At 43.1% G+C, this 115,343-nt stretch carries 107 protein-coding genes (2 of these 107 only partly in view); 46 read left to right on the forward strand and 61 right to left on the reverse strand.

Going from position 1 to position 115,343, the window contains the following annotated elements; all coding sequences use genetic code 11:
* The 4 genes in view from IEY13_RS03330 to IEY13_RS03345 are tightly spaced (at most 36 nt apart) and all read left to right on the forward strand, a layout consistent with a single transcriptional unit that may run on beyond the window.
* Positions 1–1,277 carry the 3' portion of a RagB/SusD family nutrient uptake outer membrane protein gene (locus IEY13_RS03330; protein ID WP_188950532.1) on the forward strand. It extends 244 nt beyond the left edge of the window, so only the last 1,277 of its 1,521 coding nucleotides appear in the window; its start codon lies off the left edge, out of view; its stop codon occupies positions 1,275–1,277.
* Between the two features lie 28 nt (positions 1,278–1,305).
* A complete protein-coding gene (locus tag IEY13_RS03335) occupies positions 1,306–2,403 on the forward strand; it encodes a DUF4859 domain-containing protein (protein WP_188950533.1) in 1,098 nt (365 codons plus the stop codon).
* Between the two features lie 36 nt (positions 2,404–2,439).
* Complete coding sequence (locus tag IEY13_RS03340; protein WP_188950534.1) at positions 2,440–3,435, forward strand: hypothetical protein; 996 nt, start codon at positions 2,440–2,442, stop codon at positions 3,433–3,435.
* On the forward strand, positions 3,435–6,713 hold the full coding sequence (locus tag IEY13_RS03345; protein WP_188950535.1) for a DUF6055 domain-containing protein: 3,279 nt from the start codon (positions 3,435–3,437) through the stop codon (positions 6,711–6,713). Before IEY13_RS03340 ends, IEY13_RS03345 begins: the two co-directional genes overlap by 1 nt.
* A gap of 70 nt (positions 6,714–6,783) precedes the next feature.
* Here IEY13_RS03345 and IEY13_RS03350 read toward each other — a convergent pair whose 3' ends face one another.
* The 4 genes from IEY13_RS03350 to IEY13_RS03365 all read right to left on the reverse strand — a co-directional run bounded on the left by IEY13_RS03350 (position 6,784) and on the right by IEY13_RS03365 (position 9,316).
* The gene (locus tag IEY13_RS03350; protein ID WP_188950536.1) at positions 6,784–7,287 is read right to left on the reverse strand and encodes a DUF3347 domain-containing protein; all 504 of its coding nucleotides are present in this window, start codon (positions 7,285–7,287) and stop codon (positions 6,784–6,786) included.
* A gap of 83 nt (positions 7,288–7,370) precedes the next feature.
* Positions 7,371–7,760, reverse strand: coding sequence for a RidA family protein (locus tag IEY13_RS03355; protein ID WP_188950537.1), 390 nt, complete (start codon positions 7,758–7,760; stop codon positions 7,371–7,373).
* 106 nt (positions 7,761–7,866) lie between these two features.
* Positions 7,867–8,736: an alpha/beta hydrolase gene (locus IEY13_RS03360; RefSeq protein ID WP_188950538.1), complete on the reverse strand. Its 870-nt coding sequence runs from the start codon at positions 8,734–8,736 to the stop codon at positions 7,867–7,869.
* Positions 8,737–8,890: 154 nt separating this feature from the next.
* Positions 8,891–9,316: a hypothetical protein gene (locus IEY13_RS03365; RefSeq protein WP_188950539.1), complete on the reverse strand. Its 426-nt coding sequence runs from the start codon at positions 9,314–9,316 to the stop codon at positions 8,891–8,893.
* Positions 9,317–9,585: 269 nt separating this feature from the next.
* Between IEY13_RS03365 and IEY13_RS03370 the strand changes: the two genes are divergently transcribed.
* From IEY13_RS03370 to IEY13_RS03385, 4 genes are all read left to right on the forward strand, one after another.
* Complete coding sequence (locus IEY13_RS03370; protein WP_188950540.1) at positions 9,586–12,387, forward strand: bifunctional aconitate hydratase 2/2-methylisocitrate dehydratase; 2,802 nt, start codon at positions 9,586–9,588, stop codon at positions 12,385–12,387.
* Positions 12,388–12,627: 240 nt separating this feature from the next.
* A complete protein-coding gene (gene recD, locus IEY13_RS03375) occupies positions 12,628–14,391 on the forward strand; it encodes an exodeoxyribonuclease V subunit alpha (RefSeq protein ID WP_229687702.1) in 1,764 nt (587 codons plus the stop codon).
* Between the two features lie 15 nt (positions 14,392–14,406).
* Complete coding sequence (recC, locus tag IEY13_RS03380) at positions 14,407–17,607, forward strand: exodeoxyribonuclease V subunit gamma (RefSeq protein WP_188950541.1); 3,201 nt, start codon at positions 14,407–14,409, stop codon at positions 17,605–17,607.
* A 12-nt stretch (positions 17,608–17,619) separates the two neighbouring features.
* The gene (locus IEY13_RS03385; RefSeq protein WP_188950542.1) at positions 17,620–21,054 is read left to right on the forward strand and encodes a UvrD-helicase domain-containing protein; all 3,435 of its coding nucleotides are present in this window, start codon (positions 17,620–17,622) and stop codon (positions 21,052–21,054) included.
* 75 nt (positions 21,055–21,129) lie between these two features.
* Here the strand turns inward: IEY13_RS03385 and IEY13_RS03390 are convergent, their stop codons facing one another.
* Together IEY13_RS03390 and IEY13_RS03395 are read right to left on the reverse strand one after the other, a co-directional pair.
* On the reverse strand, positions 21,130–23,982 hold the full coding sequence (locus IEY13_RS03390; RefSeq protein ID WP_188950543.1) for a glycoside hydrolase family 31 protein: 2,853 nt from the start codon (positions 23,980–23,982) through the stop codon (positions 21,130–21,132).
* Between the two features lie 29 nt (positions 23,983–24,011).
* A complete protein-coding gene (locus tag IEY13_RS03395; RefSeq protein ID WP_188950544.1) occupies positions 24,012–25,703 on the reverse strand; it encodes a hypothetical protein in 1,692 nt (563 codons plus the stop codon).
* Between the two features lie 943 nt (positions 25,704–26,646).
* Here IEY13_RS03395 and IEY13_RS03400 point away from each other — a divergent pair.
* The 3 genes from IEY13_RS03400 to IEY13_RS03410 all read left to right on the forward strand — a co-directional run bounded on the left by IEY13_RS03400 (position 26,647) and on the right by IEY13_RS03410 (position 28,902).
* Positions 26,647–28,002: a tyrosine-type recombinase/integrase gene (locus IEY13_RS03400; protein ID WP_188950545.1), complete on the forward strand. Its 1,356-nt coding sequence runs from the start codon at positions 26,647–26,649 to the stop codon at positions 28,000–28,002.
* A 228-nt stretch (positions 28,003–28,230) separates the two neighbouring features.
* On the forward strand, positions 28,231–28,446 hold the full coding sequence (locus IEY13_RS03405) for a hypothetical protein (RefSeq protein ID WP_188950546.1): 216 nt from the start codon (positions 28,231–28,233) through the stop codon (positions 28,444–28,446).
* 126 nt (positions 28,447–28,572) lie between these two features.
* Positions 28,573–28,902 (forward strand): helix-turn-helix domain-containing protein, encoded by a 330-nt coding sequence (locus tag IEY13_RS03410; RefSeq protein ID WP_188950547.1) that lies wholly within the window; start codon positions 28,573–28,575, stop codon positions 28,900–28,902.
* A gap of 427 nt (positions 28,903–29,329) precedes the next feature.
* Here the strand turns inward: IEY13_RS03410 and IEY13_RS03415 are convergent, their stop codons facing one another.
* The gene (locus IEY13_RS03415) at positions 29,330–30,073 is read right to left on the reverse strand and encodes a sensor histidine kinase (RefSeq protein WP_188950548.1); all 744 of its coding nucleotides are present in this window, start codon (positions 30,071–30,073) and stop codon (positions 29,330–29,332) included.
* 553 nt (positions 30,074–30,626) lie between these two features.
* Here IEY13_RS03415 and IEY13_RS03420 point away from each other — a divergent pair.
* A complete protein-coding gene (locus IEY13_RS03420) occupies positions 30,627–31,127 on the forward strand; it encodes a helix-turn-helix domain-containing protein (protein WP_188950549.1) in 501 nt (166 codons plus the stop codon).
* A gap of 38 nt (positions 31,128–31,165) precedes the next feature.
* On the opposite strand, the gene IEY13_RS03425 is transcribed toward IEY13_RS03420, so the two are convergent.
* Positions 31,166–31,501 carry a hypothetical protein gene (locus tag IEY13_RS03425; RefSeq protein ID WP_188950550.1) on the reverse strand — a complete coding sequence of 112 codons (336 nt, stop codon included), beginning with the start codon at positions 31,499–31,501 and terminating at the stop codon, positions 31,166–31,168.
* 94 nt (positions 31,502–31,595) lie between these two features.
* Between IEY13_RS03425 and IEY13_RS03430 the strand changes: the two genes are divergently transcribed.
* Complete coding sequence (locus IEY13_RS03430) at positions 31,596–31,871, forward strand: SymE family type I addiction module toxin (protein WP_188950551.1); 276 nt, start codon at positions 31,596–31,598, stop codon at positions 31,869–31,871.
* Positions 31,872–31,903: 32 nt separating this feature from the next.
* Here IEY13_RS03430 and IEY13_RS03435 read toward each other — a convergent pair whose 3' ends face one another.
* The 10 genes from IEY13_RS03435 to IEY13_RS03480 all read right to left on the reverse strand — a co-directional run bounded on the left by IEY13_RS03435 (position 31,904) and on the right by IEY13_RS03480 (position 37,570).
* Complete coding sequence (locus IEY13_RS03435) at positions 31,904–32,557, reverse strand: hypothetical protein (protein WP_188950552.1); 654 nt, start codon at positions 32,555–32,557, stop codon at positions 31,904–31,906.
* Between the two features lie 40 nt (positions 32,558–32,597).
* Entirely contained in the window at positions 32,598–33,332 is a 735-nt protein-coding gene (locus IEY13_RS03440; protein ID WP_188950553.1) for a hypothetical protein, read from the reverse strand.
* A gap of 61 nt (positions 33,333–33,393) precedes the next feature.
* The gene (locus IEY13_RS03445; protein WP_188950554.1) at positions 33,394–33,645 is read right to left on the reverse strand and encodes a hypothetical protein; all 252 of its coding nucleotides are present in this window, start codon (positions 33,643–33,645) and stop codon (positions 33,394–33,396) included.
* A gap of 46 nt (positions 33,646–33,691) precedes the next feature.
* Positions 33,692–34,150, reverse strand: a complete 459-nt coding sequence (locus IEY13_RS03450; RefSeq protein WP_188950555.1) for a hypothetical protein — start codon at positions 34,148–34,150, stop codon at positions 33,692–33,694.
* Between the two features lie 64 nt (positions 34,151–34,214).
* Complete coding sequence (locus tag IEY13_RS03455; protein WP_188950556.1) at positions 34,215–34,487, reverse strand: hypothetical protein; 273 nt, start codon at positions 34,485–34,487, stop codon at positions 34,215–34,217.
* A 43-nt stretch (positions 34,488–34,530) separates the two neighbouring features.
* Positions 34,531–35,214 (reverse strand): hypothetical protein, encoded by a 684-nt coding sequence (locus IEY13_RS03460; protein WP_188950557.1) that lies wholly within the window; start codon positions 35,212–35,214, stop codon positions 34,531–34,533.
* Between the two features lie 62 nt (positions 35,215–35,276).
* Entirely contained in the window at positions 35,277–36,065 is a 789-nt protein-coding gene (locus IEY13_RS03465; protein WP_188950558.1) for a DUF3560 domain-containing protein, read from the reverse strand.
* 43 nt (positions 36,066–36,108) lie between these two features.
* Positions 36,109–36,384, reverse strand: a complete 276-nt coding sequence (locus IEY13_RS03470) for a hypothetical protein (RefSeq protein ID WP_188950559.1) — start codon at positions 36,382–36,384, stop codon at positions 36,109–36,111.
* 32 nt (positions 36,385–36,416) lie between these two features.
* A complete protein-coding gene (locus tag IEY13_RS03475; protein WP_188950560.1) occupies positions 36,417–37,106 on the reverse strand; it encodes a hypothetical protein in 690 nt (229 codons plus the stop codon).
* A 47-nt stretch (positions 37,107–37,153) separates the two neighbouring features.
* A complete protein-coding gene (locus IEY13_RS03480) occupies positions 37,154–37,570 on the reverse strand; it encodes a DUF6943 family protein (RefSeq protein WP_188950561.1) in 417 nt (138 codons plus the stop codon).
* Between the two features lie 31 nt (positions 37,571–37,601).
* Here IEY13_RS03480 and IEY13_RS03485 point away from each other — a divergent pair, with 31 nt between their 5' ends.
* Positions 37,602–37,814, forward strand: coding sequence for a hypothetical protein (locus IEY13_RS03485; RefSeq protein WP_188950562.1), 213 nt, complete (start codon positions 37,602–37,604; stop codon positions 37,812–37,814).
* A 273-nt stretch (positions 37,815–38,087) separates the two neighbouring features.
* Positions 38,088–39,230 carry a hypothetical protein gene (locus tag IEY13_RS03490; RefSeq protein ID WP_188950563.1) on the forward strand — a complete coding sequence of 381 codons (1,143 nt, stop codon included), beginning with the start codon at positions 38,088–38,090 and terminating at the stop codon, positions 39,228–39,230.
* A gap of 44 nt (positions 39,231–39,274) precedes the next feature.
* Here IEY13_RS03490 and IEY13_RS03495 read toward each other — a convergent pair whose 3' ends face one another.
* Positions 39,275–39,946 carry a hypothetical protein gene (locus IEY13_RS03495; protein WP_188950564.1) on the reverse strand — a complete coding sequence of 224 codons (672 nt, stop codon included), beginning with the start codon at positions 39,944–39,946 and terminating at the stop codon, positions 39,275–39,277.
* Between the two features lie 106 nt (positions 39,947–40,052).
* The gene (locus tag IEY13_RS03500) at positions 40,053–40,787 is read right to left on the reverse strand and encodes a class I SAM-dependent methyltransferase (RefSeq protein ID WP_188950565.1); all 735 of its coding nucleotides are present in this window, start codon (positions 40,785–40,787) and stop codon (positions 40,053–40,055) included.
* Positions 40,788–41,461: 674 nt separating this feature from the next.
* On the opposite strand from IEY13_RS03500, the gene IEY13_RS03505 reads away from it, so the two are divergent.
* On the forward strand, positions 41,462–42,481 hold the full coding sequence (locus IEY13_RS03505; protein ID WP_188950566.1) for a hypothetical protein: 1,020 nt from the start codon (positions 41,462–41,464) through the stop codon (positions 42,479–42,481).
* 147 nt (positions 42,482–42,628) lie between these two features.
* Here IEY13_RS03505 and IEY13_RS03510 read toward each other — a convergent pair whose 3' ends face one another.
* The 4 genes from IEY13_RS03510 to IEY13_RS03525 form a co-directional block, all read right to left on the reverse strand.
* The gene (locus IEY13_RS03510) at positions 42,629–43,165 is read right to left on the reverse strand and encodes a hypothetical protein (protein ID WP_188950567.1); all 537 of its coding nucleotides are present in this window, start codon (positions 43,163–43,165) and stop codon (positions 42,629–42,631) included.
* Positions 43,166–43,176: 11 nt separating this feature from the next.
* Positions 43,177–44,448, reverse strand: coding sequence for a Y-family DNA polymerase (locus tag IEY13_RS03515; RefSeq protein WP_188950568.1), 1,272 nt, complete (start codon positions 44,446–44,448; stop codon positions 43,177–43,179).
* The gene (locus tag IEY13_RS03520; protein ID WP_188950569.1) at positions 44,432–44,809 is read right to left on the reverse strand and encodes a LexA family protein; all 378 of its coding nucleotides are present in this window, start codon (positions 44,807–44,809) and stop codon (positions 44,432–44,434) included. The genes IEY13_RS03515 and IEY13_RS03520 overlap by 17 nt, the downstream gene beginning before the upstream one ends.
* 179 nt (positions 44,810–44,988) lie before the next feature.
* On the reverse strand, positions 44,989–45,228 hold the full coding sequence (locus IEY13_RS03525; protein ID WP_188950570.1) for a hypothetical protein: 240 nt from the start codon (positions 45,226–45,228) through the stop codon (positions 44,989–44,991).
* Positions 45,229–45,327: 99 nt separating this feature from the next.
* Here IEY13_RS03525 and IEY13_RS03530 point away from each other — a divergent pair, with 99 nt between their 5' ends.
* Both IEY13_RS03530 and IEY13_RS03535 read left to right on the forward strand, forming a co-directional pair.
* The gene (locus tag IEY13_RS03530) at positions 45,328–45,561 is read left to right on the forward strand and encodes a hypothetical protein (RefSeq protein ID WP_188950571.1); all 234 of its coding nucleotides are present in this window, start codon (positions 45,328–45,330) and stop codon (positions 45,559–45,561) included.
* A gap of 126 nt (positions 45,562–45,687) precedes the next feature.
* Positions 45,688–45,921, forward strand: a complete 234-nt coding sequence (locus IEY13_RS03535) for a hypothetical protein (RefSeq protein WP_188950572.1) — start codon at positions 45,688–45,690, stop codon at positions 45,919–45,921.
* Positions 45,922–46,984: 1,063 nt separating this feature from the next.
* Here the strand turns inward: IEY13_RS03535 and IEY13_RS03540 are convergent.
* The 15 genes from IEY13_RS03540 to IEY13_RS03610 all read right to left on the reverse strand — a co-directional run bounded on the left by IEY13_RS03540 (position 46,985) and on the right by IEY13_RS03610 (position 59,272).
* The gene (locus tag IEY13_RS03540) at positions 46,985–48,139 is read right to left on the reverse strand and encodes a hypothetical protein (protein ID WP_188950573.1); all 1,155 of its coding nucleotides are present in this window, start codon (positions 48,137–48,139) and stop codon (positions 46,985–46,987) included.
* Between the two features lies 1 nt (position 48,140).
* Complete coding sequence (gene traN / locus IEY13_RS03545; RefSeq protein ID WP_188950574.1) at positions 48,141–48,989, reverse strand: conjugative transposon protein TraN; 849 nt, start codon at positions 48,987–48,989, stop codon at positions 48,141–48,143.
* A 28-nt stretch (positions 48,990–49,017) separates the two neighbouring features.
* Positions 49,018–50,265 carry a conjugative transposon protein TraM gene (gene traM, locus IEY13_RS03550; protein WP_188950575.1) on the reverse strand — a complete coding sequence of 416 codons (1,248 nt, stop codon included), beginning with the start codon at positions 50,263–50,265 and terminating at the stop codon, positions 49,018–49,020.
* Between the two features lie 179 nt (positions 50,266–50,444).
* A complete protein-coding gene (locus IEY13_RS03555; protein WP_188950576.1) occupies positions 50,445–50,618 on the reverse strand; it encodes a hypothetical protein in 174 nt (57 codons plus the stop codon).
* 2 nt (positions 50,619–50,620) lie between these two features.
* Positions 50,621–51,238 carry a conjugative transposon protein TraK gene (traK, locus tag IEY13_RS03560; RefSeq protein ID WP_188950577.1) on the reverse strand — a complete coding sequence of 206 codons (618 nt, stop codon included), beginning with the start codon at positions 51,236–51,238 and terminating at the stop codon, positions 50,621–50,623.
* Positions 51,239–51,272: 34 nt separating this feature from the next.
* The gene (gene traJ, locus IEY13_RS03565) at positions 51,273–52,457 is read right to left on the reverse strand and encodes a conjugative transposon protein TraJ (protein ID WP_188950578.1); all 1,185 of its coding nucleotides are present in this window, start codon (positions 52,455–52,457) and stop codon (positions 51,273–51,275) included.
* A 14-nt stretch (positions 52,458–52,471) separates the two neighbouring features.
* Entirely contained in the window at positions 52,472–53,107 is a 636-nt protein-coding gene (locus IEY13_RS03570) for a TerB family tellurite resistance protein (protein ID WP_229687704.1), read from the reverse strand.
* 22 nt (positions 53,108–53,129) lie between these two features.
* Positions 53,130–53,768, reverse strand: a complete 639-nt coding sequence (locus tag IEY13_RS03575) for a hypothetical protein (protein WP_188950579.1) — start codon at positions 53,766–53,768, stop codon at positions 53,130–53,132.
* A gap of 11 nt (positions 53,769–53,779) precedes the next feature.
* Positions 53,780–54,334 (reverse strand): hypothetical protein, encoded by a 555-nt coding sequence (locus tag IEY13_RS03580; protein WP_188950580.1) that lies wholly within the window; start codon positions 54,332–54,334, stop codon positions 53,780–53,782.
* Between the two features lie 3 nt (positions 54,335–54,337).
* Complete coding sequence (locus IEY13_RS03585) at positions 54,338–55,021, reverse strand: conjugal transfer protein TraI (RefSeq protein ID WP_188950581.1); 684 nt, start codon at positions 55,019–55,021, stop codon at positions 54,338–54,340.
* A gap of 19 nt (positions 55,022–55,040) precedes the next feature.
* Positions 55,041–55,469, reverse strand: a complete 429-nt coding sequence (locus tag IEY13_RS03590) for a hypothetical protein (protein WP_188950582.1) — start codon at positions 55,467–55,469, stop codon at positions 55,041–55,043.
* 27 nt (positions 55,470–55,496) lie between these two features.
* Positions 55,497–57,959, reverse strand: coding sequence for a TraG family conjugative transposon ATPase (locus IEY13_RS03595; protein ID WP_188950583.1), 2,463 nt, complete (start codon positions 57,957–57,959; stop codon positions 55,497–55,499).
* The gene (locus IEY13_RS03600; protein ID WP_188950584.1) at positions 57,907–58,275 is read right to left on the reverse strand and encodes a DUF4133 domain-containing protein; all 369 of its coding nucleotides are present in this window, start codon (positions 58,273–58,275) and stop codon (positions 57,907–57,909) included. Before IEY13_RS03600 ends, IEY13_RS03595 begins: the two co-directional genes overlap by 53 nt.
* A 10-nt stretch (positions 58,276–58,285) precedes the next feature.
* Positions 58,286–58,618 carry a DUF4134 domain-containing protein gene (locus IEY13_RS03605; RefSeq protein WP_188950585.1) on the reverse strand — a complete coding sequence of 111 codons (333 nt, stop codon included), beginning with the start codon at positions 58,616–58,618 and terminating at the stop codon, positions 58,286–58,288.
* Between the two features lie 114 nt (positions 58,619–58,732).
* Positions 58,733–59,272, reverse strand: coding sequence for a hypothetical protein (locus tag IEY13_RS03610; protein ID WP_188950586.1), 540 nt, complete (start codon positions 59,270–59,272; stop codon positions 58,733–58,735).
* A gap of 172 nt (positions 59,273–59,444) precedes the next feature.
* On the opposite strand from IEY13_RS03610, the gene IEY13_RS03615 reads away from it, so the two are divergent.
* Positions 59,445–60,587: a putative phage abortive infection protein gene (locus IEY13_RS03615; RefSeq protein WP_188950587.1), complete on the forward strand. Its 1,143-nt coding sequence runs from the start codon at positions 59,445–59,447 to the stop codon at positions 60,585–60,587.
* Positions 60,588–60,610: 23 nt separating this feature from the next.
* Here IEY13_RS03615 and IEY13_RS03620 read toward each other — a convergent pair whose 3' ends face one another.
* From IEY13_RS03620 to IEY13_RS03650, 7 genes are all read right to left on the reverse strand, one after another.
* Positions 60,611–61,486 carry an RteC domain-containing protein gene (locus IEY13_RS03620; protein WP_188950588.1) on the reverse strand — a complete coding sequence of 292 codons (876 nt, stop codon included), beginning with the start codon at positions 61,484–61,486 and terminating at the stop codon, positions 60,611–60,613.
* A 266-nt stretch (positions 61,487–61,752) separates the two neighbouring features.
* Positions 61,753–62,964, reverse strand: coding sequence for a hypothetical protein (locus IEY13_RS03625; protein WP_188950589.1), 1,212 nt, complete (start codon positions 62,962–62,964; stop codon positions 61,753–61,755).
* 420 nt (positions 62,965–63,384) lie between these two features.
* Complete coding sequence (locus IEY13_RS03630; RefSeq protein WP_188950590.1) at positions 63,385–64,377, reverse strand: hypothetical protein; 993 nt, start codon at positions 64,375–64,377, stop codon at positions 63,385–63,387.
* A gap of 99 nt (positions 64,378–64,476) precedes the next feature.
* On the reverse strand, positions 64,477–66,480 hold the full coding sequence (mobC, locus tag IEY13_RS03635; protein WP_188950591.1) for a conjugal transfer protein MobC: 2,004 nt from the start codon (positions 66,478–66,480) through the stop codon (positions 64,477–64,479).
* Positions 66,481–66,539: 59 nt separating this feature from the next.
* The gene (locus IEY13_RS03640) at positions 66,540–67,754 is read right to left on the reverse strand and encodes a relaxase/mobilization nuclease domain-containing protein (RefSeq protein ID WP_188950592.1); all 1,215 of its coding nucleotides are present in this window, start codon (positions 67,752–67,754) and stop codon (positions 66,540–66,542) included.
* On the reverse strand, positions 67,739–68,143 hold the full coding sequence (locus IEY13_RS03645) for a plasmid mobilization protein (RefSeq protein ID WP_188950593.1): 405 nt from the start codon (positions 68,141–68,143) through the stop codon (positions 67,739–67,741). Before IEY13_RS03645 ends, IEY13_RS03640 begins: the two co-directional genes overlap by 16 nt.
* A gap of 147 nt (positions 68,144–68,290) precedes the next feature.
* A complete protein-coding gene (locus IEY13_RS03650; protein ID WP_188950594.1) occupies positions 68,291–68,545 on the reverse strand; it encodes a hypothetical protein in 255 nt (84 codons plus the stop codon).
* Positions 68,546–68,732: 187 nt separating this feature from the next.
* Between IEY13_RS03650 and IEY13_RS03655 the strand changes: the two genes are divergently transcribed.
* The 4 genes from IEY13_RS03655 to IEY13_RS03670 all read left to right on the forward strand — a co-directional run bounded on the left by IEY13_RS03655 (position 68,733) and on the right by IEY13_RS03670 (position 72,100).
* Positions 68,733–69,167, forward strand: a complete 435-nt coding sequence (locus IEY13_RS03655; protein WP_188950595.1) for a hypothetical protein — start codon at positions 68,733–68,735, stop codon at positions 69,165–69,167.
* A gap of 889 nt (positions 69,168–70,056) precedes the next feature.
* On the forward strand, positions 70,057–70,512 hold the full coding sequence (locus IEY13_RS03660) for a hypothetical protein (RefSeq protein WP_188950596.1): 456 nt from the start codon (positions 70,057–70,059) through the stop codon (positions 70,510–70,512).
* A 527-nt stretch (positions 70,513–71,039) separates the two neighbouring features.
* Complete coding sequence (locus IEY13_RS03665) at positions 71,040–71,585, forward strand: RNA polymerase sigma factor (protein WP_188950597.1); 546 nt, start codon at positions 71,040–71,042, stop codon at positions 71,583–71,585.
* Between the two features lie 170 nt (positions 71,586–71,755).
* On the forward strand, positions 71,756–72,100 hold the full coding sequence (locus tag IEY13_RS03670) for a hypothetical protein (RefSeq protein WP_188950598.1): 345 nt from the start codon (positions 71,756–71,758) through the stop codon (positions 72,098–72,100).
* 45 nt (positions 72,101–72,145) lie between these two features.
* Here IEY13_RS03670 and IEY13_RS30405 read toward each other — a convergent pair whose 3' ends face one another.
* From IEY13_RS30405 to IEY13_RS03700, 6 genes are all read right to left on the reverse strand, one after another.
* A complete protein-coding gene (locus IEY13_RS30405) occupies positions 72,146–72,409 on the reverse strand; it encodes an NAD(P)-binding domain-containing protein (protein WP_373286924.1) in 264 nt (87 codons plus the stop codon).
* Positions 72,410–72,631: 222 nt separating this feature from the next.
* The gene (locus IEY13_RS03680) at positions 72,632–73,144 is read right to left on the reverse strand and encodes an NADPH-dependent FMN reductase (RefSeq protein WP_308421151.1); all 513 of its coding nucleotides are present in this window, start codon (positions 73,142–73,144) and stop codon (positions 72,632–72,634) included.
* A gap of 81 nt (positions 73,145–73,225) precedes the next feature.
* Complete coding sequence (locus IEY13_RS03685; protein ID WP_188950600.1) at positions 73,226–73,885, reverse strand: alpha/beta hydrolase; 660 nt, start codon at positions 73,883–73,885, stop codon at positions 73,226–73,228.
* Positions 73,886–73,944: 59 nt separating this feature from the next.
* The gene (gene ygiD / locus IEY13_RS03690; RefSeq protein WP_188950601.1) at positions 73,945–74,832 is read right to left on the reverse strand and encodes a 4,5-DOPA-extradiol-dioxygenase; all 888 of its coding nucleotides are present in this window, start codon (positions 74,830–74,832) and stop codon (positions 73,945–73,947) included.
* 10 nt (positions 74,833–74,842) lie between these two features.
* Positions 74,843–75,406: an ester cyclase gene (locus IEY13_RS03695; protein WP_188950602.1), complete on the reverse strand. Its 564-nt coding sequence runs from the start codon at positions 75,404–75,406 to the stop codon at positions 74,843–74,845.
* Between the two features lie 90 nt (positions 75,407–75,496).
* Entirely contained in the window at positions 75,497–76,327 is an 831-nt protein-coding gene (locus tag IEY13_RS03700) for a helix-turn-helix transcriptional regulator (RefSeq protein ID WP_188950603.1), read from the reverse strand.
* A gap of 160 nt (positions 76,328–76,487) precedes the next feature.
* Here IEY13_RS03700 and IEY13_RS03705 point away from each other — a divergent pair, with 160 nt between their 5' ends.
* The 8 genes from IEY13_RS03705 (at position 76,488) to IEY13_RS03740 (ending at position 87,576) form a co-directional block, all read left to right on the forward strand.
* The gene (locus IEY13_RS03705) at positions 76,488–77,162 is read left to right on the forward strand and encodes an SDR family NAD(P)-dependent oxidoreductase (RefSeq protein ID WP_188950604.1); all 675 of its coding nucleotides are present in this window, start codon (positions 76,488–76,490) and stop codon (positions 77,160–77,162) included.
* Between the two features lie 217 nt (positions 77,163–77,379).
* Positions 77,380–77,979, forward strand: coding sequence for a Crp/Fnr family transcriptional regulator (locus IEY13_RS03710; RefSeq protein ID WP_229687708.1), 600 nt, complete (start codon positions 77,380–77,382; stop codon positions 77,977–77,979).
* Between the two features lie 98 nt (positions 77,980–78,077).
* The gene (locus IEY13_RS03715) at positions 78,078–78,653 is read left to right on the forward strand and encodes an RNA polymerase sigma-70 factor (RefSeq protein WP_188950605.1); all 576 of its coding nucleotides are present in this window, start codon (positions 78,078–78,080) and stop codon (positions 78,651–78,653) included.
* Between the two features lie 58 nt (positions 78,654–78,711).
* Positions 78,712–79,944 carry a FecR family protein gene (locus IEY13_RS03720; RefSeq protein WP_188950606.1) on the forward strand — a complete coding sequence of 411 codons (1,233 nt, stop codon included), beginning with the start codon at positions 78,712–78,714 and terminating at the stop codon, positions 79,942–79,944.
* Between the two features lie 271 nt (positions 79,945–80,215).
* Entirely contained in the window at positions 80,216–83,716 is a 3,501-nt protein-coding gene (locus IEY13_RS03725) for a SusC/RagA family TonB-linked outer membrane protein (RefSeq protein WP_188950607.1), read from the forward strand.
* A gap of 10 nt (positions 83,717–83,726) precedes the next feature.
* A complete protein-coding gene (locus IEY13_RS03730) occupies positions 83,727–85,211 on the forward strand; it encodes a RagB/SusD family nutrient uptake outer membrane protein (RefSeq protein WP_188950608.1) in 1,485 nt (494 codons plus the stop codon).
* Between the two features lie 12 nt (positions 85,212–85,223).
* Positions 85,224–86,357 carry a TlpA family protein disulfide reductase gene (locus IEY13_RS03735; protein WP_188950609.1) on the forward strand — a complete coding sequence of 378 codons (1,134 nt, stop codon included), beginning with the start codon at positions 85,224–85,226 and terminating at the stop codon, positions 86,355–86,357.
* Between the two features lies 1 nt (position 86,358).
* Positions 86,359–87,576 (forward strand): TlpA disulfide reductase family protein, encoded by a 1,218-nt coding sequence (locus tag IEY13_RS03740; protein ID WP_188950610.1) that lies wholly within the window; start codon positions 86,359–86,361, stop codon positions 87,574–87,576.
* Between the two features lie 83 nt (positions 87,577–87,659).
* On the opposite strand, the gene IEY13_RS03745 is transcribed toward IEY13_RS03740, so the two are convergent.
* From IEY13_RS03745 to panB, 3 genes are all read right to left on the reverse strand, one after another.
* Complete coding sequence (locus IEY13_RS03745; RefSeq protein ID WP_188950611.1) at positions 87,660–88,586, reverse strand: DUF6268 family outer membrane beta-barrel protein; 927 nt, start codon at positions 88,584–88,586, stop codon at positions 87,660–87,662.
* Between the two features lie 125 nt (positions 88,587–88,711).
* Complete coding sequence (locus IEY13_RS03750; protein WP_188950612.1) at positions 88,712–89,161, reverse strand: MarR family winged helix-turn-helix transcriptional regulator; 450 nt, start codon at positions 89,159–89,161, stop codon at positions 88,712–88,714.
* Positions 89,162–89,248: 87 nt separating this feature from the next.
* Positions 89,249–90,064: a 3-methyl-2-oxobutanoate hydroxymethyltransferase gene (gene panB, locus IEY13_RS03755; RefSeq protein WP_188950613.1), complete on the reverse strand. Its 816-nt coding sequence runs from the start codon at positions 90,062–90,064 to the stop codon at positions 89,249–89,251.
* A gap of 130 nt (positions 90,065–90,194) precedes the next feature.
* Here panB and IEY13_RS03760 point away from each other — a divergent pair, with 130 nt between their 5' ends.
* The 7 genes from IEY13_RS03760 (at position 90,195) to IEY13_RS03790 (ending at position 96,101) form a co-directional block, all read left to right on the forward strand.
* Positions 90,195–91,064: a helix-turn-helix domain-containing protein gene (locus IEY13_RS03760; protein WP_188950614.1), complete on the forward strand. Its 870-nt coding sequence runs from the start codon at positions 90,195–90,197 to the stop codon at positions 91,062–91,064.
* Positions 91,065–91,164: 100 nt separating this feature from the next.
* Complete coding sequence (locus tag IEY13_RS03765) at positions 91,165–91,812, forward strand: TetR/AcrR family transcriptional regulator (RefSeq protein WP_188950615.1); 648 nt, start codon at positions 91,165–91,167, stop codon at positions 91,810–91,812.
* An 81-nt stretch (positions 91,813–91,893) separates the two neighbouring features.
* A complete protein-coding gene (locus IEY13_RS03770; RefSeq protein WP_188950616.1) occupies positions 91,894–92,286 on the forward strand; it encodes a YybH family protein in 393 nt (130 codons plus the stop codon).
* Positions 92,287–92,289: 3 nt separating this feature from the next.
* Positions 92,290–93,264, forward strand: coding sequence for a zinc-binding alcohol dehydrogenase family protein (locus IEY13_RS03775; protein ID WP_188950617.1), 975 nt, complete (start codon positions 92,290–92,292; stop codon positions 93,262–93,264).
* Between the two features lie 21 nt (positions 93,265–93,285).
* Positions 93,286–94,281 carry an L-histidine N(alpha)-methyltransferase gene (gene egtD / locus IEY13_RS03780; protein ID WP_229687710.1) on the forward strand — a complete coding sequence of 332 codons (996 nt, stop codon included), beginning with the start codon at positions 93,286–93,288 and terminating at the stop codon, positions 94,279–94,281.
* Positions 94,282–94,299: 18 nt separating this feature from the next.
* Positions 94,300–95,451, forward strand: a complete 1,152-nt coding sequence (egtB, locus tag IEY13_RS03785; RefSeq protein WP_188950618.1) for an ergothioneine biosynthesis protein EgtB — start codon at positions 94,300–94,302, stop codon at positions 95,449–95,451.
* A gap of 53 nt (positions 95,452–95,504) precedes the next feature.
* Positions 95,505–96,101 carry an alpha-ketoglutarate-dependent dioxygenase AlkB gene (locus tag IEY13_RS03790; RefSeq protein ID WP_188950619.1) on the forward strand — a complete coding sequence of 199 codons (597 nt, stop codon included), beginning with the start codon at positions 95,505–95,507 and terminating at the stop codon, positions 96,099–96,101.
* 32 nt (positions 96,102–96,133) lie between these two features.
* Here IEY13_RS03790 and IEY13_RS03795 read toward each other — a convergent pair whose 3' ends face one another.
* The 4 genes from IEY13_RS03795 to IEY13_RS03810 form a co-directional block, all read right to left on the reverse strand.
* Positions 96,134–96,691, reverse strand: coding sequence for a PPC domain-containing DNA-binding protein (locus IEY13_RS03795; protein WP_188950620.1), 558 nt, complete (start codon positions 96,689–96,691; stop codon positions 96,134–96,136).
* Between the two features lie 53 nt (positions 96,692–96,744).
* Complete coding sequence (locus IEY13_RS03800; RefSeq protein ID WP_188950621.1) at positions 96,745–97,998, reverse strand: alpha/beta fold hydrolase; 1,254 nt, start codon at positions 97,996–97,998, stop codon at positions 96,745–96,747.
* Positions 97,999–98,121: 123 nt separating this feature from the next.
* A complete protein-coding gene (locus IEY13_RS03805) occupies positions 98,122–99,585 on the reverse strand; it encodes a glycoside hydrolase family 1 protein (protein ID WP_229687712.1) in 1,464 nt (487 codons plus the stop codon).
* Between the two features lie 120 nt (positions 99,586–99,705).
* Complete coding sequence (locus IEY13_RS03810) at positions 99,706–100,485, reverse strand: SDR family NAD(P)-dependent oxidoreductase (RefSeq protein WP_188950622.1); 780 nt, start codon at positions 100,483–100,485, stop codon at positions 99,706–99,708.
* A gap of 333 nt (positions 100,486–100,818) precedes the next feature.
* Here IEY13_RS03810 and IEY13_RS03815 point away from each other — a divergent pair, with 333 nt between their 5' ends.
* The 4 genes from IEY13_RS03815 (at position 100,819) to IEY13_RS03830 (ending at position 105,845) form a co-directional block, all read left to right on the forward strand.
* A complete protein-coding gene (locus IEY13_RS03815; protein ID WP_188950623.1) occupies positions 100,819–102,177 on the forward strand; it encodes a TolC family protein in 1,359 nt (452 codons plus the stop codon).
* Positions 102,178–102,191: 14 nt separating this feature from the next.
* On the forward strand, positions 102,192–103,238 hold the full coding sequence (locus tag IEY13_RS03820) for an HlyD family secretion protein (RefSeq protein ID WP_188950624.1): 1,047 nt from the start codon (positions 102,192–102,194) through the stop codon (positions 103,236–103,238).
* Complete coding sequence (locus tag IEY13_RS03825) at positions 103,231–104,829, forward strand: MFS transporter (protein ID WP_188950625.1); 1,599 nt, start codon at positions 103,231–103,233, stop codon at positions 104,827–104,829. Before IEY13_RS03820 ends, IEY13_RS03825 begins: the two co-directional genes overlap by 8 nt.
* Before the next feature lie 116 nt (positions 104,830–104,945).
* Positions 104,946–105,845 carry a helix-turn-helix domain-containing protein gene (locus IEY13_RS03830; RefSeq protein WP_188950626.1) on the forward strand — a complete coding sequence of 300 codons (900 nt, stop codon included), beginning with the start codon at positions 104,946–104,948 and terminating at the stop codon, positions 105,843–105,845.
* Between the two features lie 28 nt (positions 105,846–105,873).
* Here the strand turns inward: IEY13_RS03830 and IEY13_RS03835 are convergent, their stop codons facing one another.
* Positions 105,874–106,986, reverse strand: coding sequence for an NAD(P)-dependent alcohol dehydrogenase (locus tag IEY13_RS03835; RefSeq protein WP_188950627.1), 1,113 nt, complete (start codon positions 106,984–106,986; stop codon positions 105,874–105,876).
* A gap of 244 nt (positions 106,987–107,230) precedes the next feature.
* Here IEY13_RS03835 and IEY13_RS03840 point away from each other — a divergent pair, with 244 nt between their 5' ends.
* The 4 genes from IEY13_RS03840 (at position 107,231) to IEY13_RS03855 (ending at position 111,821) form a co-directional block, all read left to right on the forward strand.
* Complete coding sequence (locus tag IEY13_RS03840; protein ID WP_188950628.1) at positions 107,231–108,097, forward strand: alpha/beta hydrolase; 867 nt, start codon at positions 107,231–107,233, stop codon at positions 108,095–108,097.
* A gap of 239 nt (positions 108,098–108,336) precedes the next feature.
* The gene (locus IEY13_RS03845) at positions 108,337–109,629 is read left to right on the forward strand and encodes an NAD(P)/FAD-dependent oxidoreductase (protein WP_188950629.1); all 1,293 of its coding nucleotides are present in this window, start codon (positions 108,337–108,339) and stop codon (positions 109,627–109,629) included.
* Between the two features lie 102 nt (positions 109,630–109,731).
* Entirely contained in the window at positions 109,732–110,607 is an 876-nt protein-coding gene (locus IEY13_RS03850; protein WP_188950630.1) for an AraC family transcriptional regulator, read from the forward strand.
* Between the two features lie 62 nt (positions 110,608–110,669).
* Complete coding sequence (locus IEY13_RS03855) at positions 110,670–111,821, forward strand: iron-containing alcohol dehydrogenase (protein ID WP_188950631.1); 1,152 nt, start codon at positions 110,670–110,672, stop codon at positions 111,819–111,821.
* A 123-nt stretch (positions 111,822–111,944) separates the two neighbouring features.
* Here IEY13_RS03855 and IEY13_RS03860 read toward each other — a convergent pair whose 3' ends face one another.
* A protein-coding gene (locus IEY13_RS03860) for a hybrid sensor histidine kinase/response regulator transcription factor (protein ID WP_188950632.1) crosses the window boundary here: on the reverse strand, positions 111,945–115,343 show its 3' portion. 663 nt of this gene lie beyond the right edge of the window; the window shows 3,399 of its 4,062 coding nt (coding positions 664–4,062); the start codon falls outside the window, past its right edge — the gene reads right to left on this strand; the stop codon is at positions 111,945–111,947.

Here is a 115,343-nt window from a genome sequence, read left to right on the forward strand (position 1 = left end):
GAAACCTGAAAAATATCTATCTGATGAACTGGGCTATTTCCGTTTCATCCGGTGATATACACGATGTAAAACTGAAGCTGCGGGTGTGGACACCCTTCTATGCTTCTGTACAGCAAAGCAACCGCTGCATTTATTTTCTGAACCGGATGCCCAACGGGTCCTTTGCCGGTAATGATGTGGATGAGCAGCAGGCCAGGCGCAATAAATACCTGGCAGAAGCCAGATTTTGCCGGGCTTTTAATTACTTCTATATGGCGCGTGTATGGGGCGATGTGCCGTTAGATACCGCTTACCAACGGGATATTTCCGGTATTACCAGCGACCCGCGTGTGGCACAGGAACAGGTGTTGCAATGCGCTATCAGCGATCTTAATTTTGCGCGCAAATGGCTGGATTATAAAGATGCAGCTTCTGGCGACCGGGTGGTGCGCGCAGATAAAGGTGCGGCTTTTACGTTGCTGGCACATATTTACGCCTGGAAAGGGGCTTACGACAGCTGCCGCATGGCCTGCGACTCGGTTATTCAACAGGGAGGGTATTCGCTGGTCAACGGTGCAGCTTATCACAGCATTTATAGCGGCCAGTCTGCCGAAGGAATTTTTGAAATAGCGCAGAACCTGTCTACAGAATCGATCACTGCAACCAGTGAGGCCAGTATTGCGTTTCATACGCTGGCAGCGCCTTTTATACCTACCGTTACCACACCCAGATGGCAGGTAAACATCAATGTGCTGAATCAGTTGTTTTCGGATACTACAGACAAGCGGTATGTTAATGGGTTTACGTATATCAACTCCGGATCAAACCGGTTTTACTTCTGTAAAAAGTATTCCGACATAACACCTGTGGCTGCTAACAATGTTACTTATTACCTGCAGAAAAACAATATTCCGGTATTCAGGCTGGCCGATGTGTATCTGCTGCGTGCAGAAGCCAAAGCGGCTGCTCCGGCACCTGATTATGGCGGGGTAATAGCCGATTTGAATACGGTAAGAAACCGTGCGGGAATAAAAGAACTACAGGTGTCTGATATTGCCGGAAGAGCGGCGCTGATTGATTCTGTAACCGCAGAGCGTGGCCGCGAGTTGTTTCTGGAAGGAAGCAGGTATTACGATCTGGTGCGTAATGAACGCCTTACCGGGGTGAGTAAATTTTTATTTATTACACATGCCGAATTTCTGAAAGGGAAATATTACTGGCCGGTAGATCCTTCTTTAATGATAACCAACGCCGGGTTAAGACAAACGCCTTACTGGCAGCAACTGCTTACCCGCTAATGCAATTATGAACCTATAATTTACTGCAATGAAAATACGTATAAACATATTGGGCAGCATGCGTTTACAGGTAATGGTACTGGCAGGCATGCTGTGCCTGGCTTCGTGCAAAAAAGACGATTACCGCACCGATGGCGGGCTGGCACAAACCAATACATCACTCAGTACTTACGACTACCTGGCTGCAAACAGCCTGCATTACTTTGATACCCTGCTGCTGGTGGTAGATCATCTGGGTCTGAAAGATTCGGTGAATAAGGCCGGAACTTTTTTTGCCCCAACGGACTATGCCATCCGCAGGCTGATGAATGTGAATAATATTGCCACGCTGGACGACCTGTATACAAAAATAAATTCGAAGTTTATTACGCAGTACCTGTTTGCACAGGCTTCTTTAACGCTGGACAATGCAGCTACCAGCGTTAAAACCTACGACAGCTGGGCAGGTACAACAGCAGGCATTTCTAAAATAGCCTTGTCATACCCGGTGGCCAGCACTACGCTTACTTACTATGTATTGCAATATGTAAAAATAAATGGTGTATTGGATGGCAGCACAGGCGCACCCGCCAATGATGAAACAGATGCGATACTCCGGTGCCAGACAACCGGTATTAAAACCGCCAGTGGTACTAACCTGAACGTACTGGCCAATAATGCCCCATTAAACCTGATTGGCAATGTTGTACCTACAGAGCTGGAATTAAGCTACGATGTAAATGTGCCGCAGAGCAACACGGATTATACTTCCGCCCCTGTACAGGTAGAGTCTGCTAAGGTAGCGGGCTTTCTGGGCGTGGACGCTGCTACCATCAGCGACATGATTGCTTCGGGCAATGCCGCCTGGAAGTATTATGCCGTAGAGCCGGATGGTTCCCTTAACAGCGGTTATACTGCCAATGCGCCCGGTTTCTGGTTTGATGCTACGGGTAAAGTAACCGGCTGGGGAGATAACGCTTATCTGTTTGCGGAATATGTACCAGCCACTTATGTACTGAATGTGGGACAATATCCCGGTCACGCGAAAGTGGGCGATAAGTATGTGCTGAAGCAGGCCATAGCGTATTCAAAACCTGATGGAAAAGTTTTGACGGTTATTATTACTATTCATGTTACCATGGTATAACCCTGCGTAACAGGTAAAATTTAAAACAGCTGCAATATGTATAAGCATACTATAAAATACATAGCTGGGATATGCCTGATTCTTGTAACAGGCCTGGCATGTGAGAAAAGAGTACACGGATATCTGAGCGACAATATTTTTTATCAGGTAAACCCTTTTGAAGTGCAACAGGGTGTTACCACCGTTTCCGGTTCGCTGGTGCTGAATGGTTCCTCTGCGCCCCTGCATGTGGAACTGGCTGCCCTGCGCGATGCGCATGGCAACAATGCAGACAGCATACTCAGAACTCCCAGATCTATTAAAACTTTTAAAGGCACACTTAATTATACCGACTCAACCCTGGCGTTGTTTAACGCCAAGCTGAACGATAGTCTGGTAAGGCCTTTTAACATAGCAGAAATTGGTGGACGTTTACAGTTTACTGCTGCCACCACCTATGTACCTGCGGGTTCTTATAATATGGACCTGGTAGTGAGCAACATTAACGGAGAAAAATTTCTGAAGAACGCCTGCCAGATCAATATCACGCCTATTTCTGATCCCTATAAGATTAATTACCGCCGTGTACAACTGTGGGATGCAGGCAAAACAGCACCGGTAACTACCTGGGATAATGATGTCAATTCTGCTATAGAAGTACAGTATGTAAGCGGCACAGCGCAGGCTGCTATTGTATATAAGTTTGTAGATAAAAACGGAAAAGTGTTTAATCCTAAGCAGGGAGAGGTGAAGCCGTGGGGCGGCACCGTACCGCACCTGAACAACTGGGCGCCCTACTATCCGGAAATAGCTACCGATAGTACGCTGGTGCAGCAACTGCCTTATTCCGGATTGCCGTTTCCTTATTATGCTACGGTGAAGCTGGAGAATGGAGGAACGTTTACTGATGGCGGAGGTAGCTGCCGTTTGGATTACCAGATTTTAAACAGCACCGAGGCCAACCCGGTAAAAAGCATGACATCCTTAACGTATGGTATTACCAGTGGCACTTATTACGTAACCGTATACCTTAAAAATCTTACACACAGGTAATGAAGAAAGCTTTGTTTATAGGATGCCTGTGTATGCTGATATTAGCCCAGGCAGCAGCGCAGGAGTTGTTAAAGGGAATAGGGTATGGCAGCATGGCCGGCAAAGGAGATGGCTGGGGAGATGCCCAGCCCGGCTTTGCCTTTAATGGTTTAACCAATATGGGCAATCAGGTAGATTACAATACCAATGATGCGAGTCATATGCCCTGGATAGCCGTGGCGCTGGAAAATGCTGCTGTTATTACAAAAATACGGGTGCTGCCCAGACAGGAGTACGCGGTGGCCAACGGCGATACTACCTGGAGCACCTGGATGTATCAGTATCTGGAAGGCGCTAAGCTGGAGGCATCGCATGATTCATTGTTTACGCATCCGGTGCAACTGGCGGTTATAGGAACGGTAGCTAACAGTTACTGGCAGGAGTTTACCGTAAACAATACAGATAGCTTCCGGTATGTTCGTATTCTGAACGCCAAAACGTTTATCACCTTTACACAACTTCAGTTTTACGGTAAGCCCGTTGGCTCTGCTACCCCCGCAGCAAAAACCATTTACATACCCAACGAATGGAAAGTAACCTCCAACAACATACCATGGGATTCAACGAATCGCATGAGGCAGTCTGCCAATTGCGTGGTGTTCTGGGGGCCGCTGGCCGGTAATGATCCGCAACAGGCGGCCACGCCCGCTTTACGTTTTGATCCGCAACGGATACTGGATTCTATGGAAGCGGTGTATGCTTTTTTTATGGACTCTATGAAGATTATTCCCGACTCTGGCCAGTGGGCTAAGCATAAAGTGATGGTGGTGATGAACAACACCTGGCGGGATGGGTTGCATACCGGATGGGCCTATGGGGGTAACTACGAAGGCAAGGCTCCGGCCATGTGGGTAGACCCCGGTGTGTTTGCACAGAATGCCTGGACGGTTACGCATGAGTTTACCCATGCCATTCAGTCTATGATTACGGTTATGTACCCCGGACATAGTTATACCAATACCAACTCTGGCTATTTCTGGGAAACGCATGCCAATTTTATGGCTATGCAAAGGTACCCTACGTTTGCCACGGCAACCGATTTACCCAGAGCCATCAACCTGTCCAGCTACTTTTTAGGATCGGGCCGTAAGCATTACTCGCAGTTTTATTTTCTGCAGCAGTTTAAAGATGATTATGGAATTGATTTTGTTTCGCGCCTGTGGCGCGAAGCCAATGCCAACGCAGCAGAAACGCCCCTGGAAACTGCCAGGCGTTTGCTGGGCATGGATATGGCCGCTTTCAACAGCTATATGATGCATTATGCGGTTAATAGTGTGAAATGGGATTTCAGCAATAAGCAGGAGCTGATGCATGCCGAACAATCGCTGGACAGGGTTTGGAAGTTCAGGAAAACTGTATTGCTCGATTCTGTTGCAGAAGGGCATTTTGCGGTTCCGGATCACCTGGCGCCTCAGCAATATGGTTTTAATATTGTTCGCCTGTATCCGCAGCAGGAGAGTGGTTGTAATCAGGCGTATGTATATCTTAAATTTAAAGGGCATAAGGATGTGAATGCTTCTTCGGGCTGGCGCTATGCGTTTGTTACCGTAGATTCTGCCACAGGGGCTTCTGCATTCAGTAACTTTTATGGAGAAGACTCTGCCGAGGTGTTATACAAACTGCCACCCCATACAGCAGAAACCTATTTTGTGGTAATGGGCGCACCTACGCAAATGCATTTTCAGCCGCGTACGGTATTTGAACCTGGTTTTACTAAAATATACCGGTACCCCTGGGAGATTCAGATACAGGGGGCTGTTCCGCAGGGTTATGAGTCTGGGTATCGTAGCGCAGATACTATTGGCCTTACCGGAGCCAGGCATGCAAACGGCGGCGGCTGGGTGGCTGCCACTGCCAGCGTAGCGCCTACAGCCTATGTGGCCCCTGGTGCGTTTGTGCTGGGCAGGGCAAGGGTAACCGGCAACGCCCGTATAGAAGGGCGTGCGGAGCTGCTGGATGATGTAACGGTTGCAGACAACGCCATGGTAAAGGACTTTGCCGTGCTGGGAGGCAATAGTGCCGTTACAGGTAATGCGGTGGTAGGTGGTGCCGCTACGGTGTATTATACCCGTATAACCGATCATGCAACCGTTGGTGAAGGAGCGTTTTTGCAATACAACAATCTGTCAGGTAACGCACAGGTGTTTGGCAATGCTTTTTCCACCGGCTCTGTTAATTTGTCTGGCACTATAAAAATTGGTGGTGACGCTGAAATAGGCGGCACCTGTTCTGCAGGAACCTATCTGCAATGTATAGGCATTACAGACGGTACCAGTACGAGAACGGAATGTGATGGATTAGTGACCACTCCTTTAAACACGAATATCAATGCAGCGTATACTGCTTTTGATGATGGGAGTATGTTGTTTGACAAAATAGTAGCCTGCGGTGACAGTATTGGTAAAGCATCTTTACCACCTGTTGTAACGTTTGATTCATCTTCCATTACCATACAATTACCCATTGCCAGTGTAGTACTTACAGCTGCTGCCACAGACCCTGATGGAACGGTTGTTGGCTATAGCTGGAAAAAGCAATCCGGCCCTGATGGTGTTTCCTTTTCTGCTGCAAACCAGGCCAGCACTACTGTTTCAGGTTTGGTATATGGTACTTATGTGTTTGCAGTAACGGTTACCGATAATTCCGGCATGAAAACTACAGAGCGGATAACGGTGCAGGTGCTGATGGCTAATGATGCGCCGGTGGTAACGGCAGATTCTGCCGTTACTGTTACACTACCTGTTAATTATGTAATGTTAACTGCCCATGCCGCTGATGCGGATGGATATATTGATTCTGTACGCTGGTACAAGGTAGCAGGCGATGGTGGTGCGTATATCGTTTCGCCCGGAAGTATAACTACTACCGTTGCCGGTTTACAGGAAGGCGTGTATAGGTTTGCTTTCCGTGCAGTGGATAATAAACATGCGGCAGGGGAGGATACAATAAAGGTAACGGTGCTGCCACCTGTAATGAATAACGCAGGTGGGTTAAACTATACTACGCTGCGGGCAGTTCCTAACCCTGTAAGGGGTATGGTGCATTTAACCTTTCCCATAGTTACAGGCGGTAATATCTGTATATACGATACAAGAGGAGGAACGGTGTTAACGAAGGTGCTGGCTGCCGGTGCAGTATCTGCCGATGTAAACATGGGGGCGTTGAGTGCGGGTTTGTATCATGTAAGCCTTACTACGCGTAACGGTGACAAATACACCACTCCGGTAATAAAACTGTGAGTTGGCGTTATAAAAAAGAAGCTGCCCTGTACCTGAGGCAGCTTCTTTTTTATTCAGAAAAATAACTCCGTTATATTTTGGCTTTAGCCGCTCCGGTTTGGTTAATTACCTCACCACAGGTAAGCATGTTGCGCGGATAATAAGGATTTTTAATAGCCTCTTCATTGCTCAGCCACACTTCCCCGGTCATAGGGCATCTTTGTTCAAATACCGTAAAAGCGGGTTGCGGCTGATGTTCCAGCCAGTACCAGAATTTGCCCGACAAAACAGCCAGTTGCTTCCGCTGCATGTTAATATGCTGCGTTTCGCTGATTGCTTTTGCCATTTCTACCGCATCCCTGCGCACGTTGCCTAAAGTATCAAGCATAAAAATGTTTGCCTTTTTTATCCGCATGTTGCCTAAAGCCTCGCTGAGTATTTTTGCATTGGATTGCGCGTTTACTGAATCTGACGCAACCAGATTCTCTTTTAACATCAGATAGGCTTTCATGGCCTCTTCAACCGGTGTGTTAGTGTTTTGCGCAAATAATCCTGTGCACAGCATTAACAGAACTGCAGTAAGTACTTTTCTCATACTATTGTTTTGTGTTAGCTGTACATGTCTTTAAAAATGCGCGGCACCCTTACAAACGGCGTCTTAATGAAATGTTAAAGCGGCTATTTTACTACGGTAGCTTCCAGCTCTATGGTCAGCGTTTCAAACAGAGTTTTTACTTCGCACAAGGTGGTAGCCTGCTGAATTCCGTTTTTGGTAATCCAGTTCTGCAGCACATCAAAACAACTCCACAGTTCTCCGGAGTTGGTAGTTAATACGTTTAAGCGTACAATACCACTGAGTGGGTATCCGGCCTGGGTGATTACTTTTTCCAGATTTTCTATGGCCAGTAGCAACTGGGTTTTCATGTCAGCATTGCTGGAGCGCCCGTCCGCATGTACAGCTGCCTGCCCTGCACAGTAAAGGGTACTCTCTATGTTTTTAACTTCTACTGCCTGCACATAGTTACGCTCATCCTGCCATTGCCAGGGATTGATAATTCTCTTTTCCATTTGTTTACTTTTTAAGGCCGTGCAGCGCTACACGGGCATTGAGTATGATTGTACAGGACAAAGGTGTATACAGTGGCGGAAAGCAGTGTGTGACAAATGTCACTAATTAATGCGATAATAGTGTATAGATGAACTTAAAGGCATTGGCTATTGCCTGATGTGCAATAGTTGCATGGTCTTCCTGCGGAAGATAATCGAAGTACAGCGAAACGTTTTTACTGCGTGTACTTTTAATTTTTTCTGCCAACAGGTTGGCATCTACCTCCATTACCCGCGGTGGGGTAGAAGGGGTGAGCCCTTCTTTACCAACCGCTATGTAAACCGCTGTTTTTTGTGAAAAGGTATCTTGTAGTAAAGCAGAAGATTCGTTGAGCAGGGAGCCATTGTTCCACCACAGGCTGGGGCTGATGATGATATATTTATTAAAGAGGGTGGGCTTTTTTAGCAATATTTCAGTTGCCAGCAAACCACCTAGAGACTGGCCTATGATAGTACGGGTTTTACCTGCCTTGTATTTTTTCTCTATAAAAGGCTGTAGATCTTTTTCTATAAAGGCAATGAACTTATCGGAATGGCCTGAGGTAGGATACTTCTTTTTGTCGTCGCTTACTGTAGTGGGTAAAGTGTAATCTCTCCGCCTGTCTACCGTAGCAATGCCTACTACAATAGATTTGGGTGCCCGGTTTATCCATTCAAAAGAATTAAACTGATAAAGACCGGCAACGTGTATAAAATCTTCATCAACAGAGCCATCCAGTAAATAAGTAACAGGATATACCACAGAGTCCTGTGTATTATAACCCTCCGGCAGATAAATGTTTAATACCCGCTTTTCGCCCAGTTCTTTAGAATACAGCTGATCAATAACACCGATGTTTAGTGGCTGGGTTTCGGGTATTGTAACCTGCGGAAGGTTTTGTGAAAATGCCGGAAGTGTACAAAACAGAACGGACAGGAGCGATAAACATTTCATCATTATCTTGGTTTGCGGCACCAATATTAAGAAAATTGGCGGCAATAGTATATCCGTATCCGCTGATTGCTTCACATAATGCTGTGCGACAATATATATAAACAAAGCCCTCCGTAATTGGAAGGCTCTGTATTAAGTATCAGATATAAAAACCGCATTATTTGCGGAAAACGGATACCTCGCCATTCAGCCTTACCTGTACAATTACTTTGTGGCCATTGTTAACCAGCGATACGTAATAGGAGGTGCCTGCGGTGTTATGCTCCATTTCAATTACTTCGGTGGCAGTGTAGCCATTGAATTTCTGTTCTATATTTCTGATGGCTGTTACAGGCAGGTTTTGATAGCTGATGGCTTTGCTTATGGCAACCTGTTCGCCTTCCTCATTGTAAAAAGCTTCCATTCTGGTGTTGTCCAGCACAAAACGAACACTTACCAGTTCTCCAACAGTTTTGTAATGCACCTGGGTAGCGCCGGGGTAACTGGCTTTAAACAAATCCATGGCTTTATCGTTGTTACCGGCTGCAAAAGTGGCAGTAGTAAAAGAGATAAGGGCGATAGCGGCGATGATGAACTTTTTCATAACTGTATGTTTTAAGTACTTGTTGTTATTTATTACATCATAAAGGTAGGTACTATGTAAGGCATAGTACTATCTGGTAGTGTTGACCGGTTGTATTTGCTGATAAGCGGTATTTTGGTGCAGGTTAATCGTCTGTTTTGTTAGGTAAGTGGTAAAAAACGCCAATAACAGCCCTGGAAAGCGGTCCGTTAAGGCTATCTGCTGTTCGTTTTGGTATAATATTATCTACAATGCTTACATTTGCGGCTTAGCACCCAAAAGAAAGTTATATGAGCCGCTACAACGAATACCTCAAAGAAATTGAAGAAAGAAAGGGTCAGGATCTCCACCCTAAACCGATTGACAGTGCCGAATTGCTGACTGAAGTGATTGCACAGATAAAAGACCTCAACAACGTTCACCGGAAAGAGTCTCTCAATTTCTTTATTTATAATGTACTGCCAGGAACTACAAGTGCTGCCGGCGTTAAAGCTCAGTTTTTAAAGGAAATTATTCTGGGCAGCTCCAAAGTAGAAGAAATTACCCCTGATTTTGCTTTTGAACTGTTATCGCACATGAAAGGTGGCCCTTCTATTGAAGTACTGCTGGATCTGGCGCTGGGTAGTGATGCTGCTGTTGCCAAACAGGCGGGAGACGTGCTGAAAACGCAGGTGTTTTTGTATGATGCTGACACCGATCGTTTGAAAGAAGCCTTCAAAAACGAAAATGCAATAGCCAGAGAAATTCTGGAAAGCTACGCGCAGGCTGAATTTTTTACAAAACTGCCGGAAGTACCGGAAGAAATTAATATAGTAACCTTTATTGCTGGTGAGGGCGATATTTCTACCGATTTACTCTCCCCAGGTAATCAGGCACACTCCAGAAGTGACCGTGAACTGCATGGTTTATGCATGATTACGCCACAGGCGCAAGCTGAAATAAGAGCGTTGCAGGCACAACACCCCGATAAAAGCGTAATGCTGATTGCCGAAAAAGGCACCATGGGTGTAGGTTCATCAAGAATGTCTGGTGTAAACAACGTGGCACTGTGGACCGGCAAACAAGCCAGCCCTTATGTTCCATTTGTAAACATTGCCCCTATTGTAGGTGGTACCAACGGCATTTCTCCCATTTTCCTTACTACGGTAGATGTAACCGGTGGTATTGGTATTGACCTGAAAAACTGGGTGAAAAAGGTAGACGAAAATGGCAAGGTGATACGCAACGAGAATGGTGAACCTATTCTGGAAGAAGTGTACTCTGTGGCTACCGGTACTGTACTGACGATTAATACAAAGACCAAGAAATTATATAAAGGCGAGCAGGAACTGATTGACATTTCAAAGGCACTGACGCCTCAGAAAAAGGAATTTATCAGGGCCGGAGGTTCTTATGCCATTGTATTTGGTAAGAAAATTCAAACCATTGCAGCGAAGATTTTAAATATAGACGCTACGCCTGTATTTGCGCCTGCCAAAGAAATTTCCAATGAAGGCCAGGGACTTACAGCGGTTGAAAAAATCTTCAACAAGAACGCGGTAGGTACCACGCCTGGTAAAGTTTTACATGCCGGTTCTGATGTGCGTGTAGAGGTAAATATTGTAGGTTCTCAGGATACTACCGGTTTAATGACTGCTCAGGAACTGGAATCTATGGCAGCTACCGTAATTTCCCCTATTGTAGATGGTGCTTACCAGTCTGGTTGTCACACCGCCTCTGTATGGGATAAAAAAGCACAGGCCAACATTCCTAAACTGATGAAGTTTATGAATGGCTTTGGATTAATTACTGCCCGTGACCCTAAAGGTGAATATCATTCTATGACGGATGTAATTCACAAGGTATTGAATGATATTACGGTAGATGAGTGGGCCATCATTATTGGTGGTGATTCGCATACCAGAATGTCGAAAGGTGTTGCGTTTGGTGCTGACTCAGGTACGGTTGCGCTGGCACTGGCTACCGGTGAAGCATCTATGCCTATTCCGGAATCAGTAAAAGTAACCTTCAAAGGTGAAATGAAAGGGCACATGGATTTTCGTGATGTAGTACATGCTACACAGGCACAAATGCTGCAGCAGTTTGGTGGCGAAAACGTGTTCCAGGGCAGAGTTATTGAAGTACACATAGGCACACTGCCTGCTGACCAGGCTTTTACATTTACTGACTGGACTGCAGAAATGAAGGCGAAAGCTTCTATCTGTATTTCTGAAGATGATACCCTGATTCAATCTCTGGAAATTGCCAAAGGCAGAATTCAGATTATGATTGACAAGGGTATGGATAACAGCAGACAAGTACTGCAGGGCCTGATTAATAAAGCAGATAAAAGAATAGCCGAGATTAAATCGGGCGAAAAGCCATCGTTAACACCAGATGCCAATGCAAAGTATTATGCTGAGGTGGTAATTGATCTGGATGTGATTGATGAACCCATGGTAGCTGATCCGGATGTAAACAACGATGACGTTTCCAAGCGTTATACGCACGATACCATCCGCGGACTTTCTTACTACGGTGGTGGCAAAAAGGTGGATCTTGGTTTTGTGGGCTCTTGTATGGTGCACAAAGGCGATCTGAAAATTGTTTCTCAGATGCTGAAGAACCTGGAAGGTCAGCAGGGCAAGGTGGAGTTTCATGCACCGCTGGTAGTAGCAGCGCCTACTTACAATATTATTGATGAACTGCGTGCAGAAGGCGACTGGGAAATTCTGCAGAAATATTCTGGTTTTGAATTCGACGACAACGCCCCTAAAGGTGCTGCACGTACTGAATACGAAAACATGATGTATCTGGAGCGCCCAGGTTGTAACCTTTGTATGGGTAACCAGGAAAAAGCAGCAAAAGGTGATACGGTAATGGCTACCTCTACCCGTTTGTTCCAGGGAAGAGTGGTGGAAGATTCTGAGCGTAAAAAAGGCGAATCGCTGCTGGCTTCTACACCGGTGGTGGTACTTTCTGCTATTCTGGGAAGAATTCCGAATGTGGAAGAATACAAGGCAGCAGTAGAAGGTATTGACTTAACCAAGTTTGCGCCTCCGCTGAAGACCTTAACTTCTGTTCCGGTACGTAAGGACAGTGTTTCTTACTAGTAACTTAATATAAAATGCATATAAAATCCCCTGCCTTGTGAGAGCGCAGGGGATTTTTGTTACCTGATACTGTAACCCTGTTACCGGCCTGTCCGTTCCTGAAAACCGGTAATTCCCTTATCTTTACAAGGCTCTGCATCTCCGTACAGCCTTTTAATTTCCAGTATTCTGCATTTAATCATGTAACTGTATGCGGTTACCCGTAATGTGCTGCAGTTAAAAATTATATACATTTATATAGTGCCATATACAGCAACTATTAACGATGTACATCAGCAGTTTGCTGAGTACTTTAACGTACCGGTTTTAAAGCCTTATTTGTACCAGCTTTTTAAAAAGATGGCCGAAGGGCATATTTGCATTCATCTGGATGATGCGGGTGGGGATACAGCATTACCTCCACTGCAACTGCCTGTGCCGCTGGTTACAACAGAGGAAGATGGTTATGAACCTTTTGTATTGCATGGCAACAGGTTATATATGCACCGCTATTTCCGGTACGAAACCCTGTTTCTCCGGCGTATTTTCCGTTTTATGGAGGAAGATGCCGGTGTAAGGGAGGAAAGGCTGGCGATGCTGGATGCGCACCGCACCTTTATCAGTGCTTTGTTTGAACAACCGGCAATTGACGGGCCTTCTGTGCCGGACTGGCAACTGGCGGCGGCTATTACCGGGGTGCTTAATCAGTTTACTATTATTACCGGCGGCCCGGGCACCGGTAAAACCACTACCGTGGCTAAAATACTGGCCATACTATATACCTTACAGCCTGGTACAACGGTAGCATTGGCTGCGCCTACGGGGAAAGCAGCAGCGCGTATGGCCGAAAGTTTGCGCAATACCCGTTTGCCTGCAGCACCGGAAATAACCGGCCTGTTTGCGGCTATTACCCCCGCAACCATTCACCGGCTGCTGAAACCGCAGCCGAATACACCGTATTTCCGCCACAATGCTGCTAACCCATTACCGTACGATGTGGTGATAGTAGATGAGTGCTCCATGATAGATGTGGCTTTATTTGCCAAACTGCTGGATGCTATAGGAACCGGTACGCGTTTATTGCTGCTGGGTGATAAAGATCAGCTGGCTTCTGTGGAAGCGGGCAGTCTGTTTGGCGATGTGTGCCAGGCACAGCCGGTGCTTAACCTGTTTACACCGGAACGGCTGCAGTACATCAATACATTTATTGCGCAGTCCGGTAAGCAGCTACCTGCAAGTGCCATTGGCAATGATACCGGGCATCCGCTGTTTCAGCACCTGGTGGAGTTAAGGTATAGCCATCGTTTTTCTGATGATAAAGGCATCGGAAAATTCAGTAAGGCAGTTATTCAAAACCAGCCCGAAAATATTCGTCCGTTTTTTCAGCCAGGTTATGACGAACAGGTGGTGATAGATCAGTTATACAGTCAGCAGGTATTTGAAAATTTTATAGCAGGTTATGAAGATTTTCTGCAGGAAAAGGATATCCGCACGGCACTTCGCAAAATGAATCAGCTGCGTGTGCTATGTGCGGTAAGAGAGGGTGAGAGCGGCTTGTATGCGGTTAACCTGGCTATTGAAAAATACCTGCACAGCCGTAAGTTAATTACCGCACATCAGGAATTTTATGAAAACAGACCTGTTATTCTTACCCGCAATTATTACGAGCATAACCTGTTTAATGGCGATACTGGTATTATTCGTGCAGATGAAAATAACATACTGATGGCCTGGTTTGAAGATAGTGAAGGAGAGTTGCGTGCAGTATTGCCGGGCTATTTAACCGAGGCTGAAACTGTGTTTGCTATGACTATTCATAAAAGCCAGGGATCGGAATTTAATCAGGTGCTGGTAATATTACCGCCATCATCTGATGTGGCTATTGTTACGCGTGAGCTGTTGTATACCGCCGTTTCCAGGGCTAAAAGCAAAGTATATATTCAGGCTACGGAAGAAGTGGTATTACAGGCTGCCGCCCGTTTTGTAGAAAGGGCTTCCGGTATTGCTGCCCGTTTTCATCATTAATATGTTAATCCTGCCATGGCGCTTTTTGTAAAAGTTTCTAATTCGCTCGAAAGACTGTCGCAGCAGCTATCACATACCTTACAGCAGTCGCAGACAGGGGTATTTGAGCCGTATACCATTGTTACCCAAACAGAGGGTATGAACAACTGGCTGCGGCAGCAGCTGGCTGCACAAATGGGTATTGCTGCCAACTGCCGTTTTGTAAAACCGAACGATCTTATTTATAACGTATACTACCTGCTGGGTGGAAGCCACTCCGAAATACTGAGTGCACAAACCTTATCCTGGTTGTTATATAACCTGCTGGGCGAGCCTGATTTTGCCCGGCGTTTTCCTGCTATTGCAGGTTATTTTACTACGGGAGCCGACAGAGAAGTAAAGAGAATGGCGCTGGCCGAAAAAGTAGCCGATCTGTTTGATCAGTATCAGATATACCGCCCGGAAATGATTATGCAATGGAACCAGTCTGATGTGAAAATTGCAGAAGAAGATGCCTGGCAGCAATACCTGTGGGTAAATGCCAAACAGGCAAGCAACCATACACTGCCCGATAAAACGGTGGTAGGGCAATACATTCTGGAGGCGCTGCAGAATGTTGCACAGCAAAAAACATTGCGGCACAGAATGAAAGCGGTACACCTGTTTGGCCTGTCTATTATAACCGCTTATCATATGCACATACTGCTGAAGTTAAGTGAGGTAACGGATGTGCATTTTCATATGATAAACCCGGCGCCAACGGTGTACTGGCTGGATGACCGCAGCGAAAAACAACTGGCCCGGTGGCGGCAGAAAGGCAGGTTTACCGAAGCTGAAATTACCGGCAACCCATTGCTCAACAGCTGGGGCACCGTGGTAAAAGATACCTTTAGTATGTTTTTTACACACGATGCTTTTATTAATGCCTATGATGATGCTGATATAGTGCCGCCGGTGCCGGATAGCCTGTTACATAAGCTGCAGCACGATATATTTAATGCAGCAGCAGGCGAAGCGCGTAATGTGCTTACGGCGGGCGATATACAGGATGGTTCGCTAACCATCAATTCCTGTTATACAGTAGCGCGGGAGGTGGAGGCTTTGTATAATTATCTGGTATACCTGGCCGATCAGAAAGAGAAAAACCTTTCACCCAGGGATATTGTGGTTATGGTTAGCGATATTAATGTGTATGCGCCTTATATAAAAGCGGTGTTTGCCAATGCGCCGTACCGCTTTCGCTATACCATTGCCGATGAAAGTTATGCAGATAACGACAGCTTGCTGAATGCCTTGTATGCGGTACTGCAACTGTCTGAAGAAAGCTGCACGGCGGAAGATGTGGTGCAGTTACTTGATTCATCGTATGTACGTAAACGTTTTGCTATAAGCGACCCTATGCTTATAAGGCAGGTGGTAACCCAGGCCAATATACGTTATGGTATAGAAGGCAGGGAGACGGATGAAACCTTTCTGGTAAGCTGGCGCTATGGGTTAAAGCGCATACTGTTTGGTATTTGTATGAGCGGGGAGGAAGAATATGGTGAAGGCACTTACAGCTTTTACCCGGTAGACAGGATGGAGGGCCGGGAAGCGCAGGAGATTATCCGGTTCTGCCATTTTGTGGAAATGCTGATACAGGTAGTGGAAGATAAAAAACGCAGCCGCAGCGTTGCGGGCTGGGTTAGTTATATAGAATTTGTATTGCACAACCTGGTATACGAGGCACAGGAGGAGGCGGAGGAGGAGTATGTGCAGGTAATACAGCAGCTTACGGCCTATAACCTGGTGAATGAGTATATGCGGGATAACATTTCCTATGCCGTATTCAGCCACAGCTTTTTGCAAACACTGGGCAGTACTACCCGCTCCGGCCTGTTTGTGAATGGGGGTATAACGTTCTGCTCCTTAATTCCCATGCGCAGTATTCCTTTTAAAGTAGTGGCGGTGTTGGGTATGGGGTATAATCAGTTTCCACGCCGCGAACAGACCGTTCATTTTAACCTGATGGAAAAGAACCGGCAGCGGGGCGATAGAAACATTAAAGAAAATGATAAACATTTATTGCTCGAAACCGTACTGTCGGCCAGGGAATATTTATACATCAGCTATATAGGGCAAAGCGCTAAAGATAACACCACTGTTCCCGCATCGGCATTAATAGATGAACTGGTAGAGTATATTGAGTCTGGCGCTGAAGAGCCTGAAAAGGTAAAGCAGCAGCTGATTACATTGCAGCCTTTGCAATCGTTCAGCATACGCTATAACCGGCAGAATACCCGCCTGTATAATTACCTTACCATGGCGCCCGCAGAAAAAAAGGTGATGACTGTTGCAGATAAAGCCATTGCGGAAATTTCGTTTGAAGAAATTATGCTGGACGATCTGGTGTATTTTTTCCGGCACCCTTTCCGTGTATACTATAACAAGGTGCTGGGTATTTATTACCGTAACGAGCAGGTGTTGCTGAAAGAAAATGAATTGTTTACGCTTAATACCCTCCAGCAATGGACGTTGAAAAATAAATTGTTACAGTTGCCGGAAGGAGAGCAGGAGCAACTGAAAAAGCGTTTGGTAAAAACAGGCGGCCTGCCATTGAAAAACATGGCAGATGTACAATGGCAGCAGCTGAATGAAACAGTGGCGCAAACGCGCAGTTTGTACAGGAACTGCACCAAAGGTGCCGGAGAACAAAAGGTGGATATTCTGCTGCCCTGTAGCGGTGGCAGTGTGCTTAAGGGTACTATAAGTGAAGTATTTGATGGTACATTGGTACAGGTATCGTGGAGTAAAAACGAACGCAAATACCTGATGGATGCCTATATCCGTTACCTGGCGGGTATTGCGGCAGGTGTCCTTAACGGAATGTGTTTTATTTCCGGTGCCAAAGAAAACAAAGTGTTTGAAGCAGCACCTTTAGCTAAAGAAGAGGCCATGCAGCGGCTTAACCAGCTGGTGGAGGTATACCGGAGCGGCTTTACGCGCATTGTTCCGTTTTATCCTGATTTTGCTATCAGCCCCCATGAACTGGAAACGCTGGACGAACCAGGCTTTCATAAAAAAGTAAAAGATGCACTGGATAATGGCTTTTTTGAGCGTAAAGATGATCCGTATCTGATGCCGGAATACGATAAAGGCTTTTTTCATAGCCCCGGTATTATGGAAGAATACAAAACCATTGCCCGGCTATTGATAGCGCCTTTAGCATCCGTTTTTCCCGGCTATCCTTTTAAATAGTAGGTACAATACATGAAAACGAATTTATACCAGCATTTTGAAGCAGCTACAGTGCCTCTGGAAGGCAGCAACCTGATAGAGGCCAGCGCAGGAACGGGTAAAACCTATTCCATTGCCATACTGGCTTTACGGCTGGTGCTGGAAAAAAAGATACCGGTAAAAGAGATACTCATGGTTACTTTTACCAAAGCGGCCGTGGCCGAACTGCACGAACGGGTACGGCTTTTTATGCGCACGGCATATAAAGCCTGCGAAGGCAAGCCTGTGAAAGATGCAAATATTCAGCAACTGGTTGAAAAGGCTATTGCTGCGGACGGTGTGCAGAATGTGCAGCAGCGCCTGAGAGATGCGGTGCTGTTGCTGGACGAAACGGCAGTATTTACCATTCATAGCTTTTGCCAGCAAACCCTTACTGAATTTGCTTTTGAAACCAATCAGCTGTTTGGAACGGAAATGGTGCAGAATGCGGAAGCCATGATAGAGGAAGAAGTGCATGAATTCTGGCGTACACATATTACCACGCTGCCGGTGGCACTGCTGAACATACTGATGCAGCGCTATACCATGGAGGCGCTGAAGCGGCTGGTGAAGGAAGACCTGGGCGGTAAAAAATACATGAACTCAGACGGTATGGCTGCATTGTCTGCAACGGAGCTGGATGCTATGCAGCAGCAGATAGCAGCAGCACAGCAACAGTGCGAGGTATTGACCAGCCAGATACGGCAATACATTACCGCTAATGCTGCTACATTAAAAGAAGTTTGCGCTACCAATACCTATGCGAAAAAAAGTGCACAACATTTAATAGATACCCCCGACCAACTGATAACGTTTATAAACAGCAACAGGGATAAAGCTTATGTAGGTAAAGTATTTGGAAATATACTAACCATGCTGGAACCTTTGGAGCAATTAAAAGAAACGATAGAGGATATTCTGAGGGATATTATGTTTAACCTCAACTGCCAGGCTATTATTATGGTGAGGGCTGGTGTACAGGCAAATAAACGGCGTAATAACCTGATGGGGTTTGATGATATGATTGTAAACCTGCACAAGGCTATTACCGCACCGGGCAGTCAGCGACTGGTTAACGTACTGCGCCATAAATACAAAGCGGTGTTTGTGGATGAGTTTCAGGATACGGACCGCCAGCAATTCGACATTTTTGACAAAGCCTTTGGCGAAGAAACGATTCTGTTTTACATAGGCGACCCAAAACAGTCTATTTACGCCTGGCGCAAAGCAGATATATTTACCTATTTCAAAGCGCGCGAAGGCGTACAGCGGTGTTACGGCATGAACCGGAACTTCCGCTCCACCCCGGCGCTTATAGGGGCTATGAATGCCTTTTTTGTACCTGCACCCGGCTTTGATACCTTCTATTTTTCTGATGCAGAAGAAAGCATTGACTATATACCGGTAGAAGCAGCCAACCCCAAAGCAGCCACTGCTTTTTACAGGAATGGAGTGGAAGAGGCGCCTGTAACAGTGTATAGTGTAAAAACCAGAGAGGAAATTATAGCAGCGGCGGCGGCACAGGTTTTAGCACTGCTGCAGGATAGCGGTTACCAGGTTGCGCGGGCAGATGGTACACTGCGTGCTATTACACCATCGGATATTGGTGTGCTGGTACGTAAGCATAACGAGGGCAGGGGCATTAAAGCACAGCTGGCAAAGCTGGGCATACCCGCGGTAGCTATTGATGATGCTAAAGTGCTGCACACTACCGAAGCGCAATATCTGCTATATCTGATGCAGGCTATGGAGATGCCGGACCGATCTTCTATTAACCGCGCACTGCTATCGCCTTTTACCGGTTACACTACACAAACCATCCTTATGCTCAACGATGAGGTAACCCTTGGTTTGTTTGGTAAATACAAAACCCGCTGGCAGGAAGATGGCATTTATACCGCACTGATAGATTTTACGGCAGACTTTGAAGTGCGCCGGGTGCTGCTGCAAACACATGCGGAAGAGGGTGAACGTATTATATCTAACCTGTTTCAGCTGATAGAACTGGTACATCAGGTGCAGAGCAGGAAAAACCTGTCTGCACCCGAACTGCTGTCCTGGCTGCAAAAAGGCATAGAAGGTATGGAAACAGAAGGGGACGAATATGAACAAAGAGTAGAGAGTGACGAAGAAGCCGTGAAGATTGTTACTATACATAAAAGCAAGGGACTGGAATACCCTATTGTAATAGCGCCTTTCCTTGATTTTAAAAACAACAACCGCGATGAGCTGGTTAGTTTCCGGCACCCGCAAACCGGGGAATATATCTGTGCCGAAAAATACCGCTTATCTACTGAACTGCTGGAAAGTCAGCAGCAACAGGCTGAACAGGAAAACAGGCGTTTGTTATACGTGGCGCTTACCCGTGCCGTATACAAATGTTATATTTATAAAGGCACCGGCGGCCCTTATTCGGGCTCTACCTTATCTGCGTTTATACAGCCGTTGAGCGCTGCGCCGCCAGAGGGTATTTTATTTGATGCAACGGTGCCTGAGAGTGATGGAAAACGTTACCGCAAAAACAATGCATCTGATACCTTTACTGCTGCCCCTGCAGTACAGTTTTCGCTGCAGCAGCAACACTGGCGAAAACTGAGTTACAGCATGCTGGCTGCCAGTGCGCTTAAAAGCCCCAAAAGCAAGTCGCAACCGGTAGCGGCAGAATACGATACATTTATTTTTCACACCTTAAAACGCGGTGCCAAAACAGGCGATCTGCTGCACTATATATTTGAACGTATTCATTTTGGTGATGATACCCGCTGGCCACAGGTGCTGGATGAAGCTGTGCGCCGGTATGCACCCGGCCAGCAGCAGGCATACATACCTATGCTGCAGCAATTATTACAGCAGGTATTACATACAGTTATACCTATAAATGAAACCACACAGTTTACTTTGGCGCAGATAGCCGGCAACAGACGCATTACCGAGTTTGAATTTGATTTTCCGATACAGGCTTTACCTGCTGATTTATTGAATCAGCTGGCGGATGAGCAGACGGCTATTGCAATAAGACCAGTGTTTACTGCCTACCAGCAGCGGCTGGAAGGAATAATGAACGGGATGATGGATTTGTTTTTTGAACATGATGGTAAGTATTACATACTCGACTGGAAATCTAATTACCTGGGCAGTGCATTGGAAGAATACAATACCGAAGCCATTGCCGCGGCTATGAACGAAAGCAATTATCATTTACAATACTTTATATATACCCTTGCCGCCAAAAAATACCTGGAAAGCCGTTTGCCTGGTTTTGATTATGAAACACAATTTGGCGGCGTTATATACTTATTTGTACGGGGCATGCGTAATGGTAATACAACAGGCATATTCTACACCCGGCCGTTGTTGGATAAAATAAGCAGGCTGGAAAAGTATAGTTTATCCGCAAAAGATGAATCATTTATGCGAACAATAGGGTAGTAGTGTGGCAGTGGCAGATATAAATAAGAAAGCCTCACTTTACTGCGAGGCTTTCTCTGTGGCGTTAATTCCTTATTAGCTGGTAACACTGATAACGATACTGCTGTTATTGTCTGCCACGTTAATGACTACTTTCTCTGAAGTACTATCGTAGCAATAACTATTAAGCTGTTCGTTGTTTACCGCCGGTACGGGTAATCCGTTGATGGTAACAGCAGAAGGTGCAGTGGTATAGCCATACAGTTCCACAAAAAAGTTTGATTCTGCAGGTGAGTAATTATCGTATGTGCGCTGGAAGATAATCTCTCTTCCATTGGCTACATTACTGGTGCTAACTACCGTGGTTCTGCATACCGGCTTTGGTTCCAGATTTCCGGTGGTGATTTTGTCATCCAGATAGAGTGTATACGTACTGTTGGCGCCAGGATATATGAAAAAGTGTATCGGATTTACCTCCAGCTGGCTGGTGTATTGCTGCAACCCCCTTACAGGTATAATAGCGCCTTCGCGTACATAAATAGGTACAAGGCCTAATGGAACATACCAGTTAATGTTTTGTCCTCCCGTATTAGCCGAACTAAGTTGTCCGCCGGTAATATCAAATACATACCAGTTGCTGCCTGCGGGCAGGTATACATTACGGTTGGTAGCGCCTTGTGTAATAACGGGAGCGATGAGCAGGTCTTTTCCCACAAAGAATTCGTCGCTTATGCCAAATACGTTCGGGTCTGCAATATCGTTCAGAAACAATGCGCGTGAAATGGGTTTGCCGTTCTGCGTGCATTCATACATGGTATCGTAAAACAGCTGAATCAGTTGGTAGCGCATGTTGATGTAGGTACGGCAATAGCTCATATAAGGATCGCCATAGGCATAGGGTTCCTGGAACGATTTGGTGTAACCATCGTAGTGGTTGCGGTACCATGGCAGGAAGGCAGCGCAATTCATCCAGCGTACATACAGTTCGGGATCGGTAATGCTTACAGCATTCTGGTTGTTGATGCTGATATTAACACTGCCGGGGCCGTTAGCAAAACCGCCTACATCGCAGCCGGATATGGGCAGGCCTGATATGCCTATGTTGAGCACCTCAGGAATGTTGATGGAAAGAAAATCCCAGCTGGAAGCGGAATCGCCCGTCCATATACCGGCATAACGGTGAACACCGGCGTAGCCGCCGCGGGAGATGATAAAATTCCTTTTCTGGTAATTATACAGGCCTTTGAAATCTTCGCTGCTTTTGAGGGCAGTTAAACCGTTATAGGTGGCTTTTACCAGATTGATGGCAAACGTATTGTGAATCACAGCTTCGGGCAGGTATTCCTGCGTTACATAATCATACCGCATCAAATCCAGCGGCAGGGTTTTATCATCACAGTTATTGTCTTCATTGGGCACAACAGCAGGGTCTGTCATATCCTGCCAAATCATATCTATGCCGGTTTGCAGCAGGTATTTGTATTGTAATCCCCACCAGGCCTGTACTTGTGGGTTGCACATATTGCTGTAAAAGCCATAGGTGCCCAGCTGCTCGCTCCCTTGTGGTGAGGCGGGGGTGGGATAATATTGCTGGTAGGGGTTAATATTAGGGTTGGTGGGCGAGTTGGTGCCGTAGTTTTCATTGGCAAGAAATATCAGAGGTGACGGCGCTTCTCCGGCGCGCGTGTTGAATATAAATGGTTGTACAGGAACGTCTGGTTTGTAGGTAGATTCCGGCGCGTTTTGCTGGTTAAGATTAAGCAGGGTGTCGCGCGTTGGGTAAGGGGTAGTAGTGCTTCCGTTTTCGTCCAGCGGATTGGCAGATACAATACCGGTTATGTTGGTGCTGCAAACAAAGCCCATACTATGCAGATTGTCGAACATTGTTTTTGCTTCGGGGAATTTCACATTACTGATAGTGAAAGTGCGGTAATTGTCCTGAAAATCCACATCTATATGAAGCCCGTCAATCGGAATCTGGTTGTTGCGGTATTGCTGTGCAGCATTCAGCAGCTTCTTGCTATCCCAGTAGCCATAGCATCCCTGATGGTAACCCAGTGCGTACTGAGGTGGCATGGCAGCACGGCCAGTCAGCTGCGTGTACTGGTCAATTACGCTGGTAGCAACATTGTGTGTGTTATCTGCCACGCCTGTGATTACATAAAAATCCAGTTCACCGTATAGCGCTCCGAAGTAATATTTACCATCCATATCCGAATAATCGTTGCAGCCGATATTGAAATAAGACTGTGCAGTATTATCGAAAAAAATGCCGTAGCTGTAAAGGCTTTGCGTGCCTGCAGCCAGCAGAAACGGAATGGAGTTGTATAATGGGCCTGAGGGGTTCAACGGGCCACCCTGATTGCCCGGAGGAACTACATTCTGGCCGGGTACAGTGGTTTGGTCGTTATAAGTGAAGTTGTCGTAGTTGAAGAAGGTATATGTGTACGCATTCTTCTGAATATTGCTACCCGCTTTTTCTCCCAGTCCGTAATAGGCTTCTTCTTCCGGCGAATTCATAATACAGGCAATTGCCTGATTGCTGTAAACAACGTTGGTGCCCAGCTGTGTTTCTGTAATCAGCTGCGTGCCTTTGTATACTGCAAACCCAAAGGGTGCAAGTCCTACTTTTACCTGAATATTTCCGGTATCCAGCAGTAAAGTACCGCCGTTATCAGGAAGCTCAGTAGCAGATACCATAACTGAACCCAGCTGATAATTCACCACGGCATAAGAGCGGTTGGCAGAATAGTCAGGTGAGATAACAGGATTAAAGCGTATGCGGAAAGTGGTGTTGGAGAGAAAGGATAGCTGTACCTGAAAACCACTGCTGTTGGTAAGCAAAAAGGTGGTGCTGTTTGACTGTTGCCAGTTTACATTGCCAATGGTGTTCCAGCCAGGCGCGTTGGCCTGAAACTGGTTTACCTGAACAAAACTGTAATTGCTCATAGATGATATTTTGCGTGGTTTATAATGTATTACGGACGCTTTCGGTGGGCTTTCAATTGCAGCAGCCATTCAAAATCGCCTGCAGCTGTGGCGGTGTTATACACTACTGAATCGGTATTGCGGGAAGTTTTTATAATATCGCTGGCAATGCCTGCTGAAGAGTGGCAGCCTACACAGCTTTCTGTGCCGAAAATTACCGTGTGTGTATTGCTGATATCCTTATTCTTCGGAAAGTTGGGCATCTGATAAAATGCAGGTTCATTACCTAGCATATAGTTGTAGGTAGTTCCGGTGGTGGGCGCTTTGTTAATAGAATTTGTCATCAATGCCTTTTGAATGGCCACTACTTCTTCAGCGCTCAACGGATTGCTGCCGGAGGTAGTTGCCCCCTGGAAGTAAGTTTCCATTATCATATTGGTAAGGTAGGTGGGTGTAGGGTAGCCACCGGCTTTGTTTACTACTGCATCAGGTAGCTTATAAACGCTGGTATCGCTGTAAGGAGCAGCAGAGGGTCGTGTAGGCCATTGAGTGCCTATAAGCTGGTAGTACTGTAAGAATGATTTATGGGTTTTGAGCAATGCGCGTACCTGTTTGTTTAATGCAGCAGTAGCTCCGGGAATAGGTAACACGCGTTGTATCTGGTTTTTAATCACTTTAGCAGTAGTGTCTGGTATCAGGTTTACAGGAGAGAGACTGGAAGGATCGTAGAAGGAGGGCTGTAAGGGTTTGCCGTTTACTTTCTCCAGAGGGTTGGTTTCCAGGTTATCTACCTGTTCAAAAGTGGCCCACATCCATTGTGGAGAAGATACTGTTTTAGCGGCAATGTGCATTCCTATCAGGCCTACCTGCGCCAGATGAAAAGAACCATCATTTTCGTATACATAAGCTGGTTGAGATAAATATCTGTTGGGATCGTCTACATCTTTCACCAGTATTTTCCAGGCTAGTTTCAGTTCAATGCTTCCTTCTTTGGTAACATCGCCCGACGGAAAGTTTACCTTATTGCCGGCTTTGCTGAATTTCACCTGTCCGTCAATATTATACAGTTCATTCTGCACAATGTATTCTACTTCCTGGCGGCCCATTCTTATTTCGTAACGCACCTCGTTGCCATGCTGATCCCATATCGGAGATGTAAATGCCTGGTTTACCTCGTCGGCGGTGTCTCTTACAAATACCCGGTGTCCTTTTTTGGTAGTTTTGGCTACCAGGCCAGATACGGCACTTGTGCGAAATAAAATGAGTGTATCTTCTATCGCAGGTTTTTTTACCAGTGCACCTAGTTTACCTGACAGTTCTTTTTTACCACCCCATACGGTAGGTTTGCTGCCATCATCTTTAAATACCTCAAACGATTCTTTCCAGAATTCCCATTTTCTTTTACCCTCATCGCTAATGCTAGATTTTGGTTTGCCATCTGCTTCCAACGGCCAGTTTAAAGCAATAAACGTTTGCCATGCCCATACATCAAACAGGCGGTTGGTTTCATCAAACTTTCCGGCATCAATCAGTGTATGCTCCAGGGCAGTGTCAACGTCATGCGGTGCATCCGGAGAAAGTTTGGTTACATGCAGATAGCTTTCTCCTGCCTCCGGATCGGCATCCGGTTCGGAAGAGGTGTTGTTCTGCGAATGGCAGCCCCATAGAATTGCGGCGAGGCTGGCAGTGAATAACAGGCATGCAAGCGCTGTTTTTTTACGTTGGTAAAAAAAAGTTAACATATATGATGGCTTTTGTTCTATCTCAATATGACAGCGCTATCGAAAGTGGTGTTTCCAGGCTGCCTGTAGTACAGAAGGGGTGGAATAGTATATACATACACGTACTGTTTGTTGTATTCTATCCCGGACGAGCAACAAGGTACAACGTGTGTATGAGCGATGCAATACCGGTTTTCCGTGATTTTTTGGTTTTTGTGCACTGATGATGAATGTGGATTTGTGCGAAATGTAGTATCGTGTTGGATTTAAGGGATGTTTTGCAGGTTGAATTGTAGATATTGAAATATGTTAAGTGTGTACCCTCCAGGAGAAAGTGTGTACCCTCCAGGAGAAAGTGTGTACCCTCCAGGAGAAAGTGTGTACACCAGAGCGAAAAGTGTGTACACACCGTGCACTTTTGTGTACCCATTTTTTATTTGTAACTGCCTTAAAATTGCAGGAGGGGACACAGTTGCCGGTTGAAATTGTCATTTGGTTATTCTTGTGTAGACTACCATCTATTGAAAGTAGCTTTCAGCCATTTGTTTGAGCATTCCCTCTGTTTTTGTGTACACAGTTTTTATGAGTAGTTGCCTGCAATCATTAACAACTACTTCCTGAATGATTGAGGAGACTGTACCGGATCAAGGGATCAAGTTGAATAGTGGGGGGAGAGAAAGAGGGGCAATAAAAAAGCCTCAACATTTCTGCTAAGGCTTTTTCTGTGGGAGCACACGGGATCGAACCGCGGACCCTCTGCTTGTAAGTCAGAGGGCTACGTTTACCGGGCTTAACCATTCTTATATCCATCTTTACTGTAAGTGTTTGATAATCAGTTGGAAGTTTTTTAGTTTTGAGTTCAGATAACCATGATGAATGCCGTTTACTTTGAGGCTGTTTGCAAACTGTTTGCAAACAGTGCTAAAGGCGGAATTGGTCTTATTAACGCTTTAAACTGGTTAACATGCCAATTACCTACAATGTGCGGTTAGATGATCGCCGGATTAAAAAAGATGGAACCTACCCCGTGAAAGTCTGGGTAACTTATGAAAGAAGGGCGCTGCCGTATTCCACTATTTACAACCTGTCGAAAAGTGACTGGGACAAATTGAACGCCTCTAACCTCCGTGAAGAATTACGTACCATTCGTGATGGAATCAGAAAGTTAGAAATTCAGTTACAGGATTATTTGCAGGAGACGGATGAATTCAGTTTTGAAAACTTTGAAATAGCCTTTGTAATTCACAACAAATTTATGGCCCGTACGAAAGTTAAGAACCGGGGTGAAGAAGTGAAATTTAAAGTAGATGATCTGGCTCAATACGAAAAGCGATTCAAAATCCTGAAAGAAGAAGGTGCCAGAAAAGGTAATTTGCTTTATTGTTACCAGAAGTACATTATTGAACTGCTTAAGAACAGGCAAACCAAAACTGCCAGCGTTTACCAGTCTGCCTATAACTCCCTTGTCAAATACAAGGGGATTATTGAGATTACCCAGGTTACAGAAGCCTACCTGAATGGGTATGAAAGCTGGATGAAAGGGAAGGAGGAAAACAAAGCTACTTCTGTAGGGATTTGGGTAAGAACCTTGCGGAGGTTGATTAAAGTAGCCATTAAACAGGGCGTATTTCTGCAAAGTAAATTCCCTTTTGGTAGGGATAAGTATGTTATCCCTTCTAAAAAGAATGCAAAGGATGCCTTTGATGTGGCGGTAATACCAGCAGTATACCACTTTAAAACAACCAGCGAATGGGCTGCTTTGTCTCGTGATGCGTGGCTGTTTATGTACTTTGGAAACGGGATGAACATGAAAGATTTGTGCCTTTTACGGTATCCGCAGTATGTCGGGGATTATATAACTTTTGAAAGAGCCAAGATTGAAAGGACAGCTAAAGATAGAACAGAAGAAATAGTGGTATATGTAAATGAGATAATGAAGGCTATCATTGAGCGTTGGGGTAACCCGCGTGGCGAAGATGGCAATAACTATATTTTCCCGTTTTATGAGGAAGGAATGAATGATATGGATAAGTACATAAAGCTGGAGGATACCATCAAAATAACAAACAGGTGGATGCGGAAAATATTTGGAGAACTAAAGCTGGATTTTCCCAGTAACACCAAAATGGTGCGGAATTCAATGGCGACTCATTTATTGTATAACGGAGCCTCAACAGAGTTTATTAAAGGTGTTTTAGGCCATCAGAATATCACTACTACTCAGATTTACCTGTCCAGTTTTAAAAAGCCGGTGGTAAAAGAACATGCGGAAAAGCTTGTAACGTTTGATTTGAACCTTCCTGATAAAAGGACCGCTTAACGAAAAAAGCGCAAGGTGAAAAGGGAAATTGAAAAAAATAGGGTACCCTACCCTAACCATAGTAAAACCATTGATTTTACTGGGGTTTTCAAAAAAACTGGCAGTATTATATAACAGGCGTCTGCCGACGGAACTTCTGTTATATAATACTCCGCCATTTTCAAAACTGAAAATAAACACCTTTTTTGTTCCAATCCAGCCGGATAATTTGCTTTGAAAATTGTCTGTATGATGCGGAGTAATACTGAAAAAAGCAATCTTAAAATAAAAAAACGTGGCTTTGAAAGTGAAGGCCCGGCTAAAGACGTAAAAGCTGTTTTAGTTATAAACTGGGTTTTTACAATTGCTTTAGTGATGCTGCTTTTGTTGGGTTGTTGTATGGTTAACGGTGGCGCTGGCGCTTCTTTGCAACTATTGCTTTGCCTGATCTTACGGGCTATTTAGTTAACCTTATCGGTGTTTTCCTTACTTCCTTTTATCCCAGCTTGCGCTTAAACTGTCAAAAATCGGCTTTGGGCTAATGTAGGTTTACCAAGTAGCAATGTTGCTATCTAACCTAAATATTAACCTATGGAAACGATTATGGTTCCTACAGAAGCTGACATTAAAAGATGGATTAAGGAGGCATTTCAGGAGTGTTTTGAACAGCTACAGCAGGGTGATACCGGTTTGAATATAACGGAGCCGGAACAGCTGTTAAATCGTAAGGAAATAGCAGGGATGTTGCGCGTGTCGCTGGTTACCCTCCATGAATGGATGAAAACGGGTTTGCCGTTTACAAAGCAGGGTGGTAGGGTGTATTTTTTACAGTCTGAGGTCATGCGCTATCTGAAAAAACAACAAGGTAAGGTGCGGCAAATGTATCCGAAACAAACAGTGTTGGTTAAGAAGCGCGCTTGATAGAAAACCACCTATCGGTTATCAGAAAGGTGGTCTGCAGAGGTGTAATATGCAAAGTGTTGAATTCGTAAATCGGCTACAGTCATGGTTTTACCCTGAGCTTTGTCGGTTTATTAGTTTTTCCTGCGGAAAAAATTAAAAAACTTCCCGGATCGATACCGGGAAGACGTACTTCAATTTTTGGGGACTATCCTAATGAGGTTATCCCCGTTTTTGTGCCGCCCAATCTTCAGGCAGAACGATTTTATCTCAAATAGTAGAAAACTATGCTGTAGGCTATTGGAAGTGTTTGAACGGAATGTGTTTCGTAAGGATTCCGGGTTTTTTCGTTTTGTTGAACCTGTAGTTACCAGATACTTGCCCCGTAAGTCACGCGATCCGGCTTTACGAAGAAAGAAGTATGTGATGTTTATATATAGGTAATGAATCATGCTCTGATCTGTGCTTCTTTCCCAATACTAATACAATCAGGGATAGTGACGGTAAATGATGTTAGGTTTGTAGTAGATGAACTGGACGCCGTAATAGTTCCTCCCAGTGCTTCGGTAAAAAGCTTACTGATAAACAACCCCAGTCCTGAACCTGCGGAACCTTTCTGTAGTTGCGTGAAAGGCTGAAAAATGGTAGTGACTTTATCAGCTGGTATTGGTGTTCCATAATTGTTGACATTAATAATTAATGTATGGCCAATGCAATCGCACCATATTTCAATGGCGGTTCCATAGAAGCTATACTTAATGGCATTAACTATTAGGTTGCGTAATAACTGCTCTGTGAGATTTTTATCCGTGTAGATCGGGCAAAATTGCAGGTAGTCAGGAATATTCAGTATCAGTTTCCTTTCAGTATTCAGGTCATATATTGTTGACCTGTTTACTATTGGTGTAATCCATTTACCGAATTCTACGAATTCCATTTCGGGCTCAATTAAAATAGAGCCGTCCATCAACTTGATACTGCTTAAAAGATTATCAACAAGGGTAACTGTGTTTGTTGCTGCTACCTTAGCTGCATGTAAATGCAGTTCAGGGCTTTTCCCTTTTGACACAAAATCACATAAAGCAGGTATTGCGCCACAGGTGTTCTTTACTTCGTGAGCAATGATCGCAAGGAAAAGCTTCATTGCTTCTATTTCCTTCGCTGATCCGTTAGTCGTAGCTGAATAGTACATAAGGCAACTATTAATTAAGGTGAAAGAAAACCAGATTATGAAACTTGCAGGGGAATTGGGTAATTGGCCCTTTGATTAAGGTGGGATATTGGGAATGGGTGATAAATACTTTCGCAGCCGGTAACTTATCGGATAATAATATCTGTTGCTTACATGCAATTGATGTGGACTGAAAAGGCATTGTCACGTTTTTAAATGGAAGAAAATAGTAGTCGAAGCTTTAATGGCACTTATAGCAATGCAATAAGTGTTGGAACCTGCTATCCGTACCCAGGGCCGTGACAAAGCCCATTCTACCCCTTGCGGGGTAGTTACCGACGGTATAAGCAGGCCCAACACCTATTGCGTGGTGCAAGATAGGCAAGTTGGGCCTTTGCTTACCCTCGCCGGTAGAATTTGTCACGTTCTGGATGCGAGAAGCTAAAGCCGTAACCCTCGTTTGCGGGTTTGACTAATATTTTTCTACTCCAAATATATGCTTTTGTCATTAAAAAGCATAATTAAGACCTCAAAAATTTAGTGCGATAGGGCAAATATTACCGGCAAAAGTTGAATGCCTGATAGCCATTACTTAAAAGAGAAACAAGTCTTACTCGGACGTAGAATTGGTATATTAAGAGTTAAGGCTGGATTCAAAACTAAACGTGAGGTTGATGTATTATTCAGTGGCCCTGACACCAAATCATCGGTTATAAGCAGATTAGAGAAGGGAGTAAGTGTTGAGCTTAGAACAATAGTACGATTGGCTAATATCTTTAAGATGCCTGTTTACTGCTTTTTTGATTTTGAAGGGAAGTTTAGGGTTAGCATTAGTGAAAAGTATTCTTATGATTTGGAGCAGAGATTAGCTAGTGTAAAGAAGATGCTAGGAAAAAACATCGTGAAGGCTAGAACTGAAAAGGGATGGTCCCAACTTGATTTGGAAGTCGCGTCTGGTGTTGACAAAGCCACTATCGGTTATTTTGAAAGAGGAAGTGAGAATATAAAATTTAATAGTATTGTTATAATCGCAGAAGCGCTGGGTATCAATATTTGGCAGTTGTTTAAAGCTTAATTTCTAAATTTAGTGTCCGGTTAATTCTTGAAACCGGTTTATTTCTTGGTCTTTGTTTTCTGGGCTTTCTCTTTAAATTGTTGCTGTCGAACCTTTTCTTCATGTATTATAAGGACTAAAGTTCTTTCATCAACACCTATCAAGTCTGCAATTTTATAGGCATCCTCAAAAGTGAACAATGGCGGGTTCTCTATCAACTTGTTAAACCGCTCCGGTGCAGTCTTCATTGCCCTGGCTAAACGTGTCTTTGGTACTGTATCCAATAAGTCCTTAATATTCTGTATATGGCCTGAATCGATCAGCTTTTTTGCTGTTGAAAATGGTGGTTCGGTTATCATAGTTACAAAGAAACTGGCCGTCAAAACATCCTGCATGATTTGTGTCTAAAATGAGGACTTTTAATAAATGAATCGTGTATGATTTGTGCATGATATGTGTATTTTTGTTTCGTTATTCTAAATTTGGCGTATGACGGAACAGAATCAGGCATTCAAAAAACGAAGATTGAAAGTTGCAGAAAAGTGGGGTTATAGAAATAAGCACTGGCAATATCGATTTATGCCGTGGATTAGTATAAGCGGCAAATGGCTGGAACAGGCGGGATTTAAGAACGGAGATAATGTTGAAATAACTGTCAAGTACGGTCAGCTCATTGTTACAAAAATAGAAGAAATAAAGCCGGTTGATAAAAAACGCTACGTAAAAAGGTTTACCCAAAAAAGGTTCAGGGTTGAAGACGGTTAGACCTTTATTTGTCCTCGGGTTCTTCTTCCATCTCAAATGATCTGTAGTCTTACCAGCACATCCGAAAAATGCTCAAATGCTTTCTCTTCCGCTTCTGCCAGTGTTGAACAAACAGGGTCTGCCCAATCGGTCATTACCATAAACATTTTGGCTTTCTTTTTCTGGCCCTCCGGGTGATATTTCACAATTACCACCTCCTTGGTATAGGTGTATATGTTTAATATCCTGTCGCTGTATTCTGCTGCAAACTCGGCCAGTACGGCCATATCCTTTTTCTTGGCTTTTGCAAGGCTGTACTTTTTTCGCTTTGCCACCATTTCCTGAAAACTAAAGTACGTACTAAGGTAGTCTGCAAGACTTAACGCCTGTGTTAGCGATAAAGAAGTCATCGGAATAGATACCTCTTTCGGGAAGCTGGTTCCGATAAGTATTCCGTGGAGTCGTACTCTTTCGCAGCTGTCCTCACTGAGTTTGTAAATGATGGCGATTTCAAAAGTGTTTTCCCATTGCATAGGATGTATAAATTCTGGAAAACAACCTGCTTCTGCTGATTTGCGGGTAATATCAGATGCAGGGTAAAATTGTATGGTGCGATGCTCACGCACTTGTTGGTAGATGTATTCTAATGCGTTGTTGTTGACGCTATCTGTTTTCAACGTGTAGCGTGGTATGCTTACTTGCAACATATTGTAAGTTTTAAGGAGGCTATATTGCTATAGCCTTTTGTTATGCGGTGTAACCCGCGAATAATTTTTGCATTAGTATTTCTGCCGCTGTAGGTGGTGGCGTGATGTAATCCGGTTCTTCCGGCGCTTCAAAATCTTCTACCAGTTCATTCGCCATTAATTCAAATGCTGCTTCTTCGGCACCTTTCAGCGTGGTTGATTCCGGTTGCATCCAGTCAGTAAGAACAATAAAGGTGGCCTGGGTATCTTTAATTTTGTCTTTTAGGTATTCGACTATATACACCCTTTCACTGTACTCATAGGCGTTTAACACCTGTTGTGGTTCTTTATCAAACAAAGCCAGAAAGGGAAAATCATACGGGTGTTGCTGCATAAAAGCAAAAGCATACACCTTTTTAGATTCGCGCATTTTCTGAAAATCCATATAGGTACTGAGGTAATCGGCCAGATATAAAATTTGAGTGAGCCGCAGCTGATCCAGTGGCAGGGTAACAGCTTCCGGTGTCAGGTTATTCAATGCGGTGCCATGCACTGCAACGTGCCTTTTTACGGTATCGTATTCAATGGTGTGAATGATTGCCTCTATGTATTGGCTGGGCGATATTTCAAACAGGAATTTGGGGTATTTAGAAAGACGGGGATTGAGCCGTATGTCTTCCGGCAGATAGAACTGTATGCTACCGCGGCGTACGGTTTCATCAAAAATATATTCAGTAGCTTCTTCGCGCAGGCTGTTCGCCTGACGGCTATATCGTGGTATGGAACATTCCAACATAAGATTTGTTTTAGAAATGATTAATGGAACGGCAAGGGTCGAAATGGCTAGTGTGCGGGCGTCATAACAGCGCCTGTAACTGGTAAAAAGTCAGTTGTATAAATAGCTCTTCCGCTGGCATTAGGCTGTAGCACTCCGGAGGGTTACGGGCAGCTTTCAGGTAATAATTGCGGTATAACTGCCGGGCGCACCGGTGCAGGCGCTTACGCGCGTGGTGCCTGCCAATGGAACGTGTGAGTTTATCCAGTAGTGGCGGTGTAATAATTGACAGTATGTATTTAGTCTGTTGTGAGCCTGATATTTTGTTTCCCATTATAGAACTGGCTGTAAGGGTGCCATCCTGTTTTGTGGTGAGGTAATTAAAAGGCAGTGCCAAAAACCTTATCCAGATATTCCCCGGCGCATGTGTTGATGAAGGTTTCAAAGCCGGTATCTTCTGCCGGGTGCGGCTGTTCTGTGCTGCTGAGGTAATAAGTCTGGTATACCTCAGCTGCCCACCGGGCGATCAGGGCGGCGCTCTGCTGGTGTGTGGCGGTAAGGTGATCTACCTTTTCAAAAATGTGATAAGTCAGGGAGGCGGCTATAATGGCTACCGGATCGGTGAGCCGGTTGTCTTCCTCTGTCATGGCCAGTAGTTTTTCAACGTTCACGTATTCATGTGCGGTGTTGTTGTAAATACTCCAATGTGCTGCCGGTGGCAACGGCCGTTTTAAGAAAAGCAGCATTTCGGGTAAGGTCAGGTTGTACACCTTGGCTATACAGTTAGAGCCTATGTACATGCCACCTCCAAACTGATCGGTGATATTTATAGTTTCCATTCGTTTAGATATTGCATTAAAAAATATTTCATTGGTGCATCCCCCATTTTTTCCGTTCGCGCATCTATATATGTATAGGCGCGTCTTCTGCGGCAGGCGTTTTCGGTAACTGTTTAAAGCGTCTGGTGTCTTCACCCGTCCAAAGCAATGTTTCGCCGGTGGCGGTTTTTATAAAGCCTTTACCGTATAGCTGCGTAAATCCGGGGTGCTGCTTTCTGGCTTCACTAATAATTAGTTTAATGACGGGTATAGTATCACTGCTCAGGCGCTGCCTCACATAATTTTGTTCCACCAGATTCAGGCTATACCAATATCTTTCACTGATTTTCTTTTGCATAGTGCTGTGTATTATGCAGGCCCGTGACCGGGCCTGCGGTGTACTAACTTGCTTTCACATTGGTTTGCATATCGACAACCTTTACCACTTCTATTTGCGCCGGGAGGTTGAAATAAAAGGTAGTCTGGTCTGTTATCTGCCTGCTGATTTCATAATTTGGCAACTTGGTTTGTACCTGTACATTGGCTTGTATGGTCAATTCTATTAACTGTGGTTTCTTTGATTCTCTCGTTCCCTTCTTTCTGTCGGGGTGTGCTGTGATAGTATTTCTATGCTCCGCCGGGTAATCGCTGTAATAGGCTTTTGCATATTCTTCGGAATCATGCACGATAGTATTGGCAAGCTGCGTGTATATCTGCTGTAATGTGCTGAATGCGCTGCGCTGTTCGTCTGATATGCTGGTCATAGTTTCCACCTGTTCAATGTCTATATTGTAGATAAGCGCGCCTAACCATTTGAACAGCTGCACTGCGCTGATGCCGGTATAATAGATAGTGAGGTCTAATAATTCACTGAGGGTGTTAAATTCTTCTTCGGTTTTATATTCCGCGACATAAGACCATTCGTTGAGGTCGCACCATGTGGTAACCAGATCGTTTATTTTCTTTCTGGTCAGGTCGCGGCAATCAAACCACGTTATTTTGTTCAGACCGTGTTTAACGTGCTGCCGGTCTATGGTGCTGGCAATTGCTTCAAACACTTCAAAACTTAGCATTAGTGTTGACATAGTAATATGTTTGATGAATTTGTAATAGGCCCGCCACCGGATGCAGTAGCGGGCAGTGTTGTTTACTCCGGATTGTTTTTATACCATTCTAAAAATGTCTTAGCCGCCCATCTGCCGTCATTATTTATAAAGCGCTGCCATGCTGATTGCGTATAACTGTAATTGAAACGCAGGTCGCGTAACTTCTGGCGTACTGCTTCTACCGGCTTAGAAGGAAATTGCAGCTGTATGCGTCCTACTTCGGGGTTTACGATCATGGTGCAGTCCTTGACCGTCTTTTCTTCCTGTTGTACACTTTCTAACGCTTCCTGCTGCCTGATCCGTTGTTTTACATTGTTGATTTTAGCATTCAGGTTTCTTAGTTCAAAGGATGGTATACCTTTTCCAAACACACGGTCAGGCGTATTGAGCTTTGCCCACCGCTCCGGTGTTGATCCGGATAGTTGCATATATCCCTGCTCGTCGTTCTTTCTGATAAACTTGTTGATCGCCTTTTTCAGTTCCTGCTCTTTCTCCAGCTTCTCCAGCTTTTCCCGTAACAGTGGTAGTGCGTCCGGGTTGTCGGATGATATGGCCTTATTGTCTATAATGGCCTTTGCTTTTTCTTTGTAATACTTGGCTTTATCGTCCGCTGCTACTGATGCCCTCATAGCGTTGTCAGAACGGGCCAGTAAACTGCGGTGCGCTTTTTCGGAATGATGCCCCACTAAAATCGGCTGGCCGGGTGGTATAACCTGTAGCATGTCGTGCGATTTTTCACAAAGCTTTTCCGAATTCGCAATGTTCTTTTCTGCCTGATTTTGGGCGTAATCAATACGGTTCTGCTTACGCTCATGATAATTGTGTTTCATGATCTGTTTGTTTTTGATGTTTATTAATTGTTGTTGAATTGTGTTATTCTTCGATGGGGATTTTATAGTAGCCTTTCGGGTCTATCCAGTATCTGAACCCACCATTGTCGCAGGTGTCTGTTTCCTGAATGAGTTCATACACCCAGTTAGCAAGGCATTCGGTACTAAGCTTATAAAGGCTCCACCCGCTCCGGCCCCGCACCTTGTTTTGTGTGGCGTGTTCACGGATGGCACCGATAAGGAATGTGCGTTTCTGATCGTGGCAGGCATTATAAATAAGCTGCCACCCTTCCGGTGTAATTGATACACTCCAAGCCATAGGATGAAATTTTTAGTGTGGTAAAAAGGGGGCTATTTCCAGAATGCGGCCTTTAGTCTTACCTGGGCAATAGTCATAATGGCGGTATTCCTTACCGATATATGCGGATGACGCAGGAATTCATTAAGCGCGGCGGCTTTATCGTTGTTTTTCGTGTAGGTCGTAATCTCTACCGCTGCGATAAAGCTGTGTTGGTAACGGTCGTTATACTTCCTGTTTTTTCTGGCTTTAGCGGCCTTGGCTTTGGATACCGGTTTTAATGGGGAGTGATTGTTAAAGGTGTTCCACTCCGCCGCCTGATACTCCGGAGTATTGTTTAAAATAGACTGCGTTACCTGAACGGTTACAGCTTGCAGGAAAAAATAGCTGTCTTTTTGCCCTTGGGTTAGTTCCCGCTCCTCTGCAATAGCGTGCAGATCAATGTTAGAAATGATACAGGTAAGCCACTTATAAAGCTGCATTTCTGTAATACCGGGGTATGCCCCTGTAAACTTTAAAGGGATATACAGGTCATCCAACGTAACGCCGTCATGCAAGTTGCCAATAGCTACGGAAAGTTCATTTAATAACATCCAGTGTTGTACGTGTTTTTCAATAAGCGCCGCCCCCGCTTCGATGCAGGCCGGGTAACGGATCAGCTGATTGTGGGAGCGGGAAACCGGCTTTTTCAACTGATAGGCAACGGCTTCAAATACGATGGGTTCTAATACGGTAACTGACATAGTATGTAATTGATTGGTGAATACAGGGAAGGCAGCAGGGCGCGCAGTTATTCCTCCATCCGGTTAAAAGTTCCGAATAGCGACACGTAGCAATATTTAAGCTTCTCAATCTGTTTGGTAAGCTTCTGTTGCAGCTGTAAGCCTTTGATAAGTGCAGGAAGTTGCGGCTCTATTAAATGGCCGTTGACATTCAGGGCATCAATAACCCGGCGCGCATCGGCAATGCGGATCAATTCCACACAGGAGCCACACAGCACCGGACGAAAGCGGCCCGTATACCACAGGCCATAGGTCAGCCAATAGAAATAATACAGGTGTGCCGGATCGCAGGACAGTACCAAACAATTCGCGTTTGGCTCAAAAGAAGGCCGGCCGGAATTCTTACCCCGCGACAACAGAAAGATGCCGCAAAGCGGAACGTTCTTTTTAATCGGGTCGTAGCATCTCAGAGAATAGGAACGCATAACTATTTATTTTATCGTTAGCCTTTTTTCCGTGAAAGCAATTTTTTCCAAAAGAAAAAAAGGGAAAAAAGAAAGGCCCGATGTAGCGCGGTTAAATTCCATTCAACGCGTAGCAGGCAAAACAAATTTTGGCTGCCGTTCGCAGCCAATAATTTTTTTGCTCAGCCGGAGCGGGGAATGGAATGGCGCTACCTTTGCCTTCTTCTTTTCCCCTTTTTTTATTTTGGAAAACATTGCCCCTTAGTTGCAGCGTTTTGTTGGAGCCTTTAATGAAGAATGATTTTGGTTGCGTTTCTGCCCTGATGTTGCCTGATTAATTGAAGATTGATCTTAAATTATTAATTTGCTGTACTCTAAACAACATACTGCATAGTGTTATTGACTATTGTTCTACATCAGACCTGATGCAATAGTTCTGAAGTCTTCAGAAGCAAGAGTGTTGATAGAAAAAGTTTTTGGTTTGGCTGAATCGAATTACTGATTTTTGATCAATTGTAAAAAGTAAATTTAACCTGCTATGTCTCAAATCGCTAATACTGGGCAATCTGTTCCACCCAGCGCTCCAAGTGCTAACACTCCAGCTGTGCCGCAATCACAGCATAATGCTGGAGATGGCTTTAATGATCAAAAGCAGCATTATGAAAGTTTGATTAGCCTTTTTAAATATTGTGTGACAATCATTGGTCTTTTGATTACTGTCTTTGGTGGTGTTGTTAGTTATGTTGTTCAAACTAACGGTGAGGACTTTAAAAAGGAATTGAAAGAACAGCGTGAGCGACAGGAGAATTCATTGAATAAAATGAAGGATGAATTGGAAAAGGAAAAAGATAAGTTGGAGAAGAAGTCCGGTGATCTTGTTGCTAATATCGAATTTTTGAAGATAAGAACTGAGGCGAAGGTAGATCAGACAAGAAGCGAGGCGTTGAATGAGTTAAGTAATGTGAAAGATATTGCGGCTGCAGAAGCAAAGAATAGAATTGAAGATGTGTTTGTTGAAAGGAATTTGGATGGGTATATAGTGAAAGTGGCCAAAGAACGCTATGATGAAAAAGTGGCTAAGATTGTTAATGAACAATTCGCTGCTAAGCGTAAGGAATTATTCAGTAAACTTGAACATGCTGTCGATGATATGAATAGCGAGGACAAAATTATTGGCAGGGATGCGGTTGCAACTCTGACATTCAACCGTAGCGAACTTAATGATGATTTGTTAGATAAGATAGGGAAACAGGTGTTAAGTGGTAAAGTGTCAGATGAAATGAAGCCAAGTGTTGTTGGGATTTTAGCTAGCTTTAAGAATGAAATTGTGCATGAGTTTTTTAAATCATATTTGTATAGTTTAAAGGAGAATTTGCGGAAAGAACCAGTAGCTTACCCGATGGCGATTCGTTATTTGTTGGATCGCCATGAGGCCAATGATATACCCTTTTTTGAACGGTTGGTTGTAGATTCAAAGGATAATTGGCTGTATACCGAACTTCTTACGGAGGAGCTACAGAGAAAGTCCGGCTTCTTATTGTTTTTTTTAAATAGTAGGAAAATGGTTGATCATTATCACTTAGTCAACACGTCTGATGTTATTGTACAAACAAAGGAATCTTTTAAAAGATTCTTGCTTGAAGAGAAATATCATAGTACTTATTTCTTTAAGAGGCAATAGACGTCTTCTAAATGGTGTTTCAGGTTTCAATTGTCATGCAAGTTCTATGTGATTGCTTGCTTTGTGCGTGCGGCTGTGACGAGCTTATTGCAAATGTCTTCTGCCAGATTTATGTAGTTAATTAAAATGGAAGAGTTTATAATGATAATTCGATATTGGGGGTTGAGTATGTCGTGGCTCAATTTAGTAAGTGACAGTCCTGATTGTTTATTTGCAAACTTTATAAATTCATTGGCGTTAGAATCATTTTGGTGAAAAATGCCATCCAAGTGGCCTGTTTTATTTCTTAGGAAGCTAAACGGCCTTATTTTTTTGTAGTGTTCCGATGCCTCATTTGCAACTTTGTCTAACTCAGAAAAAATCGTTGGCATGTTATCTCCTTTTGTTGTTCTTGATATTTGTTTGTGCCTAATCATTAAATTCAGAAAATCGATAATCTGTGTTTCAAATGTGGAGTGTATTAACATGAGTAGGGATTTATAAGTAAATCGGCGATACATTTTTTTGTGCCAGACTTTCAACTGCTCCGGATTTGGGGAAGGTCCTCCTTCGTCATCCGGGTGATTCAATAAAACCTGGCGAAATTCATATTCGGCTTCTTTAACCATTATTCCGGTATCTTGAATCAGTTGCCTAAGGTTATTGAATTCGTCCGTAAATCCGTACAACCTCTCTGGAACTCCGGTAAATCCATCAAGGTCGTGTTGATAGCTCATGTGAGCTATTTCGTAGTCGTTTGGTTCAATTTGCGAGTCGTGTACTTCTCCTGATATCATAAAACATATTGAAAGTGAGAGTTCTTTTTTAAAGTGATATTGAACCTTATTTTCGCTTGAATATAGCTACCCGGTCGGATTCCTGTTTATCGTTCAGGTATCCATTCTTATATACCTGCCTCAGTTTTTTGTCTATAACTTTCATTTGGTTCAAGACTTTATCCAACCATTTGTCAATTATTTCTATTTCTATTTTAGGTAATTTCTTTTGTATATCAGCGAGAAATGTCATTTCAAAAATCTTTTCGTCGAATAAAGTGGTTAAATCATTCTCTGTGAAATAATGTTTGAAGTAATTGTTGTTGTGAGGATCATTGGGGTTGTTAGCGTAATGTTTGTCGGAATGCACCGAAACTAATATGATAGAGCCGGACTTAGTTCTAGGTACAATTTGTTCGATGATTTTTTTACAATCATCTATGCTAAAAAAATGAAGTAGGTTTGATATAATTACTACTGAGAAAATTTCATCGGGTAAAGGGTCTTGAAGTATTGTTGCATTGAGCAGCTTAAGGTTGTTGATATTCTCTGGTGATAATTTAGTAATCCTTTCTTGGAGCATTGCAAGTTGTTCCTGGTCATTGTCGATTGCAAATACTGTTCTTCCTGATTGACAATATTCGATGCAGTAGTTGCTTTGTCCGCAACCAAGCTCCATGATTTGCCCTTCTGCGAGGTCGTCCTCATATTCGCGAAGATAGTTTGGGCTTTTTCTTACTAGAGCATGAGTGTTATAATGCTCGAAATAAGTATCCCAATATAATTTCATCTGTGCATTCATAGGAGTTAATTTGGTGTGCGTTTGCCTGCTGTATCAAGCTGCAAATAGTTTTCCTTTGCGCCGTTCTCATTCATGGGATATATCTATGAATTTGGTATGACAATATTGCAAATGCTGCATAACGATAGTAATTGTTTAATGCAGTTATTTGTAAGGTGAATATAAACAAAGGATTGAACAGATGCTTTGTTTATCGCATATTTTTCTGTTATAAAAAAGAAGGTGGCTTTGGTTTGCTAGCGTGCTACTTTTCGGAAGCCTGAAGGGACAAAGAACAGGGCACGAAATGGATCGTCATAACAGTTGGTTTATTATTTTTTATACACTCAGGCAACAATATAATCTTGGATCAATTGAAAAAAGGGGGTAAAATATTTATATCCTAAACTTTTCATGATATTAATTTTATTTTTTAATATTGGAAAATTAAGTAGCCTTGTGTCATTTCATATCTCTCCCATTAGCTGAAAAGTAAAATATTTCCAGTGGTTAGATACCTCTTCGGTACTGGCCCGTTAACCCTTATTAACCTGTATATGAACATGCTATACATAGTAATGCCCATTGCCAATGTCTTTGATTTGATTACGTAAGTGCTTTTAGGGAAGACAGTAAGCTAAGCTTTCAAAGTTAACAACCTATAATTTTTGCATACGATTTACAACTTTACCATAATGAGAAAAGGCATTTTTATTACCACAGCGTTATCACTGTTGCTGATTAGCTGCGCCAGCCAAAAGGAGAATGTAGCCAACCCTCAACCTGGGTCATTTTTATTGGAATCACAGTTTAAAGACTTTATACCGGTCTCACCGTTAGAGTTTGAACAAACGGTTGTTATATTCAATGACGTTACTCATGACTTTGATACATTAACGGTGAAAGAACTGGTTGCTGACAAAAAATTAATACTTAAATTCCTGCCGAACGAAACCGTATTTGCTACGGTTCGTAAAAACGACAGTGAAGCGGAAGCTAAGTTTGGTGTTGCTGCTGTAACAGCTGAGAGGGGTTCTTATACGGTAACCTTAGATTATGCAAAATTCACGACTTTGAAGATATTACAAAGCGGTGGAGGCTGCGCTGGTTATACAAAAGTGGGCGTAGGATTAAGAATTACTGCTCAGATAGTAACTATGGCAGCCAATGTGGACGTAAGTTCTCTTTTTGGATTAGGTCTGGCTGCAAAGACAAATCAGTTGAGGGGGCAGCTTAGTGTGGATGTCATAGGTATGGAATCGTCCAAGATAACTGATCTCATAACGTTGCCTGTGGATATAAGCGAGGCATCTATTCAGACTGCGTTACAATCAATGTCAGCGATCAAGTCTAAGATATATGATCCGGAAACTAATTTGTTCCCTCAGATAGTGGCTATTAAACGTTCTCCATCGCAAAACTGCTCCGTATTTGAGATATTGAACTCTATTGAACTACCCACTATTTCCTCTTACGATCGTGGAAAGACTGATGGGCAGCTTATGGGAGCGCTTATGCGTTCTATAGATAAGTTCAGAGCAGCCAATAACAGGTTTCCCAATTCTATTGAGGAATTAAAAGAGGACAACCTTATTAAAATGATTGGCTTGAAGAAATTGGATTACAAGACTACACCGGAGGGAGGATTTACATTACTTTTTGCGGGTGGAGATGGCACGTTATATACACCCGATGATAAAAAGTATCAAAGGTAATTTGATAGACCTGTAACACATATGTTACAATGGTAAGGAACCTGATGGTTGTTTATCAGATTTAGTTTATACAGAATGAGCCTTACTTACGGGCTCGTTCTGTACCTATTTCCGGCTTGTGTAAGTAATTTTTTTTACCACACTGCGTTACCCGATCGGATACTTATCATCCAACTCATGCAAAAACACCTGTAAGTGCTGACTGCCATAACTCACATCAAAAAACAGTTCTCCGAACCGCACGTTTAATTCCGGTTTGATTTTGCCAATCTGCTTCCAGGTGGTTACATCCCGTACATGCTTTTCCAGTTTGTTTGTATAAAACTTAGTGGCATCCCTTATCGCTGTTTTATGGTCATTGATAAAGTTGGCAAAAATGGCATAGTCACTATCGGGTAACAGAATTTCGTTCACCCTTCTGAGGTGTTTAGGGTTCTGCAATTCAATCAATGCAATGAGCGCATCTTTCTCCTGATGCTTTTTGAGGTTGTCTTGTCTGGCTTTGAGCGCATTAAAATGTATTTGTGCAAGCCCTTTGTCTTTATAGTCAGATAAGAGCATGGCCTTTTTATCATACGCGTTGGGTACAGCGCTTTTCATGGTTTGTGAAACCAGGTAGAATGTATTTTGTTGCAGCATGGCAGTAAGCAGTCCCGGCGTGAACCGGACAAATGGATTAAACATGGGATACGGATTTATTCTATGATAACGGGCAGTTCTGTCCAGCTGGTAGTGTACCTGCCGGAGATATACTGCGCGCGTAGTTTATAATCTTCGCGGTCGCCCTGTGCAGCAAAGAAAACGGTGTGCCTTCCCTGCACCGCATTTATGCTGTCTACGATACCCATCATGTGAGCGGCTTTCTGCCTGTCCATGCTATCAAACAGCGAATATTGAATCTGATTTTCCGGTACCAGATCCAGTACATTGACACCTACCTTCTGGTATTTGTACCCTTTCTTAAAAATCCTTTCCAGACCGATACGGGCATGGTGAATTAACTCAGCCGTGTGATGGGTAGGCACGGGTAGTTCCACTACGGTAGATTGATAGTATTGTTTGTCCTGTGTGCGGTAAGGATTGGTTTGCAGGAATACCTGTATAGCGGAGGCACATACTTTGTTGCTGCGTAGTTTCAGGGCGCAATGACTTGTATGCGTAGCCATTGCGGCTACTACAATTTCATAACTGGTTTGCAGGGTGCCAAAGCTGCGGGAAGTGCCTACGTTTTGCGGTATAGGAGGTGTATAATCCCATTTGATAGCGGGCGTACCACGTAGCTCTTTCAATAACCTTTCGCCTACGACTGACATTTCTTTGCGTACCCACTGTGCAGGTGCATTCTGCATGAAGTCATAGGCGGTAGCGAAGCCACTTTGCAGCAGCTTTGCAGAAAGCCGGTGGCCGATACCCCACACATCACCGATGGGGGTAGCTTTTAAAGCCTGTGTCGTCAGCGCTTCGTTAGCCAGAAAATGCACGCCTAAGTTCTTATGGTGCTTTTTGGCGTACCGGTTGGCCAGCTTGGCAAGGGTCTTGGTACGGGCAATGCCTACACATACGGGTAGCCCAAGGTATTGCCCGACTGTTTGCCGGATGGTCATACCTAATTGCAGGAGGTCTTTCTGGTAAAGTCCTGTCATGTCCAGAAAGGCTTCATCTATAGAGTAGTTTTCCTGACAGGGTACAAACCTCCGGAAGAGGTTCATCATACGGTTTGACATATCCCCGTATAGGGTGTAGTTGCTGCTTCTGAGACGTAGCTGGATATTGTTTTTCCGTATCTGTTCTTTGAGCAGATGTATCGGTGTACCCATGACGATACCCAGTTGTTTGGCTTCGTCTGAAAGGGCGATGCAACAGCCATCGTTGTTGGACAGGACTACCACGGGCATGCCTATCAGCGTAGGATCAAACACCCGTTCGCAGGATACGTAAAAGCTATTGGCATCAACGAGTGCAAACATCGGCCCATATCGTTTTGTCGTTAATAATGTAAGTAACTACGCCTATGATGGTTACGTCCTGCCTGCCGGTAATATCAATCTCTTTGTATTTGGAATTTGCCGGGCATAGTAACACCTTATGTTCGTTTTTGCGGAGCAGGCGTAGTTTCTCTTCATTGCCAATACGAGCCAGCACCATATCTCCGTTTTGCGCGGTCTGTGACCGGTCAATAATGGCAATAGAGCCATAAGTAACCAGGGCATTGATCAATGCCTGTGTCTGGATACGGTAGTAAAAGGTGGCCTCTTTATCGGCAACAAGCACCTGATTCAAGTCAATTGGATTTTCGGTATAATCCCGTGAGGGAGGTGTAAATGCCATAACGCGCTTTCGTTTTCACAATTCAAACGTACTAAATTAATTAGCATGTGGCGCTATCTTTATGCTTAATATTTTAGTAATCTGAGGTGCAGGCTTTTAAGTATTAGCAGTTTTTGAGGGATGGGTAGTCTGTCTGATGAAAATAATTAGTTTGGGCGGTGTTACCGGGTAGTACCTGATTACATTGGGGAGAGGTAAAAGGTAAACAGCCCCTTTTTGGGGCTTGTTCCGCTGGTCTTATTCTTTTTGATTTTGCTTTTCGCCTGTATGATTTTCACTTCAATGGCGTTGGTAATGTTTCCTGTTTCTTCGGAGCGTTCCAGCATCTTTTGTACTGCGGGTTCGTTAGCATCGTAGACAAAAGGGAGTTCACCTGCCACTACGATTTTCTTGTTTCTATCTTTCTCCTGGCTTTCCATAGGAGCAAATTACTGTAGAAAGGTGTTATACAGCAGTTGATAAATTTAATCGAAGGGGCTTGTTTTCCACCGTAGCGCAGTAACTTTGATGCCCTTATTATGACACGGGATAATTTACTGGAAGTTGGCGATCTGATACTCTATATGGCACAATATAGTGCTGATCTGTTGGTGGTGGATAAGGTTACTAACACTAAAGCCAGAATTATCAAAGCAGGCGGTTTTCACTCATATTTAGACCGGCAAACGGATGGAAACAGGGCTAAAGTGATGGGTGTTGAAGAAAATGCCTTTGCCATACGTTTGGTTATTCCTAAACGCAAGCTGATTTAATACCAGTTATGCTATAGTCCTGCGGGGAGGATCAGGCAGGTGGGGAAAAGCGAAGCAAACCTTGAACGGCGTGTCGCCTTATCTTTGTTCTATCATTTTATTATCAATCATTACAAGTACCAGGTTATGACAAAAGATAATCGGTTAGAAGTCGGAGATCATATTCTTTATCAAAGCGTGGCCGGTACCTATCTTGTGCCTGTTGTTACCGTGCGCAGGAAATACGCAGAAATTGAAATGCCTATGGGGTTTCGCCTATTGCTTGTGCGTAGTACCGATGGAAATATGGCGCGTTTGCCCAAATGTGAAATTCCGTCTATTGCCACCTGTACGGTTATTCCGGGCATAACGGTGTTGTAATAGAAAACGAACCCTGAACGGAACGTTGCTTTTTTATTTGCTATATACTTAAAAAAAGGGCTGCGGAGGTTGTGATAAATAGCGAACAGAACCCCGAACGGAGCGTCGCAACGGCAGCCCCATCGGGAGAAGAACGCCCCGGCTCCCCCCAAAAAAAGATAGCATTCACCAGAAGGCCGCCCTACAGGGAGACGCTTATTCTCTCCCGGCCCCGCAATCAGTTACCCGGTTCTGCGCCCCCGATCCCTACCAAAGCCACCCACCAGTAAACAACTACCCGGAACAAAGCGGAAACACCCTGTTTACGCATAACCCATTACTTATACGCACACCACTGCCGCGATCAGTCACCTGCACCGACCTCCTTACCGATCCCTTCCGGCACTATTGCTAACACATGCGCTTCTACTACCTGTATATAATCTATCCACCTGTAAACGGCTTTTAACTGATGTTTATCTGCTTACTATCTAATCACCTTTACTGCGTCTATACTTTCCAGCCAATCATCGGAAAGCTGCTCAGGCTACAGCAAGCAAAACGGCACATTGTAAGCCTTTTAATTGTCTGAATAGGGTTCACAGGCTTACGGCAATACTATTACAGCTCTAACCGGCTTTAAATTGCCTTCCCTGCCCATTCACAGCCGCAGGCTGTAGCGGGAGCATTGCGTTCCCGCTACAGCAGTTGTCCTGCGCATGGTTGTATGCGCAGGCACAGGCATGGGAATGAGGCTGCAACGCCTACCTGAACATTAGGGCCGTACGGCGTGGGGAGAACCGGCGTTGTACAGGTTCCCCCACGCCGTACGGCAGGTATTGAAGGATCTTAGTCTTATTGGGGAGGTGACGTGAGATACTACCCTATCAGGGGCGGCGTTTGTTCCTGGGGGAAGCCGTTTTTGAAGTGCCGGTTGCAATAGTCTGAATAAATTGTTTGAACCGCCTTTTCCAGATGTAATCATTGATGTAAACATTCAGCTGCGACAGCTGTGTTTCTGAGAACCTGTTAAGCAAATGGTCTAACTGGCTTTTATCGGATGATGATAGTGGTGTTTCTGTTTTCATATTGAGTTGCTTTTTCTTTTCTTTTTATCGGGAGATGTCTGGGGTGGATCGGGTGTCCAGTCAATGCCTGCAAAGGCATCATTGGTGACTGTATTGGCTAACTGTTTGACAGTTTCCAGGTTTTCCTTCCGGAACCGGTTCATATTGATAAAAGTGCCTGCACTGTCGGTGACGCTGATTTTGTTGTGGGTATTGCGGGGATTGTATTGCACGGTGCAGTCAATGGTGCCTTTACCCGGTAACTCCAATGGTAACTGATAGGCTTCGCCTTTTTGCAAGGCTGCTTTCAGCTTGTGGTATTCTTTGGGTTCCAGTGACGGGAGTTTGATTTTTTTTAGTTCTGCATCCGGGTTAAAATCAGTGGCTACCAATTCCGGCTGACGCCCGGCAGCGGTTTTTTCCAGATAGAGACACTGATTGTCTTTAACAATATGCTTGTCGTGTACCAGCCGGGCGGCTTCTCCGGCATTAATGCCATTGGTGCGGGTAGCATCGAACGATTGCTTTGCCACAGAAGGTACGTTACCGCTCAGCAGGTCTTCCAGTGAAGGATTGGCGCGGGCCTCAAACTTTTCAAAATAATACAGGTTGGTGTTGGGTATTTTTTTACAATGAAGATGGTACAGGGTATTGTGATTCTTCATGTCGAGATAGTTCATGTGAAACTCAGGAAGGTTCAGCTGCAGATTGGCTTCCAGCTGACTTTCCATGTTCATGGAAAAGCCTTTGGCTGCAATGGAAGATTTCAGTGCTTTTACATTGTGGTTTTGTATCAGCTCTTTTTGAATGCTATCAAGGATACGTGCCTGTTTGTTGAAAAGCAGATTGTTCCCGGTTACAAAATTGCGGATGGCGTTACCGGCTTTAGAGTAAAGCAGTTTTTTAAAGGGTGTAGGGTTGAGCTGAGCCTGTAGGTTTTTAATCTGGTGTTCTACAAATTTTAAAGACAACTTTTCATCAGCGGTGGCATCGTGCCTAAAGCGGTTAAGCAGGCTGCTATAGTGATTGAGCCTTAGCGTAACGGCATCTGCATCATTGGCAGCAGTAAGCGGGTTGGCAATGATAAGCTGCGTTTCCTCTGCCGCGTATGATTTAAGCGCATTGCTTACCCTGTTTTCAGGTGCTTCAAAATTGGTGGAAGTGTGTGCCATATCACTGGAGTTTTCTGGATTTCAGGAGGTGTTTGTTTTTCAGGGTGAGGGATACAAAACGGCCCCCGTTCTTTTCAAATACTTCTATGTAGAACTGTTTGTTATCCGCAAGTGTAAAACGCGGTACGGCCAGTATCCAGGTGGCTTTCTGTTTGCCTTCGATATTCCCTGCGGGGCTTTGATAGATGGTTTTTACCTCCCGCTGCTGAACAGAAGATCGTTTGATTTTCTGTTTGTCCTGTACATAAGCCCTGATAAAGTCGGGTGTGTAATCAAGGCCGGACTGGTTGGTGAGTTCCAGTTTGAGAAATACCATATCTCCCTTACTGTAGATGCTTTTCAGGGAGAGTTTCATTTTCTCATTTTTGTTTTTGAGGTGCAGGAAGTTTTTACCACCGCGTACCTGGCTATCGATTTGTTGCAGCTGCGTTTCGTTATAAGGAACATGGCTCAGCTGAATAGGGCCAGGTGCATAGGTGGCAGTGGTGGGCATCCGGTTTAAGTCGAAGGTGGTTTGTGTGGGTGTGTCGTTATAGGTTACATCGAAGGCGAACACTTTGCCATCGGCAGTATATACGTGCAGGTTGGTAGGTACAAAGTCCTTCCGGTTGGCTTTTAGTTTAAGCACGTTGCCCACCTGTTGCTGCTTTTCTGCCAGCAGTTCTTTAAAGCCCCTGTCTGCATCTATAACGGCAAAGGGAAATATCAGAACGGTGGTGTAATAGTAGCTGACTTCTATTTTGTAGTGTTCGATGACGGTTTCGCGTAAGAGGTGTTTGAGTGGCAGTTGTGCGTATGTGGTGGTAAACAAGGTGAGGCATAGTGCTGCCAGCAGCATGATCTTTTTCATGGTAAGTACTGTTTAATTGGTGTGGTGGTTAATTGTTGTCTGTGTTTTTCAGCAGGATGGAGTGGCCTGCTTTAATGGTAACGGTGATGTTCTTTACTTTCCGGCTCAGGAACGTCTTTGCGGTTTCAAGCCCCGCCTGCGCTGCCTGTGCTGACAGCGAAGGGTCAAGACTGGAGAGCCCGATGGTCTGAATGGCTCTGTCGGCGTTTTCTTTAGCGGCATCACGGCTGATAGCGCCGGGTACAAATATGCCTTCCTGTCCATCGGTATCATATACCTCCATCCTTACCGGATAGAGCGTAGCACCTGATAACACGCTGGTAATGGCGATATGAAGCCTTTCATCGCTGATATTACAGGAGCCATATACAAAGGAATTTTTAGGGATGTGCTTGCCTTTAATAAAGAGGTCTTGTGTCAGCCGCATTTTAACAGTAGAGCCGTTAACGAGTGTCTGGTTCTGGTGAACGACAGCAGTAAAAGAAATGCCATCGGCAGCGCTGGTATCCTTTTGTACAGCCAGTCCATAGAAGCCGTTGTTGCTACCGTCCTGTACGGGTATATTGTATTGCAGCAGGGTATCTTCCGGATTATCCGGTGTGGCGGTTACTTTAAAGCGTGGTTTACCGCTACCAGTATGCTGTTTGTCTTTGCTGGTGATCTGTTCAGGATGCTGTATAGCGATCAGCTTATCGAGCATTTTATTCAGCTGTTGCATTTCCGGGTCTTCGCTGCTTTCTCCTGCCTGGCTTTGCGCCAGCAGCTGTTCCAGCCGCGCAATGTCTTCTGTCTGCGAAGGTTGTTGATAGGTAGCGGCAGGTGTTTGCGGGGGTGTATGTCCGGATTGGTTTATCACCTTATAGAGTTCTGCCAGTTTATCATTGACCTTCTTTTCGTTGTTGTCCATTTTCCTTTCAGGGGTACCGGCAGCCTTTGATTCATACGGCGGCGTTTCCGGCTGGTAAGGTGGTGCCGGATCATACGGATTGGTATTGGCGTATGGGTCTGTTCTGGCCAGTTCCAGTTTTTTGATACTGTCTCTTTGTGCTTCCATATAGCTTTCCAGCTTGCTTTTGCTACCCGCTTCCGGCAGGTTGGCTTCCGGTAACCGGGTATTGAAAGCCTGCTTGGTGGTGTCGGCGGACTGCTGTTTTTCAGAGAAGGATTTGCCGAGCGTGGATGCGGCAAAGAACAGTCCTGTCAGCCCTCCGGCGAAAATGATGAGAAGTAGTAACAGGCGTAATTTTTTTGCTTGTGCAGGTGTGAGTTTTTTCATGGTTAATATGAATTAATGGTGATAGAATCTTGTTGAAGCATGCCCGGCGTGATGTTTACGGTGGTGTTGAGCGGTACTAACGGCAGGCTTTTTTGCATGCCGGTTACCGGTGAAGAGGTGTGTGGTGATAGAAAAGGTTTTAAAAGCAAGGCCGCGAAAAACAACCCGAAGCCGAAACACTAAGTCAGCAGTATTATTTTTTTCTGTCTGGTGGAAAGGCGTTTTTCGTGCCTGCTTAAAACATGGGCGAAGCGGCGTTGCCATCTGGTGAAGAGGCCATTGTTTTGCGTGCTGCTTTGCGGGAGCGATTGGTCAGACCTCCGGCTGAATAGTTGTTTAATGATGGTAATCATGGTTATCTTTTTTCAATGGTTAAATCCGTGTTATCCAGTACACGCCAGTTTTCCAGCAGAAAGCCGTGGGGGTTGTTGTCGCTGGGCGTGGTGATCCGCATGGTGCCTTCGGTAATGATGGATCGGGTGGCGATGCTGGTAGCACGAATAATTTTAAGTTTGCCGTAATAGCGGAAGGCATAAGGTGGTGTGGTACTTACCAGTATGCTGTCGGGGTCTGTTACGCGCTGGCTGACGTTACCGGATATAATGCCGTTGTAATACCCTTTTTCTTTGAGGTTGTCGTACTCGTTTTTCGCGGTGGCATCAGCGAGGTATAGTGACCGGGATATATTGCTTTTGATTACTTCGTCATCGGGTTCCAGTGAGAAGAAGTAGTGGTGAAAGTTCCGGATATGATCTTTCAATTCGATGGGCAGGTTCTCTGAGCGCGAAGCGGAAACAGCCTGTAAAAACTTATCGCCTGCTATAACATATACTTTGTCTTTTGTTTTGGAAATGGTCTGGTGTGATTTGAATAAGGCGTAACAGGATATGAGGACATTGCCAATGATCAGTATAAAGGAGAAAAGGCGTATGTGTTTAAAGGCGCTGTCGATGTTCTTTAGTTGCTGGAACATAGTGGTGGTTTTTCAGGTGAAGCATAGGTGGTGGTTAAGAGAGTTTTTTGGCCTGATAGGAATTACCGTCATTGCGGTAGGGCTCTGAGTTGGCGGCATCTGCCATAGGGGCTGTTTTACGGTCATCTCCCGGTCTGTCATCAGCCATACTGCCGCCTCCTTTCCCGCCGCCTGCGGATACGGCTGCGGGGCCGCCGATGGCAAAGCGGATAGCGTTAGAGGCTAACTGGTTGGCTCTTCCCATGACTGCATTACCGCCGGAGGCATGAATCACATAGTTGGCTACACCCGGTATGGAGAAATAGCCTACGATGCTGATAATAAGGAAGATTATATAGGCGGCATCTGTCTGGCTGAAAGCCATACCCTGACCACTCTGAATCTGTGATAAGTCCAGCTTCAGCATGTTTTGCTGAATCTTGTTTATCAGGCTACCGAAGATGTTGGCGATGGGCAACCACAACGATACGTTGATATACCTGCCAATCCAGACACTAAGGGTATGTTGAAACCCGTCATAAATGGAAAGGGCGAATACGAGGGGGCCAAGAATACCTAATATGAGTAGCTGAAACGTTCGTATTACATCAATACAGATTGCAGCGGCGTAATAGAGCATTTGCAGGATGGTAGAGAGAAACAGCTTAATCAGAAATGACATACTGCCTGACATGAGTTTCAGGCCAAAAGACAGACTGGGCGGCTTTTCCTGCGCTCCCCCGGTGGGTTCCGGTTTATCGTATTTATCATAGTTCTTATTGCCGGAGTTGGGGTTGCCTACCAGTTCGCCATCTCCGCCGGTAACGATGGCTTTGGCGCGTTCCGCCAGTAAGACTTCTACGGACTGGTTGGTTTTTTTAAACATCTTTTCCGTAGTCAGCGTGATAGGTTTCATGGCACCATCCAGCACGCCTAAAACCAGCGTTGGAAACAGCCCTATGAGCAGCGTTAATACAAAAGGTCTGAACAAGGGAAAAAAATCAATTGGTTCGGCGTTGGCAATGTGTTTCCATACACGGACGCCGATGTAGAAGAGTGCGCCCAACCCTGCTATGGCTGTGGATACGTTAATCAGGTCAGCGCATAAGGGCATGAGTTCCGTTTTTGTTTTTTCTAAAACGGTGTGCATGCTTTTGACGGCGCTGCTTTGTGCGTGTAGCAGTTGCGGGAGCAGACAGGCCGGAATGGCTGACAGAAGGGCGGTGATAATTTTTTTCATGGTATTGGTGTTTGTTATTGGAGATGGAGCTGTTGAAGGGTGCTGATTTCATTCAGCGCTTTTTGTTGCTGCTGCTGCACCAGGAAGGTTCGTTTGTTGAAGTAGTAGAGGTAATCCAGCTTTTCTTTTACATCAGCGTCTATTCTGTCGATAGCAGCTATGCGTTCTGCATCATTCATGCGCAACTGCCCTGCGGTGATAACCAGGAGCAGTTCATCGAGGTTTCTGGCTGATCGGGTCAGGAGGTTGTCGTATACCTTGCTGATATAAATCAAATCCTGCTCACTGAAAACGCCGGATACAGCGAAGCCGTTGTAAGCAGCTTTATAGCCGCTGATAATCCTTTTCTGATTCGCGATAATGTCTGCTATTTTGCGGTATCGCGCCACCGTGGGGCTTACCTGCATGAGCCCATCGAGGAAGAGTTTATGCAGGTTGAAGTTGCCTTCTGACAGGTCTTTGACGGTTCTATAGCCGGAAGTCAGTACATCGTATCCTTTGCGCATGTTTTCCAGAATGTCTTTCAGCTGGTTCCATTTGGTAACATTGAGAATGAGTTGTTGTATTTCGGTGGACTGCGCTTTGGCAGGCGTTGTGAATAGTGCGGATAGTGCCAGTGATGCTACCAGCATGGAAAGTGCTTTTTTCATACATAGGTGATTGAAGTGTTAGCTATTGCGGTAAAGAGAGGTGTTGCAGCAGGTCTATGTCCTGCCTGTTTTGCTTTCTGACCGATACCAGACCGGTCATGTCTTTGATGAAAGATTGCAGGGAGGTTTTGATATGTAAGCTCAGGCCGTATATACGGTCTATCTGTTCCAGCCTTTGATGGTCGGTCATTTGCAGTTGCCCATTGGTTAAGACCTGCAACAGGTCATTGACCTGTAAGGCGATAGCATCAAGCATGTTTGCCAGCAGCTGAAAACAGTAGCCTTGTTCACTTGCAGTAAGTAAACCGCAGTTGGTAAACCAGCTTCGGTAATCTTTATACAGTGCAAAGGATTCTTTCTGCATGGCAACAACTGCCAGCGCTTTGGACCAGGATTTTACCTGTGGGCTGACGTTGCGTAGGTGTGTGTGGTAATCGCTGTGGAGGGTGAATTCTCCGTTTTTAAACCTGCCTATAGCAGTCAGGCCATCTTTAGCCACGCTATATCCTTCCTTTAGCTGGTCTAAATAAATTTGCAGTTTGGCCACCTGCTCTAACAGGTACTTCTTTTGTGTTTTTTTCTGTTTAAACCATTCATTGAATGTCTGTGAATGACTTACAACAGGCAGCGTTATTAATATGAAGAAGAGTAGTTTTTGCATAGGTGTGGTGTTTATCTTCTTTTCCTGAATGGCGTGTTGCGGTTTTCCGGCAGCTGGTCTATCCAGCGTTTGGTAGTATTGTTGTTTTTATGGCCGGTGGTAGTGATCAGCGGGTTGGTATTACCTGCTTTGTGTTTATGGTGTTGGGTGGCAAGGCGTTTATGAATGGCCTGCGTTTCTTTCAGCAGTATGGCTACCGCCTGAATGCTGGGTAAATGCGTATCGAAAACAGGGGAAATGTCTTTGGTAATGTTATCCATGCTACAGCGAAGCCATTGTACTTCTACTGCTGTTGTATCGGGATAGCTCACTACGTTGATTGCTGACAGAACAGTGGTAGACTTATCCAGTTCGGTGGTAAGCGTGAGGGTATGCAACTGTTCGGCAGCGGGAATAGATGAACTGTCACCAAAGAATTGGGTAAACAGCTTTTCTGCCAGTGGCTGTTGCTGTTCAGGCGGTATGTAGCCCGCTATAGCAAGCTTTTGAGCTAACTCGTCCAATGATTCCCTGCGCCGGGTTAGTTCTTCCGGTGTTGCTGGCCGGGAGGATGGTAGTTTGTTCATAGATCAGAAGTTGTATAGTTTTTTAATGAAGGCGATTTCTTCCTGCGACCTGGCACGTTGCAGCCGCAGTAGCTTGTTGTCCTGATTGAATTCCCTCAAATCGTTTAAGTAGCCTTCCAGTTCATCAGCGGTTTGATTAATCAGTGCTATGCGCTGCGCATCTGACATTTGCATGGTGAAGGATTTCATCATGACGATAATGTTGTCAATGCCGGAAAGGCTTTCGGTGACAATGCCGGAGTAGATGTTGTGCATCCGGCTTATTTCGGCTTCGGTGAAATGGTTATCCTGCCGGATAATGTTATAAGCGGTGGCGTATTCGTTAACGATCTGCTTTTGCAGGTTAATAATTTCAACAAAGCGCCCGGAATAAGTGAGAATTGCTTTCACACGCCACAATTCATCAAAGTACTGCTGATACTGTGCTTTTTGCTTGTCCGTCCAGGAGGCAATGTCATCCAGCCTCAGTTTGGATAAGAGGTTTTCTGCCTTGCGCTGGAGGTTTTGCAGGTCAATGACTTTATTCTGCCAACGCTGTACTTGCAGGTCCACTGCTTTGACCACTTTTTTCGCTGCTGCCTTTACTGCCTCCACGATACCCATTTGTGCATGGGCCCGTGGAAGTACAGTAGTGGTGGTGAGTAGCAGGAAGGTTAACAGGAGGTGTTTGTATCGGATGTTTTTCATAGTAATAGTTGTTGCGGGGTTATTCTACTTTGGTGTATGCAGCACCGTCAAAATCCAATGCTCCCGCAGTGTTGTAGCGTATGCGGTAGCCTGTGGCGAGTACATACATGGTTTTGGTAGCAGCGTCATAACTGCCTGTCCATTGCTGTGTATACACATCCGGTAGCTGCGTGATCCCCGCCAGTATCTGCTGGTAGGCAGTTTTGCGGGTGATAGTGTACATGGTGGCGGTGTTCATGATTTTTTCCACACGCATGGTGTCTGTGTCAAAAGCAATGGGTGTTTCATAGGTCGCTACATAGGTGCCGGAAGCAAACAGACGGGGTTCGGTGGAAGACTTCTGTGTTGGCGTGGTTACTTTGGCAGGAGGGCAATCCGGCTTTGGGTATTTGTTGCCGCAGGCGGTAATGAATAAGGCAATTGCGGCAATGGCAGATAAGTGTTTCATGGTGTTTTATGTTATGTGATTAATGAATCAGGCTGCTTCGCGGAGTTGTTGTGCCAGGGCAGTGATGCCTTTCTGAATGCTGCCATACCGGGCTGCATAGGCTTGTACCTGCACCTTTTCGCGTTCTTCTGTACTATAGCACAGGTATTCTTCCAGTGATACTTCCGTACGGTAGACTTTGGATTGTATGCCGCCCAGTGAGATAAATACTTCTTTATATTTCAGGTGCGGATCATTGGCTTTGTTCATGCTGAGTACCAGCGCCTTTTCCTTGTCAGTCAGTCCTAACAGCGACTGAACGTGATGGAATTTATTGATGTACTTATTTTGATCCAGCAGTATTTTACAATCAGAGTTATTAACGATAGCGTCTTTTATGATTTCGCTGCTGATGATGTCGTCTATCTCCTGTGTTACTACTATGGCTTCCCCGAAATGCTTTCGGACAGTCTTAAACAGGTACTTGATATATTCTGCCATACCCTGCCGGGCGATGGCTTTCCAGGCTTCTTCTATCAGTATGATTTTACGGATACCTTTAAGTTTCCGCATCTTGCTGATGAATAGCTGCATAACCGTGATTGTGGTTACTGTAAACAATATTTCATGATTTTTAATATTGTCCAGTTCAAATACTATGAAGGGCTGATCCAGCATTTGCAGATTCTCTGTAGCATTCAGCAAAAAGTCATATTCGCCGGATTTGTAGTAAGGACGTAATACGTATAACAGGTTGGCGAGGTCGAAGTCCTTTTCTTTGATGCCTTCGGTGGCCAGCTGCTGTGCGAAGTCGGTACGCAGGTATTCATAAAAAGTATTGAAGCAGGGGAATATATCGGGCCTTATATCCAGCTGATCGTAATAGCCCTGAAGGGCGTTAGAGAGTGCTACGTATTCGGCACGGGTGTATCCCTGATCCTCTTTTTTCCACAATGCCAGTAAGAGTGTTTTGATGGTTTCCTTCTTCTCTGTATCGAGTTTTTCTCCTTCCAGAAAAAAAGGATTGAAGCAGATAGGTGTTGTTTCGGAATAGGTGAAGTAATAACCACCTACCAGATCACACAAGCCTTTATAAGAGTGTCCTACATCTACGATCACGCAGTGTGCGCCACTTTCGTAGTAACTACGCATCATGTGATTGGTGAAAAAACTTTTACCAGACCCCGATGGCCCCAGAATGAATTTATTGCGGTTGGTACAGATACCTTTTTTGATCGGCTCGTCTGATATATCAACCTGTAGCGGGTTGCCGGATAACCGGTCTCCTAAACGAATACCAACAGGGCTGATGGAACTCTGGTAATTGGTTTCATAGTTAAAGAAGCAGCTTGCCTGTTCTGCAAAGGTGTCAAAGGCTTCATGGATCGGTAACTCGGATGCGTTGCCGGGTATGCCACACCAGTACAGATGTGCAGCGTTAACAGATTCTTCTTTTGTGCGGGCATCCAGCTGGGCCAGTGCAGCAGATACCTGGTTTCTGATTTCCTTGGCATCTTCTTTATGCTCTGACCAGGTGAGGATATTAAAGTGTGCCTTGATAGGCAGACGCTGCTGCGCAATGGCTTCATTGAGGTATTTATTGGTGGCATCGCGGGTAATGGCATTTTCGCGGGAGTACGCAGAGAGGGAATGCAGCCGCAGGCTTTTGGCTTCCATTTTCTTTAAGGTATCCTGCGCATCTTCAATAATGATGTATTGGTTGAATACATGATTACAGGGTAACAGCTGACAGATCGGTGCCGTAAAACCCACTGCAAAGCGGGTTTTCTCTGTAGAGTATTTATCATACCCGATACTCTGACCGCATAAGGATGGTATGTCTTCTATGTCTGCAAGGGTAAAGACCTGGCAGTTGACATTGCCTACTTTCAGCGTGGGTTTCAGTTCTATATCTCTGATGATGGGCTCCTGCTCATTTTGAGAGAGGAAACAATATTTTTCTATCAGGCCCGGTTTTTCACCACTGGCCAGATCATCTGTTCTGAGCCTTTGCAGACGGATATAGCCGCTATCTTCCAGTATTTTGGCGAACTGGCCTGCTTTATCCAGAAAACGCTCGGTCAGGTTGGTGTCCAGCGCTTCTTTAGGTACAATGCTTCTTTTCAGCAGGGAGGAACTAAGCGCTGTAATGTTTTTACGGCTGCTTGTTTTTTGGGTAATATAGATATAGCAGATATGCGCCAGATAGGGGCGTTCGTTGAAATGCCGTTCACTGGATCGTGACAGGAAGCTTTGCTCTTCCTTATCAAAATCGGCTTTGTAGATTGTTGCTTCAAACCAATCCTGTTTGTGTAGCAGCGAGTGTTGCGGAAGTACTCTTATCGCTTTAATGAAGGCGTTGTGTATTGCTTCATAGTCAGCGGAGGAAAGGGTAAATATTTCCGGTAACTCTACTTTGTAGGCAACCGTAATATCGCCCTGGTGGCCGATTATACAGTCATTTTCTACTTTTTGGATCGGAAACAGGTTTTCCAGTTTTACGGTCTTCATGGTTAATGTTTAAAGCAGTGAAGAGATTTGCTGATTTGCTGGTGATGCTGTGGGGCAGGCGTTTAAAAGCGGCTTGTTTCATCAGGCCATGTTCTCCGTATTTGTGGCTGAGCCGCTGGATATAGCCTACATAGGTGGCTCCGGCTGGAAGTATTACCATCAGTGTTACATAGATGTGAACGCCTGTTATATAGAGTATCGCAAATAGTAAGAGTAATACGACCAGTCCGATAGCCAGAAAGGTGATGTACTGCGCTTTGAAGCCTTTGAAAACAATTGGTTTGTTAACCCCTTTATTGATTTCAAATACTGACATAGCGATAGGGTTATACGCCAAAGAATGATTTAAGTACCGTAGCTACCACAACAAGGAAGATGCAAGAGCCGAACCAGGAACTTGCTACTTTAGAAGTGTCACCGTCTCCTGAGTTCCATTTGTTGTAGACTTTAATGGCACCTACCAGGCCGACAATAGCGCCGATAGCATATAATAGTGTGGTGCCTGATGCAAAGTATTTTTTCAACATTGCGGTGGCATCGGTGATGCCTTTTTCGCCGTTGCCGGTCTGCGCCTGTGTGGTAGTGGCGATAAAAAGGGCGGTTAACAGGATGGCTGACTTACAGGCATAGGAATAGCCTTTATATAATTTCTTATACATTGTGGTGGTGTTTTAGGTTATGTGTTTGGAGATTGTTAAAAAGTGGCCCACCCGTAGTAGCTGGTGTTTTCCGGAGTGGGTGGGCCTGGGGGTGTTGGCTGTCTGTAATAGTGTTTATTCAATCCAGAGCTGATGTACTTCTTTTTCGGTTAGTTCTATGTCGCAGTCTCTTTTGACGGCCATAGTTACATAGCTGTTAAGTGCTTCAAAGTATTCGGTGTTTCTGAATATGTTGAAATTGGAAAGGATGGCGTTCAGCTTGGTGGTTACTTCTTCGCGGTTAACCGGCAGGGAGGCAATGTTGTTAATGGTGTTCTGAATTTCATCGACTACCTCTTCGGCTTGTTTGAGTAAGATGCTTTCTGCCATTGGTAGCCATTCAAAATCATCCATCGTTAATTCGTCTTCTTCATCCATCAAACTGTCTTCGTCAATCTCTGTTATCCACTCGTCTTTGGGTAAAGCATTTGTGGTGACAGGGGCGATCAGTTCATGTTTTAAAGAAGAAGCCTGTACTGATGTTCCGGGGGGCGAATCAGGTTTGGTAAAATGGCCCAGTGCGAGTTTTAACCTGGGGGCCAGTAAGAGAGGGATCAGCACCGCCACAAATAAGCCTCCGGCTATGATGGCGATAAGGATAATGGTGTTTTCCATGCTGTTAGATTTTTACTGTAGTGATTGATGTTGTTTCTACAGCAAAGATGCTTCAGCAGGTAAAGGGTGTTTCACAGTCTGTTCGCAGGCTGGGAATTGTTTTATTAATATGATGAATCGAAATGCACTTTATATTTGTTTTGTACTTGTCGATTAAAACTCTGTTGGCTGCATGAAAAATGATAGAAAATTAAATATATACGTTGTTTCGATAGTGTTGTTATTGTTAGTTATAGGATGGTTGATTTTTGTTGCACGATTCCCAAGGATGGTGGCAAATGATAAGGATTATTTAAGCTATATCAATACAAAGGATATAGGGCAGATCGGAGATTTGTTAGGTGGTACTACTGCTCCGCTCATAGGTGGATTGGGTGTTATATTGACATTTCTCGCTTTTATAGTTCAGTATCAGGCAAATCAGCAGCAAAGGGATGATATAAACAAACAAAGAAAAGACTGGGAGAATGAGCAATTGTCAGGGCGCTTTTTTGAGTTGCTACGGCTACACAAGGATAATGTTGCTGAACTGGAAATTCGCGATGAAGGGAAAAATGAAGTCTACAAAGGGAGGCGTACTTTTATGGCATATTATATTGAATTTGAAGCTGTATATAGGGTTACTCTTTTCAGGAATAGTGAGTTGGTTGAAGAGTTACGTAAACAGGTAAACGTAGATTGTCTTGCTTATGCTATTTTTTACTTTGGTATTGGCGATACCGTAAGGAAATCAGTTATGAAGGGTTTAAACCATGCGGAAAAAATAGTAGCTAGTGAGGTGTTGGCGGATCTTTGCCTGGCTCAGCTTAGTTTTAGTGATGATTTCAATTGGTTTTCCCGCAGATATGGAGGGAATTTTGCTTTTATACCTTTTAGAGGCCATTCGTCAAGCCTGGGCTCATACTATAGACATTTGTATCAAACTATTAAGTATGTAGACGGTTTTTCTGAAAAAGTTGTAACCCGAAAAAGAAAATATGATCTGGTTCGTACGCTGCGTGACCAATTATCTGAGTTTGAACAGCTCCTGTTATATTTTAATGCCCTTGGTTTTTATGAAGATGACTGGTATGAAATATTCACAAAGTATAGGTTTATAAAAAATATGCAGTTAGAGTATTTGCCTGATAATTATCCTGATCCTATTAAAAAGTATAAGACTGAAATGATTAAGTTATGGCTGAGTGAGGATAAAGCAATGTTTGCGGGTCAGGGTGATATTACGCATTTTGTGGAGGAATGGGCGAAAGGCAATGAGCAGGAATATACTAAAATTGTTGCTGCTAAAGAGGCCAGAGAAAAGGAAAGGGTTTAGGGGTGTTAATCAGGCTGTTTTTTCTACTGTCTATTCTTAGTTTCTATTCTGTCAATGCGTGCCTGTAGTCGTTCTTTTAGAATTTCGATAAACTTGGTGTACCCTGTTTTGCGCGCCAGTATATCCTGAAATATACGTGTGGTATTACCCAGATTGACAGAGAAAATATGTTCCAGATATGCAATGATCTGTGTGAGTTGGGCTTTACCTTCATTGAAGCAGCCAGCACTCTGCAGTGCGTAGGCAAGTTCGATGAGGTTGGTTTTACTATCTGTCCATACCAGCTTTTTAAGCTGATTTAACGGCGATGCTTCCGCAAGTTTGGCTACTACCATGAAGTTGTTTTTAACATCGTCAATAGCCTGATACAGGTAATCTTTGACTGTTTCGTTTGCCTGCAACATGGCTACCCGGAGGGAATAAATGGTGCAGCATTTCTTATTAATGGCGGGAAAGTAATTGTCTATAGAAAAGTCATTGATGCTTCTGGTGCGGGTGAAGTACAGATTGTCTAAGTGCGTCTTGCCGCCTCTCAGATACCGGTAGAATTCCGAATGATGGGTTGTGTACTCTTCTATTTTGCGAAGTTCTTTTTTAAAGTATTTTTCCAGCGTTTTCTTAATGCCGATAGGCTTATGCGTTTCGATACTGTAGGTTGTTACGTATCGCATGTAAGTGGCATACAGCGGTGGTAAGCTTTCTTTGAAGAAGCTGATTTCTTCCTGATCCGAGCTGAATTCATTCTGTGTCAGCTGCGTATTGATGGTTTCTATGGCATCGGAAGCTTTGTGTACAATTTTTTCATATCGTTCGCTTAGACTAAGTGGTAAGCTCATGATGTTATTCACTTCCTCTTTCACACTGCTGTGCAGTTCATTCACTGTGTTGGTTAGTTGCATTTTTTACCCGTTTAAGTCCGAAAATTCTGTTTACGGCCAAACGGGAACAATAACAATACCTCACTGCCTGCCTTTATGAACAGGTCAGTTATAGTAAAGTTGTTGAATCTGGTTGTGTTGTGGTTGCGCTTAGCGGTAGTAACCGGGTTGCAAACGGGGGAACTGTAGGATTGTTATTCGGGGTTGTAATGGGGTTGTAGTTTTGCAGGGAATATGCGGGGGATGGGGGAATGTACACGTATATTGCCGTTATAACGCTTTGTCTGTTAGTCCAACCTTCCTTTTTTAGTGTGGCCCGGCTGGTAATTGGCTTTCAGATACTCATCTACAGCCGACAACATATTCTTCAATATGCGCCTGGTATTAATGAGTGTCAGGTAACTGGTTTTATAGGTAGCATTCCATAGCTTAAATTCAGAAATAGGCACGTTTTCTTTTTTAGTGATAGATTGAATGGATCTGGCGAATAACCTTACCAGCCTTTTCTTATTTTTATTAAGAAGTATGCCGCACTCATAAAAGAGTTTAATAAGCAAGCCTATTTCTTTCACGTTAAGGCTGGTTTCGATCCTCATTATGGTATTGTTGCCCCTTTCTGCATTCCATTCGCTTATCTCATTTTCCTGAATGTGTTGTTGCGCTTCCAGCCATTCAATGAGTATCACTTTGATATGTCTGTTCGTGGTTTCATAACTCAGGTTGGGTTTGGTGTGAGTTTCGTTAAAATGATTTAACTGGCTATTAATAGTAAAGAGTTTTTCCAGCGGAAAGTCCTCTCCATCATACCTGCTTTTAAACAGATCGATGGCGGCGTTGGTAGCAGATAAGGTATTTAAGTTACAGTAGGTAATGATGTTTAATAGTTGCATGTGCAGGTCGGGTGATACGTTTGCCGGATTGAGTAGTTCCAACAGGTGATCCAGTAGTTCACGAACGACAATTAATTTGCCTGTGGAAATGCGTTCCATCGGCATTGGCTTAGCAATGGCTTCCAGCGGTTGTAATATTGCGTGGGCAAGTGTCTGATTTACTTTTTTGACAGAAAGAAGTTGCTGGAGCTGAGGGTAATTCCCTCTGATACTTTTGGACAGTCTACCCAACAGGAAAATGGGAACCCGTATTGTCTGGTCAAGATATTGGGAGAAGCACTTCTCCAATACAGTTTGCAGGTCTTCCAGTGCTTCGATTAATTTTTTCCAGCCGGGTGAGAGGTTTTCCGGTAGCTGGATGAGGTTTTCATCAAAATAGTCCGTGATGGTCACTTGAATGCGTGACAGCGCATATTGCGCTTCTACTGCTTCGTTATGCCCGTTTTCTGTGACTATGGAATAATGCTCTTTTACTAACCAGAATTGTCTGATGTGTTCTATTTCACTTATGAGCGGTGAGAAATCAGCGTCTGTTGTTTGTTCAGCGGAGTTTGTGTGTACAGCATGTTTTTTTAACAAGGTTTCAAGTTCGATGAGTTTTTTTCGCATGATATAGGACTTTAATATGAACACTTACTGTGGCCCGTATCATCAGGGGAGGACTGATTGATAGAATAATATGGCGTTGTCAGATTTAAGGTAAGATGTGACTGGTCATCGTCCGGGTGGCGAATGGATAAGCGTTTGAATACCAGTATAAGCAGTAAAATATCGGGTTCGGTTCCTTTTCATAGTAATAGTGATCCCTCGTGCAATACAAATTAATTCTTTTTGTATTGCGTTTTTAGGGTTTAACAAAATGTATTGTTTATAAAACGTTGTATATAACGTTCTTAGGTGGGGCTTTGGTATTTGTCGCTGTACCGTTAAAAAACGGGTATGTTGATTTTGGATAATTCGGATAAAAAACTTATATATCTATAATGTAATGTAAAAAGCGGGTAGAACCCGCTTTTGTTACTTTTTCTACTATGCTCTTTTTTTTCTTGGCGTTCGCTTTTGTTGTTGGTTTTGTGCATTCAAAAGGTCTTTCGCTTTTTTGTTGCTATCGCCCATACCGGCTGTTTGCTGGTTTTGCTGAGTGTTGGTATTGTGCTGTGCGTTTGTTGTTTGATTCTGGACAGTATTGTTGTTCGGGTTCTGGAGTTGTTGAATTGGATCGGGGATAAAGTTTGATACTTCTGCTTTCAGGTTGAGGTAATTGCCTTGCTTATCTTTTACAATTAATCCTGCATTTTTAGACAAGGTAAGATTGGCGTCGATTCGTTCGCCGGTTGAAGGTTGTGTTATTTTTGCCTCAACGGTGCCACCCAGCAAAATTGTTTTCATCATTCCTTCAATGGTTACCTGATCGGCGTTTAGTCCGGGTAAGGAGTTGAAGTTTTTGGCAAGGTCGAGCATTTTGAATTTTACGCTTGATACGTGATACTCTTTCATCGTCTGGTTATTTTCCTCAACGGCAGGTTTGGGGTCTTTGCCGCCGAACACCCTTTCAGCTGAGTAGGCTTCCTGCTCTTTCGGTGTTTTCTGATTACTGGCTTTGTCTGTTTTCCGTTTAATGGGGCCTGGTTGCGAAGCCAGAAAATGTATTCTCGGTGTTTCTTTACCGTTTTCGTTTGTTGGTTTGTATAGGATGCCACCATTCATTATATGCGACATTTCATTAAAACTAAAACCTTTCTGATAATACAAACGAAAAACACCCGTCTTTACCTGACCGGTTTCCGGGTCTTTGACGTGTAATTTGTTGGGGCCGTTGAGCATATAATAATCCCCTTTTTTAACAAAGTTTGTTAGTTCAATTGTTACTTCCTTTCCATCCTTTTGTCTACCAGTTCTTGATACGTCAAACTGGGGTCTGTCTAATTTCATGTTAGCGTGGATGGCTTCGTCAAAATAACCTCTTAACCCTAAGTCTGGTAGCACTTTAGTGGTAAGGAATTCATAGTTTCTCTGTTCCATAATTTTTAATTTTTAAGTTAATAATGCGCAAGTAGCGTACTGTCGATTGTGACTGTATAGCCAGTCTTTCAAGTAGCTCTTTTGTAAACTGTTTTGATGTTATAGACTTACTGCTGACTGAGTTTGGTTATCTGTACTATTTTGGGCAAATGCGGGATCATTTTTTAGTTTGTCCAGTTCAGTTTGAACCAGGTTTTTAATATCCTGTTTGATCTGGTAATAATTATCCATTACTTCCGATTGGTCTATCGTTCTGATTTGCGGTATTTCTTCATAGGTTGCTTCTTCATTGGCAATGGCCTGATGGTCATTGATTATTTTGGCAGAAAATGTTTTGCGTTCTATCTCCTGTTGCGGTGTATCCGCTATCGCTCCTACAAAATGGCCGCTGGACAGATTCGCTATTTTAGCAGGTGGTATGGCCACTTCCAGCTGAGTGGAGTTACTTATAGAGGTATCTGAGGAATTGATAGAAATAGACTGCCGATCCTGCATGATCTTTCCTATGCGGTCTGACATGAGTTTAGCACTATCTCCTAACACCTGACCTGATATGATATTGGCACAGGTGTTTACAATTACATCTGCTTGTTCTTTACCATAATCTCTACGGAACTGCGATATATCCTGGATGCCTAATGTGGTACTGCAAAGCCGGCCTCTTGCCACACCGATGTGATTATCCAAACCGCCGATGTAAATGGTAGGTGCCTCATCTACAATAACTGAAGACTTTAATTTGCCAGGCTGATTGATTTGCTTTAATAGCCTTTCTGCATAGAGAGAAAGCACTGCACCGTATATTCCCTGCCGTTGGGGATTGTTACCTGCCACGACTATTTTGGGCGCAGCGGGGTTATTAATGTCAAGGGTAAAATCATTACCAGATAGTACATAATAGAGTTGTGGAGATGATAACCGGGCTAAGCCTATTTTTGCCGAACCTATCTGTCCTTCGAGTTGTTCAGTTGCATTATTTTGCCAGGCGGAAATGAAGGGGTCCATCAAAATAGAGATTTCCTCTTCCTGTGCCATCACCGGAAAGAGGTCTTTATAGGGTAAGGCGGCCAGCTCTAAAGCATGGGGTAATGTGCAATATTTGCCATCTTCATATTTGCGTAAAAACCAGAATACAGCAGTGACAAAGTTGATACTCGACTCGACCCAGAAGTCCCCAACTTTTTTTATCCACTCGCGGTTCAAGGCCAGCATAATGGTGCGACTGCTTTCCGTTGCATCCGCTATTTCTAACATTTGAGCAGGGGATATAGGATTACAGCGATGTGTCCGGCTCAGGTCATCAAAGTTGATTACATAAAAACGGGGTATTACTTTGTATTTGTCGGCATGTTTAATCAGGTGGTTGTAGGTGATTTTCGCGAGGTCGGGAAACTTGTAGTCGTATACAAAAAGGGTAAATTGTTTTGCGATATGTTGGGTTATGAAATGGCGCAAAACGAAATACGTTTTTCCAGAGCCAGGGCTCCCGCACACTATCGTGGCCCTTTGAGGTGAGAGGACATTAATCCAGCCTTTCCTTATTTTTCCTTTTAAGTTGTACTCTGTTGGAAGGTTTACAGAGAATTCGTTTTCCAGTAATCTTTCCTCTTGCCGGAATGTTTCATTAAGGGTATTGAACGGATCATTGTTCAGGTTCACGCGAATGAGCCTGCTGATCTGGTTACCACCCGAAAGGATACATATATAGCCAGTGGTTGTAATTAGTATATAAACGCCTGCCAGCAACTGATTTTTCAAAGGGAGGCTGAGTAAGAGATGGGAGCCGAAGTATAGGATCAGGCCTGTTATGATATAATATTGAATCGGCTTAACAGTAAGCTTTTCATTTTTTTTGCCTTTGGCACCAATCAATGCCACTAACAGCAGTACCAGTGTGGAGTACTTAAGATTAGCAGCATTCAGGGCTTTGATTCCGGTAGTTAGATTGTAGATAATGTTGTCTACGATGGAAACTGTCAGGTGTAGTTCCTGGAACGCCGGGTAGCAGGTGCAATAGAAATGGATGATGAGTAGCAGAATGCTGCCGCATCTGATAAAGTCCATTATTTTTCCAAGTGCCTGTGTGTTTTCGCTGCTTTGCATAGGTGTGGCTTTTGAGCCGTTTCCGGCTCAATCAGGTAATGAGGTGATATGTGGTGCTTTTAGATTTTCTTCTTCTTTTTCCGTTTCAGGAATTCAGGTGAAATGCTGTCTGGCTGGTAATGAGAGGTGAGTAATAAAGTGAATTGATCTTGTAGGAAATTGGTAGTGGTATAGTATGTTGGTGAATACAGCAAGGCTGTCAGAGAATGGCTGGTTTGCTGCTCTTGTGACTGGTGTTGTCTGTTTGTCCGTGCAATGATTTCATCTATTGACAACCCAATTTCTCTGCTGTTGTATACCGTTCTGGAATGGTTGTCTATGAATGAAATATCTGTTATATGAGCTTTGTTGTCGTATTGTATATAACAGCTGATTTGTTGTGCTTTCAGGTTCTGATGAAATTGTTGCAGGCTGAACGATTTCAACAATAACGCATGTACTTTTTGTTGCACTGCTGTCTGGTACGCATTTTTAGCAAACCCATTCGCCTGAAACTTTTTGGAGAATTGGTGAAGAGTGGGTTTACCCATAAGTGAACTGGCTTTGATGGATTTGCCAATTTTCTTTCCTTTATTGTCCACTATGGAATAAAGCAGACCATTGTTTTTTTTGATGATACTGCCCTCTGCACCTGGATCAGCTATAATGTTATGTTGTCTGAGTATCGCGTTAAATTCTTCCAGTGAGGTGAATTTGTAGCGGCCTGCTATTCTGCTGACAATTTTGTTGATAGCCTTTTTAGTGGGTATGCGTCCATAAATAGCATCCTGTATTAATTTGCTTTCATCGTCTGTTTGTTGATTTCTCCCTTTAGCTTGAATCAGATGGTATTCCTGCTCCAAATCCTGCCGTGCCTGTTCGCCCAGGCGTTTTGCTATATTATGCAGGGAGATGGTGGAACCATCTTCTTTGATAGGTGTGGTGACGATGTGCAGGTGTGGGTGGTTGGCATCAAAATGCTGATAAACCAGGTATGGTTGGTTTTCAAAGCCCAGCCGCTCCATGTATTTGCGGGAAAGCTCAATCATGGATTCTGTACTTATTTTATCTTCCGGTAGAAAGTTGATGGAAATATGAACCCCTTTGGTTTTGATCTTGGGATTCTGTTGGGTGTTATGCTCAAATCTTTGCAGCTTTTGTGAATAGCCAAGTTCATCCACGTTGCAGCCAAAGCCAGACGCCAATATTAATTTCGCGTCATTGTTGTTTAGCTTCTTTTCGTTGTATGTTAGCGGCTCTTTCATTCTTTTACTGGTGTTTATGCGGATAACCATTTGAGCGATAGTTTTTCTATGATGGTTAGCAGGCGTTCTACGCTGGTATTGATCTTTGTGTATTCCTGAAAGGCTGTTTTAGCGTAGTACTCCTTTTTATATTTTTCCGGGTAGGTGTTAAAAAATCGGGTAATCTGATTGATGTTAATCCCGATGGCTTTAAGTTCTGAACGCAGTTTGACCAGTTCCTGCATGGTGTCAGAGAAAGTGGCGTCATGCGTGTAAAGCCTGATAGGCTTGTTGTGCAGGAAGTCACGCAGCAGGCTGCTCATATCTTTATTGCGGGTGCTTTTGAGAATGGTCTGCAACTGCTGATACTTGCTTTCATTTACCCGCGTGAAAATTCTGTGTTTGAGTGCCTCTGTCTCTTTGGTGTGCTTTCTTGCCATGCGTTAGCATTTAATTGTTGCTGACAACTATACATCTTGCCCCGTGCTGAAAAGGCACGGTCATCCCCATTCACCTGTCGCACAGGAACTGTGCAGCAGGTATTTACCCCACCGGTAGGTGGGGCAAACGATGGAACCTGACGGGGGCTAAGGAGTGGGGGCTGTTGTCTTATGCGGCTCCCCTGCTGTTCTGCCGGTTGGTGGTGTATTCTTCACAGGTAAGTTCGTCAACTTGTTAGGTTGAATCGAACTGACTGCAACGGCCTGTAGAATTTTGTCGCTCAACACTCCGGGAAAAAGCTGCCGAAGCAGATTAACCTCTTCTTTTTCCAGCGGTCGGCTTTGGTTTTTGTTCACGTCATATAGTGACCATGAATCTGAAAATTTAAGAACGTAATACATAGTGGTGTTTTTAGGTGTATGGCTTTGTGTTATTACGTACCGAAGGTATAGTTGCTTAAAAGTGATTTTTCACAGTTTGGTCGCAGACTGGGACAGGTTTTGCCGGATTGAGGGAAAGAAAATGGGCTTTCTTTCTTTAGGTTTTTTCTTTCGCGGTGTTGTATAGAGTGTTATAATAATAGCTGTTATGAGAAGGATTTTCTTTTTTGCCTGTGTTTTGGTTCTTGCTGGGTGTGCCAAAAATACGCACCAGGAAGAGCCTGAAAACGAAACAGGAATGTTTGGGTCAACGGTGAAAAGAGTAAGAAAGGCACTTCCCGCAATATATGCTGGCGCTTCCGTACACCTAGATGGTTTAAACATAGTGTTCACACTGGAAGCGAAAAACCCGATGGGCTATGATAGCGCAATGTTCAGGCATGTTTGGGTTGATCCTATTGTCCGACGTACAAAGTGGTTGGGGTTTACAAATTTACGTACGGGTAAACTCTATCAGGATTGGTTTTTAGTCAATTTGGTTTATAAAGTAGAAACTCCCACTGTTAGCGGTCTTACCAATCAAGTGTTTCATTACAGGTTTATTGATCCTAATATTAAAGAGCCGGGGGATTGGTGGTGGTAGTGCAATGAGAATTGAAAGTCTCATTTTTTGTTCGTTGGAGAATTGTGTACAGGTTTCATAAAAATACTCATTTGACGCATCATGGGGTACTTTGTCTAAAGTACAGCCCTGCGGTTAGATTTAGTAAGCCTATTAGTTTGTAAGATCATGGATAAATAGGTTTATCATAGGCGCAGTCTTGTCTAGGTCTGGCCTTTGTAATTACTGTATTTTACATTCATCTTCTCGTATTTGAAGAATGAAGTTTCGAGATTTTTAGACAGACTTTTCTTTTAATTGGTTTCAGTATTTTTCCAGCGTTTATGTACTCAGTTATTAGTTTGCAAATTTTTTTGAGAAAAAGCCTATTTTTCTCTTTAGATTTTTAAGTGATCGGTGTTGATTAAGTATAAAGGTTGAAAATTGAGAATATTTTACATAGGCTTAGGCTTATAAAGATGGTGTTTTTCATAGGTTAGCAACGGCCTGCCTTGTCTAAGGCTCAGGCCTATTTTTTTAATAACCAGTACACAAAGCCGGTTTTTAAAAAAAATGCTATTATTTCGGGTATTCAGGTTGTTTATGAAATAATGCGGTGTCGATCAAAAATCATATAGGGTAATGGCCGGAGCAGGGGTGTACCCGGTTTGCAATGCCAATTAAACTGTATAAAAGCAGGTTCCCTTCTCTCTCATGTGTATTTTGAATTCTACTTTTATTGGATAATTGCTCAATCCCCCGTCTTTTGACGGTGGATTCTTTTTTAGGCAGGGTGGTACTTTTTTTCATTTTCCGTTTAGGTTTTGAGTTTTGCGGTGTTGTTTAATTGAAGGGGGAAAAAAAAGTCATACGGCTGCAAGAGAAAGTACGCAGCGTAGTTTTTATCCCTCTTTTTTAAAGCACCATTTGTATGTGGAAGTATGGTTTAGTTCTGGCTGTGTGCATTATGTTGGGCTGCACTAAGAGTAAAATGATTGACTATCATTATCCCCCCAGTGAACCTACAGGCTATTTAAGCGCTAAGACTTATAGAAGGTTATATCAGGAAATGTGGCGTTATGGAAATGATAGTAATTGGGTGGAGAGAATTGATACAGTAGGCACAAAGTTGATCGTTTATGTAAGCGCGTCATACCTTGCCAATTATGATAGCGCCTCCTATCGTGACAGATATGCTACACCGATTGCTTTTAATGTACTTCAGTATGGTTTCATGGATGAATATACAGGAGAGTGGGATGCTGACTGGAAGGTAGTTGATTTATTGGTTAGGGTTGGGGTGGATTCAACCCAGCATGTTTTTTTTGAGTATAGGTACAATTTGTGGGGATGGTTTAATTCATTCGTTCGGAATATGTGGTGCTAAACCCTATATGGACTGTTTCTTAAAAAATTCTGCTTTTGTCTTTAGGTTTTCTTTTTTCCGGTGTTGTAATAATAAGGCGGAATAGTTGTCATTTGCTTATTTTATCCCTGTACAAGTTCTGTGTGGGTATAGTTCTTTTCGGAGTTTGAAATCTTAGCCTTGTGCTTTAAAAATAGGTGTTTTCAACAACATAGGTTAGGTGGCCGGTCTTGTCTAAGACACTGGCCAATTTTTTAAAATCAGTTTTACAGCTCTGTTTTTTTAGGTTGTCAGCTGTTTGATTCACAGGAGGAAAATTATTATGTCAGCATATTACCCCGTTTTTAGTGTTTAGAGATTTACTATATTTGATTACTACTTCAATTTTTTGTTTTTGTGTTGGACTCTTTTTTCAGGCTTGTTTTTAATTGATTATTGATTACAAGCTATGTTTACAAAACCTTCCTTACCATTGACTTCTGTTTCTTCTGATTTCTTTTTTTTCAAGTATGTGAATTGTTTACAGTCTAACTAAAACGATTTGCTGTATGAAAAACACAATTCACCCCTCTTCTTGGAATAATTTTGTTATAGGTGACGAATCACTTTCTTTTAGTGACGTTTATTTTATGTATAGCGGTACTCTATTTGAACATTCTTTCCGTATCACAAAGGATACAGAAGCTTCTTTGGAAATTGTAGATTTTCTTCTCATAAAGGTTTCGCAGATTCGTCCTTCCTATAAGTCTTCCGGAGATTTTAAGAACTTTTTGTTTAAGTCATGCGCTAATCGTTCGTTGAATTATCTGCGATCTGAAAAACGGCGCAGGGCTGCACAAACTGAGGCGATGCGTCATGGCGACTATGTTTTGAATTCAATAGAAGATATGTTGGTTACACGCGAGCGATTTAAAGAAGCAATGATTGCTGTAAAGACATTGCCGCAGGGGATGCAATCTATATTTATACATTCTTTTATTAATGAAAGAACACCCAAAGAGATTGCGGTCTTGCTGAATGTTCCGGAAACAAGTGTGTATACACAAAGGTCACAGGCATTAAAGCGTCTACGATTAACGCTGGCTCGTCATTAAGCTGTGATTGATGGTTTTTTAAAATATTGCGTGGAGGTGAATTTATGAAATGGTCGGTGTTTAAGAGTGGCTTAGGAGCGTTTGTTTCTTTTTCATTGTCTGTCTTGGTTGTAAGACAGAAGTTTTTTAAGAAAGGCTCGTACCTGTCTTTATTTTACAGCGTTATCCTAATGCTTGTTACTGATACATGGGATAATGTTCTTGAGTTACTCCCCGCTATTTTTATCCATAGTTTTCTGATGTTCTGGTTACTCGCTTTCACTTTGATTTATATTGAATATAAAAAAGTGATTGGAATGAAGCGGCCTCCGTTAACACGATTGGTTGTTTCTCATTTAACCGTTTTTTTTGTAGGTTATCTTGCTATTGGTTTTGCTTTTGGAACTTTTGCTATCTGGTGTTTGCCGGTTTTTGAATCATTGCTTTCTGGTGTAGTTAATTTGGTGATTGTGATGGGATTAATAAGAGTTTTGATTGTATTTGACAAAAAGCAGCGGAGCTATAAAATAGAGTAAAGGCGCAGTATTTTATGTAGAGGCCATTTTGTTTATAATCTGTTATTATGAATACTGGACAACACGAAGAAGTGAAGATAGAATCTGACGAGATGATGATGTGCTGTCAATTATTTTTTTAAACCCATCTTTGTCGTCGGGTGCTATTGGATTAGATTGGGCTATAATGGTCTTTCCCTCCAGTTGTTTTGAATATTCTTTTAACAACTCTTTTATGTTGTCAAACCATACAGCCATAACGATGAAGTCTGCCTCTTTGATGGCTTCGGAAATGCCCGCGGTTGAGCCAGATCGCCTAATTTGTTGGATAGCTCAATGGCTTTTACTAAATTTCCGTCAGCAACAATTATGTTGCGATTGCCTTTAACAAGGTTGGTGGAGACAACAGTGCTGATATGTCAAAGTCCAACGATTGCAACTTTTAAGGATTTATTCTTTCCTGAAACCTTGTGTCATCTTCATTTCAAATAATTATTTGCTAATTACGTAAAGTCGTTTCGCCCGGTCAATAACTCCTGGCTATTGTACAAACTATAAAGCATTCTTTTTAAGCCAGGTAATATAAGCGTCTACCGCTTTTTGGAGAAACTCTTTAGTACTTCCATCCTTTAAAGCTCCTGACTCATCAAACAGCTCGTGTACTTTAGGAAGGTAAACCTCGGGTTGCTGCATGGTGGGCATGTTCAGGAATACCAGGCTTTGGTGTAAATGATGGTTGGCGCCGAAGGCGGAAAGGTTGCCCGGAGAATTACTGAAAATGGCCGCAGGTTTGGCGTTCCATATACTTTTGCCATAAGGCCGGGAGCCTACATCTATTGCGTTTTTCAAAACGCCTGGTACAGATCTGTTGTATTCGGGTGTTATAAAAATTACGCCGTCTACTGCGCTCATCTCTTTACTGAATACAGTATAAGCTTCAGGTACCTCGTGGTTATCATCGAAGTCCTGGTTGTAAACAGGTAGGTTGTTCAGAGATATTAACTTAAACTCAAATCCTTCAGGTGCCATAGCCAGTATGGCGTTCGCTATTTTTTTTGAAAAGATTCTTTGCGCAGGCTTCCGGCGAGAAGGCCAATTACTTTACTCATAATTGAATGTTTTACTTCTAATTAACAGGTTTACTGTTTATTTGTTTAGCCAACCCGCCACATCATTGAGCATTTGAGTGTTGATGGTATGGTCTTCGTTGTATTGATGAAAGTCAGGGTGCAGACCTTTTGTTTTTAAATAATCTACTGCATCCAGTGCGTATTGAAATTGTAATACACGATCATTGGTGCCGTGCGATACAAAAATTTTAAGCGGCTTCAGTCTTTCTTCCGATACTACCAGCGGTTTGATTTCAGGAAGTAGTCTGCCACTCATTACGACAATGCCCTTTATTTTTTCCGGTTCAGTTAAAGCAACGCTATAGCTCATAATGCCGCCCTGGCTAAAGCCCATCAGAAATACTTCCTGGTCATTAAACTGCTCTACCTTTTTCAAATCGTCAATAAACCGGATAATAGAAACCCTGGCCTGCTCGGCCTGTTCTTTTATAATTACCGGTTTGCCGCTTGAAAAGTCAACCTGGAACCAGGCAAAACTATTAAGGCCTAATGTTAATGGTCCGCGGGCAGATACAACCAGGTATTTGTCCGGCAAGCTATTGGCCATCGAAAACATATTTTGCTCATTGCTGCCAACGCCGTGAAGTAGTATAATTAATGGGGGATGAGTGGCTGCTACTTTTGGTTTTCGCACCAGGTAATGTAGTGCAGGTGCTTCTTTGCTTGTTGGTATCATAAAACTCGTAATTGTAATGGTAACAATAATTATCAGTGATAACAGTGTTTTTCTTTTCATCAGGCGTTGCCAATTTTTACGGAAAGCATATTGAGTGAGCCGGCTACCAGGCTATCGTTGAAGATGCTGCTCTGTTCATCTTTTTCCTGTAAGCTTAACGTGTACAGGAGGGGAAGATAATGTTCCGGTGTGGGCACCGCTAACTTAAACTCTGCACCTTGTTTGTCAAATGCTATCAATGCCTGGTGATTGCCGTTCAAAATCATTTGCTTCATTTTTTCATTGGCCGTGGTGGCCCAGTCGTAGGCGTAGCCTGGCGTCATCATTTTATCCCAGGCGGCCAGGCGAAGATTGTGAACGGTATTGCCACTGCCTATAATAAGAACGCCTTTGCGCCGTAACGCTGCCAGCTCTTTTCCCAACGCATAATGGTAAGAAGCAGGTTTGCTATAATCAATACTCATTTGCACAACCGGTATATCTGCTTTAGGATACAAATGCTTTACTACCGACCAGCAACCATGATCCAGTCCCCATTCGTGGTTGAGGCCTACGGGTGCTGATTTAACCAGCTCCTGTACATTCCCTGCCAGTTCCGGACTGCCGGGGGCGGGGTATTGCAGGTCAAACAGCTCCTGGGGAAATCCACCGAAATCGTGTATGGTTTCGGGTTTGGCCATAGCAGTTACAAAAGTGCCCTGGGTTTCCCAGTGGGCAGAAATGCACAGGATGGCTTTGGGGCGGGCAAACTCTGTACTCACCTTTACAAACTCTTTGGTAAAGTTATTATTAGCCAGTGCATTCATGGGGTTGCCATGGCCTAAAAACAGCACTGGTAACCGCTCGGTGGGTGTAAGGGCATTGGCTACCCTGCCGAGTGTATGCAAACTTGTTGCTGCACCTATCGGCATGATAGCCATCGCTTTTAAAAAGTCTTTTCTTTCCATGTGTGTATTATTATTTGCCTAAACCAATCTGATCCATGTAGGCTTTGTTATCCCAGAACAGGTACTCTTCAGACATGGTGCCGTCTTTCCATACACCAATTGTTGCCATAGGAATACGGAAGGCTTTTCCGGTGGGCTGTATAAATTGGCCGTTACCTATTGGCATAGGCTTGGTAAAGGTACCTTCCATCCAGCCCATTACAGCAGTGAGATTGCCGTTGCCTAAGCGGAAGGGGTGCTCTTTAATACGGGTGTCAGGTGCATACACAAACATGGCTGCCAGTGTTTTGATATGCTGCTCTAACCCTGTTTCTGTATGGCCATCGGGAAAGTGTACCAGAATGTTTTTAGCGTGGCTTTCGTGCAAACGCGACCAATCCTGATTGCTGAAAACTGTATAATCTAATGTGTCAAACGTTTGCAGGTTTTTGGCTATTTCTGCGTTAGCGGCCGTAAGCGCCTGTAATTGTTTAAGCAACTCAGCCTTGTTTTCTTTCTGTGCATGGCTTTGAGAAAATAAAGCTGCTGCCAATACAATCGTTAATCCTGCTTTTTTTACAATAGACTTCTTCATCGCTGTATATTTTACTTGAATAATTAGGATGTAAAGGTCGTGCGGTAAACAGGTGGCCTGGTAACACTTATGAGAAGAACAGTTGTGATTTTAGGAAATCAGGCGCGACATTTCTTCTCTGAACTCGGAAGGGGTAACACCTGCTTTTCTTTTAAACACATGGGTGAAATAGGTTTTTTCTTTATATCCAAGCTCATAGCCAATTTCGGCAATAGCCATCTTAGTAGTAATTAACAGGTTTTTAGCTTCGGTCAGTTTCCGGGTTTCAATCATTTCTGAAATGCTCTGGTGTACTATCTCCTGGCATATCAGGTTTAAATTGCGGGATGACATAAATAGTTTTTCTGCGTAAAAGCTAACGCCTTCGGGCTTCTTGTAGTGCTCTTCCAGTAATAGCAGAAAGTTTTTAAAAGTAGCACTTTGTGTTTTCCGGAACTCATCGTCAGGCTGTGCGTGTTTCTTTTTCTCAGATTCTACTATCGTAAGAAGGGCGCTTAATAGTTCCCGCATCACGGGAAGATCGGGCGAAGGTTGTTCATATTCCTGGTGTATAATGCCGCAGATAATATCCAGCCGGTCAAAGCAGGTGGTATGTTGAAGATATAAATCGGCATTATTGTGAAACGAGGAATATAATTGAAAAGTGGTTTGGGGAATAAACTCACTCTTAAAGCGGAGTACCCATATATTGCATTTGCCATCTTTAGGAAGTGGCCTGATGCGATGAACTTTTCCCTGCGTTACAAAGCTTACAAAGGGCGCTTCAATAGTCTGGGATCGGAAATCTATAAAATGTTCCAGTTGTCCTTCTTTGCCAATGATCAGTTCTTCAAAGTCGTGGTTGTGTGGATTATTGTCTGACCGTTGTATTTTATCCGCGTCCTCCACAGTAAGTTTAAATATTTTGAAAATCTCTTTCATTGCAAGGCCACCGGTTTTATATAGGTACCATGCAAATTTAGTGGTAGTGCGGTTGATATTACCCTTAAACTAGTTTAAGGGTATTTATTAAAATAGTTTAAGCCTTCGTTATTAAACCGCATTAGACCTTTGCAGTTTGATAAAATAATAAGTTCAAGAGATGAATGATAAGCAGAAAACGGTAGTGATTACCGGAGCGAGTAATGGAATTGGGCGGGCTTTAGCCGGCAAATTGTTATCTGAAGGATTTAAGGTGATAGCTGTGGTAAGATCGGGCGCTATTGAGGGGCTTTCTCATGCCAATCTAACTATTGTGCAGGGAGATATCAGCAGTATAATCAGCATTTCGCATGCCATTGAAAAAATTGCGGCAATGGGTGTGGAAGTTGATTATCTGATAAACAATGCAGGAGTAGGGCCTGATTTGATGGAAGATGTGCCAACTGCAGAACATATGCAAACTTCTTTTGCTATCAATACTACAGGTACCGTGCTGTTTACAGAAGGGTTGCTTAAATATGTAAAAAATGGCGGGCATATTTTATTTCTTTCTACAGCTATGGCGCTTTTACGTAATGCGGCACCTTCCGGCCCTGCTTACAGAATGTCGAAAGCTGCTATTAATATGTATGCGGTAATGTTGGCGCAGCGATTAGCAGAGAAAGATATTGTTGTTACGCCATTACATCCGGGATGGGTGCAAACGAGAATGGGGGGGCAAAATGCACCTGTTACCATAACCCAATCTGTTGATGGAATTTACAAAGCGCTTACAGAAAATAAGACAAGCGGTAAATTCTGGAATATTGAGGTGGATGGCCTGCAGGATTTTTAATTGCAACAGGTAATAGATGATATATATAACTGGGATATCCTGGATAAAAGAGCGGTTGAATAAACTGCTCTTTTAATTACCAGCTGAACAGACTGTGCAGAGCGTTGATAGCAAGTGGTTTTGAAAGCCCTGCATTTTTAAGGTAGTATGTGGCTAGCCCTTGGTATCTTTAGCAAAGAAGTTGTAAATTCCGTGTTAGTCAATAAATGCCTGTTAGTTGGAAGACGAAAACCTGATAGCCACTACGCTCATTCCTTTCTTTAATAACTACTTCCCTTTAAATTCAAAAGAGAAAGAAGAGGTACTTGAGCGCTTTTCTCAAAGAAAGATTAAGCGCAGGGGGATGCTTTTGCAACAGGGCGACGTGTGTAAATTCTTTTACTTCGTTGTTTCGGGTTGTCTGAAAATGTATGTAACAGACGATGCAGGCAAAGAACATAATCTTCAGTTTGCTATAGAGCAGGAATGGATTAGCGATTTAAGCAGTTTCTATTCAGAGAAACCAAGCCAGGTTTTTATAGAAGCGATAGAGCCTACGGTTGTGCTGCAAATCAAGCATGCCGATCTGCTGCATCTTTATATACATTATCATAAGTTTGACCGTAATTTTCGAATTATAACTGAGCAGAAATATATCGCGCTTCAGAAGCGAACCTTAGAAAATATCAGCACTTCGGCAGAAGTGAGATATCATAATTTCGTAGCGCAACATCCTGCACTCGCTTTACGTTTGCCTAATACACAAATTGCTTCCTACCTAGGTATTACCCCTGAATTCCTTAGCAAAATCCGTAAGAATTTTACGCAGCCATCGTAAATTCTCCCACTGGTTTCGGTTAATTTATCTTTTACCGAAGAAAGTAAGTTTCCTTACTTTGCACTGGCTGTAAGGAATTGAATACCGACAAATTAGATATGGAAAGGGCTCTTTTCGGGCGTATCGGAAAGGGTGATCCAAAAGCTTTTCAAGAGCTTTTCGATAGCTATTGCCATAAATTGAAATGGCATGCTTTCCATATTATTAAGTCGGAGTTTTGGGCAGAAGAGGTGGTGCAGGATGTGTTTACCAATTTATGGGTTAGCAGAGAATCACTGGCTGAAATTGAGAATCCGGGTGCCTACCTGCATAAAATGACCGGAAACCGGTGTCTTGACCGCATTCGCCGGCATCGCCTGGAGATGGAAATGCAATATATAGCCTCTGCCGTTGTTCACGGCGAAAGCAGTGCATTTCAGGAAGGGCAATATGATCTTCAACTGATTAAACAATATATTAAGGAGGCGGTTGACGCGCTTCCTGAACAGCGTAGGCTCATTTACCTGTTACAGCAGGAGGAAGGTTTGAATTACCAGCAAATTGCCGACCGCTTACAACTTTCCAGGAATACTGTTCGCAATCAGATGAGTAAATCGCTTCAGGCAATCAGAAGCCATCTTCAACAAAAAGGCCCTTTTATACTCATCATTGGGGGCGTCTATTATTTTTTTTAAAAAAAAGTCATTTTCCGATGGTACTGCTTTTCGAGCTGTACGTCACCTTATCAGGAATATGGAATATTCAAAGGATCATATACAACATTTATGGGAATTGTACATTGCCAACAAGGCCTCTAAAGCTGAGGTAAAGCAGCTTTTTGACTATATAGCCGATGTAAGCAATGATGAAGAGAATCAGGCAGTATCTGCCCGTATCATCTCTTCCCTGCCTGACAATTCACCTGAAAAGAGGGAACCAATGGGAGAGGTCTGGCAAAGTATTGTGCTGGAGAATAATCTTGTTGTGTCTGATCCTGTTAGCAGAGACACATTACCTGAAAAGAAATCGCCGGGTGTTTATATCGGTTGGTGGCGGTATGCTGCTGCCGGCGTTTTTGTGCTGTTGGTGGGTATGTATTTATTATATCAGCGTACAAACACAGAAACCAAGGGGCTGGCTGATACCAGTGCTGCCGTAAATAAGGCAGTTGCCGGGCATAATGGTGCTGTTCTTACGCTGGGAGATGGTAGACAAATTGAACTGGATAGTTCAACTGATGGATTGATAGACGTTCAAAGCGGCACAAAAGCATTGCTAAGTAAGGGGCAACTTCAATACAACGGAAAGGAAGGTTCGGGAGAAGTTACTTTTAATACGCTTACAACTCCCCGTGGCAGGCAGTTTAAGGTACTGCTGCCAGACGGAACAGGTGTATGGTTGAATGCTGCTAGCTCTATCCGCTTCCCTACCCTATTTAATAGCAAAGTCCGTAACGTAGAAATATCGGGTGAAGCCTATCTGGATGTAGCGCATAATTCAGATGCGCCCTTTCAGGTAGCAGTAAGAGACAAAGCCATAATAGAGGTGCTGGGAACAGACTTTAACATCAATGCTTACGAAAACGAACCTGATATTAAAACCACGCTGGTGGCAGGTGCCATACGATTATTGCATGGCCCTTCTGTAACAACAAAAAGCACGCAGCCTGTTTTATTAAAGCCAGGCGAGCAGGCAAAGTTGACGGGGGATAAATTTCAGGTTACCAAAAATGCTGATATTAATAATGTGCTGGCCTGGCGAAACGGCCTTTTCAATTTTGATAACCTTACGCTTAAAGAGATATTACAGCAATTAGAGCGCTGGTATGATGTAGAGATCGTTTGCCAGGGAGATATGAATATAAAATTTGAGGGGTTAATTAGCAGAGAGCTTGATTTAACGGGGGTATTAAAGGCGTTGGCTCAGACAGAGAAAAGAATGCATTACGAAGTCACCGGAAAAAAAGTAACTATTACTATTCAATAAAAAATAAAAAAAGGGGAGTGTAAGTAAGTAAAAGGCAATGACTACAAATTAACATAAATGATAACAAAAACCGCCACGGATTCGGCCCCGCAGCGGCAGGTTTGATCTTTAAAAGGAGCTTCGAATCTCAATTAAACAACCAAAACGTATGCAATTTATGCAAAAAAATGCTTATTGGGTTACCAATCGGGCGTGTGGTCCTATGCCTTGCAATCAAGTAAGGCGGACAATTAACCAAACTCTGTTGGCGATGAAACTAACTTTCTTATTTATGACATTGTTGTGTCTGAATGTACATGCAAAAAGCATTGCGCAGACCGTCACTTTTTCCGGCAAGAATGTACCGCTTAAAACGGTGTTTGAGGCCATCAGGCAGCAAACCGGGTATGTGTTTTTTTCTAAACAGGGTGCACTGGATAACACGCATGCTGTTACCATTTCTGTAAAGGGTATTTCTTTGCAAAAATTTCTTGATTCCCTGTTTCGTGATCAGCCAATAACTTACTCCATTTCTCTTAAAACAATTATCCTTTCAGAGAAAGAAGCTGCTTCACATAATTTGTCAACCTTTAGCCTGGAGGCAAGTCCGCCCCCGCCTTTTAAAACATTTTTGGGGCAGGTGCTTGACGATAAAGGGGCGCCGCTGGAGGGTGTTATTGTTACCGTTAAAGGAACAACGAGAAGAGCCATTTCTAAAACAGATGGAACGTTTTCTATTGACATAAACCTTAAGGAAGTTCTGGTGTTTTCCTCGGTAGGTTTTGAGGTGAAGGAGTTGACTATCACTCCTGCTTTACATACATCCCCGATTCAGATACAACTGTTGCCAACGTTCGCTGAAATGTCAAATGTGGGTGTTATCTCTACCGGCTACCAGGTGGTTCGTAAAGAAAACTCTACAGGGGCTTCTACAACTGTAAGCAGCAAAGAGCTGGAAAAACGATATACTCCCAATATCATAGATAACCTGGAAGGTAGAATTCCGGGACTGGTCAATTATAAAGGAGTTACCACTATCAGGGGCATCAGCTCGCTCAATGCTGCTACCAGTGTACTGATTGTAGTAGATGGATTGCCATTTGAAAGTCCTGTTGCCAATCTGAACCCTTATGATATAGAAAGTGTAACTGTGTTGAAAGACGCGGCCGCCACCGCTATTTATGGTGCAAGGGCCTCTAATGGTATTATTGTTATCACCACGAAGAAAGCGAAAGGGAAAGGTACCAGTGTTAGTTTTTCTTCGGATATTACCCGCACAGATAAAGTCGACAATAGCTATGGATTTATGACATCTGCTCAGCAGGTGGATGTAGAAAGCGACTTCTTTAACTACAATTATGTTACCGGGCCTGGCGCTGCTTCAAATATTAGTGCTACTAAAACCAGCATTACCAATGGTAGTCCTATCACTCCGGTACAATATGCCTGGTATCAATATGCACAGAACCTGATAACGAAAAGCGATCTGGAAACGCAATTGACCGGTTTTAAGCAAAATGATTTTCGTAAGCAATACCAGAAATATGCACTGCTTAATCAGTTGTTACAGCAGTACGATCTGGCTGTTCGTACCAATGGTAATAAGTTTCAGTCAAGCCTGGTACTTAATTTCAAGACAGATAATAGCGGTATAATCAATGCCTATAACAGGCAATTTAACCTTTTTTATAAAGGAACTTACCAGGTAGCTAACTGGATGGATATCAACTTTGGTGTAAATACCATTCTGTCTAATATAAAGGCAAGTAATAGCGATTTTGCTACCAGTAGTGCTTATATATCACCTTATATTCCTTTATTAAATGCCGATGGATCGCATAATTACTATACTACTGCCGATTATAACAGCTATAACACTTTAACCGATGTAACACCTCAGTTGCACAGTATGAAGGTGAATCATCTGGATGAGCTGTCAATGGATGCACGAAAAACACGTACCAATAATTCCAGGTTATTCGTAAATGTTCCGATGAAAATTTTACCTGGCCTAACCATCAATCCGCAATTTCAGTACGAATACAATACCTCTATGGTATCTGCTTATTCTGAGTCGGAAAGTTTTATCATGCGTTACCTGAAAAATATTTATACCTCCAGAACCGGAACCGCTCCTAATTATGCCTACACCTATCTTTTACCTCAATCCGGCGGCAAGTTGGCTACCACACAGGTGCAGGGTAATTACTGGACTGCGAGGGGCCAGATGGATTATAACAGGGAGTTTGGTAAACACGCCATTAGTGTTATTGCAGGAACAGAGTTCAGACAAACGCATAGCAATGGAACCAAAAGTTTGCTTTTAGGATATGATGAGCAATTGCAGTCCCAGTCTTCTACATCGGTAAATTTGGTGGCGTTAAATGCAGTAACGTCAACTACGCTATTAAAGCCTACGTTAAATCCTTCCAGTATTTATGCTACTTATATTGCCAATGCTATCGGACTGATACCGGATACAACACATCGCCTGAATTCGGGGTATGCTAATGCCAGCTATACGTATGATAACCGTTATAATGCTTTTGGTTCTTTCCGTAAAGATTATGCAGATGTGTTTGGACTGGATCCTAAATTCAGGGGTAAACCACTCTGGTCGGCGGGATTAGGATGGAATATTCACCGGGAGAATTTTATGGCTCAATATGCCTGGGTTAATTTTCTGAAGCTGAGGACAACTTATGGTATTACCGGAAATATTAATAATGGTGCAACCAGTTATCTTACAGCTAATTCCAGCTATGTTAATGCTGCTACCGGTTTGCCGGTATCTATTTTGCAAAGTGCCGCAAACCCGGAATTAAGATGGGAGAAAACTGCCACTACAAACGTAGGTATAGACTTTACTTTATTCAGAAACCGGTTAAGCGGTACGTTTGATTGGTACCACAAAAAAGGAACAGATCTGTTTGCTTCCAGAAGAATAGATCCTTCTGAAGGGTTCACCAGTCAGATTATTAACAACGCATCCATGCAGAACAATGGCGTTGAATTAAGCTTGCAATATAGCTGGCTGCAACCGAAAAGCAGAAGCGGACTACAATGGTCTACTATGCTGGTGATGACGCATAATAAGAACAAGGTAACTTACGTAGATGAAGTGTCTGCAACACCACTGGCTTTGGCTCAGGGTGGGTTTAAGGTAGGGTACCCGGTAAACGCTTTGTATTCTTTTCAATATAAGGGAATAAATAGTGCAGGACAGCCGCAATGGGCTAAAGCTGACGGTACTTTGTCTACAGTGGCTTTAACCGGAAGTGATATGAATGCGATGGTTTACTCAGGCAACACAACTCCTGTCAATAGTATTGCGTTAACTAACGATCTTCATTTTAAGGGTTTTAGCCTGAATGTGCTGGCTGTGTACTATGGAGGACATTATATGAGAGCCCGCCAGCCGGCTGATTTTTTAACGGTAGGTTATGCTTCTCTTCCTTCTTATGTGCTTGATAGCTGGACCACAGGAAAAACGAATAGCCTTATTCCTGGTATAGGACAATATGCTCCCCCTACAAACCCTCCAACCCAGTATTTAACTTACTCAGATGCATTTGTTCATCCTGCCGACTTTATCAAGATAAGAAATGTGACTCTGGGTTATCAGCTTCCCGAAAGATGGGCAGGAAAAGTATATGCCAAAAATATCAGGCTGCGCTTTCAGTTGAATAATCCACATGCATTATGGAAAAAGAACAAGGTGGATGTTGACCCTGAAACAGGCGGCGCAGCATTACCTACTTCTTATGTATTGGGTCTTAATCTGAACCTGTAAAAAAGAAAACATGAAAAAAATAAGCTTTAGCATATTATTGGTAAGCCTGGTCTTCTTTTTTCCAGGATGTAGCAAATTCACAGAAATTACACCTAAAGGCAAAAACACGTTAAGTAGTGTATCCGACCTTGACCTAGTGCTTAATTTTGACTATAGTACAAATACAAGCGTGATTGCGGGAGGTGAACTTGCCAAAATTACAGCAGAATCTGCTTTCAAGTTTGATGAATTAAACTTGTTGATTGATGACCTTTATCCCTATGTTACCAATGTAAGTACGCTGGTGAACGCACCTTCCAAAACGTTAAACTATGTGCTGTTTACCTCGAATGAAACACTTGATCGCACCAGTCTTGTTGCTACGGATATTAAATATGAAAAAATGTATTTCATCATTGATAACGTATGTAATGTGGTGCTGGCTAAAGCTGATGAGGCAAGTGGTGACAGAGTAAAAGCGAAACAACTGAAGGCGGAAGCTTATATTTTACGGGCTTATTTTCATTACTGGCTGGTGAATATTTATGCAAAGGCATATAACCCCTCTACGGCCGCCAAAGATGGTGGTATTCCATATGTTAAGGAAAATAACCTGATATCCGAACCCAATAAGAAAAGTACAGTTGCTGAAGTGTATGATAATATACTGGCAGATATCGATGCAGCTTTACAGCTCAATAGCTTGCCGGTAACACCCATTAACAATATGCGTGCGGGTCTGGCATTCGCTTATGCTGTTAAAGCCAGGGTAATGCTATCGATGAGAAATTATGCAGGAGCGTTGGAGGCGGCAAATGCCAGTCTGGACATTAACAATTACCTGGAAGATCATCGCGTGTATTCTCCGGTTGGCACTGCTGCTTTTACCAAGGCGCCTGTGTCCGCTGCTGATAACCTGTTTTATGCCGGTGCTGGTACCACTCCTATCTTTAGTGCACCATCACTTGAAATTTTAAACAACTATTATGAAGCTGGCAGTATTTTTAATGACTATATAAAACCTTACTATTCTTATCCGGGAATAGGAGAATTAACGCTCGGTATTCCCAATAGTCAATTGTTTTATAACCCCTCCGCTTATGCTATCAATACTGCTGGACTGACGACAGAGGATATGTATTTTACTAAAGCAGAATGCCTGGCCAGAACTAATAAGGTGTCAAATGCGATGGATACTCTTAACCTGATCAGGCAAATGAGAATTCACCCCAGTGTGTACACGCCTTTATCTGCTTCTTCAGAGGCTCAGGCTATGGCCTATTTAAAGAAAATGTCGAGAACTGAATTCTTGTACACCGGTAAAAATTTCCTTAACATCAAAAGATGGAATACGGAAGAGGCTTATAAAGAAACGATTTCCAGAACGGTACCTATAACTACCAATGGTGTTACTACTACGGTTACCTATCAGTTATCGCCGGAATCACCGCTCTGGATTTTTCCATTCCCGCAGAGTGCCACTAATTATAATTCAAACCTCACTCAAAATTATTAAATATCAGAACATATGCAACGGATGAATAGAATGCTAAGTAGCGTGGTTGTTGTTATATGCATTGTAGCTTTTATTACAGGTAATAGCTTCAGTGCCATTGCTCAAACTCAATTAAAACTTACCATTGGAGATGATGCCCCACCGGTTAAATACTCAAAATGGATAAAAGGTACACCGGGTGTAGATTGGAAAGATGGTAAGCTGTATGTGTTGGAATTCTGGGCTACCTGGTGTGTGCCCTGCATTGCTGCAATGCCGCACTTGTCAGAACTGGCAAAAAAATACGAGGGTAAAACAAAGTTTATTGGTGTAAATGTTTGGGAGGATAGAGGCGCTGCGCTTTCTGAATCTTCTCTTCCTAAGGTGACAGCATTTGTAGAAAAGAATGGAGACAGGATGAGCTACAATGTGATTGCAGATGACAATGATTACACTATGGGCAATGGCTGGCTTAAAGCTGCTCTTCAGTTTGGTATACCATCCACGTTTGTGGTGCAGGATGGTAAGATTGTGTGGGTTGGGCACCCCGCTAAACTTGACTCGGTAATAGAACCAATTTTAGCGAGAACTTTTGACGTTGCTTTGTTTAAAAAAGAGTTCGAGAAAAAGGTGACCGATTTTGCCAATATGCAAAGTGGTATGGCCGCTGCTTATGATTCTTTAAAGGAGGCCGTAGCGGCAAAAGACTTTCAAAAAGCTTTGCAAATAACTGAGGAAGCTCCTAAGAAATACGTCGCGCTGAGAATTCCCATGCAAACAGAGAAGTTTAAAATTCTATTAAACAATTATCCTGAAGCAGAAGCATTGAAATTGGGGAAGGAGTTGATGAATGAGCCAATTATATTTACTGATGTAGTAGCTTCCTCCATTTGTAATAAGGAAGGGTTGTCGAAGAATGCTTATCTTTTTGCGGCAGATATCTTAAAGTCTTATCTGGCCGAACATCCTGTATCTCTGTCATACAATACACTTGCTGACGCCTATATCAAAGCTGGAGATAAGAAGTCGGCATTGGCTGCGGAAGAGCAGGCTGTTTTGAGGGCGCAGGAAGAAATGAAGAAGCCGGAAATGCAAATCAAAGTACCTCTCAGTACAGTAGAAAAATATCAAAAAAAGGTAGATCAGTTGAAGAAAGAATTAAAGTAATATGAGAAAGATGCTGACAAGAATACTTGTATCGATGATAGGGGCACTGCTCGCCTGTGCTACGTCTTCTGCACAACTTAAAAATTTTATATTAAAAGGTACCATTAAAGATAAAACCAGTGGGTTAATCAAAATGGGCTGGGTTGCTGCGGATGGCAATTTCATCAAGGATAGTGCAGTTATAACCAATGGCGCTTTCGTGTTTAAGGGTACTGTATCCTGGCCTGTAATGGCATATATCACAACCAATGCTGATGGCTTCAAGTTTAATGACGCTAATTCTGCTACCTTTTTTCTGGAGGCAGGTAAGTTAACTTTACACGTAACGGCGAATGATTTTGCTAATATGAAGGTGGAAGGTTCAGCTACACATGATGAATTTGTAGGTTTAGAGAAGGCCAAAGCAGCAGCAACCGGCGAACTGAAGCAAATAAACGAAGAATATAGAAAAGCATACGAGGCTTACCTGGACGCTAAAAAGCAACAGAAGCCGGAATCGGAACTGGATATATTGAAGGAGAAAGCGGAGGCGATAAAAGAGAAAGGTGCTGGTGCCAGAGCCCGTTCAACAGAGATCAGCAAGGAGTACATAAAGTCACATCCTGATTCTTACTTGTCGGTTTACCTCGCTTATACGATGTTTCCTTTTATGAGCCTTTCTGAGGCTCAGGCACTTTATGCCGGGTTTACTGAGAAAGTGAAACAAAGTGCCGACGGGAAGGGATTTTTGAAATCTATAAGGGAAGTAGAAGCAGGTTCTCCAGGAAGTGTTGCGGCTGTATTTGCAAAAGCAGATATTAATGGAGACAGCCTGAGTCTGGCTGATTTTAAAGGAAATAAATATGTGCTACTTGATTTCTGGGCCAGCTGGTGTGTACCCTGCAGGAAGGGGAATCCACATTTGTTGTCTTTATATAATAAGTATAAGGATAAAGGTTTTGAAATTATTGGTATTTCTGACGATGACAACAACCACGAAGCATGGAAAAAGGCAGTAGCTATGGATAAAATAGGTGTATGGAAACATATACTAACGGGATTAAAACGCACAGCTACAGGATTTGACAAATCAGAATACATCTCAGCCACCTACGGAATCCGTTCATTACCTACAAAAATACTGGTAGATAAGAACGGCGTAATCGTTGGCCGATATGGCGGAGGAGGAGAGGAGGAAGAAGATTTGGATAAAATGCTGGAGAAAATATTCGGTAGCTAATAGATATTATTTAACCCGGAAATATTTGGGAATACAGAAAGGCCTTATCAATAACGATAGGGCCTTTCTATGTAAAGTCATTATTAAAACTGGTAACTGATACTGCCCTGGAAAAGGAATGAGTTCTGCTGATAGGATATATTGGGAACTCTTTTATCAAGCTCATTAAATTTGTTGAGTGATATCTTCTGGTCCATATTAAATGTTTCCAGGCGTTGTGATAAGGTACGCCCGGCTACCAGGTTCAGTTTCCAGCGTTTAGCTATTTGCTGATCGTATATAATACCTGCACTACTTTGCCTTAGATGAATATATTGTGCATTGCCTGGTTGAAACAGGCGGTACATGCTACCGCCGCCCAAACTGGCGGTAATACCCAGCGAAGTGGTGGGAGTAAACTTATATTTAAAGGTAGTTCTGGCAGGTAAAATACCGCTGAAGTTCAGTCGTTTGCCAATGCTCCAATCGAAGTCTGGTAAGGGTAGCAGGTACTGTCCTGCAAAGTTGTGAATATAGGTAATGGTAACGCCATACTTAAACAGTTTATTCTGCCGGAAGCCCAGCCTGAAACCTGCCATATACATCATATCTTCATTGGAAACAGCGCTGATAAAGTCGGTGCTTAAGGTGGCAGTTCCAATCAGGGACAGGTTTGTGGCACGAGACAGGGAATAACTAAAAAGTAACGGAATGGTAAGCGAGTGAAAATTGTTGCTGCTGATTGCTTTTTCATTCGATAGTAAAAGGCCCTGGTAACGGATGCCCGCTTTAATAATAACGGGGTGGGCTGATTTTAATTTTTTGTATAGGGGAATACTCACATCCATTACAGGCAGTTGCATGGTAAATGACTGGCCGTTTACATTTACAGGAACCACCTGGTTGGTGATTGTGATGCCGCCTAAGCGCGGAGCGGTGCTGAGTAGCTTGTTGCGCAGGGTGGTATCCTGTTGCTGACAATAGCTGAGTGCAGGCAATAGTATGCCCGCAAGTAATATACCTGCCTTCATAGTTGGTTTTTATTTAGTAGAGAGAAATTGGTTTACATAGCATTTCTGCTGCAACACTTCCGGAAGGCGTAACAGTACACAACCGGCTAAAGCCGGATGATATAAAAATGTATATTTACTTTATATTACAAGGCTGATACTTTAGCAATAAGTTTCAGCAGCATGTCCTGAAATTGTTCTTTCTCTTTTACGGTAAGTACTTCCGTTACCGATTTGTCCAGGTTTTCCAGTAGCTCACTGGCTTTTTTAGCAATCTTTTTTCCTGTGGCTGTTAACTCAATAATGGTTTTTCGTTTGTCGTTAGCGTCCTCACTCGCTTTTACCAACTCATTCTTTTGTAAAAATGAAATGGTTCTGTTTACAGATGATTTATCCCTTTGTATTCGTTGTGCAACCTCCTGTTGTGTACCACCATTCAGGTAGTACAAGCTGAGTATTACCGGTATCTGGTCCATTTCCAGCGGAAGATTACTTTCCTTGAATATTTTATTACACTCCCGTAATATTCTCAGGTTAAGTGCACCTATCTGAAATGTTAATAAATACGGAACATGTGAACCTTCAGGATAATTCATAAAGCAAAGATACATTTAGTTGATATATCAACCAAATGTATCGAAAGTTAAAATTTAGTTAGTCAAATCCAACCAGGGCAATTAGTGCTAGTATTGTTCCCTGTCACCGGGAAAATCCTGTTTTTTAATATCCGTGATATAGTTGGCTGTGGCGTTTTTAATTTCCTCATATAAGTGCAGATAACGGCGAAGAAACCGGGGTGCGAAATCTTTAGATATGCCCAGCATGTCGTGCATTACCAGTACCTGACCATCTACATACCTGCCTGCTCCAATTCCAATAACAGGGATATGTAATTTGGAAGCAACCTCCTTACCAAGGGCTGCTGGTATTTTTTCCAATGTTATGGCAAAACATCCCGCTTCTTCCAGTAACAATGCATTTTCCAGTAGTGTGGCTGCTTCTTGCGCTTCTTTTGCACGAACTTCGTAGCTTCCGAATTTATAAATTGACTGTGGTGTAAGACCCAGGTGTCCCATAACGGGTATTCCTGTATTGATAAGCCGTTTTACAGCATCTGTAATTTCAGCACCGCCTTCTAATTTTAACGCATGGGCTCCCGATTCTTTCATCATACGAACAGCGGAGGCAAGCGCTTGTTTACTGTCTCCCTGGTAGGTGCCAAAAGGAAGGTCTGCTATTACCATGGAACGCTTCACGGCGCGTGCAACACTTTGCGTATGGTAAATCATATGGTCAAGCGTGATAGGGAGGGTGGTTTCAAACCCTGCCATTACATTGGCGGCAGAGTCGCCAACCAGTATAGCGTCAATACCTGCGTCATCAAATATGCGAGCCATGGAATAATCATACGCAGTTAGCATACTTATTTTTTCACCTCTGGATTTCATATCCTGAAGCGTTTTGCTGGTAACCTTTTTTATAGTTGTATGTACAGACATAGCCCTGAAATGGTTTAATGTGAATAGCGGCGCAATATTAAACAGCTTGTAATTGTCGTTTTGGTCGAAATAGCTTTAGTATTGGTTAGAAACGCCTGTTTCAATAACTTGCGATGAGTAGGAACGAACAATGGAGGAGATAAAAACATTTTCACTCGCCAGGCATGGACGGTTATTTGCTGTTGCTGACAATAGTAAGGAATACCTGTTTGTGCAGGCTGTAGATCATCCTTACCTGGAAGAGCCGTACCGGGCAGAAAGTTATGCCCTTGCCTTTCTGAAAAAAGGAGGGATTCATTTGCAGGCCGGGTTAATCGGTCACCGGATTGAAGCGCCTGCTATGATTGCGCTGGGGCCTTCGGTTATCAGAAGTTTTAGCAAAAGCAGCGATGCTTTGGAGATGGATATTTTGTTTTTCAAGGATTCGTTTTTATTAGAAAAGCAGGCTGATCGGTTTTTACTGATGAAATATGATTTCTTTGAAAACAACGAACTCCATATTTTGCCACTTGCAGGAACCTGTTTGCAGAAAATACAGCATATATACGATTTGCTTGTTATGGCGCAGGAGCCACCTCATTACTATCAGGCGGAAATTACCTGTAATTATATTTTTGTGCTCATTTACGAGCTGGATACACAGTTTCGCCAACTTCAGGTAGATAGCCGGCCATCGAACAATCTTTCCGGTTTGTTTACACAATTCAGACAGTTACTGGCGCGTAATTATCTGCGGGAGAGGAAACTGGGGTTTTATGCAGATCAGTTGCATGTAACTGCCAAATATTTATCCGCAACCATTAAGAAGCAAACCGGCAAGTCGGCCGGTGAATGGATTGATGAAGCGGTTACCCTGGAAGCCAGGGTGTTGCTACAGAATAAAGCCCTGAATATCTCTCAGATTAGTAATCAGCTTAATTTTCCTGATCAGTCAGTTTTCGGGAAATTTTTTAAATCCAACACGGGTATGTCTCCTATGGATTACCGGAGGCAGTTTTGACCATCTTAAACGGCAATTTCGACGAATAAACAGGCATTTTATACCTTCCGGGCGGCGTTTAGTGCGATAGTTTTGTAAGAGATAAAGTACAATGCTGTTCATGCACCAGGAACGTTACCATATAGCTAATTCAGGAAGATTGAAGCTGCTTAAAGTAGCAGAAGCGCTTTTTGCGCAATATGGTTTCGATGGCGCTTCCACCAGGTTAATCACGGAAGAGTCGGGCATGAATGTGTCTATGGTCAATTACTACTTTGGATCGAAGGAGGCATTGTACCTGGCTATTTTTGAATCCAGGTTAAAACAACTAAAGGAAGAGTTAGCCGGGATAGATGATCTGGCGTTGAAAGTTAATGAGAAGCTGGAGTATTTTCTAAGGGCTTTCATTCTTCGGATTCAACAGAACCCCGGGTTTTACAGAATGTTATGTATGCAAACTGCTATGGCGCCGCATCCCGGAATTAAGCCGCTGCTTTTAGAAGCGAGGGCGTTAAACTTTCGTTTGCTACGTAAAATTGTGATATCTGGTATTGATGAAGGATATTTTAAACAGGTAGATGTTGATTTGTTTGTTTTTAATGTATTCAACCTGCTACCGGCCGTTTTCTCAACGCCTGCTGAAGAAGAAATACAGCTGCTGCCTTTTATGTCAGGTAATGCCGGAGACGACTTAAGTGATAGAATGGTAGCTTATATCATGTCTTCTTTCCTTACTACAAGCCATCCGTCAAAACAACCCTTAATATAGTTTAAGGCTATTTCTTATAGTTGTTTATTGGTGAAAAGTGTTAACTGCGGGCATCTTTGTGTAGTAATAATAACACTGATTATGCATACTCAGGAAGATGCCCGGATTGTTCAGGAACTGATTATCCAATATGCCAAAGTATTAAATGAAGCAGACGCTTTATCCATTCCGGCATTTTACTCGGAAGATGGATTGTTAATGCCTCATGCCTTTAAAACACTTTCTGGTAAAAATCTGGCTGCCAGTGGCGCAGGCTGGTTGAAAAAGAATGCTTTCCATATTGATTATACTATTCAACATATAACGGTGGATAATAAATATGCATTTGCGGAGGCGGACGCTGTTGTAAAACAAACTGATCCGCTAACAAATAGGGAGATCGTAAAAACAAGTCGCGATTTTTTTGTTTTACGTAAAGAACGGGAGAATTGGAAAATTTACCGTTACTTATTTAATAACGTAAAGCAACAGTAACATATGAAAGCTGCCGTACTTTATAAACCAGGCGGGCCTGAGAATTTTATGATAGAAGAACGGGCTATGCCTGTTCCGGTGGGTGATTGGGTGCGGATAAAAGTAATGGCATTTGGATTGAACCGGTCCGAATTGATGACCCGTAAAGGATACTCCCCCGGTGTGAAATTGCCCAGAGTGTTAGGAATTGAATGTGTAGGAATAGTAGATAATGACCCGGAAGGTATACTCAGGCCTGGTGATAAAGTGGCTGCTTTTATGGGCGGTATGGGCCGTGATTTTGATGGTAGTTATGCTGAATATACATTAGTTCCCCGCCAGCTGCTTTACCCCTTTGAAAGCCACCTTAGCTGGGAAATACTGGGTGCGCTACCGGAAATGTTTCAAACAGTATATGGCTCGTTACATACTTCGCTACAAATACAGCAGGGAGAAACTTTGCTGATAAGGGGTGGTACTTCGTCTATAGGAATGCTGGCTACACAGTTGGCTAAAAATTACGGACTCACTGTTATTGCCACCACCCGCAGTAGGGAGAATGGTACTGTGTTGTTGAATAATGGTGCTGACCATGTGCTTGTTGATGACGAGTTTATGGCCCGTCAGGTAAAAGCCTTGTACCCGGAAGGAGTAGATAAAGTGCTGGAGCTGGTAGGTACTGTTACGCTGGCCGATTCGTTACGCTGCGCTAAAGCAGGCGGTAAAGTTTGTATGACCGGAATGCTTGCTGAACAGTGGGCAATCAAAGATTTTGCACCCATGGAATATATTCCGGCAGGCGTGTTTCTTACTGTATACGACAGTGGCCAGTTGCAGGTGTGCAGGCTGGCTTTTCAGCAGTTTATTAAGGAGGTGGAACAGGGGCAGGTGCGTATTAGTATAGGTGGTACGTTTCAGTTGGCTGATATAACGGCAGCACATCAATTGATGGATAGCAATGCAGCTAAGGGGAAAATTGTAGTTCTTACAAATGGCTAAGGCCAATATAACCATTTACAGATGTATACATTTACCGAATCATATATGGTGCCGCAGGCGGCGCAGAAGAAAAGCGCGTTGGAAGAATTCAGACGGGATGTGTTAGAGGGGTTAAATGGAAGTGTTAAAAAACTTCAATCAAAATACTTTTACGATAAAGAAGGTGACAGGCTATTTCAGCAGATTATGAACTGCCCGGAATATTATGTTACCAATTGTGAGCTGGAGATTTTTCAGCAACAAACAGAACTTCTTGCCAGGATGGTGATAGCGGATGGCAGTGCTTTTGACCTGATTGAACTAGGCGCCGGTGATGCTACCAAATCGCAATACCTGTTACAGCATCTTATCAATGCAGAGGTACCGTTTACGTATATGCCTATTGATATTTCCGGAAATATTTTATCAGAACTGGAAGAGCGCTTATCATCAGAAATTCCGGCTTTGAGGGTGCGTAGCCTGGAGGGTGACTATTTTGAGATGCTGCAAAAAGCAGTAGCCTTTACCTTAAAACGTAAAGTGGTGCTGTTGCTGGGAGCTAATATTGGTAATATGGCGCCGCAGGATGCGCTGGAATTTGCCAGGCGTTTACGGGCCGGTTTACAACCTGGCGACAGGGTAGTGATAGGCGTGGATTTAAAAAAACATCCCAGGGTTATCAGGGAAGCTTATGACGACAGGGAGGGTATTACTGCCAGGTTTAACCTGAACCTGCTTGCACGTATTAACCGCGAACTGAAAGCCGATTTTGACATAGCGCAGTTTGAACATTACCAACATTATGATCCGGATAGCGGTGCCTGCAAAAGTTACCTAGTAAGCCTTTGCAACCAGGTGATTACTATAGGCAAAAAGGAAATTCCTTTTGCGAAAGATGAAACTATCTACATGGAAATTTCGCAGAAGTATACATTGAATGAAGTTGCTATGCTTGCCGCAGATTCAGGTTTTATTCCTGTTAGCCATTGCACAGATTCAAAGGGATGGTTTGTAGATGCATGCTGGGTGGCCGGATAATTTAAATGAAAGGATAAGATGGAGCATTTAGCGGAACAATATTTAGATGTAAGGAAGCATACGGAAGATATTTGCCGGCCCTTACAAACGGAGGATTATGTAGTACAGCCCGTGGTGGATGTTAGTCCGCCCAAATGGCACTTAGGACATACTACCTGGTTTTTTGAAACATTTGTACTGGTACCTTTTTTCAGAGGATACCAGCAGTTTAACACCCTGTACAATTTTGTTTTCAATAGTTACTATGAAACCATTGGTGCAAGGGTAATTCGTACCGACCGGGGGAATTTGAGCAGGCCCTCTGTAGAGGATGTTTATCGTTATCGCAGATATGTGGATGAACAAATGGTATTGTTTCTGGAAAATGAAGATATAGAGCAGACTGTGGTGGATATTATTATATTGGGTTTGCATCATGAGCAACAACACCAGGAACTGCTTTGTACCGATATCAAGTATATACTGGGTCATAACCCCCTGTTTCCTGCGTATGCAGAGAAAGCTGCCGTAAATGAGTTGCTTCAGGCGGGCGGTTTTGTTACCATGAAAGAAGGGGTTTATTCAATTGGATTTGAAGGCGAGGGGTTTTGCTTTGATAATGAGCTGGGAAGGCATAAAGTTTACCTGAATGAATTCAATATTGCCAAAGGGCTGGTAACAAACGGGGACTATCTCGAATTTATTAAGGATGGCGGATATCAGAATTTCCGTTACTGGCATGCAGAAGGATGGGATTGGGTAAACAAACAGAGAATACAGGCTCCTTTATACTGGCATTACGTTGATGGCAAATGGTTGCATTATACATTATCGGGCCTGCAGGCGCTAAATACAGCAGAAGCGGTATGTCATATCAGTTACTATGAAGCGGCAGCTTTTGCGGCATGGAAAGGCATGCGGTTGCCAACAGAAGCAGAATGGGAGGTGGCGGCAGAGGAGTTTCAGTGGGGGAAAAGATGGGAGTGGACTTCCAGTGCTTACCTGCCTTATCCGGGTTTTATAAGGGCCGAAGGTGCGGTAGGGGAATATAACGGAAAGTTCATGGTTAATCAAATGGTGCTACGTGGCGCTTCCATTGCCACTCCTGGAGGCCATAGCCGTAAAACATACCGTAATTTTTTTCATGCAATGCACCAATGGCAATTTACCGGTATCAGGTTAGCGTATTAACTACGGTAGTAGTTAAAAAATGGCTGTAACAGGTGGCTTGCACAAGTTAAATAATGACTAGAGTAATGAATGGTATATTGTCTTTGTTTGAAGTTGTTTATCCGGAAGGCTTTTTCTATATCCCCAATTTTATTACGGCAGAGGAAGAAAGCAAGCTGTTGAACGACATTGAAAATATCCAGTTGCAGCCTATGCGTTTTCGGGGCTACGAGGCGAAGCGTAAGGTGTTTTCGTTTGGAAACGACTGGGACTTTGAAACGCTGCGATTGGTAAAAACTTCTGCTATTCCCCCGGTGTTTAATAGTTTAATTGAGAAGGTGGCTGAGTTTACAAAGGTTAGTAGCAGCGCTTTCCAGGAGTTACTGGTAACACAATATCCACCTGGTGCCATCATTAACTGGCATCGGGATGCCCCTCCTTATGATATTATTGTGGGCATATCACTTCTGTCGGATGGTGTGTTTCGATTAAGGCCCTTTGAAAAAGAGCGTCGCGTCAAAAGGTCCGGAAAATCAATTGTGCTGGAAAGGCGTTCTATCTATGTTATGTATGGCCCTGCCCGTTCTGAATGGCAACATTCTATTGAACCTGTGAAAGAAATGCGCTATTCTGTTACACTACGTACCATGAAAGATAGTGCCAGCCAGTAGCACCGGCTGGCTATAGCAGCACAATTCGTTTTCTACTGATTGGCATCAATTAATCCTGCATTGAATTCAGGATCCAGTTTTTTGTAAAGTGCCGTGGGGGTAACAGTTAATATAATTTCCATGGTAGGTCCGCTAAACAGTTCTAAAAGATGCCCGCCTTTAACGGTACCATCTTTCAGGGCTGCACTCATATGCGTGTGTGCAACCGGCTTACCATTATACCAGGCAATATCTCCTGAAAAGGAGGTAACCTCGGCGGTGTCTATAGGGATAACTTTAAATTGTTTCCTGTAATAATCAAACCATCCGGCTTTAATGGCCAGTGCATCACCTATTCCACTATAAAAGCCACTTTTAATATTATTCTTTCTGGCAAACTCAGTAAGCCCGGCTACCACTTCATCTCCCTTGGTAAATATCAGTATGTAAGTTTTAGTAGTACCGTTACTACTAAGTTGCTTCACTTTCAGGCCGGGTGCCCTGCCATCTTCTAATACTTTGGTGGGGTCGGCATATTCCTGTGCCTGTATAGAAGAATGAATTGTAGCGGCCAGGGAAACTATTGCAATGCTTTTAAAAATACTCTTCATAAGAATTGAATTTTGTTTAACATAAAAAAGACCTCCGGGGAGGCCTTTTTTTCTTATTTTTTTATTCTGTAGTCTGCTACAGTATGATACTTGATTTTGTCGCCATCGAAAACAAACGTATCGGTACCCATTGGTATTTTAGTGGTAGCCGATTCACTGTCCCAGGCAATATAGGCTACGTTTCCTACTATGCTTTTCTGTTTCATGCCAAAAGCTGATCCTGTTGGTATAACGGCGAAAAAATCTTCAAAGAATTTCCTGATATTGGATAATCCTTTTATTTCACCTCCTGGTGTCATCACTACTGATTCGTCAGAATAGTCTTTTAGAATTTCTTCCAGGTTGTTATTGCCAAAGGCGATAAGGTGATGCATTAAAACCTGTTCTACTGTACTGCTCATAGCGGTTTCTTTTTTATTTATATTATTTACAGATGATGCCCCGGTAAGAAAGGCGTTAGTAGCGGTCCATACTGCCGGAAAGTTCTCCAAAAATGCAGCATGTGTGCTATTAGGTATGATGGCCAATTCGGCACGTGGTATCATTTTAGATGCGTTCACTACCCGCTGTGTGGTCAGGAACTGATCGTGGTTGCCTGCCATCACCAGCACGGGACACTTAATAGTGGAAAAAAAGGAGTCACTAATCTCCAGTTTGCCTGAAGCGTTTCCCACTGCTGTAAAAAGCTCCTGTAGCCGGTCTGGTTCAGGCATAAGAGCCAGTTGTTGCTCCCAGTAAGCTTTGTCCAGTTGCATCATGTCACTTACTTTCACATTCAGTTTATAGTCATTAACATGCGTTTCTGCTGCACCAATAACAATCATCTGCTTCACCCGTTGAGGATACATGCTTGCCAGAAAATAGCCAGTGAGGCCACCATCGCTAAACCCAAAAACGGTTACACTGTCTTTGGTTACCTGATTTAAAACGGCTATTACATCTTTCGCTTTTTGATCGTAAGTATGTGGGAGAGTGCCCATAGAAGATTTACCATGCCCTCTGGTTGAAATGGCAATTACCTGAAACCGTTTTGAAAAGCTGTCAATCAGCTGCCTCATTTCAAATGATGATCCCACCATGCCACCGTGCAATATTACTAAAGGGGCGCCTTTGCCATATACTTCATAGTAAATACGGGCATCGCCTGTATTAGCGTAGTGACCTGCTTTAGGGTTGTTGCCATATTGTATTGCATTGGCCGTTATCGGGCTGGTTTGCATAAAACTTTTTAGTGGCCTTGAATAGGGCTTTTGCGCTGCACTGAACAGACTGATACCTGAAAACAGAAGACCTAGTACATACTTCATAATAACGTGTTTGACTGCGGTGGTGTTACCACTACTTTTAATTACACAAAATTGATAAAATGTACACGGTGGCTACAATAAACTAGTGTAATAAATAAGCTTAAACTAGTTTAAGCCTGCTGTTTACTCCCTTACCTTTTGGCTGTTTTCTTTTTTGATGTAGTTGCCGTATTCGATAGCACTTTCTTTCAGTGTGCGTTGCTGTGTGGCAAAGTCAACATAAATCATCCCAAAGCGCCGGTCGTAACCAAAACTCCATTCCAGGTTATCGTGACTTGACCAAACATGGTAACCATATACATGCGCTCCTTTTGATATGGCCGATTGCATGGCGTTGATATGATTCAGTATATAGGCTGTTCTTCTTTTATCGGATACTTTTCCGTTCAATAGCTGGTCTTCTTCCGGAAAGCCGGCACCATTTTCGGTTATCACTACCGGCGGGTTGCCGTATTCATCTTTTATACGCAGTAACAGCCTTTCCAGCTGGTCTGGCCGGTTGGCGCCATTATAAGCGTAATCTGTATTGTGCAGTTGCGGTATAATAAGTTGATAACTACTGCTGGTATCCTCCTGTTGAACAGGAATGGGAGCATAGTAGTTGATGCCAAGATAGGTGAAGCCTGCCTGTTTTATACGCTGAGCATCGCCTGGTTGTATGTTTATATTCAGATGATGTTGCCGGGCATAGTCCAGAATATCTACGGGATAGGTTCCTTTATATATCGGGTCTAAAAACCATCTGTTCAATATTCCGTCAACAAATGCCGCTGCGGCTGAGGATGCTGTGTTTACCGCAATGGTAGGAAATAACGGGAATGCCATACCTACCTCGCCTTGCGGTATGTGATAGGTGTGGAAAATTTCTGCTGCAGCGGCGGCGGCCAGTAGTTTATGATTGAATTGATTCAATACCCGTTCCAGGTTTTCAGGTTGTGGCAGTATTTGTAAAGTACTTTTCCGACCTGCTGCCAGTTCTTCTGCCATCAGGCTTATATCTGTTTCTACCAGCATCTCGTTGCTGAGTACGTAAATTTTTACAAGGTCGTTAAAGTGCTCAAATACTACTTTGGCATATTCTGTAAACCATTGAATAGATTCGCGGGAATCCCAGCCTCCCTTTTGATAAAGGTTATAGGGCATATCCCAGTGGTATAAAGTCATTACCGGTTCAATGCCGGCTGCTCTCAAATCTTTTATGAAAAGACGGTAGTGATCTATGGCCTGCCTGTTAATTGCACCTGTTCCGTCAGGCAGGATGCGGGGCCATGAAATAGAGAACCGGTAACTGTTTAAACCCAATTGCTTTAACAGTCGTATATCTTTCAGGTATTGTGTACGATCGTAGAAATGAATAGCTTCATTACCATTAACTCCTTTTCCACCTATCTGCTTATCATTCATCCACACATCCCATATGGAACGGCCTTTGCCATCTGCTTTGTGAAAGCCTTCTACCTGGTATGATGCAGACGCAGCACCCCATAGAAAAGGATGTTGCAGAAAGAAGGAGTTTTTTTCAGGAGTTTGTGCTGTTGTAGTCATTGCCTGGATTGTCAATATCATTAATGTTATAACGCGTTTCATTTGTTGGTATGGTTTGTTTTTTTTCAGTAAATGCCAGCGGGTATATATGAAAGAAAGCAGCCGTAGGGCTGCTCTTACTTTTAACCAATTCACATTATAAAAGTTCGCTTTACTATCAACTTACATGGTCATTCCGCCGTCAATGGCTATAGCCTGGCCGGTAATATGTTTGGCTTGTGAAATAAATACTACCGCCTGCGCAATGTCTTCCGGGGTCTGGTCTACGCCCTGCGGAATTAATGACTGCTTATTCCGCTCCCAGGATTGTTCTTCTGTTTCTCCTTCCAGTTTCCACCTGTCTGCTACACCGCCTTTTCCACGCCACATGCCGGTTCCTACAATGCCGGGACAAATAGCATTAACAGTAATGCCAGTGGCTGCTACCTCTTTTGCAATACTGTTGGTAAAGCCAATTACTGCAAATTTGGAAGCTACATAATGAGATAAATGTGCCATCCCCATTTTACCGGCAATAGAAGCAGTATTGATAATAGCGCCCTGTCCGGCTGGTTTAAGTATTTCCAGCTCAGCCTTCGTACAAACAAAAACGCCTTTCGCATTAACGCCTAGCACACGATCCCATTCGTCTGCGTCTATTTCCTCTATACTTCCTATTCCAACCACACCGGCGTTGTTAACGGCAACATCCAGTCGGCCAAATGTTTCTATTACTTTGGAAAGGGCATTTTTAACCGAGAGATAATCCGTTACATTTAATGTAACACCTAATGCCTTCACGCCCTGATCTTCTACCAGTTTCACCGTAGCTGCAAGAAATTCTTCCTTGATATCTGCTACTACTACGTTAGCTCCCTCTTTTGCAAATGCAACAGCAATGGCTTTTCCTATTCCACCGCCTGCGCCGGTAACAAATGCTACCTTACCTTTTAGTGTAGACATAATTTACATTTTGAGATTTAATGGTTCCGGCCAGGCAAAGCATGCAATCATGTAGAATTGTGTGGCCAGCTTTATCACATGCAAAGTTCGCCCTAAGCAGATGCCCGTTATTGGTTGATATTGCTGTTCTTTTGGTCGAAATGGCTGCTGGTGTTCTTTGCCAACGTACTGGCGTGCCTGGTTTCCGGTTGCGGAAATTTACGAAAGGCATTTAGACCAATATTCCGGCATTTTGTGCGAATTCCACAGCTTATTACGTACCGAAATTTGCACCAAAACAGGGATGGTGTTGTATTCGAGCGCTACGCCTTCTGTTTTTTGAAAACAGAAACTATGTATAAGCTTTTAATATTACTGCGTCGTAGCTGGTGTAGTACCTGTATCATAACAGGATTTATATTTCCTGCCTTACTGGCTGCGCAGTCTAACCGCATAGATACAGCGGTTTATCGCATCAGGCTTTCAGAGGCCATTGAGTTTTCCCGTAATCAGAATAAATGGGTACAGGCGGCGCGTATGGAGATAGCAGCCACGGAAGAAGACAGGAAGGATGGCTATAAGGCAGCATTACCCTCCGTAAATATCAATGGCTCTTACCAGCGGTTTTCTAATCTTACTTTGTTTACAGATGGTTTAAGCCACAGCACTACAGCGCCTCGTAAGCCATCTTCTAATGGTGCTGCATTGGGTGCCGAAGCATTATTTAATTTTTACAGCGGTGGCCGGCAAAAGGCACTGGAAAGTGAACACGATGCCAGGGTAGGGTTGGCAAAAGTAAATGCACAGGAGTTAACCGGAAATGCTGTATTGCAAACTGCTGTGCAATACCTGGAAATGGTGAAGCTATATGATCAGCAGCGTTTGCTGAATGAACAGTTAAAAAGGGCTCGTACCAGACTGGATAATATAAATGCGTTGTATCATAACGAGAAAGTAACACGAAGTGATGTGTTAAGGGCAGAAGTGATGTTGTCCAATGTAGAATTGGGGGTAGAGCAAAATAATAATGATATCATTATAGCGAATCAGCGATTAAATGTTATCATGAACCTTCCTGATTCAGTTTGTATTATACCGGCTGATTCTGCGGGTATTAGTGGCCCTGATCCCGATAGTCTGCTGCCATTGATAGAAGGAGGCGTAGCAGCGTCTTATCCTTTGCATAAAGCAGCAGAAAACATACTTATTCAGCAAGCAAAAATAAAGGGCGTACAAAGTGCTAATATGCCGTCTGTTGGCTTATATGCAGCTTATGGACTTACTTATCCCAATTATCTTTTTTTTCCTCCGGTTGATCAGGCTTATGCACTTGGTTTTGTGGGGGTAAAAGCGCAATACAGCCTGTCTTCGCTGTATCACAATAAAAGCAAATTGTCTGCTGCGAAGCTACGTTTGAAAGAGCTTGGGGTGCAGCAGCAGGCTACTACCGATCAGGTGCGTACCACATTGCAATCGTATTACATTAAATATAAGGAAGCGTTGAACAGAATAATAGTGAACCGCCGTTCTGTAGAACAGGCTCAGGTGAACTTAAAAATTGTTTCAACAAAATACTTCAATCAACTGGCCTTGTTAACTGATTTGCTGGATGCAGATAACTTATATCAGGAGTCGAGGTTTAGCCTGGTAAAAGCGCAGGTGGATGCTATTAGCATTTACCACTATATCTTGTATACATCGGGCCAATTATAATTTATTACAGAACCATGGAAAAAAGAAAAAAAATACATCCGGGCAATATTATCATTACAGTAATAGCTATTATGCTGGTAGTAGGTGGGGGCATTTATTACTATCGCTACTGGAACTTAACGCGGTTGTACGAGCAAACGAACGACGCGCAGGTAGAATCATTTATTAATCCGGTATCTGCGAGGGTAGGTGGATATATTGAAAAGGTATATTATAACGAACATCAACTGGTAAACCAGGGAGATACCCTGGTGGTATTGGACAGCCGCGAATATCGTGCGCAGCTGCAGGCCGCGCAGGCTGCTGTAGATGATGCTTATGCGCAACTGGTGGTTTTGTCGGCAGGTATCAGAAGCGCTGAAGCCGGTACCCGCGTAAGCGCCGATCAGATTAAGGGAGCAGAAGCCAGATACTGGCAACAGCAACAGGAGATAAAGCGCTATGCAAACCTGGTGAAGGAAGAGGCAGCCACAGGTTCTGATTTTGACCAGGTAAAGGCCAGGAATGATGTTGCGGCCAGTGACTACGATGCTGCACAGGATAACCTGAAGGTGGGACTTGCCCGTATAGATGAAATGAAATCGCGTACAGCTTTATTGCAGGCTGATATTAAAAAGAAGGAAGCCAGCCTGGAACTGGCAAAGTTAAACCTCTCTTACACGGTAATTTATGCCCCTTACTCAGGCAGGTTAGGCAGGAAGTCTATTATGGAAGGGCAGCAGATTCAGCCGGGACAGCCGCTGGTAAGTATCATTAATGAAGGGGAGAAATGGATAACCGCCAATTTTAAGGAAGACCAGGTAACGGATATGTACCTGGGGCAGCCCGTGGATATTGTGATAGATGCCTGGAAAGACAAGGTATTTACCGGGAGGATTGTAGCCCTGGCAGGTTCAACAGGCGCTAAGTTTTCCTTATTGCCGCCCGATAACTCTACAGGCAATTTTGTGAAAGTAGTACAACGTGTGCCCGTAAAAATAGCATTCGATAACATCAATGATGAAAGGATAGTGGCTGGTATGAATGTAACGGTGTCTGTTAAAAAAAGATTGCATGAATAAGCCTACTTACTTTCAATCGTGGCTGGAGGGATGGGAGTGGGGCATCAGGATTGCGTTATTCCTGATTCTGCTTTCTGCTCTTTTTCAGTTTGGTATGTTTGCGCTTACCCAAAACTATATGATCAGTTACCTGGGAGCGCAGCCGGAAGATATTTCGTTTGCCTTGTTGCTTACCTATGCCGGTATCATTTCCATACTTCCTGTTCAGTTCAGGTTTCTGCGTTACTTTGAAATGAGAAGCTACCTGCTGGTGAATGTTATGTTTGCTATTGGCCTGAATATACTTTGCATGCATTGCAATGACTTGGGTATGTTTTTCGTTTACCGCTTTTTACAGGGTATTTTAGTGGGCAACACGGCTGCCTGCATATTAATACTGGTGTTTTCCCGTTTACAAACAGAGCGGGCACAGGCAATAGGTTCGGCAGTATTTTATGGTGCTATACTGAGTAATACAGTGATTATAGGAATGCTGGCTTCCTGGGTAGTTACTACCTACGACTGGCAACGGACGTATTATTACCTGATAGGTTTTCAGTTAGTGATTATAGTAATCATATTGTTTTTGCTGAAGGCTTCGTCTGGCTATAAACGATATCCATTATACCAGGTGGATTGGGCGGCTTTCGTTATTTTTTGTGCAACGGCCTCTGCACTTGCATACCTGATGATTTACGGATCGAAGTTCTATTGGTTTGCCGACGCACGTATTCAAAAGGCGGCCTTTGTATTTTTATGCGGGTTATTGCTTTTTTTATACCGGTGTACACATGTTAAACGCCCGCTCATATCCCTGAGCATTCTGCGGTCGCCCAATGTGGTGGTGGGCCTTTGTTTACTGGCCATTTATTATGGTAGTAAAGACAGTGTTAATCTGATTTATAACTATGCGTTTGTGGTATTAAAGTGGAGTACATGGCAGGTGATGCAGCTGGGGTGTATGAATCTGTTGGGAATTGTTTCCCTGATTATTCCTGCTTCCCGTATCATGATTCGCCACCGCCATTCAAGTAAGTATTTTATAGTAAGCGGTTTTTGTGTAATGGGAATGTATCATATATGGATGTGTTTTTTGTTTACACCTGATTTGTCTTACACCGATTTAATGATACCGGTTTTCCTGCAAGGGGCTGCGTCCGGGCTTTTGTTTGTTCCTATTGTCATTTTTGTATTATCCTCAGCCCCCGGTAATACAGGTACAACAGGCATTGTTGTGGCGGCGTATGCCCGCTTTATGGCCTCCCTTCATTCTGTAGCAGGATTTTATAATCTTCAATTGTATTTTAACCAATATTACCGGCTGGGCTTTTTAAAAAATATAACCGGTGAAAGCCAGGAAACTATAACAAGATTAGGATTGAGCCAGAAAATCTACATTTCCGGTAGCTATTCAGCAGAGCAGGCAGCTGCACTGGCAAATGCGTCCATTGCTCAAAGTTTAAACCTTCAATCGCAGCTTCTTACTTACAGGGCTGTTTTTATGACGTTGGGTGTGGCTATGTTTGGAGTGGCCTTACTGGTATTAATGGTGCCTGCTATTAATAAAACCTATCTTCATTGGAATAAAAGGATGTTTATGCTTACCAGGTGATAAAGGCGGTGCTTGTAGTATTTTAAGTCAAATTCTTAAGATTGTTTAAGGGACGAAATGCGATTGAGTTAGGAACTTTGTGCGTGTACAGGGATTTTTGTTTAATCCGTTTTGCTATGAAATATATAACCACTAATGATTGTGCCGCCGGGGGAGTGAATATGGCTTACCCCTTTAAAGATGCCCGGTTGTTGGAGTATGGGTTGCTTATTTACGATTCAGCGGGTTTGCCAGTTCAGAAAGCGTTTAGTACTTCTGCCATATTATATAATTTCTCAGTTATTCTCGTTATAAAAGGGAATATACAATTAAAGGTGAATGAATGTAGTTTCTCTCTGGGTGAGCAGGAAGTGATTATTATTCCCCCATCAAGTGTTGTTGAAATGGTAGGGATGGCAGCAGAGGGGCGTTTTGTGTCGCTTTATTTCACCTATGATTACCTGAAACGATATTCGATTGAAGGAAAGTATTTTAGTCTTTCCGGGTTCATTCGCGAAGGCGTTTTAACCAGCCAGCAGGTAGAAGACAGGGATTTTGGGTTATTACTGCAACTGTTGGCCATGCTGCAACATTTGGATAGCGGTAATTTGAATGAGGACGATGCTGCTATTCAGGTGAACTTGTTTAAATCTTTTCTTTTAAAGATTAAACACTATTATAGTGAGTCTGCGCTGGACAGGAAAATAACCGCAACGGTTGTGTACAGGTTTCATAAACTGCTTTCCGAAAATTTTACCAGGTACAGGGATGTTTCATTCTATTCAAAAAAGCTATTTATGAATGAAAAATATCTTTCTCAGCTTTTGAAAAAGAAAACCGGGAAAACAGCACGTCAGTTTATTATAGATATGGTTATTGCGGAAGCAAAGGGCCAGTTAAGCGATCATGCCATTTCTGTAAAAGAAATATCCGGCCGTCTTAATTTTTCCAACGAATTTCATTTTAGCCGGTTTTTCCGGCAGTATGTAGGTACTTCTCCCACTCAGTTTCGTAATAAGGAGATAAGAAGCACATGACCGTCATGTGCTTCTTATCTCAGCGGTATTAGTTTTTATAGTTACCTATAGTTAAAACAGATTTGATGGTTTTGCCAGTTTCTGAATCTTCCACTGCCTGGTTAATATTTTCAAAGGCATATTTCTTAATCAGTTTGTCGAATGGGAACTGTCCGTTTTGATACATCCTGATTAATTTAGGTATAAATTCCTGCGGTACACTATCGCCCTGGTTAATAAACCTGATTTTGTAGCCCTTGGTGAGGAAGATATTTGTTTCCAGCTCTAACGGTTTTCTGGCTACCCCAATGGCTACCATTTCACCAACAGGCGCCATACTGGCCAGTGTGTTATTAATTACTTCATTTCTGCCCGTGGTATCTATTCCAAATTGTACACCATGAGGTAATATTTCCAGTATCCTTTTAGATACTTCCTCTTTGGTACTATTAATAGTATGAGTAGCGCCCAGTTCTTTGGCAAAGGCAAGTCTTTCTTCGTTAATATCTATAGCAATGATGGTAGTAGCAGAAGCTGCTTTCGCTGCCATTAAAGCTGCCAGGCCAACTGCACCTGTGCCGGAGATGGCAATAGTGCTGCCAATTTTCAATTTCAAAGAATTGATTACGGCTCCGGCTCCTGTTTGTATGCCACAGCCCAATGGGCCCAATAATTCCAACGGTGCATCTTTGGGAACCACGATGACGTTGTTTTTATGTGCAATGGAATAAGTGGCAAATGATGACTGGGAAAAGAAGTTGTCATTAATAGCGGTTCCGTCGGGGTAATGATGGCTGTGGGTATGGTCTACACGTTCACCCGAAAAGTTTCTCTGGAAAAATTCATAACAATAGGGCGGTGTTCCGGAGCGGCAAATTTCACATTCTCCGCAATAACCGTAAGTGAGTACTACATGATCTCCTGCTTTAATATGGTGTACATCTTCACCTACCTTTTCTACTATGCCAGAACCTTCATGGCCTAATATTACCGGAAAGTTGGGTGCGCCCATAATAAAATCTCTTGCTACCATATCGGTATGGCAAATGCCACACGCAACAATTTTTACTAATACTTCATCAGCTTTAGGCTCGTCCAGTTTTACTTTGGCAAGTTCAAAGCTGCTGCCTTTTTCTTTTACTATAGCTGCAGTTATTTCCATATGTTCTTTTTTATTACTTAAAAAATCCTTTCAGTTTGTGCTATCAAAGTTGGTATTTATTGGGAGGGAAAGTAATGTCTGAAAGTAATAATTGAATATCTAAAAGATAGTTATCAGCGCTATGAGCCGGGAACTGTTCCCTAAAGTAGGGAAAGCGCCGTATCATTGTTTACGTCTTGTATAATTGCCACCATTTGACGTGCATGTGTGATGGTGAAGCATCTATTTGTTCAAATTTTAGAATATGTTAAAGATCAGTTTAGCTGTATGGACTTTTTTATTGGCAGGCAATTTTTGCCTGGGTCAGGAAGTGATTCAACTACGTACAACCGGAAGTGTGGCATCTGGTACTTCTTCAGAGCGAAGTATTCCTGTTGATGCAACGGATACCATCGTTTATAATGTGTCGTCTCCAAGCATTACAGTGTATCGTCCTGATTCGTCTGCCTCCAATGGCGCTGCCGTGGTGGTTTGTCCGGGAGGTGCTTTTCATCTTCTTGCTATGAACAATGAAGGTATTAATGTGGCCAAATGGCTTACAGCTAAGGGGTATACGGTATTTGTATTAAAGTATCGTTTGTTGCCTATTGAATCGGCCCAGCCTATGCAGGTTATTTTCGAACGGGCTAAGGATTTTAAAAAACTGGTGGAAATAATGGCTAAAGATGTACCTCTGGCCATTGCAGATGGCAAAGCAGCAGTTGAATATGTAAGAGCCCATGCGGCCGCATATAAGCTGGATACTGCTAAAATAGGAATCATGGGGTTTTCAGCCGGGGGAACTGTTGCTGCGGGTGTTGCGCTTGCTGCTGATAAGGCTTCACACGTAAACTTTACAGCACCTATCTATCCTTATTTGTATCCTTTTGACAAGGTAAAAGTACCAGCGAATGCTCCTCCTTTATTTATTGCGGTTACATCTGATGATGATTTCGGATTTAATGCCGGCTCTGTTGATCTGTATAAAAGATGGCAGGAGGCAGGAGGTTTATCAGAACTGCATATTTACGCTAAAGGAAGGCATGGCTTTGGAATGAAGAAACAACAATTGCCTGTAGATCATTGGATGGAAGCCTGCTACGAATGGCTGAAGTACCTGGGAATGAATTAACGTTACAGTAATCGTCCTTTTTGACCAGTAATACCGCAATAACGACGAATTACGAACTCTGATCCGTGGTTAATATTGCATCTTAATGAAGCCTGTATCGTGTTGTTTTAGGCACGCAGGCACTTTTTTCATGTTTATCTATCAATGTCAAGTGCATGGTTGCTAGGTTTTTTTACTTAGCAGCCATGCTCTGTTCTATGGAAAGTAAGCAGGATTGTAAATTTTGAAAATGTAGTTATATGATAAAAGATGAAGATAATATAGTGATAGTAGGGGGTGGGTTTGCAGGAGTTAATCTGGCAAAACAATTATTGAAAGCAAGACAAAAATTACACGTAACGCTCGTAGACAGGAATAACTATAATTTTTTTCCGCCGTTGCTTTACCAGGTAGCAACAGGTTTTTTAGATGTGTCTAATATAAGTTATCCTTATAGAAAGCTCTTCAGGAAAAATTTAAATTTTACGTTCCGGATGGGGGAGTTACTGGAAATAAGGCCGGAAGAGAATAAAGTGATATTGTCTAATGGCGAGTTAGCTTACGGCAAACTGGTAATTGCTACCGGAACAGAGAGTAACTATTTTGGCAACCAAAATGTGAAAAGCAATGCCTTGCCTATGAAAACAATTGCTGATGCAGTTTACCTTAAGAATACATTACTGGAGCGTTTTGAGCAGGCTGCGCGAATCAATGATGCAGCAGAGCAAAAGAAACTGACTACGATTGTAATTGCAGGTGGTGGACCTACGGGTGTTGAGATTGCAGGTATGTTATCTGAGTTAAGGCAGAATGTGCTGGCGAGAGATTACCCTGAATTAAAATCACTACCCTTTGAAATTTTTCTCGTTGATGGTGTAGCCTCTGTGCTGGCTCCTATGTCGAAGAAATCGCAGGAATACACCTTACAATCTCTCCAGTCAATGGGGGTAATAGTCCGGTTGAACGTGCTGGTGAAAGATTATGATGGCAGTTTAGTGATATTGGCTGACGGAACGGGTATTGAAACTTATAATCTTATCTGGACTACGGGTGTTACTGCCAGTACCTTTAGCGGCATTACTGTTGATGCCTATGGCCGTGGCAAGCGATTGCTTGTAGATGAATATAACAAAGTGAAAGGCTTTGATAATATATACGCAATAGGAGATACCTGTTTGCAAACTACTGATGCAGCTTTTTCTAATGGTCATCCGCAACTGGCGCAGGTGGCAATTCAACAGGGCCGGAATCTGGCTTTCAATTTCAATGCCCTGTTGAAAGGTAACGTATTGAGACCCTTTCACTATAATGATAAAGGATCTATGGCAATAATAGGAAGGTATAAGGCGGTAACGGATGTGCCTAAACCTCATCTTCATTTCAGAGGTGGGTTTGCCTGGTTGTTATGGCTTTTTATACATCTCCGGTCGCTTATTAATTTCAGAAATAAATTAAGAACGCTATCCAGCTGGACTGCTGCCTACTTCAGTAAAGACCAGTATCTGAGAATGATTGTTAGGCCTGCGTCTAAAAAGAGTGATAAGAATGTTTGATTTCCGGAAAGTACCCCTCAAGTGGAAGAATGTGCAAGCTGCAAAACGGACGGTTAAACTACTTTTGTTGGATTTTTAATCTTATAAAAGGGATATAGTAAAATGGAAATACGTAATCACTCCCTAAAGGAGGTTTTTGATAAAAAGAATACTGCTTGTCTTTCTTTTCATGTATACGAGGTTCAGGATGGGTATTTGAACGAAAATGATGCTTTACATCGGAGTGATTATTTTCAGGTAGTTCTGTTAGAAAGTGGAGAAGCTAAACAACAGGTGGAAGAGAATATTCATGTGTTAACTGCTAATACGGTGTCGGTTGTTTTTCCGAACCAGGTTAATCTGCTGGATGTTAACAATAAATCGCGTGGCATTGTTATTCAGTTTGATGAAGTATTGTTTTGTTCAGATTTATTAAAAAACGAACTGAGTGCATACAGTAATGATTTGATTGGTAAATTAAATTATATCACGCTGCCTACCCATAAGTATATGCAGGTTTATGCATACGCCACCCAGATATTGAAAGCCTTTCGCAATTTGTCTCCCATTAAAAAGGAGCAAATCCGCTTCTTTATCAAAATAATGCTACTGGAAATTATAGAAGCTGCACATCCCAGGGAAAATAGCTTTCAGGTTCCGGACCAGGCCGATCAGTATGCCCGTTATAAGTCTTTGATAGAGGTTGATTTTAAAACAGAAAGAACCGTAACCTATTATGCTGAAAAGCTACGAACTACTACAGGTAAACTGAATGAAATATGCAAAATAAGAGCAGGTAAAACTGCGTTACAGGTAATACATGAACGTTTACTCACAGAAATCAAGAGGTTGTTGCTTTTCTCCGGGATGAGTTGTAAAGAAATCTCTTTTGAGCTTGGATTCGATTCTCCCTCTGCCCTGAATAAATTTGTAATTGCCAAAACCAATGCAACACCAGGGGAACTGAAGCAGCAGCTTTCGCGAATTTATAATTATTAAGAATTTATGTATAACTGTGCCGGAAAATAACATCTCAATTTTGTTTTATTAAATTAAGAAACATGAGTAAATTATTTTTGGCCGGGGAAGTGTTTCACGGACAGGGAGCGCTTGCTGAGTTGAGTAATCTCAAAGGAACAAAGGCTTATATTGTAATAGGGGGAAGTTCAGTAAAGAAGAATGGTGCATTGGATAAAACACTGGCATTATTAAAAGAGGCTAATATTGAGGCTGCCATTTTTGAAGGGGTAGAAGAAGATCCCTCTGCCGATACTTGTTTAAGAGGAGCAGCGGCTTTTCGTGAATTTCAGCCTGATTGGATAATAGGATTAGGAGGCTGTTCGGCAATTGATGCAGCTAAAATGATGTGGGTGTTTTATGAGCATCCTGATGCAGATTTTGAAGCAATGACAAAGCCGTTTGGAGTGCCTGTATTACGTAATAAAGCAAAGTTTGTAGCTATACCCACCACAAGTGGAACGGGAACGGAAATGACTGGATTAGCGGTAATTACCGACAGGAAGAAGGGAGTTAAATATCCTATAGTTTCTTACGAATTAACTCCTGATATCGCTATTGTAGATGGCGTATTGTGCGCATCAATGCAGGAGCACGTAACTGCAAATACAGGTTTGGATGCTCTTACACACTGCGTGGAGGCTTATGTATCAACAGTTGAAGATAATTATGCTGATGCTTTGGCTAAAGGTGGTTTGAGGTTGGTATTTGATAACCTGAAAATTGCGGTGGCTGAGCCTGGTAATTTAATGGCCCGACAAAACATGCATGATGCATCTACAATGGGAGGATTTGCTTTCACCAATGCCTGGCTAGGTATTGTTCACTCATTATCTCACCAGGTGGGGGCTATATTTGGTATTCCTCACGGATGTTCAAATGCTATTTTTTTACCCAATGTTATCCGCTACAACTCTAAAGCATCAACCCGTTTTCCTGATCTTGCAAAAGTGATAGGGCTGGAAACAGCAGAGGAGTTGGCGCAGGCAATTGAGTCATTACGCGCTGAGGTAAACAACATTGGTTCCATTAAAGAATTTGGAGTGTCGGAGGATGAATGGAATAGAAACCTGGATTATATGGTTGGCAATGCATTGTTAGATCCATGCACAGGGTTTAATCCAAGAAAACCAACAGCCGGAGATTTGAAAGCCATTTACCAGGCATGTTACGAAGGTGTAGTGACTTCGTTTTAAATCTTCTGTTAACCCGTGCAGAGGTAAAAGGTAGATCTTTTGTAAGGATCTACCTTTTGATTATTAGAGATTCTTTTATGTAAGGAAAGTTGGCCATTTTGTAATGGCTGCATTTATCCATGATTATTTTCCATTCTTTCTTTTCCTGTTTACAAATTCAGAAGGTAACATTTGGTACTTCGCTTTAAAAGACTTTGCGAAATAATTGGGTGTGGCAAATCCGGTTGAATAAGCAACCTGCGCTATATTCATATCTGTTTTTTCAAGCAGGAAAGCGGCTTTTTCCAGTTTTATATTCCGGATGTATTCAATGGGAGAAAGCCCGGTTAGCTCCAGCATTTTGTTATAAAGGGAGCTTCTGCTCATACCCATCTCTTTACTAACACCCTCTACCGAAAGGCTGGTATCACTTATGTTATTTTCAATATACAGGCGTAGTTTCTTTATCAAAAGATTATCATCAGATGGTGTTTCTGATTCGGGTACCTCTACCGTGATCTGCTTTGTATAAGTTGTTTTAAGTGTTGTTTTTAAAGAAACCAGGCTGTTAATACGTGCCAGTAGTACCTGAAAATTAAATGGTTTGGTAACGTAATCACTGGCTCCCAGTGAAAAAGCCTGTAATAAGGCTTCTTCGCCTGATAAAGCAGTTAGCATTATCACAGGGATATGGGATGTTCTTTTATCCGCCTTTATTTTTTCCAGTAGTTGAAATCCGTCCACCTCGGGCATGTTTACATCGCTGATTACCACCAGTGGGTGTCGCGCCAGTGTTTTTTTCCAACCTTGTTCTCCATTCGATGCTTCCAGTATTGAAAAATGATTCTTAAGGTTGTCTTTTAAATAGAAGCGAAAATCTTCATCATCTTCTGCCAAAAGTATAAGAGGGAGGTTTTCATTGGCAGCTACTTCCACATCTTCTGACTTCCAGTTATCTACAGTAAGAATAGGTTGTTGTTCTGCAGGTATAAGTGGAAGCGTGATCGTAAAATCTGCTCCGTTGCCGGGTTCGCTATTTACCTCAATGGATCCGCCATGCATTTTTATAAATTCATGGGTGATAGAGAGCCCGATGCCGCTGCCTTGCTGGGAGAAGGGAGAGGTGTGGCTTTGGAAATAGCGTTCAAAAATTCTGTCTTTTTTATCAGGTGGAATACCAATTCCTGTATCAGTTATTTTAATACTGTATATAGTAACACCTTCAGAAGTAAAGCCTGCTGATTCCAAATGTAAATCGATGCTTCCGCCGGCAGGTGTAAATTTGAATGCATTGGACAGCAGATTAAAGAGAATGCGTTCCAGTTTATCGTGGTCAAATAAAACCATAGCATTGGAAGTATGGCAATGAAAGCTGTATGTGATTTTTTTTCTCTCTGCAAGATCCATAAATGAGTCAAATACATCTTTAACAAAGTGTGTTATTTCGCCAGATACCAGATGCAGGCTTAATTCATGCGTTTCCAACTTACGAAAATCGAGCAGTTGGTTTACGAGGTTTAGTAAGCGCCGTGTATTGCGGCGGATCATGTGCAACTGTGCTGCGGCTTTCGTGTTATTAACGGATTGTAACAGATTGTCAACTGGTCCCAGTATCAGCGAAATGGGGGCTCTGAATTCGTGGCTTAGATTGGTAAGGAATTTAATTTTTAACTGGTCCATTTCTCTGGCTACTTCCACTTCTTTTCGTTCCTGGGCCAATGTCTGCCTTGCCAGTAACTTTTCCTGTTCTGTTGCGAACTGACGTTTTAAACGCAGCATTGTTTTGTATCTTGAGAATAGCAGAAGGGAAATGATTAATAATAGATAAAATATATAGGCAAAGACGGATCGCCAGAATGGAGGTGTGATATGCAGGTATATAGAGGCGGTTGCGGCGCTCGCTATATCTCCTTCTGCATTATATGTTTTAATATGGAAAGTATAATCACCTGGGTCGATATTGGTGTAGGAAGCAGTAAGGTCGCTACCCGCCTCTACCCATTCTTTGTCAAATCCTTCAAGCTGATAAAGATATTTATTCTGGTGTGGCGAAGTGAAATCCAATGCTACAAAACTTATTGCAAAGTTTTGGTGGTAGGTCAGGTTAATGTGCCGGGCAATTGAAATGTGTTCCCTTAAAGGACTATTGTTACCAGGTGCTATAGATTGGTTGTTCACCTGCAACCCGGTAAATACAACAGGAGGTTTGAACAGGGGCCGTAGAATAGCACCTGGCGCGAAATAATTCAGGCCGTCCATACCTCCAAACAATATCGTTCCGTCTTTTAACTGAAGGCCCGAACCTGAAATAAAGTTATCCTGCTGTATACCATTGTAATGGTTATAATTGGCAAAATGTTTTTTATTTACATCGAAGCTGCTGATTCCCTGGTTCGTGCTTAACCATAGTAACCCTTTATCATCTTCTACTATCTTGTATACTACATCATTGCTGAGATTTTCTTTGGCTGCGAAGGATTTGAAGCGATGGGTGGTGCTATCGAATATACTTAATCCTCCTCCCAAAGTTCCTATCCAGATATTGCCTTTTCTGTCTTCAAGCAAGCTGATTACAACGTTACTGGGTAATCCGCTGTTAAACCGGTTGTAAACCACGCATTGGTTACTGGCAGGGTCTAACATAGCTATTCCAGTGCCGTGTGAACCTATCCAGATCCGTCCTTTCGCGTCTTCTATAATGGCCCTTATATAGCCATTTAACGGAAGTCGTATTTCTCCGGTATCGGGTTTGCTGGTGTAGTGCTTCATAATACCTGTAACGGGGTTGTAAGCATTAACACCCCCGCCATTGCTGCCAATCCAGATATTCCCCTTACTGTCTTTTTTTAAACAGAAAATCGCGTTATTGCCGAGTCCGTTCGCCGTAGTGAATTGCTTTGTTTTTCCTGTAAATGGATTTACGCAAAAAAGCCCGTTGGAAAAAGTTCCTACCCATAGTTCGTCCCGGCTACCTTTTTCCAATGAAAGCACTTTAAGTTTTTCGGGTGAACAGTTGCCCGGGGGATAAAAGGGAATGGGTGAAAATAGTCCTGTTCTGTGGTTGAATAATTGTACCCCACCACCATCTGACCCCACATATAAATGGTCGCTTTCGGTTTCCACTAACGAAGTCACTGCGGGTGAACGCAGGCTGTTGATGTCAAATGGGTTGCTTTGCCGGTATTGAAAAAGAGGTTGACCTCTGTCATATTTATACACTCCTCCCCGCAAAGTAGCCACCCAGCAAATATCCTGTTTGTCGATATAAACGGCCCGTACCGATTTTTGATTCAGGCTGTGTGGATCCCGCATATCGGGTGCTAAACGGATGGCGTTTTTAGTAGCGTTATCTATGATATATAGCCCATCTTCCGTGCCGGCCCATATCCGGCTGCCACTGTCTATGGCCGTACAGTGGGTGGCATTATCTTTAATCAAAGGAATAATTGTGTTACTGTTTCCGTCAATGCGATATAAGCCGGAAGCGCAACCGATCCATATATTACCTTGTTTATCTTCCGTAATAGTTTCTATGGCATTTTT

This window comes from Filimonas zeae (genome assembly GCF_014641615.1).
Lineage (GTDB): Bacteria > Bacteroidota > Bacteroidia > Chitinophagales > Chitinophagaceae > Filimonas > Filimonas zeae.

Bases quoted from the DNA above. Each gene is read 5' to 3' on its own strand.
- IEY13_RS03335 (WP_188950533.1), top strand. From the start codon at position 1,306: ATGAAAATACGTATAAACATATTGGGCAGCATGCGTTTACAGGTAATG.
- IEY13_RS03340 (WP_188950534.1), top strand. From the start codon at position 2,440: ATGTATAAGCATACTATAAAATACATAGCTGGGATATGCCTGATTCTT.
- IEY13_RS03345 (WP_188950535.1), top strand. From the start codon at position 3,435: ATGAAGAAAGCTTTGTTTATAGGATGCCTGTGTATGCTGATATTAGCC.
- IEY13_RS03350 (WP_188950536.1), bottom strand. From the start codon at position 7,287: ATGAGAAAAGTACTTACTGCAGTTCTGTTAATGCTGTGCACAGGATTA.
- IEY13_RS03355 (WP_188950537.1), bottom strand. From the start codon at position 7,760: ATGGAAAAGAGAATTATCAATCCCTGGCAATGGCAGGATGAGCGTAAC.
- IEY13_RS03360 (WP_188950538.1), bottom strand. From the start codon at position 8,736: ATGATGAAATGTTTATCGCTCCTGTCCGTTCTGTTTTGTACACTTCCG.
- IEY13_RS03365 (WP_188950539.1), bottom strand. From the start codon at position 9,316: ATGAAAAAGTTCATCATCGCCGCTATCGCCCTTATCTCTTTTACTACT.
- IEY13_RS03370 (WP_188950540.1), top strand. From the start codon at position 9,586: ATGAGCCGCTACAACGAATACCTCAAAGAAATTGAAGAAAGAAAGGGT.
- recC (WP_188950541.1), top strand. From the start codon at position 14,407: ATGGCGCTTTTTGTAAAAGTTTCTAATTCGCTCGAAAGACTGTCGCAG.
- IEY13_RS03385 (WP_188950542.1), top strand. From the start codon at position 17,620: ATGAAAACGAATTTATACCAGCATTTTGAAGCAGCTACAGTGCCTCTG.
- IEY13_RS03390 (WP_188950543.1), bottom strand. From the start codon at position 23,982: ATGAGCAATTACAGTTTTGTTCAGGTAAACCAGTTTCAGGCCAACGCG.
- IEY13_RS03395 (WP_188950544.1), bottom strand. From the start codon at position 25,703: ATGTTAACTTTTTTTTACCAACGTAAAAAAACAGCGCTTGCATGCCTG.
- IEY13_RS03400 (WP_188950545.1), top strand. From the start codon at position 26,647: ATGCCAATTACCTACAATGTGCGGTTAGATGATCGCCGGATTAAAAAA.
- IEY13_RS03405 (WP_188950546.1), top strand. From the start codon at position 28,231: ATGATGCGGAGTAATACTGAAAAAAGCAATCTTAAAATAAAAAAACGT.
- IEY13_RS03410 (WP_188950547.1), top strand. From the start codon at position 28,573: ATGGAAACGATTATGGTTCCTACAGAAGCTGACATTAAAAGATGGATT.
- IEY13_RS03415 (WP_188950548.1), bottom strand. From the start codon at position 30,073: ATGTACTATTCAGCTACGACTAACGGATCAGCGAAGGAAATAGAAGCA.
- IEY13_RS03420 (WP_188950549.1), top strand. From the start codon at position 30,627: ATGCCTGATAGCCATTACTTAAAAGAGAAACAAGTCTTACTCGGACGT.
- IEY13_RS03425 (WP_188950550.1), bottom strand. From the start codon at position 31,501: ATGCAGGATGTTTTGACGGCCAGTTTCTTTGTAACTATGATAACCGAA.
- IEY13_RS03430 (WP_188950551.1), top strand. From the start codon at position 31,596: ATGACGGAACAGAATCAGGCATTCAAAAAACGAAGATTGAAAGTTGCA.
- IEY13_RS03435 (WP_188950552.1), bottom strand. From the start codon at position 32,557: ATGTTGCAAGTAAGCATACCACGCTACACGTTGAAAACAGATAGCGTC.
- IEY13_RS03440 (WP_188950553.1), bottom strand. From the start codon at position 33,332: ATGTTGGAATGTTCCATACCACGATATAGCCGTCAGGCGAACAGCCTG.
- IEY13_RS03445 (WP_188950554.1), bottom strand. From the start codon at position 33,645: ATGGGAAACAAAATATCAGGCTCACAACAGACTAAATACATACTGTCA.
- IEY13_RS03450 (WP_188950555.1), bottom strand. From the start codon at position 34,150: ATGGAAACTATAAATATCACCGATCAGTTTGGAGGTGGCATGTACATA.
- IEY13_RS03455 (WP_188950556.1), bottom strand. From the start codon at position 34,487: ATGCAAAAGAAAATCAGTGAAAGATATTGGTATAGCCTGAATCTGGTG.
- IEY13_RS03460 (WP_188950557.1), bottom strand. From the start codon at position 35,214: ATGTCAACACTAATGCTAAGTTTTGAAGTGTTTGAAGCAATTGCCAGC.
- IEY13_RS03465 (WP_188950558.1), bottom strand. From the start codon at position 36,065: ATGAAACACAATTATCATGAGCGTAAGCAGAACCGTATTGATTACGCC.
- IEY13_RS03470 (WP_188950559.1), bottom strand. From the start codon at position 36,384: ATGGCTTGGAGTGTATCAATTACACCGGAAGGGTGGCAGCTTATTTAT.
- IEY13_RS03475 (WP_188950560.1), bottom strand. From the start codon at position 37,106: ATGTCAGTTACCGTATTAGAACCCATCGTATTTGAAGCCGTTGCCTAT.
- IEY13_RS03480 (WP_188950561.1), bottom strand. From the start codon at position 37,570: ATGCGTTCCTATTCTCTGAGATGCTACGACCCGATTAAAAAGAACGTT.
- IEY13_RS03490 (WP_188950563.1), top strand. From the start codon at position 38,088: ATGTCTCAAATCGCTAATACTGGGCAATCTGTTCCACCCAGCGCTCCA.
- IEY13_RS03495 (WP_188950564.1), bottom strand. From the start codon at position 39,946: ATGAGCTATCAACACGACCTTGATGGATTTACCGGAGTTCCAGAGAGG.
- IEY13_RS03500 (WP_188950565.1), bottom strand. From the start codon at position 40,787: ATGAATGCACAGATGAAATTATATTGGGATACTTATTTCGAGCATTAT.
- IEY13_RS03505 (WP_188950566.1), top strand. From the start codon at position 41,462: ATGAGAAAAGGCATTTTTATTACCACAGCGTTATCACTGTTGCTGATT.
- IEY13_RS03510 (WP_188950567.1), bottom strand. From the start codon at position 43,165: ATGTTTAATCCATTTGTCCGGTTCACGCCGGGACTGCTTACTGCCATG.
- IEY13_RS03515 (WP_188950568.1), bottom strand. From the start codon at position 44,448: ATGTTTGCACTCGTTGATGCCAATAGCTTTTACGTATCCTGCGAACGG.
- IEY13_RS03520 (WP_188950569.1), bottom strand. From the start codon at position 44,809: ATGGCATTTACACCTCCCTCACGGGATTATACCGAAAATCCAATTGAC.
- IEY13_RS03525 (WP_188950570.1), bottom strand. From the start codon at position 45,228: ATGGAAAGCCAGGAGAAAGATAGAAACAAGAAAATCGTAGTGGCAGGT.
- IEY13_RS03530 (WP_188950571.1), top strand. From the start codon at position 45,328: ATGACACGGGATAATTTACTGGAAGTTGGCGATCTGATACTCTATATG.
- IEY13_RS03535 (WP_188950572.1), top strand. From the start codon at position 45,688: ATGACAAAAGATAATCGGTTAGAAGTCGGAGATCATATTCTTTATCAA.
- IEY13_RS03540 (WP_188950573.1), bottom strand. From the start codon at position 48,139: ATGGCACACACTTCCACCAATTTTGAAGCACCTGAAAACAGGGTAAGC.
- traN (WP_188950574.1), bottom strand. From the start codon at position 48,989: ATGAAAAAGATCATGCTGCTGGCAGCACTATGCCTCACCTTGTTTACC.
- traM (WP_188950575.1), bottom strand. From the start codon at position 50,265: ATGAAAAAACTCACACCTGCACAAGCAAAAAAATTACGCCTGTTACTA.
- IEY13_RS03555 (WP_188950576.1), bottom strand. From the start codon at position 50,618: ATGATTACCATCATTAAACAACTATTCAGCCGGAGGTCTGACCAATCG.
- traK (WP_188950577.1), bottom strand. From the start codon at position 51,238: ATGTTCCAGCAACTAAAGAACATCGACAGCGCCTTTAAACACATACGC.
- traJ (WP_188950578.1), bottom strand. From the start codon at position 52,457: ATGAAAAAAATTATCACCGCCCTTCTGTCAGCCATTCCGGCCTGTCTG.
- IEY13_RS03570 (WP_229687704.1), bottom strand. From the start codon at position 53,107: ATGAAAAAAGCACTTTCCATGCTGGTAGCATCACTGGCACTATCCGCA.
- IEY13_RS03575 (WP_188950579.1), bottom strand. From the start codon at position 53,768: ATGCAAAAACTACTCTTCTTCATATTAATAACGCTGCCTGTTGTAAGT.
- IEY13_RS03580 (WP_188950580.1), bottom strand. From the start codon at position 54,334: ATGAACAAACTACCATCCTCCCGGCCAGCAACACCGGAAGAACTAACC.
- IEY13_RS03585 (WP_188950581.1), bottom strand. From the start codon at position 55,021: ATGAAAAACATCCGATACAAACACCTCCTGTTAACCTTCCTGCTACTC.
- IEY13_RS03590 (WP_188950582.1), bottom strand. From the start codon at position 55,469: ATGAAACACTTATCTGCCATTGCCGCAATTGCCTTATTCATTACCGCC.
- IEY13_RS03595 (WP_188950583.1), bottom strand. From the start codon at position 57,959: ATGAAGACCGTAAAACTGGAAAACCTGTTTCCGATCCAAAAAGTAGAA.
- IEY13_RS03600 (WP_188950584.1), bottom strand. From the start codon at position 58,275: ATGTCAGTATTTGAAATCAATAAAGGGGTTAACAAACCAATTGTTTTC.
- IEY13_RS03605 (WP_188950585.1), bottom strand. From the start codon at position 58,618: ATGTATAAGAAATTATATAAAGGCTATTCCTATGCCTGTAAGTCAGCC.
- IEY13_RS03610 (WP_188950586.1), bottom strand. From the start codon at position 59,272: ATGGAAAACACCATTATCCTTATCGCCATCATAGCCGGAGGCTTATTT.
- IEY13_RS03615 (WP_188950587.1), top strand. From the start codon at position 59,445: ATGAAAAATGATAGAAAATTAAATATATACGTTGTTTCGATAGTGTTG.
- IEY13_RS03620 (WP_188950588.1), bottom strand. From the start codon at position 61,486: ATGCAACTAACCAACACAGTGAATGAACTGCACAGCAGTGTGAAAGAG.
- IEY13_RS03625 (WP_188950589.1), bottom strand. From the start codon at position 62,964: ATGCGAAAAAAACTCATCGAACTTGAAACCTTGTTAAAAAAACATGCT.
- IEY13_RS03630 (WP_188950590.1), bottom strand. From the start codon at position 64,377: ATGGAACAGAGAAACTATGAATTCCTTACCACTAAAGTGCTACCAGAC.
- mobC (WP_188950591.1), bottom strand. From the start codon at position 66,480: ATGCAAAGCAGCGAAAACACACAGGCACTTGGAAAAATAATGGACTTT.
- IEY13_RS03640 (WP_188950592.1), bottom strand. From the start codon at position 67,754: ATGGTTATCCGCATAAACACCAGTAAAAGAATGAAAGAGCCGCTAACA.
- IEY13_RS03645 (WP_188950593.1), bottom strand. From the start codon at position 68,143: ATGGCAAGAAAGCACACCAAAGAGACAGAGGCACTCAAACACAGAATT.
- IEY13_RS03650 (WP_188950594.1), bottom strand. From the start codon at position 68,545: ATGTATTACGTTCTTAAATTTTCAGATTCATGGTCACTATATGACGTG.
- IEY13_RS03655 (WP_188950595.1), top strand. From the start codon at position 68,733: ATGAGAAGGATTTTCTTTTTTGCCTGTGTTTTGGTTCTTGCTGGGTGT.
- IEY13_RS03660 (WP_188950596.1), top strand. From the start codon at position 70,057: ATGTGGAAGTATGGTTTAGTTCTGGCTGTGTGCATTATGTTGGGCTGC.
- IEY13_RS03665 (WP_188950597.1), top strand. From the start codon at position 71,040: ATGAAAAACACAATTCACCCCTCTTCTTGGAATAATTTTGTTATAGGT.
- IEY13_RS03670 (WP_188950598.1), top strand. From the start codon at position 71,756: ATGCTTGTTACTGATACATGGGATAATGTTCTTGAGTTACTCCCCGCT.
- IEY13_RS03685 (WP_188950600.1), bottom strand. From the start codon at position 73,885: ATGATACCAACAAGCAAAGAAGCACCTGCACTACATTACCTGGTGCGA.
- ygiD (WP_188950601.1), bottom strand. From the start codon at position 74,832: ATGGAAAGAAAAGACTTTTTAAAAGCGATGGCTATCATGCCGATAGGT.
- IEY13_RS03695 (WP_188950602.1), bottom strand. From the start codon at position 75,406: ATGAAGAAGTCTATTGTAAAAAAAGCAGGATTAACGATTGTATTGGCA.
- IEY13_RS03700 (WP_188950603.1), bottom strand. From the start codon at position 76,327: ATGAAAGAGATTTTCAAAATATTTAAACTTACTGTGGAGGACGCGGAT.
- IEY13_RS03705 (WP_188950604.1), top strand. From the start codon at position 76,488: ATGAATGATAAGCAGAAAACGGTAGTGATTACCGGAGCGAGTAATGGA.
- IEY13_RS03715 (WP_188950605.1), top strand. From the start codon at position 78,078: ATGGAAAGGGCTCTTTTCGGGCGTATCGGAAAGGGTGATCCAAAAGCT.
- IEY13_RS03720 (WP_188950606.1), top strand. From the start codon at position 78,712: ATGGAATATTCAAAGGATCATATACAACATTTATGGGAATTGTACATT.
- IEY13_RS03725 (WP_188950607.1), top strand. From the start codon at position 80,216: ATGACATTGTTGTGTCTGAATGTACATGCAAAAAGCATTGCGCAGACC.
- IEY13_RS03730 (WP_188950608.1), top strand. From the start codon at position 83,727: ATGAAAAAAATAAGCTTTAGCATATTATTGGTAAGCCTGGTCTTCTTT.
- IEY13_RS03735 (WP_188950609.1), top strand. From the start codon at position 85,224: ATGCAACGGATGAATAGAATGCTAAGTAGCGTGGTTGTTGTTATATGC.
- IEY13_RS03740 (WP_188950610.1), top strand. From the start codon at position 86,359: ATGAGAAAGATGCTGACAAGAATACTTGTATCGATGATAGGGGCACTG.
- IEY13_RS03745 (WP_188950611.1), bottom strand. From the start codon at position 88,586: ATGAAGGCAGGTATATTACTTGCGGGCATACTATTGCCTGCACTCAGC.
- IEY13_RS03750 (WP_188950612.1), bottom strand. From the start codon at position 89,161: ATGAATTATCCTGAAGGTTCACATGTTCCGTATTTATTAACATTTCAG.
- panB (WP_188950613.1), bottom strand. From the start codon at position 90,064: ATGTCTGTACATACAACTATAAAAAAGGTTACCAGCAAAACGCTTCAG.
- IEY13_RS03760 (WP_188950614.1), top strand. From the start codon at position 90,195: ATGGAGGAGATAAAAACATTTTCACTCGCCAGGCATGGACGGTTATTT.
- IEY13_RS03765 (WP_188950615.1), top strand. From the start codon at position 91,165: ATGCACCAGGAACGTTACCATATAGCTAATTCAGGAAGATTGAAGCTG.
- IEY13_RS03770 (WP_188950616.1), top strand. From the start codon at position 91,894: ATGCATACTCAGGAAGATGCCCGGATTGTTCAGGAACTGATTATCCAA.
- IEY13_RS03775 (WP_188950617.1), top strand. From the start codon at position 92,290: ATGAAAGCTGCCGTACTTTATAAACCAGGCGGGCCTGAGAATTTTATG.
- egtD (WP_229687710.1), top strand. From the start codon at position 93,286: ATGTATACATTTACCGAATCATATATGGTGCCGCAGGCGGCGCAGAAG.
- egtB (WP_188950618.1), top strand. From the start codon at position 94,300: ATGGAGCATTTAGCGGAACAATATTTAGATGTAAGGAAGCATACGGAA.
- IEY13_RS03790 (WP_188950619.1), top strand. From the start codon at position 95,505: ATGACTAGAGTAATGAATGGTATATTGTCTTTGTTTGAAGTTGTTTAT.
- IEY13_RS03795 (WP_188950620.1), bottom strand. From the start codon at position 96,691: ATGAAGAGTATTTTTAAAAGCATTGCAATAGTTTCCCTGGCCGCTACA.
- IEY13_RS03800 (WP_188950621.1), bottom strand. From the start codon at position 97,998: ATGAAGTATGTACTAGGTCTTCTGTTTTCAGGTATCAGTCTGTTCAGT.
- IEY13_RS03805 (WP_229687712.1), bottom strand. From the start codon at position 99,585: ATGAAACGCGTTATAACATTAATGATATTGACAATCCAGGCAATGACT.
- IEY13_RS03810 (WP_188950622.1), bottom strand. From the start codon at position 100,485: ATGTCTACACTAAAAGGTAAGGTAGCATTTGTTACCGGCGCAGGCGGT.
- IEY13_RS03815 (WP_188950623.1), top strand. From the start codon at position 100,819: ATGTATAAGCTTTTAATATTACTGCGTCGTAGCTGGTGTAGTACCTGT.
- IEY13_RS03820 (WP_188950624.1), top strand. From the start codon at position 102,192: ATGGAAAAAAGAAAAAAAATACATCCGGGCAATATTATCATTACAGTA.
- IEY13_RS03825 (WP_188950625.1), top strand. From the start codon at position 103,231: ATGAATAAGCCTACTTACTTTCAATCGTGGCTGGAGGGATGGGAGTGG.
- IEY13_RS03830 (WP_188950626.1), top strand. From the start codon at position 104,946: ATGAAATATATAACCACTAATGATTGTGCCGCCGGGGGAGTGAATATG.
- IEY13_RS03835 (WP_188950627.1), bottom strand. From the start codon at position 106,986: ATGGAAATAACTGCAGCTATAGTAAAAGAAAAAGGCAGCAGCTTTGAA.
- IEY13_RS03840 (WP_188950628.1), top strand. From the start codon at position 107,231: ATGTTAAAGATCAGTTTAGCTGTATGGACTTTTTTATTGGCAGGCAAT.
- IEY13_RS03845 (WP_188950629.1), top strand. From the start codon at position 108,337: ATGATAAAAGATGAAGATAATATAGTGATAGTAGGGGGTGGGTTTGCA.
- IEY13_RS03850 (WP_188950630.1), top strand. From the start codon at position 109,732: ATGGAAATACGTAATCACTCCCTAAAGGAGGTTTTTGATAAAAAGAAT.
- IEY13_RS03855 (WP_188950631.1), top strand. From the start codon at position 110,670: ATGAGTAAATTATTTTTGGCCGGGGAAGTGTTTCACGGACAGGGAGCG.